This window comes from Dokdonella immobilis, assembly GCF_900115085.1.
Taxonomy (GTDB): Bacteria; Pseudomonadota; Gammaproteobacteria; order Xanthomonadales; family Rhodanobacteraceae; genus Dokdonella; species Dokdonella immobilis.
Map to the genome: position 1 here is coordinate 1 of NZ_FOVF01000007.1, position 115,343 is coordinate 115,343.

Here is a 115,343-nt window from a genome sequence, read left to right on the forward strand (position 1 = left end):
GATCGCGCCGATCGCGATGGACGAAGGCCTGCGCTTCGCGATCCGCGAAGGCGGCCGCACCGTCGGTGCCGGCGTCGTTGCCAAGATTCTCGAGTGATTTGAACCCGGGATTCGGGATTGGGGATTCGGGATTCGGAAAGGCGTAGAGGCGCTTCCACGAATCCCGACTATCGAATCTCGAATCCCAAGCGAATGAAATGAGCGGTTAGGGGTGTGCGCGCCCCTTGCCCCAACCAGGAAAACACGGCAATGGCAGACCAGAAGATTCGTATCAGGCTCAAGGCTTTCGATCATCGCCTGATCGATCGTTCGGCGAGTGAAATCGTGGAAACGGCGAAGCGCACGGGTGCGCAGGTGCGTGGTCCGATCCCGCTGCCGACCAAGATCGAGCGCTACACCATCCTGGTGTCGCCTCATGCGGACAAGGATGCACGTGACCAGTACGAGACACGTATTCACAAGCGCGTGCTGGATATTGTTGACCCCAACGACAAGACCGTGGATGCCCTGATGAAGCTTGACTTGGCGGCCGGTGTGGACGTTCAGATCAAGCTCTACTGATAGCGGCAGATAGGACACGACGATGAGTATCGGATTGGTAGGCCGCAAATGCGGCATGAGCCGGATCTTCACCGAAGACGGACGCTCGATTCCGGTGACGCTGATTGAAGCGACACCGAATCGCGTAACCCAGGTGAAGACGACGGAAATCGATGGCTACAACGCCATCCAGGTGACTGCGGGCAGCAAGCGCGCGGCGCTGGTGAACAAACCGCTGGCCGGGCATTACGCCAAGGCCAAGGTCGAAGCCGGACGCGGTCTCTGGGAATTCCGCCTCGAGGCGGACGAACTGGCCAAGTTCAGCGTCGGCGGCGAACTCAAGGCCGACGAGATCTTCACGGTCGGCCAGATCGTGGACGTTGCCGGCACCACCAAGGGCAAGGGCTTCCAGGGCACCATCAAGAAGCACAACTTCAAGATGGGCGACGCGACGCACGGCAACTCGTTGTCGCATCGTGCGCCGGGCTCTATCGGCCAGCGCCAGACGCCGGGACGCGTTTTCCCCGGCAAGAAGATGTCCGGCCACATGGGTGCCGTGCGCCGTTCGGCGATGAACCTCGAAGTCGTCAAGATCGACAGCGAGCGTCATTTGATCGCGATCAAGGGCTCGGTGCCGGGTGCGCAGGGCGGCAACCTGATCATCCGTCCCGCGGTCAAGGCTTAAGGAGCACAGTGATGGAACTCAATGTCATAGGCTCCAAGCCGGTCCAGGTTTCCGACGCCGTGTTCGGCAAGGAATTCCGCGAAGATCTGGTTCATCAGGTCGTCGTCGCGTACCGCAATGCGGGCCGCTCCGGCACCAAGGCCCAGTTGACCCGCTCCGAAGTGAACGGAACGACCAAGAAGTCCAAGGCCCAGAAAGGTGGCGGCGCGCGTCATGGCGCCCTCAAGGCGCCGATCTTCATCGGTGGTGGCGTCACCTTCGCGGCGAAGCCGCGCAGCTTCGCCCAGAAGGTCAATCGCAAGATGTTCCGCGGCGCCATGGCTTCGATCCTGTCGGAGCTCAACCGCACGGGTCGTCTGCGCATCATCGAGTCGTTCGGCATCGACAAGCCGAAGACCCAGAGCCTGGTCAGCAAGCTGGCCGAGCTCGAAGCGTCGGGTCGTTGCGTGCTGGTCGCCGAGAATGCACCCGAGGCGCTGTACCTGGCCGCGCGCAACATCCCATACGTCCATGTGGTTGACGGTGCGGCGATCGACCCGGTCAGCCTCGTTGGCGCCGACCACGTGCTGATGACCGTCGATTCGCTCAAGAAGATCGAGGAGTGGCTGGCATGAAAGAGTCTCTCTACAGCGTGCTGCGCGCTCCGTTGATCTCCGAGAAGACGGCGCGTCTGCAGGAAACAAACCAGTATGTTTTCGAGGTTGCGCAGGGCGCGACCAAGGCCGACGTCAAGGCGGCCGTCGAGCAGCTGTTCAACGTGCAGGTCGAAACGGTGAATGTGGTCAACCTCAAGGGCAAGACCAAGGCATTCCGCCAGAAGACCGGTACTCGCGGCAACAAGCGCAAGGCATATGTACGTCTTGGCGAAGGTCAATCCATCGACGTGATGGCCAAGGCCTAAGGTGAATTATCCATGGCACTGATCACACTCAAGCCCACATCCGCAGGACGTCGTTCGGCGGTTCGTGTTTCGACCCCGGGCCTTCACAAGGGCGCGCCTTATGCGCCTTTGACGGAGTCGCAGAGCAAGACGGGCGGACGCAATCATTACGGACGCATCACCACCCGTCACAAGGGCGGTGGCTCCAAGCAGCACTACCGCATCATCGACTTCAAGCGCGACAAGGAAGGCATTGCCTGCCGCATCGAGCGCATGGAGTACGATCCGAACCGCACGGCGCATATCGCGTTGCTGCTGTACGCCGACGGCGAGCGTCGCTACATCATCGCGCCGAAGGGTGCGAAGGTCGACGACCAGCTGATGGCCGGCCGCGAGGCGCCGATCAAGATCGGCAATTCGCTGCCGCTGCGCAACATCCCGATCGGTTCGACCGTGCATTGCATCGAGTTGAAGCCGGGCAAGGGAGCGCAGCTGGCTCGTGCAGCCGGTGCTTCGGCCCAGCTCGTCGCCCGTGAACAGGGCCATGCCACGCTGCGTCTTCGCTCCGGCGAAATGCGCAAGGTGCCGGCCGAGTGCCGGGCGACCATCGGCGAAGTCGGCAACTCCGAGCACAGCCTGGAGAAGCTCGGCAAGGCTGGCGCCAGTCGCTGGCGCGGTGTTCGCCCGACCGTTCGTGGCGCAGCCATGAACCCGGTCGACCATCCGCATGGTGGTGGTGAGGCGAAGGCTGGCCAGGGCAACCCGCATCCGGTGTCCCCATGGGGCATGCCGACCAAGGGTTACAAGACGCGCAAGAACAAGCGCACCGACAAGTTCATCGTGCGCGATCGCAGAGGTTGAGATAGATCATGGCTCGTTCATTGAAGAAAGGCCCGTTCATCGACCACCACCTTCTGAAGAAGGTCGAGGCCGTTTCGACTGGCAGCAACAAGCGTCCGATCAAGACCTGGTCGCGCCGTTCCATGGTCTCGCCGGAGATGGTTGGGCTGACCCTGGCGATTCACAACGGGCGCCAGCACGTGCCGGTCCTCGTCAACGAGAACATGGTCGGCCACAAGCTCGGCGAATTCGCCGTGACCCGCACCTTCAAGGGTCACTCCGGCGACAAGAAATCCGCCGACAAGAAGAAATAAGGAGATAGCATCGTGGAAGCCAAAGCGATATTGCGCAGCGCGCGCATCTCCGCCCAGAAGGTCCGCCTCGTCGCCGATCAGGTGCGTGGCATGCCGGTTGGGAGTGCGACAAACCTGCTCGCCTTCAGCAACAAGAAGGCCGCACATCTGGTCAAGAAGGTGCTGTTGTCGGCGGTCGCCAATGCCGAGAACAACCTCGGCGCCGATGTCGATGAGTTGCTGGTCTCGAAGATCTTTGTCGACGAAGGCCCGTCTCTCAAGCGTATGCATGCACGTGCCAAGGGCCGTGGTAACCGTATTACCAAGCGCACCAGCCACATCACCGTGGTCGTGGGCGAGTAAAGGACGCTAACGATGGGTCATAAAGTCAATCCGATTGGGTTCCGCCTTGGTGTCTCGAAGGACTGGAACTCCAAGTGGTTCGCCAACAAGCGCGATTTCGCCGGCTATCTGGCCGCCGATCTGAAGGTGCGCGAGTTGCTCAAGAAGAAGCTCGCCCAGGCGGGTATCTCGAAGATCACGATTGAGCGTCCGGCGAAGACCGCGCGGGTGACGATCCACACGGCGCGTCCGGGTGTCGTTATCGGCAAGAAGGGCGAGGATATCGAGAAGCTGCGCAAGGAAGTCACCGCGGTCATGGGCGTACCCGCCCATATCAACGTGACCGAAGTCCGCAAGCCCGAGCTCGATGCCCAGCTCGTCGCCGAGTCGATCGCGCAGCAGCTCGAGCGCCGCATCATGTTCCGCCGGGCGATGAAGCGCTCGGTCCAGAACGCGATGCGCCTCGGCGCCCTCGGCATCAAGGTCAACGTAGGCGGACGTCTGAACGGCGCGGAAATCGCGCGTTCGGAGTGGGCCCGCGAAGGTCGGGTTCCGCTGCACACGCTGCGTGCGGACATCGACTACGGCCTGGCCGAGGCAAAGACGACCTACGGAATCATTGGCGTCAAGGTCTGGATCTACAAAGGCGAGATTTTCGACCTTCATGCTGCCACGCAGGAAGCCAAGGCCGAGGCCAGCGAAGAACGCGCGCCTCGTCGGCCTTCGGCGAAGTAAGGAATTGAATCATGTTGCAACCGAAGCGAACCAAGTACCGCAAGGTGCAAAAGGGCCGTAACCCGGGCCTGTCGTATGTCGCCACCAAGGTGAGCTTCGGCTCATTTGGTCTGAAGGCGACCACGCACGGCCAATTGACGGCACGTCAGATCGAGGCCGCTCGCCGCTGCATCACGCGTTTCGTCAAGCGTGGCGGCAAGCTCTGGATCCGCGTGTTCCCGGACAAGCCGATCAGCAAGAAGCCGATCGAAGTGCGTATGGGCAACGGCAAGGGCAGCGTGGAATTCTGGGTGGCTCCGATTCAGCCGGGCCGCATGCTTTATGAAATCGAGGGTGTTGACGAGACCACCGCACGCGAGGCGTTCCGCCTGGCCGCTGCCAAGCTCTCGGTCCAGACCCAGTTTGTAACTAGAACGGTGCTGTGATGGAACTGAAAGAGCTTCGCCAAAAGTCGGAGAAGGAACTGAACGAGCATCTCGGCGAGCTTCGCCGCGAACAGTTCAACCTTCGCATGCAGAAGGGCTCCGGTCAGCTTACCCAGACCCACCAGTTCGGACGTGTCCGGCGCGAAATCGCGCAGGTCAAGACCGTCCTTGGCAGCAAGAAGTAAGGACGACCTGCGATGAGCGAATCAGAAAAGAACGTGCGCACGCTCGAAGGGCGTGTCGTCAGCAACAAGATGCAGAAGACGGTCACCGTCCTGCTCGAGCGCCAGGTGCAGCATCCGCTGTACGGCAAGATCGTGCGTCGGTCGAGCAAGGTGCACGCGCACGACGCCGAAGGCACATGCCAAGAGGGCGACGTGGTGCGTATTTCCGAGACGCGGCCGATGTCGAAGACGAAGAACTGGCGCGTGGTCGAAATCGTCACGCGGGCCACGCAGTAACCGGCCCGGGACGTAAGGAGCTAGCAACATGATCCAGATGCAGACCACGCTTGCCGCAGCGGACAACAGCGGCGCACGCGAACTGATGTGCATCAAGGTGCTTGGTGGTTCGAAGCGCCGTTATGCCCAGATCGGCGACGTGATCAAGGTATCCGTGCGCGAAGCGATTCCGCGCGGCAAGGTAAAGAAGGGTGAGGTCTACGACGCCGTCGTCGTGCGTACCCGCAAGGGAGTCCGCCGCGCCGACGGTTCGCTGATCCGTTTCGACGGTAACGCGGCCGTGCTCCTCAACAACAAGCTCGAGCCAATCGGTACCCGCATCTTCGGGCCGGTCACGCGCGAGCTGCGCAGCGAGAAGTTCATGAAGATCGTCTCGCTCGCTCCAGAAGTGCTGTAAACGGGAAAGCCGACATGAACCGTATCCGCAAGGGCGACCAGGTCATCGTGATCGCCGGCAAAAACAAGGGCCAGAAAGGCGAAGTCTCGCGCGTGGTCGGTGACCACGTGTTCGTGCAGAACGTCAACCTGGTCAAGCGTCACACGAAGCCGAATCCGCAGGCCAACCAGCCGGGTGGAATCATCGAGCGCGAGGCTTCGATCGACATTTCTAACGTACAGTTGTTCAACTCCGCTACGGGCAAGGGCGCACGGGTCGGCTTCAAGACACTTGAAGACGGCCGCAAGGTTCGCGTTTTCCGTCCGTCCGGCGAAGTTGTCGACGCTTGAGGCTGCCGCAATGACAACGCGTCTTGAAACCATCTACAAAGAAACGATTGTTCCGAAGCTGATCGAGCGTTTCGGCTACAAGAATCCGATGCAGGTGCCACGGTTGACCAAGGTCACGCTGAACATGGGCGTGGGCGAGGCCGTCGGCAACAAGAAGATTCTCGAAAACGCGGTCGCCGACATGGCGAAGATCGGCGGACAGAAGCCGATCATCACTTTGTCGAAGAAGTCGATTGCGACGTTCAAGATCCGCGACAACTGGCCGATCGGCTGCAAGGTCACCTTGCGCCGCGCGCAGATGTTCGAATTCGTCGATCGCCTGGTCAACGTCTCGTTGCCGCGCGTTCGCGACTTCCGCGGCATCTCGGGTCGCTCGTTCGACGGCCGTGGCAACTACAACATGGGCGTCAAGGAACAGATCATCTTCCCGGAGATCGATTTCGACCAGGTCGATGCCATGCGCGGCATGGACATTGCGGTGACCACCACTGCGCGCACCGACGACGAAGCCAAGGCATTGCTCGAAGCCTTCGGCTTTCCGTTCCGCAACTAATCAAGCGAAGCAGGAATACCGGCAATGGCCAAGACTTCAATGATCATGCGCGAGCACAAGCGCACGAAGCTCGTCAAGAAATACGCCGCACGGCGCGATGAACTCAGGAAGATCGTCAGCAGCGTCAAGGCGACCTATGAGGAAAAGCTCGAGGCAGCCGAGAAGCTGCAGAAGCTTCCGCGCGATTCGAGCCCGGTTCGCCAGCAGAGTCGCTGCGCGCTGACCGGACGCACGCGCAGCGTCTACAAGAAATTCGGCCTCGGCCGCATGAAACTCCGCGAAGCCACCATGCGCGGCGACGTGCCCGGCTTGCGTAAGGCCAGCTGGTAGCTTGCCGGGATTCGAGATTCGGGATTCGGGATTGGTCAGAAGCAGCAGCTTCGCGCCCCCGGCTCATGCGAATCCCGAATCCCGAATCCCAAATCTCGGATCCTCACAGATTCGGATATCGATGCTTGAAAGGAAAACAGATTCATGAGCATGACTGATCCCATCGCCGATATGTTCACGCGTATCCGCAACGCCCAGGCTACCGGCAAGCGCGCGGTGCGCATGCCCTCGTCGCGCGTGAAACTCGCCATCGCGACCCTGCTCAAGGACGAAGGCTATGTTGCCGAATTCCAGGTGCAGGCGAAGGAAGGCAAGCCTGAACTCGAGATTGCCCTCAAGTACTACGAAGGCAAGCCCGTCATCGACCGTATCGAGCGCGTCAGCCGTTCCGGCCTGCGCGTCTATCGCGGCAAGAACGAGCTGCCGAAGGTGCTCAACGGGCTCGGAATTTCCATCGTCTCCACATCGTCCGGCATCATGACCGACGCGCAGGCCCGTACCCAGGGTCTTGGCGGCGAAGTCATCGGCATCGTGGCCTAAGGAGAGAGAATCATGTCACGCGTTGCCAAGAAACCCGTAGTGCTGCCGAAGGGCGTCGACGTCCAGGTGGCTGCCGAAGCGATCACCGTGAAGGGTCCGAAGGGCACCCTCAAGCTGGATACGCCGCCAGGCGTGCAGGCCAGCATCGAGAATGGCCAGGTATTGCTGAGCGGCAAGACCGACAACGACATCAAGATGGCGGGTACCGCCCGCGCCCTGATCAACAACATGGTGGTCGGCGTCAGTGAAGGCTACCAGCGCAAGCTGGAACTGGTAGGCGTCGGCTATCGTGCCGCGCTTGCCGGCAAGGACCTCAACCTGACTCTCGGCTTTTCGCATCCGGTGCTGTTCAAGGCGCCCGAAGGCGTCACGCTGGAGGTTCCGACCCAGACCGAGATCCTGATCAAGGGTACGGACAAGCAGGTCGTTGGCCAAGCCGCCGCGAAGATCCGTTCGTTCCGTCCGCCGGAGCCCTACAAGGGCAAGGGCGTCCGTTATGCCGGCGAGAAGATCACCTTGAAGGAAGCCAAGAAGGCCTAATAGGGCGCTTCCGCTTCCCGGAGAAAGACAGTGGACAAGAACATCGCAAGACTCCGTCGCGCCAAATCGACGCGCATGCACATTCGCTCCCTTGGTGTTCCGCGCCTCAGCGTGCATCGCACGGGCCAGCATCTGTATGCGCAGGTTTTCAGCGCCTCGGGAGACAAGGTCATCGCATCGGCATCGACCGTGCAGAAGGCGGTTGCCGAGGGTCTCAAGAGCACCAAGAACAAGGACGCTGCCGCGGCCGTCGGCAAGGCCATCGCGGAGCGCGCGATCAAGGCCGGCATCGAGAATGTCGCCTTCGATCGCTCGGGCTTCCGTTACCACGGACGCATCCAGGTCCTGGCCGATGCGGCGCGTGAAGCGGGTTTGAAGTTTTAAGTATCCGGGATTCGGGATTTGGGATTCGAGATTCGACAGAGCGATGCAGTACACGCGCTTTTGCGAATCCCGAATCCCGAATCCCCAATCCCGAATCCCAACCTAGAGAACCACCACAACTCCAAGCGGTACCAACCGCAAGCAGAAGTCCGGACCCTCGTTGGCCGGCACAAAGGTGAAACATGTCAAGCAATGATCGTGAGACCAGCGACGGCCTCCTCGAGAAGTTGATCGCGGTAAATCGTGTCGCCAAGACCGTCAAGGGCGGCCGCCAGATGAGCTTCACCGCGCTGACCGTGGTCGGCGATGGCGAAGGTCGTGTCGGCTTCGGTTACGGCAAGGCGCGTGAAGTGCCGATCGCCATCCAGAAAGCGATGGAGCGTGCGCGCAAGAACATGGTGCGGGTCGACCTCAAGGAAGGCACGCTCTGGCATGCCGTCAAGGCGAACCATGGCGCGGCACGCGTCTACATGCAGCCGGCCTCCGAAGGTACCGGCGTGATCGCGGGCGGCGCCATGCGCGCGGTCCTCGAAGTGGTCGGCGTGAAGAACGTCCTGGCCAAGGCCGTCGGTTCGCGCAATCCGATCAATCTGGTTCGCGCCACCATCAACGGGCTCCAGGCCATGGCAACGCCGCAGGGTATCGCGTCCAAGCGCGGCAAGACGATCGAAGAGGTATTGGGCAATGGCTAAGGAAAAGAACCAGACCGTGCGCGTGCGCCTGGTCAAGAGTCCCAACAGTTGCCAGGGGCGCCATCGTCTCAGCGTCAAGGCCCTCGGCCTGCGCAAGCTCAACGATGTGCGCGAACTGAAAGATTCGCCGTCGGTCCGGGGTCTGATCAATCAGGTCAGCTACCTGGTCAACGTCGAAAGTGACGCGTAAGCGTCCTGCAGAATCAGGAGTCGATTCCATGCGTCTCAATACTCTCAAATCCGCGCCGGGTGCCCGCAAAGAAGGCGTGCGCGTCGGTCGCGGTATCGGATCCGGCCTCGGCAAGACTTGCGGTCGCGGCCACAAGGGCCAGTTCGCGCGTTCCGGCAAGGGCAAGGTCAAGGCCGGTTTCGAAGGCGGCCAGATGCCGCTGCAGCGCCGTTTGCCCAAGGTGGGCTTCCGTTCGAAGATGTCGATGGACATCAGTGAAGTCCTGCTCTACCAGCTCGACAAGCTGAACCTCGACGTGGTCGATTTCGCCGCGCTGAAGGCCGCCGGCCTGATCGAAACGCGCGCCACCCGCGCCAAGATCGTCAAGAAGGGCGAAGTGACCCGAGCCATCAAGCTGAGCGGCGTTGCCGTGACGGCGGGCGCCCGTGCGGCCATCGAAGCGGCTGGCGGGAGCGTCGAATAACCGTGGCAGCCTCGAAATCCAGCGGATTGGCATCGCTCGGCAAGCTGACCGAGCTGAAGCAGCGTCTTTTGTTCGTGATCGGTGCGCTGGTCGTGTTCCGCCTGGGCTCGTTCATTCCGGTTCCCGGCGTGAACCCCGAGGCGATGGCGCGCCTGGTTTCCAACAGCGGCGGCCTGATTGACATGTTCAACATGTTCTCGGGCGGCGCGTTGAGCCGGTTTTCGTTGTTTGCCCTGGGTGTCATTCCGTACATCTCGGCGTCCATCGTCGTGCAGCTGTTCAGCTCGGTCGTTCCGGCCTGGCAGGCATTGAAGAAGGAAGGTGAGTCGGGACGGCGCAAGCTGACCACCTACACGCGCTTCGGCACGGTCGGCCTGGCCGCGTTCCAGTCTTTCGGCGTCGCCACGATGCTGCAGACGCAGGCTGGCGTCGTCTACGCGCCGGGCCCGAGTTTCATCTTCGGTACCGTGGTCGGACTGACCGCCGGCACCCTGTTCCTGATGTGGCTGGGTGAGCAGATCACCGAGCGCGGCATCGGCAACGGCATTTCGCTGATCATCTTCGCCGGCATCGTCGCCGGGTTGCCGACCGCTGTCGTGCACACCCTCGGCATGGCCAACAGCGGCGAGCTGACCTGGCTCAAGCTGATGATGGTGCTGGTTGCCGTGCTCGTGGTGACTGCCTTCGTCGTTTTCATGGAGCGCGGCCAGCGCCGCATCACCGTGAACTACGCACGCAAGCAGGGTGGCGCAGGCCGCGCCTACATGAACCAGAGCTCGCACCTGCCGCTCAAGATCAACATGGCGGGCGTGATTCCGCCGATCTTCGCTTCGAGCCTGATCATGTTCCCGGCCACGGCCGCGGCATGGTTCAACAATTCGAACGAAATCCGCTGGTTGCAGACACTGACCGCGGCCTTGGGCCCGGGCGAACCGCTGCACATGCTGATCTACGCGATCATGATCATCATCTTCGCCTTCTTCTACACGGCGCTGGTGTTCAATTCGCAGGAAACGGCCGACAACCTGAAGCGTTCGGGCGCGCTGATTCCGGGCATTCGCCCGGGCAAGGCCACGGCTGACTACATCGATGGTGTGATGACCCGATTGACCGGCATCGGCGCCCTGTACCTGGTCGCCGTCTGTCTGGTTCCGGACCTGCTTCGAAACGCCTGGCACGTGCCGTTCTACTTCGGCGGTACATCGTTGCTGATCGTGGTCGTGGTGGTCATGGATTTCACCGCCCAGATCCAGGCCCATCTGGTTTCACACCAGTACGAAAGCCTGCTCAAGAAGGCAAACCTCAAGGGCCGCTGAGCCGGGCCCCGGGGACTGCCGTGACCGCTCCCGGAGGGGGCGGGAACGGGAATTCCAGGGGTTCCAGTTTCCCCTGAAAACAGATAGAATACGAAGTTCACTGCGCATTTAGTTCTTTCGGAGACATTCAAACATGGCGCGCATTGCGGGTGTCAATCTGCCGGTCCAGAAGCATGCTTCGATCGGTCTGCAAAGCATTTATGGAATCGGCCGCTCGCGGTCGCGCAAGGTCTGTCTGGACGCGGGTGTCGCGCCGTCGACCAAGATCAAGGACCTGACCGAAGCGGAAGTCGAAAAGATCCGTCACGAGGTTGCGAAATACACGGTCGAGGGCGATCTGCGCCGCGAAGTGGGTATCGCGATCAAGCGCCTGATCGACCTCGGCTGCTATCGCGGTCTGCGTCATCGCCGCGGCTTGCCGATGCGCGGCCAGCGCACTCGCACCAATGCCCGTACCCGCAAGGGTCCGCGCCGTGCGATCAGAAAATAATCTGCCCGGAAACGAATCATGAATAAGCCGGTCGCCAAGCCGAAGAAGAAGATCAAGCGCGTTGTGACTGACGCCATCTGCCACGTGCAGGCGTCTTTCAACAACACCGTGGTCACGATCACCGACCGCCAAGGCAATGCCCTCTCCTGGGCAACCGCTGGCGGCGCCGGGTTCCGTGGCTCGCGCAAGTCCACGCCATTCGCCGCACAGGTTGCAGCGGAAAAGGCTGCCCGCGTTGCTGCCGAATACGGCGTGAAGACGATCGAAGTGCGTATCAAGGGCCCAGGCCCGGGTCGCGAATCGGCCGTTCGTTCGCTGAACAACGTCGGCTTCAAGGTCACCAACATCATCGACGTGACGCCCATCCCGCACAACGGGTGCCGTCCGCCGAAGAAGCGTCGCGTCTAAAGGATACTGAAATGGCTCGTTATATCGGACCCACCTGCAAGCTGGCCCGGCGCGAAGGCGCTGACCTCAGCCTCAAGAGCCCGGCGCGCGCGATCGATTCGAAGTGCAAGCTGGAACAGAAGCCCGGCCAGCATGGCGCCGCCCGCAAGGGACGCCTGTCGGACTATGGCGTGCAGCTGCGCGAGAAGCAGAAGGTCAAGCGCATCTATGGCCTGCTCGAGCGCCAGTTCCACAAGTACTACGTCAAGGCGTCCAACCAGAAGGGCAACACCGGTGAAAACCTGTTGCGCCAGCTCGAGACTCGCCTCGACAACGTCATCTATCGCATGGGTTTCGCGGTCACCCGCGCCCAGGCTCGCCAGCTGGTCGCCCACCGTGCAGTTTCGGTGAACGGCAAGCGCGTCAACCTGCCGTCCTACCAGGTCCGGCCGGGCGACGAGATTTCTCTCACCGAGAGCGCGCGCAGCCAGTTGCGCGTGCAGGAATCGGTCACCGTCTCGCAGGAGATGGATCTGGTTCCGGCCTGGGTCGAAGTCGACCCGAAGAAGTTCAGCGGCGTCTTCAAGGCGTTGCCTGAGCGTTCGGATCTGCCCTCGGATATCAACGAGAGCCTCATCATCGAGCTTTACTCGAAGTAATTCACCGCAACTTTCGGAGTCCCTGTTCATGGCAGGATCCACCAATGTGCTGCGTCCCCGCGGCATTCAAGTCGAGCGCATCGGTCTCAACCACGCCAAAGTCGTGGTCGAGCCGCTGGAGCGTGGCTTTGGTCACACCCTGGGCAACGCATTGCGTCGCGTTCTTCTGTCGTCCATTCCGGGCTGCGCGATCGTCGAAGTCGAGATCGACAACGTCCTGCACGAGTACACGACCCTGGAAGGCCTCCAGGAAGACGTCATCGAAGTCCTGCTCAATATCAAGGACATCGCGATCCGCATGCATGGCCATGACGAATCGACCCTGACCCTGAGCAAGAAGGGCAAGGGCGTCGTCACGGCTGCAGACATCAAGGTCGATCACACCGTCGAGATCATCAATCCCGACCACGTGATCTGCAACCTGACCAAGGACGTCGCGCTGAACATGCGCCTCAAAGTTGTTCGTGGCGTCGGCTACCAGCCTGCCGTCTCGCGCCGCCTTCCGGACGAGGAAGCGCGTCCGATCGGCCGCCTGCAGCTCGATGCATCGTTCTGCCCGGTTCGCCGCGTCGCCTACCAGGTCGACAGCGCGCGTCTCGAACAGCGCACCGATCTGGACAAGCTCGTCCTCGAGATCGACACCAACGGTGCGATCGATGCCGAGGAAGCCGTACGCAAGGCCGCCGAGATCCTGCAGGACCAGATTTCGATCTTCGGTGACTTCACCCGTCGCGAGAGCGCCGATGCGAAGACCGACAAGAGCGGCGTCGATCCGGTCCTGCTGCGTCCGATCGACGACCTCGAACTGACCGTGCGTTCTGCCAACTGCCTCAAGGCCGAGAGCATCTACTACATCGGCGACCTCGTGCAGAAGACCGAAGTCGAGCTGCTGAAGACCCCGAACCTGGGCAAGAAGTCGCTGACCGAAATCAAGGACGTGCTCGGACAGCGTGGTCTGTCGCTGGGCATGAAGCTCGAATCGTGGCCGCCGCCGGGCATTGCGCACGGCATGCAGTTGGGTTGATTCAAAGCCGGGATTGGAGATTAGGGATTCGGGATTCGAAACGGCAACGTCCTCGCGAGGAACGCTTTTCCGAATCCCCAATCACGAATCCCGTATCCCTAAATAATAAGCGGGTAACCGCGGGAAGTCGGACACAGGCGCCGGCTTTTCATAACAACAGACAGTGAGAACATTGCCATGCGCCACCAGAAATCCGGACGCAAACTCAACCGCACGAGCAGCCATCGCGAAGCGATGTTCAAGAACATGGCTGCCTCGTTGTTCAAGCACGAGCTGATCCGCACGACCTTGCCGAAGGCCAAGGAGCTGCGTCGGGTCGCCGAGCCGCTCATCACGCTGGCCAAGACCGATGGCGTCGCCAACCGTCGGCTCGCGTTTGCCCGCCTGCGCGACAAGCAGGCCGTCGGCAAGCTGTTCGTCGAACTCGGCCCGCGCTTCCGCGAGCGCAAGGGCGGCTATCTGCGCATCCTCAAATGCGGATTCCGTGCAGGTGACAGCGCACCGATGGCCTATGTCGAGCTGCTCGATCGGCCGCAGTCCGGCGCTGTGGCCAGCGAAGACTGAGCCAGATAACCGGCAGCAGAGAAAGCCCCGCCCGTGCGGGGCTTTTTCGTTTGCGGGATACTGGGTAACCGCGGAATCCAGGCCCTGGGTTTTTTTGCGCCCTGGCGCCGACGCCGGGGAACCGCGCCCACAACCGCCTGTCAGTATGCAGGTCCCCTGACCACTGAGCTGGAGCCCACGCAATGAGTCGAGCCATTTCCTCGCGCAAGATCTTCCTGCTGATCGCTTGCGCCTGTGCATTGCTGATGGGCTATGCGCTGTTCGCCCAGTACGTCCAGGGCTACCAGCCCTGCATGCTGTGCATGGTCCAGCGCGTGTTCGTCGGAGCGGTCGGCCTGGTCGCGCTGCTGGCCGCGCTGCACGGTCCGGGTCGACTCGGTGTTCGCCTGTACGGAATCGTCACGGCCCTGCTCGCCGCCGGCGGCGCCTACGTGGCCGGCCGCCATGTCTATCTGCAGCATCTGCCGCCCGAGCAGCTCGATGGCTGCGCCCCATCGTTCGAATACGCGCTCGAGAACTACGATGCGCTGAAGTTCCTCAAGACCATCTTCATCCGCGACCAGGACTGCGGCACGATTGACTGGACCTTCCTTGGCCTGTCGATGCCGACCTGGGTCCTCGCCTGTTTCATCGGATTGTTCCTGGCCGCACTCTGGGCCGGCTTCAGGCGGGCCTGATTTGACTGCGGGGCCGCCTGTGGCATGATGGATGCCGCAGTGCAGCATGAGCAGGCCCCGATGAAGCGCGAACGAAACATCGCTCCGGTCCGGCAACCCGAAAACTGGACGCCGGCGTCCTGGCAGGCTTTTCCGGCCGTCCAGCAGCCGACCTATCTCGATCCGGCCGAACTCGACCTGGCCCTCGATCAGCTGCGCGAACTGCCTCCGCTGGTCACCTCCTGGGAGATCCTCGCCTTGCGCGGCCTGCTCGCCGATGCCGCCGAGGGCCGTCGCTTCCTCCTGCAGGGCGGCGACTGCGCCGAGAGTTTCGACGACTGCACTTCGCCGCTGATCTCCAACCGTCTCAAGGTCATGCTGCAAATGAGCCTTGTGCTGACCCACGGCCTCAAGCTGCCGATCGTGCGTGTCGGGCGGTTCGCCGGCCAGTACGCCAAGCCAAGGTCGGCGGATTCCGAGACCCGTAACGAAGTGACCCTGCCGTGCTACCGCGGCGACATCGTCAACGGTCCGGCTTTCGATGCCGAGAGCCGGCGCGCCGATCCGCGCCGCCTGATCAAGGGCCATGCCCGATCGGCGATGACGATGAACTTCGTGCGCGCCCTGATCGACGGCGGTTTCGCCGACCTTCACCATCCCGAATACTGGGATCTGGCCTGGGTGGCGCATTCGCCGCTGCAGAGCGAATACCGCCAGATGGTCGAGTCGATCGGCAACTCGCTGCGCTTCATGGAAACCCTGGCCGGCAGTGCGGTCGGCGAGTTCCAGCGCGTCGATTTCCATACCTCGCACGAAGCCCTGCTGCTGCACTACGAGGAGGCGTTGACCCGCCAGGTACCGCGTCACTGGGGCTGGTTCAACCTGTCCACGCACTTCCCGTGGATCGGCATGCGTACGGCGGATATCGGCGGTGCCCATGTCGAATACTGTCGTGGCATCCGCAACCCGATCGGGGTCAAGGTCGGCGTATCGACCCAGCCAGACCAACTGCTGCGCCTGATCGACGTGCTCGACCCCGATAATGAACCGGGACGCCTGACCCTGATCCACCGGATGGGCGCGAAGCACGTCGCCAAGGCCTTGCCACCCTTGCTGTCCGCGGTGCGTGCCTCTGGCCGCAAGGTGCTCTGGTGCTGCGACCCGATGCACGGCAATACCGAATCGCTCGGCAGCGGCGTGAAGACGCGGCGCTTCGAGAATATCCGCGACGAGCTCGACCAGGCTTTCGATATCCATGCCGCCGCGGGAACCCGACTCGGCGGCGTGCATCTCGAACTGACCGGCGAAAACGTCACCGAGTGCATGGGCGGCGCCCGCGACCTGACCGAAAGCGACCTGACCCGGGCCTACAAGTCCTCGGTCGACCCGCGCCTGAACTACGAACAGTCGCTTGAACTGGCGATGCTGATCGTGCGCAAGCGCGGCGACCAGGGCCGGCTGGATTGATTCCTGCGAGGTAAGGGCCGGACATCGGCTTGCGGCCGCAGGCCGCGAGCAATGCCGGGCATTCACCCAGTCTGGAAAACCCACATGATCGACAGCTCGGCGAGGGCGAGTCCGATCAGCATCGCCATGATCACGTCGCTCGGATAGTGAAGTCCGAGCACGATCCGGGAAAGCGCGATCAGCAGGGTCAGCGGCAGCAAGAGCACGAGCAAACCGGGAAACCAGGCCAGGGCGACGAGGCTGAAGCTGACCGCGTGCAACGTGTGCCCGGAAGGAAAGCTGAACTCGTCCAGCGGAGGTATGTGGGCGACGATGCCGACGTGGCTGCGATACGGCCGCGGTCGGCGCGTCCAACCCTTGAGCAGCTTGTAAAGACTCGCTGCGACGATGCCGACGGCGGCCATGTGCAGGGCAGCCCGCCAGCCATCTTCGCCGCCGAGCACGGCCAGGCCGAGCATCAGCGCGTACCAGATCAGCCCGTCACCGAGACGGCTGATGATGCGGAAGAAGGTCACCACGGACCTGCCGGCGACCCAGCGATTGCACGCCAGGCACAGGCGCCATTCGCCACTGAGCACTTCGAAGCGGTGCCAACCCTGATTCATGCCGCGTTTTCCTTGCACAGGGACCCCATCAGATCGGCGAAACCGCGGCTGACGGCATCCGGACTCAAGCAGGAGACTGTCTCGCGTGCCCGGCCCGCCATTCGCGAACGGCGGGCTGGATCGCCCGCCAGGGCAACCGCAGCGGCAACGAAGGCGTCGGCATCGGCAAATGGCACGCATACCCCGCAGTCGGCTTCGCGGATGTGTTCTCGCGCGGCTCCGTAATCGAAGGTGACAACGGGCAGGCCACTGGCCATCGCTTCGAGCGTGACGTTGCCGAAGGTTTCAGTCAGGCTCGGAAACAAAAACAGGTCGCCGCTCGCATAGTGACGGGCCAGCGCTTCGTCCCGATGCATACCGGCAAAGATGAAATCCGGGTTCGTGTCGGCCAGGCGGCCACGCTCCGGACCGTCCCCGACCACGATGAATCGGGCCCCGGCGTGCACGCGCTCGATCTCGCGAAAGGCGCGGACCGCGAGGTCGAGGTTCTTCTCGGCGGCCAGGCGCCCGACGTGGATCACGGCCAGTCCGTCATCGGTCAGGCCCCAGCGGTCGCGCAGCGTCGCGTCCCTGCGCGATGGGGCGAACAGGTCGACATCGACGGCGCGGCTGAGCACGCTGATATTGGCAAACGCCCGGCTACGCAGGAAATCGGCCAGCTCGCGGGTCGGCACGAGGGTCGTGGCAGCGCGATTGTGGAAACGCCGCATGCCGGCGAAGACGAACGGACTCAGCCACGGGAACCCGTAGTGGGTGATGAAGTCATCGAAGCGGGTATGGAATCCGGTGCAGGCGGGGATGCCGAGGCGGCGTGCCGCGCCGAGCGCACTGTGGCCGAGCGGTCCTTCAGTGGCGACGTAGATGGCTTGCGGACGACTGCTCGACCAATGCCGGACCAGGCGCGACTGAGCCGGCAGGCCGACGCGCAAGCCGGGGTAGCGTGGCAGTCCCGTGCTGCGGACCCGCAGCTCGGCGAATTCGTTGGCGCTGATGGTTGCGGCGTCTCCGGGCCGATCCGGCCTGACCAGTTCGACCGAGTGTCCGAGCCTTCGCAAGCCGCGCGCCAGCGATTGCACGGTCAGGGCGACGCCGTTGATCTCCGGCGGCCAGGTTTCCGTGACGATCGCAGTGCGCATGCCGAATTCCCGCATTCCGTAGTGGACATGCTGGGCCCCGGTTTTTAAGGGCGTGTGGCGGTGGCGTGACGAATCGGTGACGCCCGGGTGGGTATGGCGCGAGACAGCGCGTCGATTTATCCGGCCAGTTCGGCGGCGCGGCGTTTGATCGTCGCCAGCATCGCCGCGAGACCGTTTGATCGGGTCGGCGAAAGGTGTTTGGACAAGCCAATGGCCTCGACGAAGCGCGGTTCGGTGTCGAGGATTTCCCGTGCCGATCGTCCCGAGTAGACACGCAACAGCAGTGCGATCAGGCCGGAGACAATCGAGGAATCGCTGATGGCTGTGAAATCCAGCCGATCCGCGTCCCCCCGGCCGAGCAGCCAGACCTGGGATTGGCAACCGTTGACCTTGTTCTCCTCAGTGCGCGCCTCGTCGGGAAACGCCGGCAGCTTGCGGCCAAGATCGATCAGGTACTGGTAGCGCTCGGTCCAGTCGCCCAAGTAGCCGAACTCTTCGGCGATGGCCGCCTGGGCCGATTCTGCGCTCGGTTCCACCGGTGCGTCCGTGGTCTGTTCGCTGCTCACGTTCATCCTTTTGATTTAAGGGCAGGCATCGGGAATTCCAGACGGTGCCGGTCCGCTCCTCGAGCGCGAAGCCCGAGTGGCGAAGTCCGCGATGACTTCAGGGCGTCGTCTGTCCCGGCTCGACCACCTTCCAGCGCGTCCCGCCCGCGCCATCCTCGATGACCACGCCCCTGGCGGCCAGTTCCTCGCGGATCCGGTCAGCGCGCGAAAAGTCCCTGGCGGCGCGTGCCGCGACGCGCTCCTCGAGCAGTCGCTGCACCCAGTCCGCATCGACTTCATTGCCGGCCGCGGTCTGTTTGAACCAGTTCTCGGGATCTTCCTGCAGCAGGCCGATCAGCCTCGCGCAGCCGAGCAGGGCTGCCAGGGTCCGCCGCCTGGTCTCGGCGCTGGCGGCCTTGCGTGCCTCGTCGGCGAGTCCGGACAGGATGGCGAATGCCGCCGGTGTATTGAGGTCGTCGCACAGGGCCGCCTCGAAATCGGGTGTGACGATCCATTCGTCTTCGGCGAGCTCGATGTCGGCGCGGTCGCGCAATACGCCGTACCAACCGTCGAGGGTGGCCCGGGATTGCGCCAGCGTGCTTTCGGACCAGTCCAGCGGCTGCCGGTAGTGGGCACGCAGGAGCAGGAAGCGCAGCACCTCGGGCGGGTATTTCTCGAGCAACTCGTGCAGGATCATCACGTTGCCGAGCGATTTCGACATCTTCCTGCCGCCAAAGGTCAGCATGCCGTTGTGCAGCCAGTAGCGGGCAAAGACCTTGCCGCCGTGTGCACAGGTGCTCTGGGCGATCTCGTTTTCGTGATGCGGAAACATCAGGTCGTTGCCGCCGGCATGGATGTCGATGGTGTCACCGAGATGGGCCTCGGCCATGGCCGAGCACTCGATGTGCCAGCCGGGCCGACCGCGTCCCCACGGGCTGTCCCAGCCGGGCAGGTCATCGGTCGAGGGCTTCCAGAGTACGAAATCGCCGGGCCCCTTCTTGTACGGGGCGACATCGATGCGCGCGCCCGCGATCATGTCCTCGGTCGAGCGCCCAGACAGCTTGCCGTAGTCGGCATAGCTTTCGACATCGAACAGGACATGGTTCTCGGCGGCGTAGGCGTGGCCGCTGGCGATCAGGCGTTCGCACATGGCGATGATCTCGGCGATGTGTGCCGTCGCGTGCGGAACGATGTCGGGCGGGTCCACCCCCAGCCGGGCCAGATCCTCGTGGTAGGCCTGGGCAAAGCGCGTGGTGATGGTCGCAATCGGCGCCCCGGCTTCCCTGGCCGCGGCGTTGATCTTGTCGTCGACGTCGGTGATGTTTCGGGCGTAGACGACGTGCTTGTGATGTCGGCGCAACAGGCGTGCAAGCAGGCCGAAGACGACCGCCGGACGCGCGTTGCCGACATGGATGTAGTTGTAGACGGTCGGTCCGCACACGTACATCGTGATCCGTTCAGGATCCAGCGGTACGAAGTCCTCGACGCGGCGCGTCATCGAATTGTGCAGGCGCAGATTCATGGTGGCTGACGGCTTGGCATCGTGGTCAGCCGCGGATGATAGCAGTCCCCGGGCCGCCGCCGTTTTGGCCACGGAAATCCATGAATCCTTAGGTAAGCATTCAGTAAGCCTGTGCTGTAATCCTGCCCAATACGAGGCTGTCAGGCGCCACCAGGAAGCCGATTCATTCCATCAGGCAGGCCCGCAGAAGGCCCGGCTCGATAGCCCGACCCCGATTTGGAGATTGCAATGCTCAAGAATGTTCTGCTGGCCGCCCTCGCCGGAGCTGCCTTGTTCGCCGGCTCTGCGCAGGCGCAGGATCGTGGCTATGGCGACGATCGCGGCCCCGACAACGTGCGCCTGGCCTGGGCCGACGTGCTGCGTGTCGATCCGGTCTACGACGAGGTCGTCTCCACGCGTCCGCGCGAGGAATGCTACGACACCGAAGTCGAGCGTCGTGATTCCCGCGGCAACAACGGAGCCGGCACGGTCATCGGCGCCATCGTCGGCGGTGCCCTCGGCAATCAGGTCGGCAAGGGCGATGGCCGCAAGGCGGCCACGGTCGCCGGCGCCCTGATCGGCGGCGCGATCGGCAACAATGCCGCCCGCCGTGACGATCGCTACTACGCGGAGCCGGAAACGCGCTGCCGCACGGTCAGCGAGCGCTACAGCGAACGCCGCATCGTCGGCTACGACGTGCAGTATCGCTATCGCGGCGACGTGTTCATGTCGCATCTGGACTACGACCCGGGCGAGCGCATGCGGGTGCGGGTCAGCGTCGCGCCGGCCGAATAAACCGCACACTCCGCAGGGGTCGAACGCAGGGCCGCCCATTGGCGGCCCTGTTTGCATTTTGGTCTGCCGCAAGAGGCATCTGTTGCACTGCGGCAGAAATGCCGGTAACGTCAGTCCCGCCATGAACCGACAGCCGACCGCCGCCACGATCCTGACCAGCGCCCGCATGGCCGCCGGCATGACCTCGCGCGCGCGCCGACCGATGACCTCCAATCCGGTCGGGTAGCTGTCGCGCGTTCCAAGTGTTTCGACGAAGACCCGGCCCACGTGCCGGGTTTTTTTGTTTTCTGCAGGGGGTAGCGCCGTGAACACCAAGCATTTCCTGAGTACGCAGGACTGGAGCCGGTCCGAACTGGACACGCTGCTCGATCAGGCCCGGGCGTTTCGCGAGTCCCGCCTGGGCGACCAGCTCGCCGGCAAGGCGATCGCGCTGCTGTTCTTCAATCCCTCGATGCGCACGCGCACGAGTTTCGAGCTGGGCGCCCATCAGCTCGGTGGCAAGGCCATCGTGCTCGCTCCCGGCAAGGATGCCTGGCCGATCGAGTTCGAGGTGGGCAGCGTCATGGATGGCGAGACCGAGGAGCACATCGCCGAGGTGGCCCGGGTGTTGAGCCGTTACGTCGACCTGATCGGCGTGCGCGCCTTTCCGAAGTTCCAGGACTGGTCGGTCGATCGCGAGGACACGGTCATCCAGGCCTTCGCGAGATATTCGACCGTACCGGTGATCAACATGGAAACGATCACCCACCCGTGCCAGGAACTGGCCCACATCATGGCCCTGCAGCAGCACCTGGGCACGGAGCTGAAGGGGCGCAAATACGTCCTGACCTGGACCTACCATCCGAAGCCGCTGAATACCGCCGTGGCCAACTCGGCCCTGCAGATCGCTACGCGCTATGGCATGGACGTGACCCTGCTGTGCCCGTCCGGGGCCTATCTGCTCGATCCGCGCTACATGGATTTCGCCCGGGAAAACGTCGCCGCCAACGGCGGCAGCCTGCGCGTCAGCCACGACATCGAAAGCGCCTACCGCGATGCCGACGTCGTCTACGCCAAGAGCTGGGGCGCCATCCCGTTCTTCGGCCGCTGGGACGAAGAACGCCAGATCCGAGAGGGCAACAAGCACTTCATCGTCGACGAGGCGAAGATGGCCCTGACCAACCATGGCCTGTTCAGCCATTGCTTGCCGCTGCGCCGCAATGTCAAGGCCACCGATGCGGTGATGGATTCGCCTTCCTGCATCGCCATCGACGAAGCCGAGAACCGGCTGCATGTGCAGAAAGCGATCATGGCTGCGCTGGTGGCGCAGCCGGGATTCGGGATTCGGGAATGATGAAGCCGAGAATGGGGAATGGGGAATCGAGAATGGTTGGAAGCCCGTTCCTCGCACGCCTGCCTTTCATGCCATAGCCAACAGGAAAGTCCAATGTCGCAAGCTTCTTCCATTCCCGATTCCCCATTCCCCATTCCCGAACAACGAAACGTTGTTCTCGCGTTCTCCGGCGGCCTCGACACGAGTTTCTGCATTCCGTACCTGCAGGAACGCGGCTATGCCGTGCATACGGTGTTCGCCGACACCGGCGGCGTCGATGCCGACGAGCGCGCCTTCATCGAGGCACGCGCGGCCGAGCTCGGCGCGGCCAGCCACGTGACCGTCGACGGCGGTCCGGCGATCTGGGAGGGCTTCGTCAAGCCCTTCGTCCGGGCCGGGGAGGGCTATCAGGGCCAGTATCCGCTGCTCGTCTCGGATCGTTACCTGATCGTCGAAGCCGCGTTGCGGCGGGCCGGCGAGCTCGGCACGCGCGCCATCGCCCACGGCTGCACCGGCATGGGCAACGACCAGGTGCGCTTCGACCTGACCGTCAAGGCGCTCGGCGACTACGAGATCATCGCGCCGATCCGCGAGATCCAGAAAGAGCACACCGAGGTTCGCGCCTACGAACAGAAATATCTCGAAGCGCGCGGGTTCGCGGTGCGCGCGAAACAGATGGCCTACACGATAAACGAGAACCTGCTCGGCCTGACCATGTCGGGTGGCGAGATCGATCGCTGGGAGGCGCCTGGCGAGGGCGCGCGTGGCTGGTGTGCGCCGAAGGCGGAATGGCCAACAAGTGCCTTGCAGGTGAAGTTGACCTTCCGGCACGGCGAAGCGGTGGCACTCGACGATGAGCCTCTGGCGGGGCATGTCCTGCTGGCCCGCCTCAACCAGATGTTCGCCCGCTTCGGGGTCGGTCGCGGCCTCTACACCGGCGACACCACGATCGGCCTCAAGGGTCGCATCATCTACGAGGCGCCGGGACTCGCTGCGTTGCTGGTCGCCCATCGCGCGCTCGAGGAAGCGGTGTTGTCCAAGGCCCAGAACCGCTTCAAGCCGGTGGTCGCGCGGCAGTGGGTGGAACTGGTCTATGAAGGCTTCTTCCATGATCCCTTGAAGACCGACCTCGAGGCTTTCCTGGCGGCCTCGCAGCGTTGCGTCAATGGCGAGGTGACCTTGCAGACCGAAGGCGGCAACGTGCACGCGGTGGCGATCCGCTCGCCGCACATCCTCACTGCCAAGGGCGCGACCTACGCGCAGTCGGCCGACTGGGGCGTGGCCGAGGCCGAGGGTTTCATCCGCCTCTATGGCATGAGCTCGACGCTGTGGGCCGAGGTCAACCGGAAGCCGGCGCAATGAGCGCATTGCTCGATGCCACGCTGGCCCATCTGCGCGCGCTGGTTGCGTTCGATACGCGCAATCCGCCGCGCGCCATCGGCACTGGCGGCATCTTCGATTACCTGCGCACGAACCTGCCCGGGTTCGAGATCAGCGTGACCGACCACGGCGCCGGTGCGGTCAGCCTGTTCGCCGTGCGCGGCAAGCCGCGGTTCCTGTTCAACGTGCATCTCGACACCGTGCCCGATTCGCCGCACTGGAGCGCAAGCCCGTTCGAACTGCGCCGGACCGACACGCGTGCGATCGGCCTCGGTGCCTGCGACATCAAGGGTGCAGCCGCTGCGCTGCTCGCCGCGGCGAATCGCGTCGACGGCGACGCGGCCTTCCTGTTCAGCTCGGACGAAGAAGCCAACGATCCGCGTTGCGTCGCCGCGTTCCTCGCCCGCGGCATGCCGTATGAAGCGGTGTTGGTGGCCGAACCGACCCGCGCCGAGGCCGTGCTCGCCCATCGCGGCATCAGTTCCGTATTGATGCGTTTCGCAGGCACCGCTGGACATGCCTCGGCCGAACAGACCGTGGCCGACAGCGCGCTGCACCAGGCGATCCGCTGGGGCAACCGCGCCCTGGCCCATGTCGAGGCCTGCGCGCACGAGCGCTTCGGCGGACTGACCGGGCTGCGCTTCAACATCGGTCGCATCGAAGGCGGCATCAAGGCCAACATGATCGCCCCGCAAGCCGAACTGCGCTTCGGCTTGCGGCCGCTGCCCTCGACCGATGTCGACGACCTGCTCGATGCCTTTCGCAGTTTCGCCAATCCGCCCGCCGCAGAGTTCAGCGAGACCTTTCGCGGGCCGAGCCTGCCCTCGGGCCTGATTGCCGATGCCGAAGCACGCCGGCTTGCGGCACGCGATGTCGCCGATGCCCTCGACCTTCCGATCGGCAATGCGGTCGACTTCTGGACCGAGGCCTCGCTGTTTTCGCAGGCCGGCTACACCGCGCTCGTCTACGGGCCGGGGGATATCGCCCAGGCCCACACTGCCGACGAATGGGTAGCGTTGGACCAATTGGACGCCTACGCCGAATCGGTCACCAGGATCCTGCAATGAACAAGGCCACGCGCCAGACCCGCCAGACCATCGTGCGTCTGCTTTCGAGCATGGCCAGTGCGAAGGAGATCTCGCAATACCTCAAGCGCTTCTCGCAGCTCGATGCGAAGCGCTTCGCCGTGGTCAAGGTCGGCGGCGCGGTGTTGCGTGACGACCTCGATGCGCTGACCTCTTCGCTGGCCTTCCTGCAGGAAGTCGGCTTGACCCCGATCGTCGTGCATGGCGCCGGCCCGCAACTGGACGAGGAACTGGCCGCCGCCGGCATCGGCAAGCAGACCGTCAACGGCCTGCGCGTGACGACGCCCGAAGCGCTGGCGATCGTCCGCCGCGTGTTCCAGGCGCAGAACCTCAGGCTGGTCGAGGCCCTGCAGGAAGGCAACACGCGGGCCACCTCGATCACCGCCGGCGTGTTCGAGGCCGAGTATCTCGATCGCGACACACTCGGCCTGGTCGGCCGCGTCTGCGGCGTCAACCTCGCGCCGATCGAGGCCAGCCTGAATGCCGGCTCGATCCCGGTCATCGCCAGCACCGGGGAAACAGCCGGCGGCCAGATCCTCAACATCAATGCCGACTTCGCCGCCAACGAACTCGTGCAGGTACTGCAACCGTACAAGATCATCTTCCTGACCGGCACCGGCGGCCTGCTCGACGGCGAGGATCGCGTGATCGACTCCATCAACCTGTCGACCGAATACGCGCATCTGCTCGCCCAGCCCTGGCTGCACTCGGGCATGCGCGTGAAGATCGAGCAGATCAAGGACCTGCTCGATCGCTTGCCGCTGACCTCGTCGGTTTCGATCACCAAGCCGGCCGAGCTGGCCAAGGAACTGTTCACGCACAAGGGCTCGGGAACCCTGATCCGGCGCGGCGAGAAGGTCCTGCGCGCGACCTCGTGGAACGAACTCGACCTGCCGCGCCTGCGCGAGCTGATCGAGTCGAGCTTCTCGCGCACGCTGGTGCAGGACTACTTCGAAAAGACGCCGCTGTTCCGTGCCTATGTCAGCGAGAACTATCGAACCGCACTGATCCTGCTCGAAGCCGAGGGCGGTGCCTACCTCGACAAGTTCGCCGTGCTCGACGACGCCCAGGGCGAAGGTCTCGGTCGCGCCGTCTGGCAGGTCATGCGTGAAGAGAACCCCCGGCTGTTCTGGCGCTCGCGCCACGGCAATCCGGTCAATCCGTTCTACTACGCCGAGTCCGATGGCTGCTACAAGATGGCGCAGTGGAAGGTGTTCTGGTACGGCATCGAAGACTTCGCCGAGATCGAGCGCTGCGTCGAACAGTGCCGCTCGCGCCCGGCCACGCTGGCCAGCCCGGTCGGGGTGGCCTCGTGACGCGCCGCGCGATCGGACTGGTCGGCGCGCGCGGTCATACCGGTGCCGAACTGATTCGCCTGGCCGGCGCCCATCCGGGCCTCGAACTCGGCTTCGTCTCCTCGCGTGAACTGCAAGGCCAGCGCGTGGCCGATCATGTCGGGGGTTACCACGGCGACTTGCGCTACGGTCTGCTCGATGCCGAGGCCGTCGCCGCCGAGGCGCTCGATGCGATCGTGCTCGCGCTTCCCAACGACAAGGCCGCACCGTACGTGCAGGCGCTCGATGCCGGGGGCAGCGAAGCGGTGATCGTCGATCTCTCGGCCGACTACCGCTTCGATGAGCGCTGGTACTACGGTTTGCCGGAACTGACCCGGGCTCGTTATGCCGGGCAGCGGCGGATCAGCAATCCGGGCTGCTACGCGACCGCGATGCAGCTTGCCATTGCGCCACTGACCGAAATGCTGACCGGGCCGCCGCAGTGCTTCGGCGTTTCCGGCTATTCCGGCGCCGGTACCACGCCATCGGACCGCAACGACTTCGACAAGCTGCGAAACAACCTGATGCCGTACGCGCTGGTCGGCCACGTGCACGAACGCGAGGTGTCGCGCCACCTCGGCTTGCCGGTCGAATTCATGCCGCATGTCGCGCCGCACTTCCGCGGCATCACGATGACGGTCAACCTCTGGCTGCAGCACCCGGTCAAGCGCGAGGCGATCATCGATCGCTATCGCGCCTTCTATGCCGACGAGGCGCTCGTACATGTGGTCGAGGAGGCGCCCTGGGTCAGCCGCATCGCTGGCCGTCATCATGCCGAAATCGGCGCCTTCGCCGTCGCTGCAGGCGGCCGGCGCGTGGTCATCGTGGCCACCCTCGACAACCTGCTCAAGGGTGCCGCGACCCAGGCCCTGCAGAATCTCAATACGGCCCTGGGCTTCGATGAACTCGAAGGCATTCCGGCCAACGGCACGACCACGGAGGCGACGGCATGAGTGACCTGCTCTGGCAGAAGTCGGGAATCGCGACCGATCCGCGCATCATGCGCTTCCTCGCCGGCGACGATGTGTTGCTCGATCGCGAGCTGTTCGTTTACGACATCGAGGCGAGCAAGGCGCACGTCGAAGGCCTGGCCAACATCGGCATCGTCAGCGCCGACGAGGCGGACCCGCTCGTTCGCGAGCTCGATGCCCTGGCCGCCGATTTCCGCGATGGCCAATTTGTCCTCGATGAGCGTTTCGAGGACGGCCATTCGGCGATCGAGGCGCGCTTGATCGAGCGCCTCGGCGATACCGGCCGCAAGGTCCACACCGGGCGCAGCCGCAATGACCAGGTGCTGGTCGCCAGTCGACTCTGGCTCAAGGCGAAACTGGAAGGGTTGCGCGCGACCTGTACCGCCATTGCCGAAGTCTGCCTCGATCGGGCCGGGCGCGAGGTGCTGCCAATGCCTGGCTACACGCATCTGCAGCGGGCCGTGGTGTCGTCCACGGCGATGTGGTTCGCCGGCTTCGCCGAGGCCTTCATCGACAATGCCTGGCGCGCGCGCCAGACCCTCGAACTGATCGATGCGAACCCGCTCGGCACGGCCGCTGGCTACGGCGTCAACTTGCCGCTCGATCGCGCGCACACGACACGCAGGCTCGGCTTCGCGCGCCTTCAGGTCAGCCCGATCTACACCCAGCTCTCGCGCGGCAAGTTCGAGATGGCGGCGCTCGATGCGCTCGGTGCCGCCGTGCTCGACCTGCGCCGGCTGGCCTGGGACCTGTCGCTGTTCACCACGGCCGAATTCGGCTTCGTACGCTTGCCGTCGCAGTACACGACCGGCAGTTCGATCATGCCGAACAAGCGCAACCCGGATGTCATCGAATTGATGCGTGCCAGCTACGCCAGCGTCGCCGCCGCCCGCACCGAGATCGAACAGCTACTGTCCTTGCCCAGCGGCTACCAGCGCGACCTGCAGGCCAGCAAGGGCTCTGTCCTGCACGGCTTCCATCGCGGACTCGACGCCCTGGCGTTGTTGCCGGACCTGCTGGCCGCGCTCGAATGGGATGCGGCGCGGATGCGCGCGGCGATCGAGCCGGCCATGCATGCGACCGACGTCGCGATCGAGGCGTCGATTGCCGGTGTGCCGTTTCGCGAGGCCTACCGGGCGGCGGCAGAAGGTGCCGGCGAAACCGGGCAGGGCCGCACACCCGAATCCAGCCTGGCCGCACGTACCTCGCCCGGCGCCGGTTCGGATCTGCGTCTCGATGCGCTGCGCACACGCCTTGCTGAATTGACATGAACCACGCACGAGTCGTCAGCAATGAATCTCGTAGGGGCGGCTTCAGCCGCGATGCTCCTGTCGAATCGTGCCGAAGAGCATCGAGCCTGAAGGCTCTTCCTACAGGGAGAGCGAACAGGCGGCGCGGGTTTCCTGGGCGGCTTTCGCGTTTCGGCTTCGTTGTTGGAGCGGCTTTCAGCCGCGATGCTCTTGTCGATTCGCGCCGAAGCGCATCGAGCCTGAAGGCTCTTCCTACAGGGAGAGCGAACAGGAGGCACGGGTTTCCTGGGCGGCTCTCGCGTTTTGGCTTCGTTGTAGGAGCGAACTTCAGCCGCGATGCTCTTTTCGATTCGTGCCGAAGCGCATCGAGCCTGAAGGCTCTTCCTACAGGGAGATCAAACAGGCGGCGCGGGTTTCTTGGGCGGCTCTTGCGTTTCGGCTTCGCTGTAGGAGCGGCCTTCAGCCGCGATGCTTTCCGATTGCGCCGGCAACAGGCAACGCGCCCATGAACATCGATTCTGCGGCCCGTCCTTCAGGTGGATTTTCGGAACAACCGCTGCCCAGTTGGCGCCGCGCCGTTCTCAAGGTCGGCAGCAGCCTGCTGACCGAGAATGGCGCCGGGCTCAGTCGGCGTCATGTGGTCGGCCTCGCCGCATTCGTTGCCGACAGTCTCGCCGCCGGGCGTGAAGTCATCATCGTCTCGTCAGGCGCGGTGGCCGCCGGCCGCGCGATCCTGCCGACCCAGCCTGCCCGCGGCGCCGCCATGGCCGCTCGCCAGGCCTTCGCCGCGCTCGGCCAGGCACGCATGGTCGGGCTCTGGCAGGACTGCCTCGCGCGACCCGTCGCCCAGGTCCTGCTGACCCATGACGATCTGCGCAACCGTCGTCGTTACCTGAATGCAAGGGCGACCCTGAGCGAATTGCTGCGTCTCGGCGCGGTGCCGGTGATCAACGAGAATGACACGGTTTCGGTCGACGAACTCAAGCTCGGCGACAACGACAACCTGGCCGCGATCGTCGCTGCCCTCGTCGAAGCCGACCTGCTGCTGATCGCGACCGATATCGACGGTCTGTTCACGGCCAATCCCCGAACCGACCCGACCGCGCAACCGGTCGAGACCATCGACAGCACCGATCCAAAGGCGCTGGCCATGGCCGGCGGGGCAGGGACGGCGACCGGCACCGGCGGCATGCGCACCAAGCTCGAAGCGGCGACACGCGCGGCCCGAGCCGGCATCGACACGGTGCTGTTCAACGGCACCGACGCCGTCGCCGTCGCCCTGCTCGGCGCGGGCCGCCTGCGCGGCACACGGCTGCGGGCCGGTCAGACGCGACTGGCCGCACGCAAGCACTGGCTGCAGCAGGTGCCATTGGCTTCGGGGTCGCTGCTGGTCGACGAAGGCGCAGCCCGGGCCCTGGTCGGGAAGGGTGCATCGCTGCTGCCCGGTGGCATCCTTGCCGTGCGCGGTGAGTTCGCCCGCGGCGACATGGTCGCCATCGCGGCCGGACCGGCCGATGGCGAGCAGCCTGTCGCGCGCGGGCTGACCCAGTATTCCGCCGCCGATGTGCGCCGCATCGCGCGCCGTCACAGCCGCGACATCGAAAGCCTGCTCGGCTACAACTACGGTGAAAGCGTGATCCATCGCGACGACATGGTGACGGACTAGTTCTATGAATCCCGATATGAAAACGCTGGCCCTGGCCTGTCGCGAAGCGGCCGTCGCCATCGCCGCCCTCGGCCCGGCCGCCAAGCGCGACCTGCTGCTCGACATGGCCGCGCGCATCGAGGCCAACGCGGCGGGCATCCTCGATGCGAATGCGGTGGACCTGCGCCGGGCCGAAGGCAGCGGCATCAGCGCGGCCCTGTTCGATCGCCTGCGCCTGGACCCTGCGCGCATTGCCGGCATCGCACACGGGCTACGCGAAGTGGCGGGGCTGCCCGACCCGGTCGGCCAGGTCACCCATCGCGATACGCGACCCAATGGCGTCCTTGTCGAACGCGTGCGCGTTCCGCTCGGCGTCATCGCGATGATCTACGAGGCGCGACCCAATGTGACCGTCGATGCCGCCGCGCTGTGCCTGAAGGCCGGCAATGGCGTGATCCTTCGCGGTGGTTCCGAGGCCATCCATTCGAATCGGGCCCTGGCCGCACTGCTCGGCGATGCACTCGCCGCGGCCGGACTGCCGCGCGCCGCCCTGACTCTGGTCGAGGACCTGCGTCGCGAGACCATGGTCGAGCTGCTGCAGCTCACCGACATCATCGATCTCGCCATCCCGCGCGGCGGCGAGGGTCTGATCCGCTTTGTCGCCGAACATGCGCGCGTGCCGGTAATCAAGCACTACAAGGGTGTTTGCCATCTCTACGTCGACAAGGATGCCGACATCGATATTGCGCTCGGCCTGCTGATCGACGGCAAGACGACCCGCCCGAGCGCCTGCAACTCGCTCGAGACCCTGCTCGTGCACGAGGACATTGCCGGGGAGTTCCTTGCCCGGGCCGCCGTGCTGCTCGAAACGCATCATGTCGAGATGCGCGGCTGCGAGCGCACACGTGCCCTGGTTCCAACGGCGCACGCCGCCAGCGAGGCCGACTACGCCGCCGAATTCCTCGATCTGATCATTGCGATCCGCGTGGTCGATGACCTCGATGCGGCGATCGCGCACATCCGACGCTATGGCTCCGATCACACCGAGGTGATCGCGACGGGCGATGACGCCGCCGCGCGCCGCTTTGTCGATTCGCTGCGTTCGGCCGTGGTCATGGTCAATGCCTCGTCACGCTTCAGCGATGGCGGCGAACTCGGTCTAGGTGCCGAAATCGGCATCTCGACCACGCGCCTGCACGCCTATGGTCCGATGGGGCTCGAGGCGCTGACGATCGAACGCTATGTGCTGCACGGAAACGGCCAGATCCGGCATCCGTCCTCTCAGGGCAGGGTCGGCCCAGGCTGATTCCCGTTCGCCACAGCGGGTCCGGTATGGGCGTGGTTCGCGAAGTGTGATCCAGTGGATCAAATACCCGTTGAACCGACCCGACCGCTGGCAATCCCGTGAGGCTTTGGTCGGCACGGTCACGGCGCTGGTCATCACCTCCAGCACTCAACTGGCAGGCACATGCGCTAGTCTTCAAGGGCGATCGACCAGATTTCACCGGACCACCCCTCACAGGCACGTGACCTACGCATGACAGATGGACTCGAATTCCGCGCCGGCGAGCGATGGCTGATCGCGATTCCGCATCCGGATGACGAAACCGTGGCAACAGGCGGTCTGATCCAGCAGCTGATCGCGGCTGGCGTGACGCTTCGCGTCCTGGTCGCCACCGACGGCGACAACAATCCGTGGCCGCAACGCTGGCTCGAAAGGCGCTGGCGAATCGACGGCGAAGCGCGCGCGCGCTGGGGTCGGCGGCGGCGCGACGAGGCCCGTGCAGCCCTGGCCGTGCTCGGCGTCGGGGCATCGGCCATCCGCTTTTTTGGCTGGCCCGACCAGGGTCTGACCGATCGGCTCATGGACGACGCCCTGGCCGAGGAACTTCTGCTAGCCGAGATTGGCGAGTTCCGGCCCTCGGCCATCGTTGCGCCCGCACTGTCCGACCGCCATCCTGACCATAGTGCACTCCGCATTCTCGTCGAACTCGCGCTAGTGCGCGCCGGGCTGCAGGATTGCCGGAAGCTCGACTATGTCGTGCACGGCCGGTTGCCCGATGGTGGCAGCCGGATCCTGCCACTCGCTGCCGACGAACTGCAGACGAAGCAGCGCGCCCTGCAGGCCCATGCCACGCAACTGGCGCTCAGCCGCAGGCGCATGCAGGCGATCTGTGATCGCCCTGAACGCTATGCGCTCGAAACCCGACCCCCATCGACCGCCGCCCCTGGCCATTCGATCGCCTGGACCATGCCCTGGTCCCGACGCAGCCGCCTCGTGCACCGGCACGAGTTGTTGTTAGTCCTCGCCCATGGCGGCAGGATCGTGCGAATTCGACGGCCTCTCGATCCGCACTCTGGAATTGGCTCGATCACGATCGAATCCGACCCGCTTCCGCCCGTTCAAGTAAACATCGAAGTCCTGCCCAGCGCGCTCCGCATCGAGCTCAATGCTCCGATCGACCTGCAACTCATCTTCGCCAAGATCGATCGCAAGTCGCCACGCCTCGTGATCTACGACTTCCATGGATGGGCAAAGATCGCCGACAGCTCGCCGAGGGACTTCGAAGCGGGATAACAGCCAAACCCGAGAACTGCCGAGCCATTCGCCTGTATGTGACCGGTCTCAGGCGGAGGTTTGTGCAGTATTTCAACCATACCCATCGGCGGACGGGGACCTTGTGGGAAGGGCGTTGCACGTCAACGCTTGTCGATGCCGATAGCTAACTGTTGGCGGTGTATCGCTATATCGAGCTGAATCCAGTGCGCGCCGACATGGTCAGCCACGCCTCGGACTACCCGTGGTCGAGTTACCAAGGCAATGCAGTTGGAAAGCCCATTGCGTTGCTGACGCCGCACTTGCTCTATCGGCAATTGGGCAAGACAAACGAAGAACGCCAACGCGCCTACCGCGCCCTGTTTCGAGGGCGGATGCCGGAGCGTGACGTGACAGCGATACGCGAAGCGACCAACAAGGCATGGGTACTGGGAAGCGATCGATTCAAGGCGCAGGTCGAGGCAAAGACCGGTCGGCAATCCGTTCCATCAGGTCGAGGCGGGGACAGGAAGTCAGCCGAGTTTCGGAAGGCCAGGTATCAATGACTCTGACCCCTTTGATCCTAGGCGCACTGATTTCCCAACCAGGCGTCGATCAGGGTGGCCAGCGGAACCGGTCGGCTGAAAAGAAATCCCTGGTATTGGGTGCACCCGATCCGCTGCAGGGTTGCCCGTTCGGATTCCGTCTCGACGCCTTCGGCGATCAGATCGATGTCGAGGGCGCGGCCGAGCGCGATGATGGTGCCGACGATGGCCTGGTTGCCGGAATCGGAGTCGATGTCACGCACGAAGCTTTGATCGATCTTGATCGTTTCGACCGGTAGCTGGCTCAGATACGCGAGGGACGAGTAGCCGGTGCCGAAGTCGTCGACCGCGACCTCGATGCCGTGTTCATGCAGCAATGCCATTTTTGCGGCTGCGCCATGACTGTTTCTGATCAATGCGCTTTCCGTCAATTCGATGGCCACCAGTCGCGCATCGACCTCGTGGCGTTCAATCGCACCCAGCAACGTCTCGACGAAGTCTGCGTGGTTGAACTGGACGGCACTGATGTTTATCGAGATTCTTCGAAAGCCTGGAGGCAGCGCGCGGGTCTGCAGCTGGCGAATGTCCTCGCAGGCGCGATCGATCACCCAGCGGCCGAGATCGAGCATGAGGCCGGTTTCCTCCGCGATCGAAACGAACAGATCGGTCGCCAGCAACTCGCGGCCGGGACGGTGCCAGCGCAACAGGGCCTCGGCTCCGATGCATGAACCGTCGAGATCATGCTGGGTCTGGTAGTGGAGTTCGAACTGGGCGGTATCCTTCAGCGCCGATTGCAGGTCCTTCTCGATCTCCCTGCGCCGTTCGAGATCCGAGGACAATTGCCTGTCGTAGTAGACACTGCTGTTGAGCCCGGCCAGTTTTGCCTGGTACATCGCCGTGTCGGCGCGTCGCAAAATCTGCTCGGCGCTGCAATCGCCATCGGGGAAAAGTTCGATGCCGGTCGAGGGCGTGACATGCAGTCGATGTTCGCCCGCGATCATCGAGTCCGAGAATTCCGCACGAATTTCCTCGAGCAGATGATCCACGCGCGAGCGTGCCTGTTCCAGGTCTCCGCCGAGGTTGCCGAGCAGAATCACGAACTCGTCGCCACTCAGGCGATGGACGATGCCCCGTTCGCCGACCACACGTTCCAGCTTCCTCGCGACCTCGACCAGCAACCGGTCGCCGACCGAGTGTCCCAGCGTGTCGTTGACCATCTTGAAACGATCAAGATCGAGAAACAGCAGGGCGCCAAGCGATCGGTTGGCGATCTCCGTCGCGCGCATCTCTTCGAGCGTCTGCATCAACTGGCGTCGATTCGGCAGGTGGGTGAGATCATCGTGCCGAAGCTGGAAGAGAATCGTTTCCTCCGCCTTGTGCCGGGCCGCTACCGCGACCAGGAGTTCCTCGTGTTCCAGCGAAGCCCGGCAGCTTACGCCGAGCCGGGCCATCAGTGGTTTGAGCAGCTCGATGATCGGCTGCTCGAGGCCAGTCTGCATTCGCTGCAGGGTGATGATGCCGATCCGCCCCAGATTGAACGAGTAGAAGTGGCTGTCCGCTTCAATGCCGTGTTCAAGCCGATAGGCGCACTCGACCCGGTTGCCGTCCAGCGCCGGCAGGTCGGGAATCGGGGTCATCGAGGCATTGTGCGGAACGCTGAGATAGTGCGTGAGCGTCGGGTTGCCGGCGCTGCCATCCGCCGGGCTCAGGTCATCGTGGCGTTGCACGAAGTGGAAATGGATGGCGGCCAGGCCGAGGCGTCGAAGGGTCACCCGTGAAAAGGCACTGAGCATCGGATGTAGGCGAAGGGCCATGCCGATGGCCATGCCGAGTTCGTGCTGGATGGAAACGTATTTGAGCGTGTGCTGCATGGGCGGCGTCGGCATTCAGAACAGGGAAACCAGGGTGGATTTGTTCATGAGTTCGATCACGCCTCCGCGCGAACTGGCGATCTCGCCGATCGACAATGCGCCATACAGCCGTTCGGCGCCCGGCAGCGCGTGTTCGATCGCGCGAATTTCATCCGCAAACGCTTCGTCCAGGAAAAGCACCCGACTGATGCAGTCGAAAACCAGGGCGGTGTAGCCGACCGGGGCAGATTCGCGCAGGCGTCGCTGGCGTGTGGCCAGCGCATCCGAGGCGGCCTGTCCCGCGGAGGCGATGAGCGTGGGTGATTCGCCCTTGAGGAGATAGAGGGTCGCGTTTTGCGGAACCTCGCCGACACAGACCAGGGTGTCGCCGGTCTGCTTGATCGGGTCGCGAACCAGAAACTCGCCGTCGATGCTTTCGATGCCGAGCGGGTAGGTTTTCGAGATCGCGAAGAAGTCCTCATGGTCAAAGCTGCGGCCCGAATGGGCTTCGACCAGCTTCCGATAGGTCTGGAAGGCGCCGGAGAAATTCAGTTCCTCGAGCACGTTTCCGTGTGAGCGCGTGACCAGGAAGGGACCCTCCAGCTTCTTCCAGCCATGCGCGATGCCGCGGTCGATGCCGCATGGCATGGCGACCAGGAGGGCGGCGTCCTCGATCATCCCGGAACCGCTCAGCAGACAAGGACGCGGCACCAGGTCGAGGTAGCCGGCGCCTCCGCCGACGACGGTTGTGCGCACGCCCACGGCCTCATAGAGACGCTCGACGAAGGTCTCCAGGTTCGAGGACAGTCCATCGACCAGGGTGATCAGGCTGCCGGCACGTTCGAGCATCGGCGCCAGCCCCTGCAACTGTGTTTCGACGCCCGCGCCTTGCGAAAGGTGGCTGACGATGGCTACGTCAAAGTGGTCGGGAAAGCCGATCACCAGGGTTCCGCGCGAAAGGCGACGACCGCCATGGATGATGCTCGGAAAGATGCCGCCGAAGACAGGCAATCCGAGCGACTGCAACAGGGGAGACAGGGTTTGCGGGCGCCAGGATTCGCCCTGGCAGGCCAGGATCATCACACTCTTTGCGCCATTCCTGCGCAGTTGCGCGATCGCCCCTTCCAGCGCCTCGATTCCGGCCTTCTCCAGAAAGACTTCGTGCTGGCCTTCCTTCACCGGACCTCCTCGTCTGCGCCCTTGCCGAGACCATGCTCCACCAATGCACAGTGCGCGCCAGAGCACCTTGCGGCTGGGATCGAAGGCCGGTCATGCCCATCCAATCCCGCGATGTCCACTGTGCACTGCAGCAAGCCGGAATCTCCCCTTGCTGAACGCTACCAGATTGTCCCCGACTCCGGGACGTTGAGGGCAGCAACCACCCGCTGCGCCTTCTGCACAGGATCGACGGGACCGGAGTCGTTGATTTGGGAGCGACCAACGGATAACCTCGGCGCGGTAGGCGTATCGAGCTATTCATGGCACGCCGCCCCGACCCTGTCGGCCCGATCGTGCCCAGCAATGTGATTCGATTCGGCAACAACCGCGAAGCGTCCTTCTACGACGAGGCGGACTGCGAGACCTGCCTGACCTTCCTCGAGGAGGCGGCGATCGAGACGAAGTCGCCATTCATGCTTTCGTGTTGACGATCGATCTAGTGCATTTACTTGTAGCGCCCAACTTCGAACGTTGTACGGGCGACAAGATGCGGACCTTGGGTCGAGGGCTTGCGGAGTAATTCAATCACGCCCATCGGCGTACCGACATCTTGTGGGAAGGGCGCGACAAATCAACGATAGTCGGTGCGGATACCGAGCTACCGAGGGAGTGGCGCCATATCGAGTTGAATTCGGTGCGTGCCGGCCTGGTATGGCATGCATCGATTCTGGCGGGCATTTCCCGACCGGCTGGAGAGTTTTCATGGGCCTGCGCACACTTGCGACACTGATCGTGCTGATTGCCATGATGCTTCTGCTTGCTTGCGCCTCGAACCCCACGCACCTACCGCCGCTCAGGTCCTCGGCCACGATCGACCTGCAGCGGTACATGGGCGCCTGGCATGTGATCGGACGGATCGACTATTTCGGCGAGCGCGGCGACTTCGCCAGCGAGGATGTGTATTCACTCGACAAGGACGGCAATGTCGATACGGTCTACCGCTACCGCAAGGGTTTCGACGCGAATTCGCCGGTCAAGACCCTCAAGTCGGTCGGCTTGGTCCAGCCCGAGTCCGGCAATGCGTACTGGCGCATCCGATTCTTCGGACTGTTCAAGGCCGATTATCTGATTCTCGAAGTCGCCGACGACTATACCTGGGCGCTGATCGGGCAACCGAGCCGCAAGCTCGGCTGGATTTTCGGGCGCGAGGCGGTGATGCCGGATGCGCTGTACGCGCAATTGCTCGACAAGATGCGCGGCTACGGCTACGACACCTCGAAACTGCTGCGCGTGGCCCAGGTGCCGGAACAGGTTGGCAAGCCCGGATTCCACGAGTAGCACTGCGGAAGCGAAGGCCGTTCCATCCTGCGTCGATCCCCCGTTTCGGGGCGCCTACAGGATGCCGGGCAGCAGCCACCAGCTGCGTTTCCGGTACGCGGCCCATTCCGGGTAGCGCGCCATGCTCGATTCCTTCATGACCATGTTTGTCGAGAACAGCAGGCCCCAGAAATAGGCCAGGACCAGCCACGGAATCCAGTGCCAGGCGAGCAGGGCGAAGGCGCCGTAGACCATCATTTCACCGAGATAATTCGGATGCCGGATCCGGCTGAACACGCCATCCGTGATAAGACCCCGGCGCAGTTTCAGCGTGCAGTATTTCTGCACGTCGGATGCGGTCATGATGATGCAGCCGAGCAGGCACAGGCTGACGCAGAGCGCATACCAGGCGGGCGCCGGCAACGGATAGGCCATCGAGGTGCGACCCGAGATGATCAACCATCCGGCCAGCCAATAGGCGGCCAGGCCGATCGCGCCGAGCACCGAGCTCGCGATCGTCGCGCGACCCTGCCACTTGGCGTCGGGAAACAAGAGGTCCTTGAGCAGCCAGTTGAGGCCATAGCTGCCGTGCAAGGCCAGATAGAGCCAGGCCGCCGTCGAGGTGGCCGCCGGCGTCCTGTCGGCATAGAACCAGATCAGGCATCCGAAGAACGGAAACGAGCCGGCCTTCTGCAGGTTGATGACCCAGGCCAGCTTGAGCGGCCGCGGACCGCCGCCGAGGTCGAACATCATCCACTGGTTCAAGCGCTGCAAGGCCCGAGCCCAGGCAGGCGCCGCCTCGGTGCGTCTCGTCGAATCGGACATGGGCATCCCGGGGCGCAGTGAACAGGTCCCGATCTTCCCGCCGCGGAACAGGCCGTGGCAAGCCCGATTGGCGCGCAGGAGCCACTGACCCTGCTTCGACTCCGGGACAAGGTCCGGCCACGTCGGCCTGCGAGCATTCGAAGGAAAAGTGTATTGAGGACAGATGTGCATTTCATCGCATGAATACGTATGCAGGGCATTGTCGAGCACGGTCGGCGCGCCTAGTCTCGATGCGGCGCATGCAGGCGCCTTGCAGTCCCGTCGGCAAGGGGGCGATCGGTCACGATCGTTCGACGGTTCCCCGGCCTGACTGCCGTATCCGCCGTGGCCCTGCGCCACGGACATCCATTGCCGTCGAACCCGGGAGAGTTTGATGAAAGCGACCGATACCGATTCAGCCGTCCATTCGAAGCGCGTTTCGACACCGTGCCATTGCTGGGCGCGCGTGGCCATCGTGCTCGCCGCCGGGCTCCTTGCCGCGGCTCCCCTGGCGGCGCAGAGCCTGCGCGCAGGTTACAACCGCGACGTCATCTATCAGGTCTTCGTCGATCGCTTCTTCGATGGCAGCAGCGCCAACAACGATCCCTCCGACCCCCTCTTCGACGCCAGCGGGACCGATCTGCAGCGCTACATCGGCGGCGACTTCCAGGGCCTGACCCAGAAAGTCGGCTACCTGAAGAACATGGGCATCTCGGCCGTTTGGGTGACCTCGCCGCTGGACAACCGCAACCTGCAGACCCTGAACGGCTCGTTCGCGCCGTACCACGGCTACGAGATGCGGGATACGCTCAAGCCCGATGAGCATTTCACCGATGCCGCGCGCAACTGGGCCGCGTTCGACAGCTTCGTCACGGCGGCGCACAACGCCGGCATCAAGGTCATTGTCGACTTCGCGCCAAATCATTCGAACGTGCGCAATTCGGGCGAGAACGGCAGCCTGTCGGCCAATGGCGTTTTCCAGGCGAACTATGCGACCAATCCCGGCGGGTTCTTCCACACCGGTGCCAATCTCGCCGGTGGCCAGTTCGATTCGGCCTACGAGACCCAGTACCTGACCCTGTTCGACCTGACCGACCTCAACCAGGAAAACGCCACGGTCGATGCGCTGCTCAAGGGCGCCGTGGGCAACCTGCAGAACCATGGGGTCGACGGTTTTCGCATCGATGCGACCAAGCATGTGAACTGGGGCTGGCAGTACAGCCTGGCCAACGCGATCTACAGCAACCGCACAAGCTTCATCTTCGGCGAGTGGGTGGCCGACGACAGCGGCAATCCGCTTTATCGCGACATGCTCAAGTTCAGCAACCGGAGCGGCATCGCCGAACTGAACTTCCCGCTGTTCACGCGGGCCAGCAGCGTGTTCGCCCAGGGCGGTTCGTTCATCGATCTCGACAACGTCATCGGCCAGCAGCAGGGCGATTTCGCCTACCAGAACGATCTCGTCAACTTCATCGACAACCACGATCGCCAACGCTTCCTGACCGTCGACACGAGCAGCAACGACCGCAAGCACCTGCACGAGGCGCTGGCCTTCATCCTCACCGCACGCGGCATTCCGTGCATCTACTACGGCAGCGAACAGTACCTCGAGGGTGGCAACGATCCGGACAACCGGCGCAGGATGCCGGCCTTCGACGAGACCACGACCGCGTTCAAGCTGATCAAGGCGCTGTCGACGCTGCGCAATGCCAACGAGGCGCTGGCCTTCGGTTCGACCAGCGAGCGCTGGATCAACAGCAATGTCTACATCTACGAGCGCAAGTTCTACGACAGCGTGGTCGTGGTCGCGATCAACAAGGGGACGGCTGCGCAGAACATCGGCGGCCTGGTCACCTCGTTGCCGACCGGGTCCTATGCCGACTATCTCGACAACCTCGTTGGCGGCGTTTCGCTGTCGGTCCTTGCCGCGACCGCGGGCGGTTACAGCACCGCGAACTTCGCCCTGCCGGCCAACAGCGTTTCGATCTGGCAGCGCGATCCGGCGACGACGACTGCGCAACTGGGCAACGTGACACCGACGGCGGCGCAACCGGGGGTCAAGGTAATCATCAGTGGCCAGGGCTTTGGCACGAGCACTGGCAGCGTCAAATTTGGCGCGAGCAGCGCCGCGATCACGAGCTGGAGCGACCGGCAGATCGTTGCGACCGTACCCAACGTCGGCCAGGGCAGCTCGGTCGTCACGGTGACACGCTCGGGCAGTTCGACGGCCTCGAACGGCTTCAACTTCAGCGTCTACCAGGCCAGGCTGGTGCCGGTCACGTTCACCGTCTACAACGCCGCGCCGACCAATCCGGGCGACGCCATCTACCTGACCGGCAACACGGTCGAACTCGGCAACTGGGCGACCACGCCGGCCAGCGCGGTCGGGGCGATGCTGACCAATGCCAGCACCTATCCGAACTGGTGGCTGACGGTCAGCGTGCCGGCCGGCAAGACCATCCAGTACAAGTTCATCCGCATCCGTGCCGACGGCAGCGTGACCTGGGAAAACGGCGGCAATCACAGCGTTGCGGTGCGGGCCTCCGGGGTCGGGGCGGTCAATGTGAGCTGGCAGTACTGAGCGACAAGGACGACCGAGGCTCCAGGCGCGGGCACCCGTTGCCAAGGCCAACGATGCCTGCCGGCTTGGTCGCCAGGCGGTGATCGCCTATCATGCTGCGCCTCGCGAAGGGGGCAGCATGGCGGTGACTTCATCCTCGGTTCGCCCGGGTATTTCGGGTGCTTTCGGCTGGCGCGTGCTCAACGCGCTGCAGCTTCTGTTTACCGTGCTATGGACCGGCGCCCTGCTCGGCCCGGCCTTGTTGCTGCTCGTGCTCTGCGGGGGGCGGCGGCGCTGGCCATTGCGCATGGCCTCGCGGATCTGGGCGCCCGGCCTGCTCGCGGGTGCGGGCGTGCGCCTCGATCTCGAGGGTTTCGACGCGATCGATTTCTCGAAGCCGCATATCGTCGTGGCCAACCACCAGTCGATGATCGATGTGTGCGTCTTGTACCGGGCATTGCCGGTACCGTTGCGTTTCGTGCTCAAGCAGGAACTTGCGCATGTGCCGCTGATTGGCTGGTACGCGCGAGCCATGGGCATGGTCTTCATCGAGCGCGAAGCGGCGCGCAAGGCGGCCCGTCGCCTGCATGCCGCGCACGACCTGTTCGCCGCTGGCGACAGCCTGTGCGCCTTTCCGGAGGGCACGCGCAGCCGCGACGGCCGGGTCGGTGCGTTCAAGGGTGGCGTCTTCAAACTGGCCATCGAGTCGGGCGTGCCGATCCTGCCGGTCGCGATCGAAGGCAGCGGACGGGTGCTGCCGGCTTCCGGTTTTAGCGTGCGTCCGGGTTGCATTCGTCTGCGCGCAGGCGATCCGATCAGTACGGATGGGCTGCAGGTCTCCGATCGCAACCTGCTCGCCCGGCGCTGTCACGACGCCGTGATCGCACTCCTCGATCAGGCCTTGCCCGGGTCGGCCCCTGCAGGCCACTGAGGATTCCGAGGCCGGTCGAGGGCTCTCGTCGGCACTGCGCTTGCGTGCATGACTGCCGACATATCGCGGGTGTAGGCTTGGAACTTCCCAGGCGCCGCCGAGGTGATCGCGATGAAGCTCGATATCAATGGTCGGGAGCATGAAGTCGATGTCCCGGCCGACATGCCGTTGTTGTGGGTATTGCGCGACGTGGTCGGCCTGACCGGCACCAAGTTCGGCTGCGGCATTGCCCAGTGCGGTGCCTGCACGGTGCACGTGGATGGCCAGCCGACGCGCTCCTGCGTGATGCCGGCGTCGGCCCTGGCCGGAAAGAAGATCACGACGATCGAGAGCCTCGGCAGCGACGGCTCGCACCCGGTCCAGCGCGCCTGGATCGAGCACGATGTGGTCCAGTGCGGCTATTGCCAGTCCGGCCAGGTCATGTCGGCGGTGGCCCTGCTGGCGAGCAAACCGAAACCGACCGATGCCGATATCGACGCCGCCATGGCCGGCAACATCTGTCGCTGCGGCACCTACCAGCGCATCCGCTCCGCCGTGCATCGCGCGGCCGAACTGGCCGGGGAGAAGCACCATGAGTCCTGATTCCGGCAACCCGATGCTGCCGTCGCGGCGGCAGTTCCTGGCGACCTCGGCGACACTGGCCGGCGGTCTCGTCATCGCCTGTTTCGTGCCGTTCGGCACGCGCCGACTGTTCGCCCAGGAAGGCGGGCCGCCGCCGGCGCCGCCAATGGATCCGAATGCCTTCGTGCACATCGGCAGCGACGACAGCGTGACTGTCGTGCTCAAGCATTCGGAGATGGGCCAGGGCGTGTGGACGTCGATACCGATGGTCGTCGCCGAGGAACTCGATTGCGACTGGTCGAAGGTGCGCGTCGAGAATGCGCCGAATGCGCAGGTCTACGCGAATAATGCGTTCGGCATCCAGGGCACTGGCGGATCGACCAGCACGCTCGAATCGTTCGGCCAGATGCGCGAGGCCGGGGCGATGGCGCGCGCGATGCTGGTCGATGCCGCGGCGCAGCGCTGGAAGGTCGATCCCTCGACCTGCCGCACCGAGAAGGGTCGGGTCATTTCGGGCACCCACAGCGCGCGCTATGGCGAACTTGCCGATGCCGCCGCCAAGCTCAAGGCGCCGGAAAAGGTTGCCCTCAAGGACCCGTCGAAGTGGACCCTGATCGGCAAGCCGACGCCGCGCCTGGACAGCCTGGCCAAGGTCACCGGGACGGCCGGATTCGGCATCGACGTGCAGCGACCGGGCCTGCTGGTCGCGATGGTCGCGCGTGCGCCGGTATTCGGCGGCACGGTCAAGTCGTTCGATGCGACCAAGGCCAGGGCGGTCGATGGCGTGGTCGACGTGCTCCAGGTACCGAGCGGCGTCGCCGTGCTCGGCAAGCACACCTGGGCCGCGAAGAAGGGCCGGGATGCCCTCGTCATCGACTGGGACAACGGCGCCGGGGCGACGATGTCGACCGAGGCGATGCGCGCCGACTATCGAAAGCGGGCCGGCACGCGCGGCCTCGTGGCCAAGACGCAGGGCGAGGTCGACGCCGCACTCGAGGCCGCCGAGAAGCGGATCGAGGCCGACTACGAAGTCCCGTTCCTGGCGCACGCGCCGATGGAGCCGCTCAACTGCACCGTGGAGATCGGCAAGGACGGTTGTGAGATCTGGACAGGCACCCAGTTCCAGGGCGTCGACCAGGGCGTGGTCGCGCAGATCCTCGGCATCGAGCCCGGCCGGGTGAAGATCCACACACAGTTCCTCGGCGGCGGTTTTGGCCGCCGCGCCAACCCCGTTTCGGATTTCGTCGCCGAGGCCGTGCAGGTGGCCAAGGCTGCCAACAAGCCGGTCAAGCTCGTCTGGACGCGCGAGGACGATGTGCGTGGCGGCTACTACCGTCCGATGTGGTTGTCGCGGTTTTCGGCGGCGCTCGGCAAGGATGGCAAGCCGAGCGCGTGGTCGCACACGATCGTCGGCCAGTCGATCATCGCCGGTACTCCGTTCGCGCCGGTGATGATCAAGGATGGCATCGATGCGACCTCGGTCGAAGGTGCGGCGGACTCGCCATATCTCGCCGCGATTCCCGCGCATCGCGTCGACCTGCATACGCCGACCAGCCCGATCCCGGTACTCTGGTGGCGTTCGGTTGGCCACTCGCATACCGGATTCGTGGTCGAGAGCTTCATCGACGAACTCGCGCATGCGGCCAGGACCGATCCGCTCGAGTTCCGGCGCAAGCTTTTGCCAGCCGATTCACGCAACCTGCGCGCGCTCGAACTCGCGGCCAGGGAATTCGGCTGGGGCAAGCCGTTGCCGAAGGGCCATGCAGCCGGCCTCGCCGTGCATGAATCCTTCGCCAGCCATGTCGCCCAGGTCGCCGAAGTTTCGGTCGAGGACGGCAAGATCCGCGTCCACCGCGTGGTCTGCGCCGTCGATTGCGGCCCCGTGGTCAATCCGATGACGATCGAGGCGCAGATGCAGTCGGCGATCGCCTTCGGTCTCGGCGCGGCGCTGCACAGCAAGATCACGTTCAAGGACGGCAAGGTCGAACAGGGCAATTTCAACGACTACCTGGTGCTGCGCCTCGACGAGATGCCAAAGGTCGAGGTGCATATCGTCAAGAGCACCGACAAGATGGGTGGTGTCGGCGAACCGGGCCTGCCGCCGATCGCGCCGGCGGTGGCGAATGCGGTGTTTGCCGCGACCGGGAAGCGGTTGAGGTCGTTGCCATTCGTCTTGACCTGATCTTGCGGGGGCACTGAGGGTTGTCGCGCGCAACCTTCGGCAGGCTCAGGACAGGCGGGACTTCGCCCGGGCAGGGGGCCAGTGACTCAGCTTCATCTCTTGCTCGGGCATCGCTACGCGGCGCATTCCTGGCGCGGGTGCAGAGCTTTCACTCGCCCGCGGCGAGCGAGTCACTCCGATTCCCCTGTAGGAGCGCCTTCAGGCGAAATGCTTTTCCGCACGATTCGAACATCCACTCCGTTGTCCCTATGCAGGCAGGGATCCAGTGACTTTGCTGTCCGCGCTGCTGTGCATCGCTTCGCGGCGCATTCTTGGGGTAGTAGCAGAGCTTTCACTGGCCTTCGCCGAGCGAGTCACTCCGCTGCCACTGTAGGAGCGCCTTCAGGCGCGATGCCTTTCCGCACGATTCGAACATCCACGCTGTTGTCCCTATGCAGGCAGGGACCTTGTGACTCCGCTTCTGCGCTTGATCGTGCATCGCTTCGCGGCGCATTCTTGGAGTAGGAGCGGAGCTTTCACTCGCCTTCGGCGAGCGAGTTACTTTCTCTTGCGTGGCCAAGAGAAAGTAACCAAAGAGAAGGCCACCCCAAAGCGGTGGTCGCCGGGCATCCTGCCCTGCGACTGCGCGGCCGGGCTACGGGGGTTCGCTGACAGCACCTCCGTGTGCTGGCAGCGAACTGGGCGCAATCCATTGCGCCCACCCTGCGGGCCTTTCCTTCGCCCGACCGCCACCGCTTACGGGGCCCGCTTAGCGCGCATCCTGCGCGCCAGAGCGGAGAGCAAGGGCAACAGCCAAAGCCAAAGCCGAAGCCGAAGCCGAAGCCGAAGCCGAGGCCGAAGCCGAAGCCGAAGCCGAAGCCGAAGCCGAAGCCGAAGCCGAAGCCCCTCATCCGCCTTTGGCAACTGAACTCGCACCCTCCATGGCGCTCGCCCTGCGGGCAGCATTCGCTGCGCAAAACGGCCGTCCTGCCGTTTGGTCTCCCGCACGGCGGGAGAAGGAACTTCAAGCGCAGAGACGAAGCCGCATCCGCAGGCTCGCGGGAATCTGCTTCGTCTTGGCTGCGCAGGAGGCGCAGTGAATGGGGCCCCTATGCAGTGGCGCAGCGGCGGAGAAAAGGCCCGCAGGGTGGCTCGCAAGGAGGCGAGCCAGTTGGCTGCCAGTCCAGGGATGGACTGTCAGCCAACCCCGGAGCCGCTGCGCGGAGTCGGAGGGCAGGATGCCCGGAGACCGCTGCATCGGGGTGGCCTTCTCTTTGGTTACTTTCTCTTGGCCACGCAAGAGAAAGTGACTCGCTCGCCGAAGGCGAGTGAAAGCTTTGCTCTTAACTCCAAGAATGCGCCGCGAAGCGATGCACGAACAAGCGGAAAGGCCAAGGCACTGGGTCCCCACCCGAACGAAGTCCGGCCTGTCCTGAGCCGGTCGAAGGGCAGAGACGACGGCGTACAAGTTCGAATCGGGCGGAAGGAGCATCGCGCCTGAAGGCGCTCCTACAGTTAAAACGACGTGAGTCGCTCGCCGCAGGCGGTTTAGAGCCTTTCCTCAATAGGATGCATCGCGAATCGCTGTGCAATTTCACGTAGGCCTGGGGCGCCGAGTTCTACCTCACGCCTTCAAGCAATCGTGCGCATCGGCACGCCGACACCACAAGCAGAGCCCAACTGCATTCCAGGCGCGATGCGCCTCATGTCACCCATCGAGGCGCCCGGAAAGGCCGAATCGAACGAAACCAGGGCCAACAATTCAGTCCGACTGCCCGGCCAGCAAGTCCGTCTCCCGGGCAGTGTGAAAATGCCGCTTGAAGACAACCTCGCCGGTCTCCGGCTCCTCGAGCTCGCGCGCATAGCGATGCCCGGCGTAGACGGCGTGGGCGATCAGGCCCGGGGCTTCGGCGTCGCCAATGCAGCGGACGGCCTGGATGCCGGCGTCGGACCATTCGGATCCGCGCAGCAGCAGCGCCTGGTGCAGCGCGTCGTTCGGGATGCGTGCGGTGATGGTGACTACGGCATCGCATTCGCGTTCGATGCGCGAGTGGTTCCAGACATTCTCGAGCGTGAGGCGGGTATCCGAGTAGTCGAGCACTGCATGCGAGACCAGGGTCCCGATGCCGAGTTCGGCGATACGCTTGCGGATGTGCCGGTAGTCGAGCGTGTGCATGCTCCATGGGGCAAGCTGGTCGTCCGGGGTCAGCCAGGTGACCTCGCAACCCTGCTTGTGCAGCAATTCGGCGACCACGCTGGACAGGTAGAAGCCGTCGTCATCGAGCACGACCACGCGCCCTTCCGGCAGGTGGCCATCCATCAGGTCGTCGGGCGTGAACACGCGCGGGTTGTCGGTGAAGCCGGCAATGGCCGACCCATGGCTGCGGCCGTAGCCGTCGCGGCGCCAGTGGCAGCCGGTGGCGAGCACGACATGTTCGGCGCCGAAGTCGAGCACATCCTGCGCGCTCAGCATCGAATCGAGATACACGCCAACATTGGCCAGCTTGTTGATCTGGCCGATGCGCCAGTCGCGCACGCGGGCCCATTCGGCGAGCCCGGGCAGTCGCGCTTCGCGGGTGACCCGACCGCCGAGTTCCGTGCTTGCCTCGGCGACGTTGACTTCGTAACCGCGCTGGCCGAGCGCGCGCGCCGCTTCGAGTCCTGCCGGGCCGGCGCCGACGACGAGGACGCGCCTGGGCGAGCGTTTCGGCGCAATGCGTTCGGGATGCCAGTCGCGCCGCCACTCCTCGCCCATGGTCGGATTCTGCGTGCAGCGGATCGGCGAAGTGGTCATGTCGCCCGAGACGCAGATGTTGCAGCCGATGCATTCGCGGATGTCTTCGATGCGACCTTCCTCGATTTTCCTGGGCAGGAATGGATCGGCGATCGAGGGGCGCGCGGCGCCGATCATGTCGAGGACGCCGCGGCGGATCTGCGCGACCATGGTGTCAGGTGAGGTGAAACGGCCGACGCCAACCACGGGCTTGCTCGTGGTCTTCTTGACGAAATCGATGAACGGTTCCTGGGCGCCCTCGGCGGCGAAGCGCGAGGGGATCGAATCGTTGTACCAGGCGGCGACGTTGACGTCCCAGAGGTCGGGTAGTTCGGCCAGCATCGCGACGATGTCGCGCGCTTCGGAGATCTCGACGCCGTTGGCACCGAGCAGTTCCTCGGTGGCGAAGCGCAGGGCCACGCCGCAGGTGTCGCCGACGGCATCCCTGGTGTCTTCGAGCACTTCGCGCAACAGGCGTACGCGATTCTCCAGCGAGCCGCCGTACTCGTCGCTGCGCTGGTTGCGCCGGCGTTGCAGGAAGTGCATGGCCAGCGAAAGGTCATGCGCCGCATAGACGTAAATGATGTCCATGCCGGCGCGCTTGCCGCGGATCGCCGCCTCGCGATGCCAGCGCCGGTACTCGCGGATGTCGTGGCGCGTCATCGCCCGCGCCTGCGACGGATAGCCGTACTTGGACGGCTGGTGCGACGGCCCGATCAGGACCTCGCGCGAATACAGGTTCGAGGCGGTCGGTCCGTTGTGGGTCAGTTCGAGCGCGGCCAGCGCGCCATGTGCATGAACCCGGTCGCACATCAGGGCCAGGGCCGGGATGTCGCGGTCGTCCCACAGGCGCGCCTCGACGTAAGGCGTCAAATCACCGCTCGGATGGATTTCGCATTCCTCGGTCGAGACCACGGCCCAGCCGCCCTCGGCCTTGACCTCGCGCATGGCCGCGTGGGCCAGCGGCATGGCATGGCCCATGCCGTTGCAGTGCGGAACCTGGAAGAAGCGGTTCTTCGCGGTGACCGGGCCGATCCGTACCGGGGTGAAGAGAATGTCGTAACGGGGGTCGCGCATGCGGTTCAGATCTTGATGGGGTCGGCCATTTTGCGGTGCATGCGCATCCATGCATAGAGCGGCAGGCCTGCCGCGATGAGGCCCAACGCATAGAGGAACGGCTCACCGCCTATCCCGACGAAGGCGAAGATCACGAAGGCCAGACCGATGACGGCAGACGCCAGTACGGCTCGACCCGTGCCATGCCCGGCGCCGCGACGGCACAACGCGATCAGACCCAGCGAACAGGCCAGATAGAGAGGCAGGTTGGCCGCCGTCACCACGCGGGTGAGGAAGGTGAAGGCGGCAACCAGCGACTGGCTGTAGCTCATGGCGATCATCAGCGAACCCAGCGCCCCGGACAGCAGCAGCGCGAACATCGGCGCGCCGCGGCGGTTGTTGCGCGAGAGCACATTCGGCAGGACGCCGTTGATGGCCATGGTCCGGGTCATTTCACCAACCAGCAGGGTCCAGCCGTTGAGCGCACCAAGACCGCTGACGACGACGAACAGGGCCAGCCAGCGGCCTGAACCGACTTGGCCGAAGCGCTCCATGAGCAGCGCGAACGGCGCGCCGGCCTCGGCCAGTTCGCCTTCCGGAATCAGTAGCAGCGGTACGGTGGAAACGATGATGTAGACGACGGCGACGATCACGGTACCGATCATGGTCGCGCGAGGAACCGTGTGAGCGGGATCTTCGACGCGCGACGCCGGCACGCTGGCGGACTCGAAACCGAGCATCGCGAACAGGGCGATCGTCATCGCCGCCATCACGCCGCCGAGCGTGATCGGTGCAGTGGGCGGGTGGGCGACATAGCTTTCCGGCGTCGTCAGCAACACCCAGGCGCCGAGGATCGCAATGGCGACCATCGGCAGCAGCTTGAGCACCGTGGTAACGATCTGCACGGCGCCGCCGGTGCGCACGCCGAACAGGTTGACCACGACCATCGACCACAACAGCAGCAGGGCGAGCAAGGCCGGCTGCATCGCATCGGCCTGCGGAAAAACGATCGCGATGTAGCCGACCACGCCGGTGGCGATGGCGGCGTTCGACAGCCAGCATGAGATCCAGTAGGCCCACATGGCCATGTAGGCCGGCAGATCGCCGAGTGTCTGGCGAATGTAGCCATAGGGTCCGTCGGCGTCGGGCATGGCGCGGGCCAGATGCGAAAAGACGCGGGCCAGGGTCAGGCAGCCGACGATGACGATGCCCCAGCCGATCAGGGCGTTGAAGCCGAACGGCGCAAGCGAGGCGGGCAACAGGAAGATGCCCATGCCGATGACGTTGCCGACGACCAGGGCAGTGCAGGTCCAGATGCCGATCTTCTTCGTTTCGTTCATGACTGGGCCTCCGGTTTCGATAGAGCGGGATCAACCGCCATGGCGGACGTGCGTACGCGCTGTGGTTGCCGTTCCAGGTATCCCTGGGTGTAGCGAAGTCACTGGGTCCCTGCCTGCGCAGGGACGACGGGGGCATGTGTCGATTCGCGCGGAGCATCGTCGAGGCAGACCGGTTCACCATCCTTGATGACGCCGCGCACCCGACTCAGGCAGGCCACATCCTTGAGCGGATCGCAGGCGACCGCGACGAGGTCGGCGCGCTTGCCGACCGTGATCGAGCCGAGGTCCTTTTCCTTGCCGAGCAGGCGCGCGCTGTCGATCGTCGCCGACTGGATCGACTGCAGCGGGGTCAGGCCGTAACGGACCATGTAGGGAAACTGCAGCGCGTCATCGCCATAAGGATAGACTCCGGCATCGGTGCCGAAACTGATCCGCACCCCGGCCTTGACCGCCTTGCGGAAGCCTTCGCGCTGCGCCTCGGTGGTTTCGGTGTTCTTGCGCAGGATCTCGGCCGACCAGCCCTGCTGGCGACCGACCGTGTCGATGTAGTCGCCGTTGTAGATGTCGGCATCGAGCCAGGTGCCGTGCTCCTTCATCAGGGCGATGCCTTCGTCGTCGATCAGCGAGCCGTGCTCGATCGAGCGCACGCCGGCGCGCACGGCACGCTTGATGCCTTCGGCGCCATGCGCGTGGGCGGCGACGAAGGTGCCGCGCTTGGCCGCCTCCTCGACTGCGGCGCGGATTTCCGCTTCGGTGTACTCGGACTGGCCCGGCTCGGTGCCGGCGGTCAGCACCGCACCGGTGGCGATGACCTTGATGAAGTCGGCGCCGCCGTCGAGCACGGCGTTGACCTTCTGCCGTACCTCCGCTTCCGAATTGGCCACGCCGCGACGGAATTCCTCGGGCACCACGGTGCCGGGCTTGAGGCCGGTGATCTCGCCGCCACCGTGGGTGATCGTGATGTAGGCGCCGGCGACGAACATGCGCGGACCGGGGACCCGGCCCGCGTTGATCGCATCACGAAGGGCGACGTCGGCAAAGCCGCGGTAGACGCCGACATCGCGCACCGTGGTGAAGCCGGCTTGCAGGGTCACGCGCGCGTTGTTGGCGCCGATGAAGGCATCGCGCGCCGGCGTGCTGTGCAGCGGCGCAGCCGGATCGGCGGTCTGGCCCTCATCGGCGAGATGGGTGTGCATGTCCATCAGGCCCGGCACGACGTAAAGGGTGCTCCAGTCGAGGCGCGGTGTCCCCCCGGGCTGTCCTGCTGCATGCGGCGCGATCGAGCGGATGCGGCCGTCCTCGATGCGGATGTCCTGATCGACCAGCACCTTGCCGGTCTCGACATCGAGCACGTGGCCGGCGCGCACGATAAGGTTGCCGGCGGCGGGGGCGGCCGACGCCATTGGCTGGGTGCAGGCGATGAGCAGGCAGGCAAGCGTCGCGAACATCTTCATGCGTCGTTTTCTCCATGCGCATAGGCCGCGCGCAGCAGGTTGTGGAAATGCCAGACGCCGCTTTCGCGCTTCGGGCAGAGCCGCCCGGCATCGTAGGTGCCCGAGGCGAGTCCGTGCTGCACGGCCTCGCAGATCGCGACATCCTCGAGCTGCACCTCGTCGCTGAACTCGGCATCGCGGGCGATGCGCGATTGCGCCTTGTCGTCCTGGGCATAGTAGAAGTCGAACTCGACGCGGCAACGGCCGGGTCCGAGCGGGAGCACGCGGTTGGTCTGCAGGCGGCCCGGCATGATGTTGAGCATGGTGTTCGGATAGATCTGGTAGTAGAAGGCCTCGCCCTCGCCATAGATCTCGCCGCTGTCGCGCAAGGGCGAGGTCTGCAGGATCTGCCACGGGAACAGCTCGGTGTCGTAGGCGCGGTAGTCGAGCACCTTGCACAGGCCCGGATGGACATGGGGCAGGTGGTAGCCCTCGAGGAAGTTGTCGATGTAGACCTTCCAGTTGCAGGCGATGTCGTAGGTTTCCCGACGCAGGTAGCGCATCGCGCCGAGGTCGATCGGTGCGATGCGTTCGACGATGCCAGCGTAGACTTCCTCGAACGGCGCGACGCCGGCATCGAGGGCGACGAACACGAGTCCCTGCCATTCGTGCACGCGCAGCGGCGGCAGGCGGATGTCGGCGACTTCGAAATCCTTGGCGTCCTGCATCTCGGGCGCACTGCGCAACTGGCCTTCGAGGGTATAGGTCCAGCCGTGGTACTTGCAGTGCAGCGCATTGGCGCCCTTGCCGTTGCACAGGGCCAGCGGCCCGGCGCGATGGCGGCAGACGTTCGGGAATGCGCGCAGCACGCCATCCTTGCCGCGGACGACGAGGATCGGAACCTTGCCGATGGTCTCGACGATATGGTCGCCCGGCTCGGCGAGCTGTGCGCGGTGGCCGACCAGCTGCCAGCTGCGCGCGAACACCGCCTCGTGCTCACGCCCGAGCATGGCTTCGCCGAAGTAGTAGCGCGCCGGCAGCGCATGTGCGTGTTCCAGGTCAACAAAGGATTCAACGGTTGGCATGCGCGTGGCTCGTATCGTTGTAGGATTCAGGCCTGGCCCCTGCAAAGCGGAGACGCCGATGGCCCGTTCTGTCTGTGTTCTCGCGTTGTACGCGATTTGCGCGCTGGCGTCCGCAGCCGAGCCGCGCGCCCGCGACCTCGGCGTGCCGTTCGAGGGCAAGCCGGGGCCGCTCGATGCGATCACCGACGTCGCAGGCGTCACGGTTGGCCAGGTCACCCTGATCGAGGATCTGGCCGATGGCCACAAGGTGCGCACCGGAGTCACCGCGATCCTGCCGCGCGGCAAGGCCAGCGCCAGCAGCCCGGTGTTCGCCGGCTGGTTCGCCCTCAACGGCAATGGCGAGATGACCGGCACGGCGTGGATCGACGAGTCGGGCCAGCTCGAAGGCCCGGTCATGTTGACCAACACGCACAGCGTCGGCGTGGTCCGCGATGCCGTGATCGCCGAGCGCGTGCATGCCGGCGGTGCCGATGCATCGGGCTACTGGTGGTCGCTGCCGGTGGTGGCCGAGACCTGGGATGGCCACCTCAACGACATCAATGGATTCCACGTCAAGCCCGAGCACGTGACCCTGGCCCTGGCCACGGCCCGCGGCGGCCCGGTCGAGGAAGGCAATGTCGGCGGCGGCACCGGCATGATCTGCCACGAGTTCAAGTGCGGTATCGGCACGGCGTCGCGGAAAATCGAGATTCGCGACAATGCGTATCTGGTCGGCGCGCTCGTGCAGGCCAACTACGGCGTGCGCGATCCATTGCGCATCGCCGGTGTGCCGGTCGGGCAGTACCTGCGCAACGACCGCATCTACACCGATCCGAAACTGATCGGCGACACCGGCTCGATCATCGTCGTGGTCGCCACCGATGCGCCGCTGCTGCCGCACCAGCTCAGGCGCGTGGCGAAGCGCGCCGGCATGGGCCTCGCGCGCATGGGCAGCTATGCCGGCAACGGCTCGGGAGACATCTTCATTGCATTCTCGACCGCCAACGCAGAACCGTTCAAGAACGGTGCGCTGGGGCAGGTCAGCTACATCGGCAACGACGATCTCGATGCGCTGTTCGAAGCGACCGTGCAGGCGACCGAGGAGGCCATCGTCAATGCGATGGTCGCCGCGCGCGACATGAAGGGCGAGGGCGGGCACTACGCCAAGGCGATTCCGCATCGCGACCTCGTGCGCCTGCTCAAGCGCTTCGGGCGCTATAGGAAATAGCCCCGACCCGGCGGCAGGATCGCCCCGGCCAGCGGCTCGCGCCTGAACGGCGTCGTGCACGCATCGATTGCCACGGGCCGCGCCGGCAGTGATCGCACTCATGGCCTGAGGAAGTGCTGGTACCAGGCCAGGTTGCGTTGCATGCGATCACGCAGGTAGCTCGGTATCGAAAGCCCGTGGTTCTCGCCCGGATAGATGACAAGCCGAGTCGGCACATCGCGCTCGCGCAGGGCCTGGTACATCTGTTCGGCGCCGAGACAGGGCACGTTGAAATCCTTTTCCGCGCACTGGAACAGGGTCGGCGTGGTGATGCGCCCGGCACTCAGGAACGGAAAGCTGGCGCGGTCATACAGCGCGCGATCCTTCCACGGCGATCCGAGCTCGAGCGTGTATTCGCGGATGTACTGGTCGTGCCCGTACATCGCATACATGTTCGATGCGCCGGCACCGCTGACCGCGGCCTTGAAGCGCGCGTCGCTGGCGATCACGGCATTGGTCAGGATCGCGCCGTAGCTCCAGCCACCGACCCCCAGTCGCGCAGGGTCGGCGATTCCGAGTTTCACGACATGGTCGACGCCGGCGAGCACGTCCTGCACGTCCTTGTTGCCCCAGTCGGCGTAGATCGCGCGGGCAAAATCGAAGCCGCGTCCCGAGCTGCCGCGCGGATTGATCGCAAGGACCGCAAACCCGTTCGCCGCATAGACCTGCCAGTCGGCCATGAATTCGCGGCTGAACTGGTACACCGGCCCGCCGTGCAGGCGCACGATGGTCGGGTAGCGCGTGCCGGGCCGGTAACCGACCGGCTTGACCAGCAGGCCCTCGATCGCGGTGCCGTCGGCGCTGTCGAAACGGATCGCCTCGGCCTTCGCCAGGGTCTTTTTGTCCAGCCAGGCGTTGTGATCGCCGAGCGCGCGCAGGCCGTTCGCTTCGACCGCGGCCAGTGCGTAGGGATGCAGGTCGTCGCCGCCGAGCACGACGATGCGGTCCTTGCCGGCGACGTCGAGGTCGTAGTCGAAGCGGGCGCCGTGGTCGAGTTCGGCAAGCGTGCCGTCGGCGAGGTCGATGCGGGCGACATGGGTGACCAGGCTCTGCTCGACCAGGGCGAAGATGTGGCGTCCGTCGGCCGCCCAGCGCGGGTGCGTGAAGCAGCGGTCGATCGGTGCCGGAATGCGGGACTTGCCGCTGGCCACATCGATCACCGCCAGTTGCCACGGCGCGTAGTAGACCCACTTGTCTTCGCCACTCTGCAGGTAGGCGATGCGCGTGCTGTCCGGACTCCAGGCCGGATAGGTTTCCCAGTAGGGATCGAGGTCGGCGCCCGGGAACGTGGTCAGCTGCCGCTCCGGTGCTCCGGCCTTCGGCGCTATCAGGTAGATGTCGTAGTTCAGGTGGCGATCCGGATCGGCGCCGCGCTTGGTCACGTAGGCGATGGTCTTGCCGTCGGGCGACCACGCCGGCAGCTGTTCGTCATGCGCGCCGGGGGTCAGAAGTTCGGCCTTGCCGCTGGCGATGTCGAACAAGTAGAGGTGCTTGCGTCGTGCATCGAGATAGCCAGCTCCATCTTCCTTGAACTGATAACGTTCGGTGACGATCGGCGGCGGGTTCTTCGGCTTCTCCGTATCGGCCGGAAACTCGGGGTCGATCGCGATCACGGCCAGCTGTTTCGCATCGGGCGACCAGACGAAATCCTCGACACCGTCGGCGAAATCGGTCAGGCGCCGGGCTTCACCGCCATGGGCCGGCATCAGCCAGACCTGGGTCGTCGCGTCGTCACTCGACGCGTCGGCATCGCGCGGGCGATTGGACAGGAAGGCGACCCAGGCGCCGTCGTTCGACCAGCGCGGCCGCCATTCGTTGCTGTCGGGTGTGTGCGTCAGCTGGATGCGCTGGCTGCCGTCGTAGCGCACGCGCCAGAGGTCGGAATGGCTCTGGTCGTCGTCCGCGTTGGCGCTGCTGATCGTGTAGGCGACCCAGTTGCCATCGTGCGACAGGGCCGGATCGCCGAGGTCGGCGATGCGGCTCAGGTCGGCCGGCTGGAACAGGGTGTCCTCGTCGGCATGGGCGATGCAGACGACACAGACCATCAACAGGCAGGCGATTCGTTTCATGGCGAGGGTAGGGACTCCGCTTCGTCGGCGATCTTCCGGTAGGCGTCGCGGGCTGCCGCCAGATAGGCCAGCGTGGCCGTCTTCTCTTCCGCGGTATTGAAGTCCTCACGCGCCGCGACCACGGCCAGGCTGCGCCCGAGCCAGTCGGCGAACCAGGTGGCATCGGCGCCGGCGCTCGCGGCGCGTACGTTGTCGCCGAGCCAGACCGGATTGGTCGTCGCGTAGGGATACAGGTCGAGCACGCCCGGATCGGCAGCCTCGTTCCAGGCGCGCAGCAGCAGCCAGCCACCGTCGGCCAGGTTCAGCGAGCCCTCGGCATCGAAATCGCGGCGTTCTCCGGTCAGCGTGAAGCGCCTGACCACGGCGCCGTTGTGCACGAGTTCGAGATGGTCGATCGCGACCGGCGAACGCAGGGCGATGCGGTAGCGCGTGGTCCTGGCCAGGGCCACGGTGTCGCCCGGCTTGCCGCCATCGACGATCAGGCCGAGCAATGGCCCGTTGCTGACGAAGCCGTGGCCGCCCTTGAGCGCGGTGGCGATCGCGGTGGCGTCACGCTGGCCGCCGGTGTCGAGGAAGACGCGATTGAGGCCGACCGGTCCGCGCAGCGAGGCGTAATTGGCCATCGCATCGGTGCCGGCGCCGGCAGCCAGATGGAAGCCGAGGTTGAGCAGGCGGTACCAGACCGCGGCGGTCGTCTTGTGGTCCGAGAAACCGACCACTTCGAGATAGTCGACCTTGCCGTTGATCACGTCGGCGGGCAACTGGTGGCTCAGCCCCGCGTCGTTGGTCGGGTCCGGCAGTGTGTCGTACGGATGCACGTAGCCGACCAGGGCATGCTGGGCGTGGGCGAGGTCGGCGACGATGCCGTTGTGCGGGTACGGGCTGGCCATCGCGGTATGCCGATAACTGGCGAAATCCGGCAGCAGCAGATGGTCGTCGAGCTGGAGCAGGCCGAGATGGCCCCAGAAGCTGCTGTGGTATTCCTGAGCATGCCAGAGCCGGGTCTGCGCGGTGCTGGCGGGGTCGACGTCGGTGCGGAAGCGGTCGATGTCGGGAATGCGCTCTTCCTTGTTGACGATCAGGTTGAAGACCACGTCGAGATCTTCGGCGCGGGCCTGGCGGACCAGGTTCTCCGGCGTGTTGCGGTAGTGGCCGCCATAGTTCATGTGCACGTGCAGGTCGGCACTGATCCAGTTGCCGAACGCCTCGGGCAGCGCATGCCCGGCCAGTCGGGCCTGCAGGCGGGTTTGCCGGCCGGCCGTGGCGGTGGTCCTGGTCTGCCATGGCTGGCTGGCAAACCCGCGCCGCACCGACACGCTGACCGCCCCGGCCGGAACATCGATCGTGCAAGGCGGCTGGCAATGGAAATATTGGGTCTCGAACGGCTGCCGTTTGCGGTCGAAGCCGTCGTCGGCGTGCATCCAGGCGTCGGCCGGCGCATGCGCGCGACCGTCGCTGCCGATCACGCTGACCCGAGCCGGCACCGCCTGGCCATCAGCGTCGGCGATGTCGAGAACGAGTTGCGCCTGCGCCGAGAGGGTCTTGCGCTGGTTTGCGGCGACCCGCGTGGTCGCGCCGCCGACGACCTCGAGGACGCGCAGTTCGGTGTTGCCGGAGCGGTTGTCGATGCCGGCGATGCGTTTGCCGTCGGGCGACCAGCGGGCGTTGCGGCGGTCGAAGTCGCCGAAGCTCAGCGGCAGCGGCGCGGCGCCGTCGAGGGTGGTCAGCCACAACTGCTGCGTCTGGCGGCCGTGATAGCTCGAAAAAAGCACGCGCCGGCCATCCGGCGCGATTTCCGGGTGCGCGTTCCAGCTCGTTTCCTCGCCGAGGATGCGTCGTGGATGGTCCGGGTCGTCGATCGCCACGGCGTAGATATCACCGCTGCCCCAGGCGACCTCGGGGTTGCCGACGAAAACCAGAGAGCGGCCATCGGGCGACCAGGACGGATTGATCGCGTGGTCCCAGGCCGAGTAGTAGTAGCGATCGATCGCGCTCTTGCGCGCAGCCAACAACGGACGTGCGTTGTGCAGGCCGGCCGCGTCGATGTCGGCGATGAAAAGGTTGAAATGTCCGCTGCCTTCGGTGCCGACCCAGGCCAGCCGCCGGCCATCCGGCGACAGGCGCGGTTCGACATCGACCGCATTGCCCGTGGTCAGGGCCGACTGTCGGCCGGATTCGAGATCGATGCGCCACAGGCGCAGGGCCTGGCCGTCATAGCGGACAAACACGGCGCTGCGTCCATCGCTGGCGACGTCGGGCTGGTAGTCGTAGGCGCCATTGGGGTGGGTCAGCTCGACTGCGCTGTCACTGTCGATGCGCTGGCGCCATAGCGAACCAGCCATGCTGTAGACCAGTTCTTCGCCGTCCGGCAGGAAGGCGGCCGACGACGGCCCGGTGGTCAGCTGCGGCAGGTACAGTTCGCGCCAGTAATAGCTGTGCGGCAGATCGACCTGGCCGAGGACCGGCGCGCGATCGGCGCTGGCGCTGGTGCCGACAGCGAGCAGCAGAACGGCGAGCGTCGTCCGCCACGCGTTGCGGGCCGGCGCGCCATCGCGGCGGACGGGTTCAGGCCGGGTCATGGCTGCCGACCAGCGCCTCTTCGAGGCTGGCGTCGAGCAGTTCGACCGCTTCGTCGACTTCGGCGACGCTCGTATTCAGGGGCGGCATGAAGCGCACCGTGCTGGCCCCGCAGGAGAGCAGCAGCAGGCCGTTGTGGAAGGCACGCGTGATCACCGCATCGCAGAGTGCGCGTGCCGGCTTGCGGCTGCCGTCGGTCCCGATCAGTTCCAGGCCGATCATCAGGCCGCGCCCGCGCACTTCGCCGATGCAGGGATACCTGCGCGCCAGTTCGCCGAGCCGATCCATGAAATGCGCGCCGACCGTGGCTGCGTTTTCGGCAAAGCCACCCTCGACCAGGTCGAGGGTCGCGTTGGCCGCGGCGCAGGCGATCGGATTGCCGCCGTAGGTGTTGCCGTGGGCGCCGCGCTTCCATTGCGCCATGATCGACTTCTTTGCGACCACCGCGCCGATCGGCAGGCCCGATCCGAGACCCTTGGCCGAGGTCAGGATGTCGGGCGCCACGCCCCAGTGCTCGCAAGCGAACATCCGGCCGGTGCGGCCGACGCCGGACTGCACTTCGTCGAAGATCAACAGGATGCCATGGCGGTCGCAGAGGGCGCGCAGGCCGGCGAGGAAACCGTCCGGTGGCACGATGTAGCCGCCTTCGCCCTGGATCGGCTCGACCAGGATCGCGGCGACTTCGGCGGCCGGCACGCTGCGTTCGAACAGCAGGCCGATGTAGTCGAGCACGGCCTGGCCCTGGTCGGCGCCGGCGAACAGGGGGCGATACGGATCGGGGTAGGGCACGTGGGTCACCCCAGGCATGGTCGGAGCGAAGCCGAGCTGCTGGGTGTACTTGCTCGAGGTAAACGACAGTGAGCCCATGCTGCGGCCGTGGAAGCCGCCAAGGAATCCGATGAAGCGCGGGCGCCGGGTTACATAGCGGGCCAGCTTGATCGCGCCTTCGACGGCCTCGGTGCCGGACTGGCAGAGGAAGCTCATCGCCGCCTCGCCGGCCAGTGTGCGCATTGGCGCCAGGCGCGCCAGGCGTTCGCCGAGGCCGACCATCTGCTCGTGCCAGTAGTCGCTGGAAATGTGCAGGAATTCTCCGGCGGCCTGCCGCACTACCTCGACCACGCGCGGATGTGCGTGGCCGGTCGCGCAGACCGCGATGCCGGCGGCGAAGTCGAGGAAGCGGTTGCCGTCCACGTCCCAGACCTCGGTGCCGCGGCCGTGCGACATCGCGAACGGATAGTCGCGCGGATAGGAAGGCGAGATCACCTCGGCATCGCGTGCGATCAGGGCTTGCGCGCGCGGGCCGGGAAGCGGGGTCCGGATGTGCGATGTCTTCATCGGTGGCCTGCCTGGCGAATTGCGGTAGTGGGGTTCATGCGGGTATCGACACCGGGAGGGCATATGCCGCGCGCGTCCTTGCCTGCAATCCGCGCAGCGTCTCGAGTTCGAACGCACTCGGCGGGGCGATCGGTTCGAGCTGGTCGGCGACGCCCAGTGGCCAACCGACGGCCGCCCGCGCTTCCGCGACGGAGGCATCGCCGAACAGGCCACTCAGGGACAGCTCGCCGGAATCGGCGCGCGGTGTCAGTACGCCGAAATCGGTGATCACCGCGCTCGGTCCGTGGCTGCTTTCGTCGCGCGGCGCGCGCGCAACGCCCTCGCGCCCGGCGTTGTTCCGGGATGGCACGGAGGCGGCCCTGCAATGGCCTGCGGTGGTGCGGAAATCGAGGCGCTCGACGAAGCTGCGCGGTGTGGCCTTGAGCATGACGAAGGTCTCGCGTGCGTGCAGCGCGATTTCCGGCGCGCCGCCGGCGCCGGGCAGGCGTGTCGATGGCGCGCCATAGGGACCGATCACCGTGCTGTTGAGGTTGCCGTGGCGATCGATCTGCGCGGCGCCGAGAAAGCCGACATCGACCCGTCCGGCCTGCAGGTAGTAATTGAACAGTTCGGGCAGGGGCACCACGCAGCTCGCCGTTTCGGCCAGCTCGCCATCGCCGATCGACAGCGGCAGGACCTGCGGGCGCGCGCCGATCGTGCCCGATTCGTAGATCAGCACGATGTCCGGCGCGTGGGTCAGCCGGGCCAGGTTGCAGGCGGCGCTGGGCAGGCCGATGCCGACGAAGCAGACGCAGCGGTCGCGCAGCATGCGCGCCGCGACCACGGTCATCCACTCGTCGCGCGTACAGTCGCTCATGCCGCTTCCCGGTGCAGGCTGTCGAGAAAGCCGCGGTGATCGGTGGTACCGAGCACGTGGCGGTCGATCCAGGCGAGGAAGCGCTGGCGGTCGCGGGCGATCTCGTCCCAGTGCTGGTAGAAGGCGTTGTCGCGGGCGTAATGGCCCTGCGCGTAGGACGGATAGGCGCCACCCGGGCAGGCGACCACGGCGGCCACGACCCACCAGGGCAGGACGATGCCATTCATGGCCGGCGGCAACGCATCGACGATTTCCTCGACCGTCACGAGCAGGGTCCTGGCCGCCAGCGCGGCCTCGCGCGCGGCGCCGACGATGCCGTGGATAGCGACATTGCCCTGGCGGTCGGCCTGTTGTGCGTGCAGGATCGTCACGTCCGGATTGAGCGCCGGCACCGCGGCGATGCGCTCGCCGCTGAACGGGCAATGCACGTGCCGGATGCGCGGATTGTGCGCGGCGAGATCGTTGTCCTGGTAGCCACGCAACAGGCCGAACGGCAGCCGCGCTGCGCCTGCGCAGAACGCAGCGGCCATGCCGGCATGGCTGTGTTCGTCCAGTTGCAGTGGTTGCGGCCAGCCGCGTTCGACCGCATCGCGCAGCCGGTGCAGGGACCCGACGCCGGGGTTTCCGCCCCAGGAAAAACTCAGCTTGCGTGCGCAGCCCATGCCGATCATCTGGTCGTAGACGAGATCGGGTGTCATGCGCACGAGATGCAGGTCGCGGCGGCGCTGGCGGATGATCTCGTGGCCGGCGGCGAATGGAATCAGGTGGGTGAATCCTTCGAGGGCGACGCACATGCCGTCTTCGACGAACTCGGCAATGGCCTCGGTCAGGCTGCAGTGGCGCGGCGTGGTCATTCCACGACCGTGCGCGACTGTTCGCGCTGGTACTGGGCCAGGTAGTAGAACGAGGCGATGGCCTTGCCGGTGGAGCCCGAGCCCTTCCAGCCCCCGAACGGCTGGTAGCCCGGCCAGGCGCCGGTGGTCGCGCCTTGCGGGCGGTTGGCGTAGGTGACGCCGGCTTCGATGTTTTCGAAGAACCAGGCGACGTCATCGTCATCACCGTAGCAACCGGCGGTCAGGCCGAGCGGCGAATCGTTGGCCAGGCGCATGGCCTGCTCGCGATCGCGCACGCGGCAGAGCATGACGATTGGCAGGAACATTTCCTCGCGGAACAGCGGATGGTCGGCCGGTGCCTCGGCCAGGGTCGGGGCGACGAAGTAGCCATGCTCGAGATCGCCTTCACGCAGGCGCTGGCCGCCAGCGAGGATGCTGCTGCCGTCATCCTCGAGGCTCGGAATGTAGCGGCCGAAGTTGCGCAATGCGTTGGTGGTCGCCATCGGCCCCAGCCAGGTTTCCCTCAGGCAGGGATCGCCGATGCGCAGCGCTGCCATCTTTTCGACCAGTTTTTCGATCAGGGTGTCGGCGACCGCGGCATCCACATACAGGCGCGACAGCGCCGAACACTTTTGCCCGCCCATGCCGAATCCGGAACGGATGATGCCGAGCGCGGCACGCTCGAGATCAGCGCTGGCGGTGACGATGCAGGCATTCTTGCCGCCCATTTCGGCGATACAGGGACGCGGATAGGCGCCGCTGGCCATGGCTCGCACGATCCGCGAACCGACCGCAAACGAACCGGTGAAGGTGATGCCGGCCGTGTGCGGGTCCTCGACCAGGAGCTGGCCAATGTCCTTGCCGTGGCCATTGAGGTAATTGAATACGCCGGGCGGAAAGCCGGCGTCGCGCAGGCAATCGGCGAGCAGGCGCCCCGACCACGGGGTATCGGTGGCGCTCTTGAAGACCACCGTGTTGCCGGTGACCAGGGCCGCGGCGACAGGTCCGCCGGCCAGCGCGAACGGAAAATTGAACGGCGCGATCACGACCCAGGCCCCGTACGGGCGCATCACGCTGCGATTGCGCGAACGGAAACCGCTCAATGGATCATCCGGCAGGGCATGTTCGAAGCCGTCGTGGCGTTCGAAGTCGTCGGCGTAGATGCGGAAGAAGTCGGCGGTCTCCTGCACTTCGCCGAGCGCTTCCATGCGGTTCTTGCCGACTTCGAGGGTGAGCGCCGCCGAAATCGTGTAGATGCGCTGCTCGATCAGGTCGGCGACGCGCCGCAGCAGGCGCGTGCGCTCGGCCATCGGCGTCGCCCGCCAGCCGGCGAAGGCCTTCTGCGCGGCGGCCATGGCGTGCTGGGCCTGGGTGCGGTCGGCGAGCGGAAAATGCCCGAGGATGCGGCGCTCGTCGATGGGGCTGCTGCGCGTGTCGGTTTCGACCGCGGTGATGTCGACGCCATCGATGTGCAGGGCATGCGTCGCACCGAGTGTCGAGGCGACCTCGACCAGGGCCGCATCGAAGCGTTCATGGAGCTCGGCGGGGGGATCGAACATCGTGGCATAGGTCAGCTTGAAGCTCATGGGGCCTCCAGTTCGCCAAGCAGGCGGTCGAGCAGGGCCAGCGCGTCATCGAGTTCCTTTTCTTCGATCACGAGCGGCGGTGCGAGGATGATCAGGTTGCCGCGCGTGGCCAGCGAGACCCCCGCATCGAGCGCCTTGCCGACCAGGCGCCTGAGCGCCGGCGGAGTCTGCGGCCACGGTGCGAGCGCGCTGCGCCGCTCGCGGTCGGCAACCAGTTCGAGCACGGCGAACAGGCCATGTCCGCCGCGCACGTCGCCGATCACCGGGTGGCGTGCCTGCAGGGCCTTCAGGCAGGCGAACAGGTACGCACCCAGCTGCCGCGAACGCTCGATCAGGCCTTCGTCGCGATAGGCCGCAAGCGCGGCGAGGCCGGTCGCGCAGGCCAGCGGATGGCCGCAGTAGGTCAGTCCGGTGTAGAGCATCTCGTGTTCGAGCCTGGCCGACACGGCCGCCGACACGACCACGGCGCCGAGCGGGACATGCGCGCCGGTCAGGCCCTTGGCCAGGGTCATCAGGTCCGGTCGCGCGCTCTCGCCGTGGCGCTGCCAGGCGAACCATTCGCCGCACCGACCGAAGCCGCTCATGACCTCGTCGGCGATCAGCCACACGCCACGCTCGCGCGTCAGCGCGCGCAGGGCCGGCCAGTAGGTGTCCGGCGCGACGATGCCATTGGTGCCGGCATTCGGTTCCATGAGCACGGCGGCGACCGTGTCGGCACCGTGCCGGTCGATCGCCGCGGCGACCGCCGCGGCCGCGCGCTCGCCGCACTCGGCGTCGCTGGCACTGCCGAACGGGCAGCGGTAGGCGTACGGCGGCGCCACGTGGCTGACCTGGAACGACTGCGCATCGACCTGGCCCTGCGTGCGCGTGTCGCCGGAAAGGGCCATGCCGGCATAGCTGGCGCCGTGGTAGGAACGGTCGCGCGCGATCACCTGGCCGCGCGGGAGGCCGCGGGCCTGGCGCGCGAACTTGACCGCGTTCTCGTTGGCGTCGGCGCCGCCGAGGGTGAAGAACACGCGTCCGCCCGCGAAGCCTGACAGTTCGAGCAGGGCTTCGGCCAGCTCGGCCCGCGGCTGCGCGCCCCAGGCCGAGGTGACGAAGCACAGGCGCGATGCCTGCTCGCGGATCGCCTCGACCAGGCGCGGATGCTGGTGGCCGAGGTTGCTGCATTCGGCCAGGCTGCTCATGTCGAGATAGCTGCGCCCATCGCTGTCGAACAAGCGCGCTCCGCGGCCGCCGGTGATGGTCGGTGCCTGCCACTCCGACTGCACGCACCAACTGTGCAGAACGCTGGCGCGCTCGTCGCTCAATCGACACTCCAGAGAAAATGTGCGATCTGCGCACATTAATTCGTATTGCGAACCCATTGGAATCCGAATAGGCTCGACCTGTCAACCGGACCGGGGAGGCGATGGCCACGAGCGCTTTCGAGCAGGGACCCGACTATGTGCAGTCGCTTGCACGCGGCCTGCGCGTGCTCAGCGTGTTCGGTCACGAGCTGTCCAGTCCGAGCCTGAGCGAGGTCGCCGAACGCAGCGGACTTTCGCGCGCGGCGGCGCGGCGCAGCCTGCTGACCCTGCAGCACCTCGGCTACGTCGGCAGTCGCGGACGCAGCTTCTTCCTGACCCCGCGCGTGCTCGAACTCGGCTACAGCTATCTCTCCTCGCTCGATCTCAGCGAACTCGCCCAGCAGGCCATGGAGCAGCTCTCGCAGCGCGTCCAGGAATCCTGCTCGCTGGCCGTGCTCGATGGCGCCGACGTGGTCTACGTGCTGCGCGTGCCGGTGCGCCGGATCATGCGCATCGCCCTCGGCGTCGGCGCGCGCCTGCCGGCATTCACGGCGTCGCTGGGGCGGGTCATCCTCGCCGACTTCGATGATGAGGATCTCGACGCCTGGATCAAGGGCATCGAATTCCGCGCCTACACCGCGCACACCGTGCGCAACGCGGCCGAACTCAAGCGTGCGCTCAAGCGCGTGCGTGTGCAGGGTTATGCGCTGACCTCGCAGGAACTCGAACTCGGGCTGTGTTCGATCGCCGTGCCGGTGCGCGCTGGCAACGGTCGCGTCGTCGCCGGGCTCAACGTCAGCATGCAATTCAGCGAGCAAGCCGCGGAGCGCGCAGTCGGCGAGATCCTGCCTGCCCTGCAGCAGACCCGCGACGCGATCGAGGGAGCGATCCGCCAGGGCCAGTGGATGCCGCACCTGCACATGAAGTACGCCCGTGACTGAGTCCGTTGTCCCCCGCTGCCGGGGCTGGAGCCATGCCGGGGGGAGCAGACTCGCCCGGCGGGCATCGGCGCGCCGGCCAGCCAATTTCCCTCCGTCGACCACGGCATTGCGCCGGCCGGGTGTGCGGCATGAATGAGCCCAATGCCTGCCGTGTCCTGCGCACGCACGTCGTCCGCATCGTGCTGCTTGGCGCATGCGCCCTGGCCTGCGTATCCGGCTGGGCCGGCGACGCCGGGCGTGAGCCGCAGCTTGCGATGGGTCGAACCCTGTTGGCCGAACTGATCGGGACCGATACCACGCCGAACCACGGCAGCACGACGGCGGCCGCCGAGAAACTTGCACGCCGCTTCCGCGATGCCGGTTTCGCCGCGGACGACGTCATGCTGCTCGGCGACACACCGCTCAAGCGCAACCTGGTCGTTCGCCTGCGCGGCCAGGGCAAGCGCGCGCCGATCCTGCTGCTGGCCCATCTCGACGTGGTCGAAGCCCGCCGCGAGGACTGGCATTTCGATCCGTTCGCGCTGACCGAACGCGCCGGCTGGTTCTATGGTCGCGGCACGATGGACATCAAGGGAGCCGCGGTCGGACTCGCGAGCGCGCTGCTGCGCCTGCAGGCCGAAGGCATCACGCCGCGTGGCGACTACGTGCTGGCCTTGACCGCAGGCGAGGAGGACGGCGTCGCCAACGGCGTCGAGTGGCTGCTGGCGCATCGCCCCGACCTGATGCGCGCTAGCTTCGCCATCAACGTCGATGGCGGCGGGCCCGAGATCCGCGGCGGCAAGCCGGCCCAGGTCTCGGTCGAAACGGCGGAAAAGGTGTACCTGAGCTACACCGTGACCGCGCGCAACCCGGGCGGGCACAGTTCCCTGCCCACGCCGGACAACGCCATTTATCGCCTGGCGCATGCCCTCGTGCGCCTGTCCGCCCATGAATTCCCGCTGCGCACGAACGCCGCCACGCGCGGCTATTTCGGCGGACTCGCCGAATCGACCGCCGGTCCGCTTGGCGATGACATGCGCGCGATCGCGAATGCCATGCCGGATGCGGCGGCGTTGGCGCGTGTCGCGGCGAGTTCCACCTACAACAATGCGCAGTTGCGCACGACCTGCGTGCCAACCCTGTTGCAGGGCGGTCACGCCGAGAACGCGCTGCCACAGATGGCCCGGGCGATGCTCAACTGCAGGCTGTTGCCGGACGAAGATGCGGACACCGTCGACCAGGTCCTCAGGCAGGCCATCGCCGATCCCGACATCGAGCTCGCCCGTGTCGCCGAACCGCATCCGAGCCCGCCGACGGCGGTCGACGCCGGTCTGTTCGAGCGCATCGCCGAGGCCGGCGAGCCGCTCTGGGGCCGCCTGCCGGTGCGTCCGTACATGTCGGCAGGCGCCACCGACAGCGTGTTCCTGCGCGCGACCGGCATGCCGGTATTCGTCTTCAACGGTATTCCCTACGACGTCGACGACGACCGCTCGCACGGCCAGGACGAGCGCATCCGGGTCGATTCGTTCGACCAGTCGCTGGAATTCACCTACCGGTTGCTGAAAACACTATGAGCTCGCGCGCGCTTGCCCTGATAATGAAGCAGTCGTTCATGCCTGCTGGGCGCGCGCGAACGAAGCGGGTCGATCGGGTTGCTGCCGGGCGAACGACGGCATGGACCTCGACCATGCACTGGGTTCGCATGCTGTTGCCGGGGAGATGCCGTTGAACGCCACCGCCGACCCGACCGCCGATCTCGAGACCGCGCTGGCTCATGCCAGCCGGCTGATGGCGAGCGATCCGGCCCTGGCCGGCGAGCAGGCCGCCGAGATCATCAAGACCGTGGGCGAACACCCGATGGCGGTCCTGCTGCTCGGCGTTTCACATCGTCTGCGCGGCGATCCGGAGCGGGCGCTCGAAAGCCTGCGGCCGTTGGCGGCGCGCCAGCCCAACTGGGCCCTGGCCCACTACGAACTGGGTCAGGCCCTGATCCGCGCGCGCCGCGGCATCGAGGCCAGCGCCGCGCTGCAGCGCGCGGTCAAGCTCGATCCCGGCCTGCCCAAGGCCTGGCTGACCCTCGGCGATCATCTGATGGCCATGGATGACGTCGAAGGCGCCGATTCCGCCTATGCCAACCATATTCGCCATTCCACGCGCGATCCGCAGATGCTGCAGGCGGCCACGGCCCTGGTCGAAAACCGGCTGCCCGAGGCCGAATCGCGCCTGCGCGAACGATTGAAACAGGCACCGACCGACGTGGCTGCGATCCGCATGCTGGCCGAGGTGGCGGCCCGCCTCGGCCGCAACGAGGATGCCGAGAGCCTGCTTGCGCGCTGCCTGCAACTGGCCCCCGGATTCCATGCGGCACGCCAGAACTACGCTCTCGTGCTGCATCGGTCGAACAAGCCGGCGCAGGCGCTGACCGAGGTCGAGAGTCTGCTTGCGGACGATCCGGGCAATGCCGGATATCTGAATCTCAAGGCCGTCGTGCTGTGCCGGATCGGCGACTACGACACGGCGATCGAACTGTACGCCGCCATTCTCGAAGCCCATCCCGACCATCCGCGCATCTGGATGAGCTTCGGCCACGCCCTGAAGACGGCCGGACAGCAGCAGCGCGCGATCGATGCCTATCGACGCAGCCTCGCGCTCGACCCGGGCTGCGGCGAAGTCTGGTGGAGCCTGGCCAACCTCAAGACGGTCCGCTTCTCGGCCACGGACCTGGCCGCCATGCGCGCCGAACTGGCCAAGACGGGAGTTCATGACGAGGACCGCCAGCACCTCGAGTTCGCGATCGGCAAGGCGCTCGAGGACGAAGCCGACTACGAGGCCTCGTTCCGCCACTACCTCGAAGGCAACCGGCTGCGCCACAAGACCCTGCGCTACGACGCCGACGAGACCTCTTCGCGCGTGCAGCGGATCCGCCAGAGCTACACCCGCGAATTCTTCGAACAGCGCGCCGGCTGGGGTGCCCAGGCGCCCGATCCGATCTTCGTCGTCGGCCTGCCACGCGCCGGATCGACCCTCATCGAGCAGATCCTGTCCAGCCATTCGGCCGTGGAAGGCACGATGGAACTGCCCGAAGTCACCTCGATCACGCGCGAGCTGCGCGCACAGGGCGACCCGAACGGCACCATGCCCTACCACGACGTCGTCCACGCGCTCGACGACGCGGCGCTGCGAGCCCTTGGCCAGCGCTACCTCGACCATACCCGGATCCAGCGCCGCACCGATGCGCCGTTCTTCATCGACAAGATGCCGAACAACTTCCTGCATCTCGGCCTGATCCACCTGATGCTGCCCAACGCCAGGATCATCGACGCACGCCGGCATCCGCTGGCCTGCTGCTTTTCGGGTTTCAAGCAGCATTTCGCGCGCGGCCAGAGCTTCACTTACGACCTCGACGACATCGGGCGCTACTACCGCGACTACGTGGCCCTGATGGCGCACTTCGACGCCGTCCTGCCCGGACGCGTGCACCGGGTCATCTATGAACACATGATCGAGGACACCGAGGGCGAGGTGCGGCGCCTGCTCGCCTACTGCGGCCTGCCGTTCGAGCCGGGCTGCCTGCGCTTCTTCGAGAACGAACGGCCGGTGCGCACGGCCAGTTCCGAGCAGGTGCGCAAACCGATCTACCGGGAGGGAGTGGACCACTGGCGGCACTACGAGCCCTGGCTCGGACCGTTGAAGGCCGCCCTTGGGCCGGTTCTGGATGCCTATCCCGAGGTGCCGGCGGGGATGGCCGGCGAAAACCAGCGCCACTGACCGATTACAAACCAGAAAGACGAGGGAGTCCCGATGAACACCAAGAAACCCAGACGAAAATCCCGAGCCGGCGCGCTGCGCGTGGCCCGGCTGCCGCTGGTCGCGGCAATCCATTTTGCGGTCGCCTCGGCGGCCTATGCGCAGGGAGCCGCACCCCCGCAGTCCGACCAGGGTACACCCGGCACGTCGACCCTCGACCTGATCACGGTGACCTCGCAGAAGCGCACCGAAAACCTGCAGGACGTGCCGATCAGCATCCAGGTGCTCGGCAACGACAAGCTGCGCGAACTGAACGTTTCCGATTTCGAGGACTATGTGAAGTTCCTGCCCAGCGTGTCCTACCAGAGCTACGGTCCGGGCTTCTCGCAGATCTACATGCGCGGCGTCGCCAGCGGCGGCGACGGCAATCATTCCGGCTCGCTGCCGAGTGTCGGCGTCTACCTCGACGAGCAGCCGGTGACGACGATCCAGGGCCCGCTCGATATCCACATCTACGATGTCGCCCGCGTCGAAGTGCTGTCCGGTCCGCAAGGCACCCTGTACGGGGCCAGTTCGCAGGCCGGCACGATCCGCATCATCACCAACAAGCCGGATCCGAGCGGTTACGAATCGGGCTACAGCCTCGGCCTCGACAGCACCAGCCACGGTGGCATCGGCAACACCGAGGAAGCCTTCGTCAACATCCCGATTTCCGAACGCGCGGCGATCCGCCTGGTCGGCTGGCACGAGAAGGACGCAGGCTACATCGACAACGTCGCCGGCACCCGCACCTATCCCTCGTGGGACGACTTCACCGGCGGCAACGGCACGATCAGCAACGCCGCCATTGCCAAGGACGACTACAACGATGTCGACACCAAGGGCGCGCGCGCCGCGCTCGGCATCGATCTCAACGACAACTGGACCATCAATGCATCGCTGATCGGGCAGAAGTCCCGATCCAACGGCACGTTTGCCTACGATGGCGCCGTCGGCGAACTCGAACTGACCCACTACTATCCGGAGGGCTCGCAGGACAACTGGGCGCAGTCGGCCCTGACCGTTGAAGGCAAGATCGGCAACTTCGACCTGACCTATGCCTTCGCCCACCTGAACCGCAACGATGAAGTCCTTTCCGACTACACCGACTACTCGTTCTGGTACGACACGCTCTCTGCCTATGGCACCTACCTGTACGACAACGACGACAACCTGATCAATCCGTCGCAATACATCCAGGGCAAGGACCGCTACCGCAAGACCAGCCATGAACTGCGCCTCGCCTCGCCGCAGGAGGATCGCCTGCGTTTCGTGGCCGGCGTGTTCGTGCAGGACCAGAAGCACGACATCCAGCAGCGCTACAAGATCGACGGCCTCGCCGACGTGCTCAGCGTGCCTGGCTGGCCCGACACCCTGTGGTTGACCAAGCAACTACGCCAGGACCGCGACAAGGCCGTGTTCGGCGAACTTTCCTACGACTTCATCCCCGACGTGCTGACCGGCACGATCGGCGGACGCTATTTCCGCTCCAACAACAGCCTCGGCGGCTTCTTCGGATTCAGCGAGGGCTTTTTCCCGGGTGCCGACTACGGGGTCGCCGGCTGCCTCACGCAGACGACCTACAACGGCGCGCCGTGCCTCGTCTTCGACAAGACCGTCAAGGAAAACGACTCGCTCGGCAAGGTCAACCTGACCTGGAAGGTCACGCCGACCAAGATGCTCTACTTCACCCGGTCCGAAGGCTACCGTCCGGGCGGCATCAACCGCCGTGGCACGCTGCCACCCTACCTCTCGGACTTCCTGACCAACTACGAGATGGGCTGGAAAACGACCTGGCTCGACAACCACCTGTCGTTCAACGGTTCGGTGTTCCGCCAGGACTGGAAGGACTTCCAGTTCAGCATCCTCGGCGCCAACGGCCTGACCGAAATCAAGAACGCCAACCAGGCACGCATCAACGGCGCCGAGTTCGAACTGAACTGGGCGGCGACCTACAACCTGCAGATCACCGGTGGTGCCGCCTTCTACAACGCCAAGCTGACCGCGAACTATTGCGGGTTCACCGACGATGCCGGCAACCCGGTGACCGATTGCGAGGATCCCGAGGCGCCGAACGGCACGCGTCTGCCGGTCACGCCGAAGTTCAAGGGCAACCTGACCGCACGCTACAGCTTCGACATCGGCAGCATGCAGGCCTATGTCCAGGGCTCGGCCGTGCATGTCGGCGAGCGGACCTCGGATCTGCGCATCGTCGAGCGCGACATCCTCGGCAACCTGCCTTCGTATTCGCTGCTCGACCTCTCGGCGGGCATCGCGCGCGACAGCTGGTCGCTCGACCTGTTCATCGACAACGTCTTCGACAAGCGCGGCCAGATCTACCGCTTCGCCGAGTGCGCCGAGACCGTGTGTGGCGCCTCCGGAGTATCGGACCAGTACCCGAACGGCCAGATCTACACCCTGCCAACCCATCCGCGCATGGTCGGCGTGCGTTTCTCGCAGAAGTTCTGATCGCGCAACGCGATCGGGTAGAACGAAAGACCCCCGGCATCAGGCCGGGGTTCTTTCGTTCGGGGACCGACGCCGATCGCAGGTGCTGCTAAGCGACGAACGGCGCCCTGAAGCAACCACGATTTACGGCGTCTAGACACCAGCCCAGTGAGCTGGAACTCATTGGAGTTGGAGTTGACCCGCTTTCATGGACACATATGCTATCGAGGGAATAACGCATCGTGGCGCAGCTGACTCGAAGGCAACTAGAGCAAGACATGGCAGAAAAGATCGCCGCCGAAACTCGTTCCCGGATGATGTCCGGGATAAGAGGCAAGAACACGCGACCCGAGATGACCGTCCGCTCGTTCCTGCATCGGAACGGACTTCGCTTCCGACTGCACGCGCGCGGGCTACCTGGTAAGCCCGATGTGGTGTTGCCGCGCTGGAACGTTGTTGTGTTCGTGCACGGGTGCTTCTGGCACGGGCACATGGGTTGCCGCTACTTCAAGCTGCCTAAAACGCGGGAGGAATTTTGGAAGACCAAGATTGAAGCAAACTCGCAGAGGGGTGCTCTTGCTATTGATCAGCTAAGGGAAGCAGGTTGGAGAGCGGCGACAATCTGGGAGTGCGCACTGCGCACTGATCCTGCCCGAGCGTTGGAGGAGCTCATCCAGTTCATCCGGTCCGAGCGTCCCTTGCTCGAAGTGGTCTCCGGCAGGCAGTGATTATTTCAATGCCTGATGGATGGCACCCGCAATTTGATAGCCAAGCCACGGCGGAACCGCGTTGCCAACTTGCCGTCTTTTTGCGCCGATTGGGCCCTCGAAGATGTAGTTGTCAGGGAAGGTCTGGAGCCTCGCTGCTTCACGAACCGTTAGGCTGCGCACCTGTGTCGGATCGTAGTGAATGAAGTAGTGCCCGTCTTTGGCTAAATGGCTGGTAATCGTAGATGACTGGGCATCAGCCCGCTGCACCTTAAATCGATCCACGAAGCGATCAGGCCTGCCCCAGCTCTTGTGTGCAGGGTGCAAGGCTTCCGGAAAGTCTTTCGCGCCCTTGGGGGAGCGATCGTGAACATGAGCAAATGCTGCTGAAAACGCATAGCGCATCAAATCGCTTGTCATGTGATTGCGTGCTTGATGGTGGATCACACCATGCAGGCGAGGGTCGCGAATGAATGCGTCCAGATGTGCAGGTAGCCTCGGGATGTATTGCATCGGGATCCAATCATCGCCCGTTCCAAGTTCGCCTCCAAGATCTGCGATGGATGCAATCAATCTCAGATGTTTGGCGGTTTCCTCATCCATTCCTTTGGCCAGCTTTGCGCATTCCGCTAGAAGCTTCGGTGCGAATTTCTTCCAGGACGTTATTTCACCATCGGTTGATCCGCTACGGATACCGGGCAGTCCCCCGATCATGTCCTCGACGCTGGGCATCCATTGCGACTTGGCCAAGGGGCGGAGCTGCGCATTGGTGTCTTCCAGGATTCCCACGAGGATCACGCGATGACGGGTCTGGGGAAGTCCCAGATCCTCCGAGCGGACAATGAAGTCTCGCGGCAAGAGCGGACGGCCCGCGCGACCATCGGGCAGCATCAACGGCGTAATGCGGTAGCGGGGCCCATTCTTGCCGCCGGGGTGTTGCAGGGTTTCGAATATCTCCTCGAACAGATTGTGGCCTTCGATCTGCGAGGTCAGCATGCCCTTGACGTTTTCCAGCACAAATGCCGCAGGTCTGTGCCTCGAGAGGATCCTCAGGTAGTGCTGATAAAGGTAGTGGCGACTATCTTCCTTGGGGTCGTAGTTCTCGTTACCCCGGTTCCTCGCCCTGCCTACAAGCGAGAAGGCTTGGCAGGGGGGGCCACCCACGAGGACCCAAGGCATATCCTGTTTGCGCGCGTCGGCTGCGATGTCGCCGATGCGGGCATCGAGGGTTTTGTCATCATCCGGGTCGCCTAGCTTGAGTTGGCAGGCACGGTTGGCGGCTTTGAGCCAGGTGTCCTCTGTCGCTTCCGTCCAAGGCTGATCCCGACGGCCAGCGGCGTAGTCGTAGTAGCTCCGGGGTGTTTCGGTAGCCGAGAAACTCCGATAGAAGGCCCGGGTGCGCAGGGTCTGAACCGCATGAGCATCCATCTCGGCAGACAGTGAGACTGAAAAGGCGCCTCGACTACCCTGCCCACGGGCGTATGCCTCGAATCCGTCTCCCAAGCCTCCCGCACCGGCAAAGATATCTACAACGGGGATCGATTTTCCGCGCTTCAAGGGGAGGGGGGGGCTGGGCCAGGTACGCAACGATGCCAGGCGGCGCGGCTCCTTGTCAAAGGAAATCTCAGGATCTCAAGCGCTTGAACTTTGGAGGCCGAACGATTGTGGCTGCTGGGGTATGGTCGGTATGGGGAAGTGGGCCTGCCCGCTGGATGCGTCGCGGGTATGATCTAGACAGGCTACAGGAGGGCTTCAAGGGACAATGACCGAAGAAGACAGGAAACAGAAGGTTCTCCGGCCCAGCGCTGCCCGACTGCTCGAGTCGATGCGAGATATCGGCTATTCGTTCGAGAGCGCGATGGCCGATATTATCGACAACAGCATTTCCGCTCACGCATCTCGTATCGAGATTGCCAACGACGTGCATCCCGAGTCTGGCCCCTATCTGGCGGTCCTCGATGATGGTCAAGGGATGTCGCCGGAAGAACTAACTCAGGCCATGCAGCATGGCAGCCGCAGTCCTCGCGAGGTTCGTGAGGCCAACGACTTGGGAAGGTTTGGCCTTGGAATGAAAACGGCCTCCTTCTCGCAATGCCGGCAGCTGACAGTCGTGTCCAGGAAAGATGGCGAGCTGACGGCTCGCTGCTGGGATCTCGATCTAGTGGTTGAGAAGGATGAGTGGATTCTCAGGCTGTTGGATGAGGAAGAGATCGGCCAGCTGCCGCATGTAGACAGGATTGGTCCTTACGGGACATTGGTGCTATGGCAAAAGCTCGACCGACTTGATGCGCTGAGCGAGCACCAGGACGAGGTCTATGCGGCCTTCAATCAGATGTTCAGTGGTGCACGACCGCACTTGGCGATCACCTTCCACCGCTTCATCGCGCCGCCTCCCGGGGATCCGCCCCGAAAGGTTTCCATGCTCATCAATGGGGCTGAAATTGAAGCGGTCGATCCTTTCGCACAGTTGTCCGCCCCCAATTCGGATGCCCATGAGATCGAATCCCTGCGAACAGGCAGCGGCGACATCGTTGTTCAGGGCTTCACCCTGCCGCATCACCAGCGCCTGACCAATGCACAGCAGGTGGCAATGGAGCTGGGATCAAGCCTAATCGAAACACAAGGGCTCTACGTCTACCGGGCGCGCCGCCTCATCTCTTGGGGCTCATGGCTCGGCATGGCGCGCCGCGCCGAACTGACCAAACTGCTCCGCGTGCGGGTGGATGTGCCTACATCGCTCGACTCAGAGTGGGGTATCGATGTGCGCAAGTCGAGGATGCGTATTCCTTCCGCAGCCCGTGCGCGATTGCGTCCACTTGTTGAGCGTATGACGGAGTCAGCCCGACGCCCATATACCTATCGGGGAGCAAGGCAAGCGGCAGCCCCTGGCGTTCCCCTGTGGGAACGGATCAAGGATCGCGGAACTATCCGCTATCAGATCCGACGCGAACATCCCATAGTAGAAGCGTTGCAGCGCGCGGCTGGCACACGGAGCAATGTGGACGCCGTGCTTTTGGCCATCGAAGCAACACTGCCGCTTGAGTCGCTTTTCTCGGATGTGGCTGAGTCGCCCAAGGCCATCCGACAGCAGGAAATCGAGGCGGAAGAACTGCAGCGGCTTCTGGCGGCTTTCGTGGAAGCGATGGTGCCGGGAAAAGATACATTGCCTGTCACCATCGCAGAAGCGATTTTGGCCACACCGGTTTTCTCAACGCAACCCTCGGCACGCGCCCTTCTGGCAGGGCTTCGACGGATCGAAGGATAGGGTCAAATCATATGCACGAACAACTTCTCGGCTTCGCACGAACAGCAATGGCCCAACGCGTAGCGCAAACGCCCGCTGAAATTCTGGGCATCGTGCAGGAGATCGCTGCGCTGCCATTTCTGTCGCCTCGCCCTACGGCAGAGCACATCGATGCGGTTGCCAAGCAGATCGAGCGCGAATACGAGGTCATCCTCGGGCCGGCGCATACGATCCAGGCGAGCGGGCACAAACCGTGGCTGCGGGCGCGGGCGCACAAGATCGATTTCCGCTACTGGAGCCGCTACCGGGAATTCCTGATTGGCGGCGGAATGAGCGAACATGTTGTCAACGCCGTCAACGCCATAACTGACACAATCGTCGATCTGGCCGGCGACCCATCCACACCCGGCAAGTGGTCCCGTCGCGGGCTTGTCGTGGGGCATGTCCAAAGCGGCAAGACTGCCAACTATCTTGGTGTGATCAACAAGGCTGCCGACGCAGGCTACCGACTCGTCATTCTGATCGCGGGTGTCCACAACAACCTGCGCTCGCAGACACAGGAGCGGGTGGATTTTGGCTTTGTAGGCCGGGACAGTGATCAGATCCTCAGCCGGCAGGTCAATGTCGATCGGGTAGGTGTTGGCAACATCAATCCGACATTTACTGCAACTGCCTATACAAGCCGCGCGTATGACTTCGCCAGAACCAAGGCGGAAAGCTTGGGAAACCCGCTGCAGAACAGTTCTGAGCCCGTCATCCTTGTCATCAAGAAAAACCCGTCAATCCTGAAAAACCTGATTGACTGGATCCGGGGAACCAGTGCATCGCAGGGCGGCCTGACCCTGCCGATGCTGGTGATCGATGACGAGGCGGACAATGCATCGGTGGATACATCCAAGGACCAGAGTGCGCCGCGGACCATCAACCGCCTGATCCGTGAGCTTCTCAGCCTGTCCACTCGTAACGCCTACATTGGCTACACCGCAACGCCCTTTGCCAATATTTTCATCGATCCAGACTCCGAGAATGATGAGCAAGGCAAGGATCTTTTCCCGCGTGATTTCATCGTGGGACTGGATGCGCCATCCAATTACGTCGGTGCCAGGGAGTTCTTCCTGTCCGAGGACTCAGACACGCTTACGGTCGAGCTGGACCAGACTGAGGACTGGCTGCCGGTAAAGCACAAGATCGACTGGCAGATCGAGAGTCTGCATCCGACCCTTGTCGAGGCCATCGATTGTTTCGTTCTTTCCAAGGCGATCCGTGTCCTGCGGGGCCAAGGTGAGCGTCATCACTCAATGCTGGTCAATGTGTCGCGGTTCACCCGTGTGCAAGGTGATGTAGCGAAGGAAATCTCAAGGCACCTCATTGCGCTGCAATCAGCGGCCCAGAACCGTCATGCCATGTCGCCGGATGCGGCGCTTCGCGACCCGATCATGCGTTCACTCCACGAGACTTGGGAAAAGCACTACTCGGGTGGAGATGAGGGTTGGCCCGAAATCCAGAAGGAGCTGCATCGAGCTGCGGCGGGCATGCAGGTGGTGGAGATCAATGCATCGAAAAACTCTGGGAGGCTCGATTATCGGGCCCATGCCGAAACGGGCTTGAATGTCATTGCTGTTGGCGGAAATTCGCTCTCCCGCGGCTTCACCCTTGAAGGTTTGACGGTCAGCTACTTCCTTCGCAACACGCAGATGTATGACACGCTGCTGCAGATGGGCAGGTGGTTTGGCTATCGGGATGGCTTCAAGGACCTTTGCAGGCTGTTCGTCAGGTCGGAAGCGAGCGATTGGTATGGCTTCATCGCCGAGGCGACAGAGGAGCTCCGCGATGAAATCAGAAGGATGGAGCTGACAGGGCTGACACCCATGGACTTCGGCCTTGCAGTGAGAAGCCACCCGGGGACCCTGCTTGTTACCGCCCGCGAGAAGATGCGGAATACCGAAGACATCGTGCGGGAAGTCGGATTGTCCGGGAAGATGGTCGAGTCTTCGGCCTTGATCGCCTCGGACAAGGCTAGGATCCGCAATATCGAAGCGGTCAGTCAAGTGACGCAAAGGATGCTTGCCCATCAGCAGCCTGTTCCCGTTGATCCCCAAGTAACACTATCTAGTCATCTGTTCCGCGGCATAGGGACAGACGATGTCCTGGATTTCGTGTCCTCCTTTGGCGTGCACCCGGGCCAGCTCGAAATGCAGACTGCGCCCTTGATTGCCTACATCCGGGAGCGCCAACTGGCCAACTGGGACGTCGTGGTGGTGTCGAGTTCCCGCGCGAAGGCTTCTGAAGGCGATGTCCTAGATTGGCATGGGCTGGATATCGGCCTGCAGGATCGCATCGTCGAGCAGCGCAAGACTTCTCGGTTCGAGAATGCACTGCTGGTGTCCGGAACGAAGCGGCGCGTTGCCTCCAGGGGCGTTGAGCGAATTGGACTGTCGGACGAGGAGATGCAGAAGGTCAAGGAGATCCACGGCGACTCGAAGAAGAGCATTCCGGATCACCTCTATCGCGCACAGCGAACGCGGCCATTGCTGATGCTGCATCTTCTGCGCACGAAGACCAAGGAACATGCGGACGCCGATGAAGTGCGTGGCGAAATATATGCCGCCTATGGGCTGAGCTTTCCGAAACTTGGCTCCGGGGAGAGCGAGAAGTTGGTGCGATACACGGCCAACCTGATTGCCTATCGGGAGCTTTACGGTGCCGTGGATGAAGAGCAGGATGACGAACCGGAAAGTTCCGATGCATGAGGATCCCTGGAAGGGCCTGACGCCTTCGATCAACCAGATCAAAGGCCGACGCGTAGGCGGCGGGCATCCACTGGACGCCTTCTGGATCAAGGGGGCTGATGGCTCTCCGGGTCTGCTGCTTCGAGGGATTGATCCATTGCGGGTTCCTGACCAGCTCCCCCGACCGCGAGGCCTTGTCTTGGAGGTTGCGCTTGACGCTCCGCATGCGGAGGCAAGGATGTTCCTGCGTGAGCACGAGGACCGCGAGGTCTTCCTGACACTGTGCAGGGATGTCCTCTCCTACTCAGGTGGCAGTACAACCGCTGCCGATGCCACATCCAATTTGTTCAGGCGCCTTGCACACTGGCATTCACTGATGACGCGTGGGCGCAGTTCCGCAATGAGTGCCTACGAAATCCGCGGCCTGATCGGCGAGCTTTGTGTGCTGGAACGACTGGGTGTTTCGGCCGGGTTCGCAGCCGCACTGAGTGCTTGGGTTGCACCCGACGAGCATCCGCAGGACTTTGCATCCGAGGACAGGTTGATCGAGGTCAAGGCGCGCCTGTCAGGATCGCGCCAGGTCGTCCGCATCTCCTCGTTGGCCCAGCTCGAGCCTGCCCAGTTGCCCCTGACTCTGGTTATCGTGGAATTGGTGGCATCGGAAGGCGACGGTGCGGCGACGCTTAACCAGATATGCGCCCGCCTTCTTGACCATGCCCGCCTGCTCGGGCCGCAGATGGTAGACCAGATCGAGGCCGCACTTTTCAAGCGCGGCTACATGCAACTGGAAGCCTACGACTCAGACGCGTATCGCGTCGCCGGCATGAGTGCATTTGATTGCCGTGATGACTTCCCCAAACTGGTGCGCTCCGAGGTTGACGTGCGAATACCAGAGGCGAAATACATGGTGGATCTGTCGCTCGTCGGAGAGTTTGCGATTCCGGTCGAACTGGTGCTTGATGGGGAGGTAGGTCGCTGATGTCGCATATGGATGAGGAAACCACTTCCTACCGTCAGGCCCTCCTCAATGAGATTGGTGCCGAGTCTGCTGCGGGCATGGGCTATTCGAGCACGCGGTTTGTGGATCGTGCCTGCTCGGTGCTCGAGAGTGGCGAGGAGTTCACCGAGTTCAATGTATGCCGCATATCAGGGAAGGTCTCTCGGGGCTGGCCTGTCCTGCTGGATGCATATAGCTTCTCGCCAAGTGACGGGGTCCTCAACCTGATCGTCTCTGTCTTCTCCGGAGCGGAGGAGCCTGAGCCACTGCTCACTGAGGAGATCAAGCGCACAGTGGCCGCGGCATTCCGCTTCCTGGAAGGCAGCGTCCATGAGTCCTTGGCGGACTCATGGGACGAGAGTCATGATGCGCATGCCGTATGCAGCGAGGTCTTCTCGTTTGCCACCGGTGGGGAGATGACCAAGGCATGCATCTACCTAATCTCCGACAGGCCCCTTGGAGCATCTCTTGGCAATATCCCCGAAATGGCGCTTGGCACCCAGCGCGTCGATCTCCACCTCTGGGATATCGCGCGCCTTGCGCGCATGGAGGCTTCGTCGGGGGGGCGGGAGGACATCGTTATCGATTTCCAAGGAAAGTATCGCCAAGGTATTCCCGCGCTCCCGGCAGGATTGGATATTCAGACGCGCTACGAGTCGTATATGTGCGTGATGCCGGGCGCAATCCTGGCCAATCTTTATGACTCGTTTGGGGGGCGGATCCTTGAGCAGAACGTTCGCGCGTTCCTTGGCGATAACCGCAAGGTCAACAAGGGGATCCGCGACACACTCCGTAATGAACCGGAGATGTTCTTCGCGTTCAACAATGGCCTGACTGTTACTGTCTCCGATCTTGAAACACAGATCGGTGAAAGTGGACAGACCGAGATCACGAAGGCAACGGGTCTTCAGATCGTCAATGGTGGTCAAACCACGGCCTCCCTCTACTGGGCGAGTAAGGCAGGCGCCGATCTTTCCAAGGTCCGGGTGCAGATGAAGCTCTCGCGCCTGCCAGAGGACGGCTTCGAGGATGCCGTGCACAACATTGCGCGCTTCGCCAATGCCCAGAACGCCGTCTCGGCATCGGATCTATTCGCTGGTCATCCCTACTTCAAGCGGCTGGAAGGCATCTCCCGCGGTACGCTGGCGCCGCCGGCAAAGGCAGGAGAAGGCAACACCTACTGGTATTTCGAGCGCACCACGGGCAGCTACAAGGTTGAGCTCAGGCGGAAGAAGTCGCTCGAAGCCAAGCTGTGGCAAATGCTCAATCCCAAGAAGCAGATCCTCACGAAAACGGATGTGGCCCGCTACGCAGCCACATTTGAGGGCTTACCACACATCGTTAGTTCGGGCGCCCAGAAGAACATTGCCGCATTTGGGAAGAGCATCGTCCAGCAGTGGGGTATCGATCCGACCATATTCGATGGCCCCTACTTCCAGCGCGTAGTGAGCAGGGCCATCCTGACGCGCGCGGTGGATGCGGCCATTCCAGCCCAGAAGTGGTATCCAGGTTCGATCGTCCGGCCCCTGACTAGCTATACGCTTGCACTCATGAGTTCTAGGATGCGCGCGGCAGGCCTGCAGCCCGCTTACGACGTTATATGGAGAACGCAGCGTGTGCCAGATATCTTCATGCAGGAGGCGATGCGCGTCGCTGAGCTTGTCCTGCCGCTTCTGATGGATATTCCGGAAGCTCAAGTCCGCAATCGTCTGGTTACAGAATGGGTCAAGCGCGAGGCCTGCTGGGTGCGCGTGGAAGCAAGCTCGATCAAGTTGTCGTCAGAGTTCCTGGCCGCTGGCACGGTTGCTGGGGATCGGGTCAGTGGCAAACCGCTCCAATGGCGGGATCGTGCGCAATTGCTTTGGCGCGATGGGGCGTGGAAGCGGCTACACGCATGGGAACGCGAGGAGCAAAAGCTGACCCAAGGTGAGCGGGACATTGTCGAGTGGGCGGCGATTGCTTCGGAGTTCAGCCCAAAAGGCTTCCGTTTGGACAAGCTTGAGGAAGCGATGAGGCATGCGATTGATGAGGGCTTTGTTTAGTTGAAAGAGTCACGTGACAAGAAAAGGATTTATTGGCCCCAAACGCTCGCGTCATGCAGCTCCGTCATTAACTGGTGCGTGTGTGGCCGCTTGGCATAGATCAATCAGCAGCGTAGCGTCGATTTCTGGCTGGCCAATTCGTCCTAAATAGGCAGCATGTCTCTGCACAAGATTGGCAAGGAACTGTGGTGCCACAGTTGCTATCCGATGCTGCAATAGTTCGTTTACCTTGCTGCTGTCGACGACACGAAGCTCGCGAAAATCCACAAGCCATGGCCCTCGCGTCTCAAGCGGTGGCATGAAGTGCGTCGCAATAGCATGGCCTTGCGTCGCGTGCTTCCCGATATCGTCCTCGGCCCTCTCCTTGACCTTGGTGGGACCGCCTAGATTTCCCTGCCATCGAGCCCATGCATCGCACGGGGCACATACCGCAAACATGATCTTCGTTGGCAACTTGTTGTTTGCTAGGTTGCAGCGAGGCGTCAACACGATCAGCGTTTCCGCTTCGTGCGTCAGGATGTCGCCAGTCTCCAGCCGATCTTCATATAGCGCCGGAACGACATAGAACTCATCGGGATGGTGCGACGGTGCTTGTGATAGTGCTTCAGCGACGTGTGCCACGGTCTGGCGGGTGATAATTCCCTTGATCAGCTCACGATCCTCCCGCTTCGCCCAGCGTTTCTCCCACCGCGGCCAGATCGAACGGTTGAAGAGAAGTGACGTCTCCTGCGCCACCTTGCATCGCATCTGGTCCATTGCATCCATTAGGCCGGCCTGCTTCTCGAAATCTTCAAGGATGGCGGCGGTCGCTCCTCCCTCCTTGCGTGCGACCTTGATATTGGATGCTTTGATCTCCTCGCTGACCTCGCTTTCGTAGCCGCTATACACCCAAGCCGGAATGCCAAGGTCACGCAATACTCCGTGAAGCACATCATTGCCAACGGGTTCGCCGGTTCCTTGCTCATCGGGGCTAATTGGCAGACGCAGGTCCACCACAGCACAGTCGAAGCGTTGTCGCGACAGTTTCTGCAACGCCTCCCGTTTGTTCGTTGCAAATGACTGCCTGAACTCGAACGCCTTCTCACTACGCCGATTGAAATCTCGGATGTCCCGCTCCCATCCTTCGATGGTAAGCGGGTTGTCTTCGACGATCAGAATATGGCAGGTGTCCAAGTCGCCCCCTATTGGTCTGCAGTGGTAATCGTCAGTTTGAACCTGGTGCCTTCGTCTGACGGCATAAACACGAGATCGCCGCTGCTGCGGAACATGGCCTCCCGAGCGATGCTCAGGCCCAGTCCAGTTCCGTTGGTGCGTGTGGAGAAACCGACGTCGAACAGCTGGTCCTCGAACTCTTGTGAAACTCCAGGCCCGTTGTCTTCGACAGTGATCGTGCCCTTTCCCGGTTCATTTGCTGTGCCTGCAATCCGGATGCGTGGAGATGCGATCCGGCTGTGAGCAAGCCAGTGCAGCGCGTTGTCGACCAGGTTTGTGAGCGCTGTCGTGAGATCAGTCTCATATCCATGCGCCACGATAGCCCGCACCGCCGGATCAACATCGAACTCCACGCCCATATCCTCGATACGGGAGCGGAAGAAGAGCTGGATGTTGCTGATCACGCGGTCAACCGGATAATCCTGCGGCTTGCCGCGCTTCGCACCTGAAAGTGGACTCAACGCATTGAACAGGGAGCGAAGCGTAGCGGAACTTGCACGCAGTCCATTGAAGATCCTGGGAAGATCAGTGCGATCTTCTGCCGCCTGTATTGTGTCGTCGAAGAGCGTGGGCAACTGTTTCTGAAGGCGGACGCTTTCGTTCTCGATGAAGCTCAGAGGCGTATTTCCTTGGTGCATCACCTCGCCGACGATAAGACCAAGGGTCACTTGGGCTTCGAGCTTGGCCTGCCGTTCTTCCAATTCCTTGACGTGGTCCGAGAGGCGATCGGTTTCGCGCGCAATGACCTTTTCCGCCTCCTGCCGCTCGGGTGCGGGAATCTTCGACAAGAGCGCGTCAGCCCAGGCGTGCTGGGCGGTTTGCATCACCTCGCGAAAGTTCGTCTGCGGCCGTCGATCGATACCTGCCGACATCCTGAACTTACGGCGCCTAGGCTCGACCTGTTCGGCAAGCAGTGTTAGCAACAGGTTCTGAAGGCGGCGAAAGCTACCGTTTTCCTCAAGCCCTTCGCGGCTGCTGCGCTCGACGAGGTTGGAGCTCACTTCGTCATCGACACTGATGATGCCGGCCACTTGGTTGCGGCCAATCTTCAAGGACGGGTTCTGGACGCGTTTGGCGTCAAGCGTAAGCCAGTCGTTTTCCGCATCGCCGTAGGGCCTGATGCGGAAGCCGGCGCGGTAGATGGCAATTCCGGCAATCTTGTCTAGGATCTTTCTTGCCTCCCGAATGCCGAGATGCCCAAATCCCGCCTTCTGGGCTGTGCTGCGGATTGTCTCGGCCTCCCGATCGAAGATGCTCAGTCGAACGACCACTATTCCACAGGGATCCTCACCTTCGGCAAGAGGGACGCAGAGGGAGATCGGGATCGGATCCGCGCCGGCCCGCTGGATCGACATGGTCCCCTCGAAGACGCCGCTCTCGTCGAAGATGCCATCGACGAGGTAGTCGCTTGCATCCAGCACCGGGAACGGCCTGACCTTCCACGGGTCCTGTTTTGCACCGTCAATCAGGTCATTGCTCACACCGAGCATGGCAAAGCCATCAAAGCCACTGTTCTCGATCGTGCAGTTCGAAAGATCAAGATGGATATCGAACCCGTCTTCCTCCGAGTTGATGGGGCTTACAAGACGGCGCAACTCATCGTGGAGCCTGTTGATGGATGTTTCAGTCCAGTCGTCCCGAAGGTGCGTGATGTGAAGCTGCGTGCCCGGCGACTCATTGGTCCGTTCGGTCCGATAGGCGAACGACACCGTATCCAGGTACCTGGCTTCCTCGAACTGCTCCCAGTCCAAGTCATCTATAGTCGTGCGCTCAAGGACTGTGGTGGAATCTTTGCTGATGCTCGCTGTCGAGACCAGCCGTAGGTGCGAGCCAAGACGCGCCGCTGCAAATCGGCCAATCCCCTTCGAGCCAAGCAGTTTCCGGCCACCCGGACTGGTCGATCGAGTGCGCTTATCACTAGTAGCTGGTTCCATCCACTTATCGCGAATGTCCGAGAAAGCCATACCGTGCCCATCGTCTGAGAAGACTATTTCGCCAGCACCTGCCTTCAACCGCGGGACGAGTGTGATGCGCACGGAACGCGCGTCGGCGTCGTAGCTATTCTTTACGAGCTCGATTACTGCTGCTTCGGGACCGCTGATTAGCCGGTCGCCAATGGTCCGGATGATCCGAGCGCGCGGCCTAAAAGTCAGGCGCGGACTGGGCCATCCATCTGGTCTCCCATCGGGCCATAGGGTGCCAAGATCCGCAGGAATTACTGGGGATGCGTCGTACCAAGCGTTGTGCGCTGCAAGTTCATGAGCACGGCCCAATTCTACGAAAATTGCGTCTTCAGTGGCCGGTTCGGTATTGACGCTCCAATTGACTGCCTCTCGTAGGGTCGGAGCACGCGCATCCAACACGATCTCGGGAAAGGCGCACTGCAGGGCGATCAATGCCAACGCTAGGGCGGAACACCCCCGACGACAGAACGGTTCGATACGCTCATCGAGTGATAGATCGGCATGTGTGTTGTTCGCAGCTTGAGCATATCCGCCTAGAGCCAATGCAAGTGCTTGGATATCGTAGTGATCGAAATAATCGCCCTCGATCTCGAACGTATCGCTAACGTCTCCATCCCCACCTCGGACGGCCGCTTGCTCGGCAAGTGCGACCGCGTTTCGAACAGCAAGGCGGGATCCTGCGGGCTCATGCACATCATCTGCATAAGCATCAGCGAAGCGCTTTGCGATGCGCGAAACCAATGCCACGCTAGCCCAGCGGGGCAGGGGTAGATCAAGCATCTCGCAAAGGCTTGGCGACCGATTGTCCGACCCATCAATCACGATCAATCTCTATGGCCAATTAGCAGGGGAGACATCGAGCTTATGGACTAAAGTGCCAATAGCATGGCAGGCCAGATAATGGCACATCGGCCTACTACCGGTCTCATGGACACCGTCTCTTTTCCGTCCTGTTTCGGGAGATTGCTCGGCCGTTGGTGAGAGATCCTGCAGAGGAGGCTCGGAGTGTACTCATCCGCTTGCGACCGACTGAGCCTTCGCGTCCCAAGGGTCATGGATAGGGTCAGTGGGGAGGGGATTTTGCAGTAAGTATGCAGGACAACAAAAAACCGCCGTGAGGCGGCTTTTGCTTAAATCTTTGATTTGATTGGTCGGGGAGACAGGATTCGAACCTACGACCTCTACGTCCCGAACGTAGCGCTCTACCAGACTGAGCTACACCCCGATACCGGCCCGCGATCCGGCGGGGCGCGAATGATAGCCGTGGCGTCCTGCCAGCGCAACGCCTGATTCAGAACCGCCAAGCGCTTCTGCTAACCTATGCGGCCCGATTTCAAGCGTCCATGGGCCTCACCATGGGCGTGATCCTGAGGAATTCAATGGCCCTGATCCCAGCCCGCACCATGCCCGGCGTGCTCGAGCTGCTGCCGCTCGACCAGATTGCCTTCCAGGGCATGCTCGACACGGTACGCAGCAATTTCGAGCGTTTCGGCTTCCTGCCGATCGAGACTCCGGTGATGGAATTCGCCGACGTGCTGCTGACCAAGTCGGGCGGCGAAACCGAGCGCCAGGTCTATTTCGTGCAATCGACCGGTGCGCTGGAGCAGGGCGACAAGCCCGACCTGGCCCTGCGTTTCGACCTGACCGTGCCGCTGGCCCGCTACGTGGCCGAGCACGAGCACGACCTGAGCTTCCCGTTCCGGCGCTACCAGATCCAGCGTGTCTACCGCGGCGAACGCGCCCAGCGCGGGCGCTTCCGCGAGTTCTACCAGTGCGACATCGATGTGATCGGCAAGGACGCGCTGTCGGTGCGCTACGACGCCGAAATCCCGGCGACGATCTACGGCGTGTTCCGCGATCTGGCGATCGGACCATTCACGATCCACCTCAACAACCGCCGCCTCATGCGCGGCTGGTTCGAGGGCCTCGGTATCGCCGACGGCGAACGCCAGATGGCCGTACTGCGTGAGGTCGACAAGCTCGACAAGCGCGGGCCGGATTACGTGCGCGATACGCTGACCGGACCGGACTTCGGTCTCTCGGCCGACGCGGTCGGGCGCATCCTCGACTTCGTCCAGGTACGCTCGACTTCGCTGGCCGACGCGCTCGGAAAGCTCGAGGCACTCGGCTCGGGCAGCGAGACCTTCGAGCAGGGCCGTCGCGAGCTGCGCGAGGTGCTGACCCTGATCGCCGCTTTCGGCGTGCCCGAATCGCATTTCGCGCTGAACCTGTCGATCGCGCGCGGCCTCGACTACTACACCGGCACGGTCTATGAGACCACGCTCAATGAACATCCGCAGATCGGTTCGATCTGCTCGGGCGGACGTTACGAAAACCTCGCCGGCAACTACACCAAATCGAACCTGCCCGGCGTCGGCATCTCGATCGGCGCGACCCGGCTCTACTGGCAGTTGCGCGAAGCCGGGCTGATCGGCACCGCGACGAGCACGGTGCAGGCCCTCGTGACGCAGATGGACGACACGCAATTGCCGGCCTACCTGGCCCTGGCCACCGAGCTGCGCCAGGCCGGCATCAACACCGAGGTGGTGATGGAGCCGTCCAAGCTCGGCAAGCAGTTCAAGTACGCCGACCGTGCCGGCATCCGTTTCGTGCTCGTCCTTGGCGAAAATGAAATCGCCAACGGCACGGTCACGGTCAAGGACCTGCGCCGCGAGGACCAGTTCGAGGTCGCCCGCGGCGAACTGGTCAGGACCCTGCGCGTGGAACTCGAACAGATCGCCGCGATGGGAGTGCGCCCATGAGGATCGAGCTCGATGGTTCCTCGCTGACCCGGGCCGACGTGGTCCGGATCGCGCGCGGCGGGACCGGCATTGCGCTGGCGCCGGCGGCGCTGGAACGGGTGCAGCGCGCGGCCGACTTCCTTGCCGAAAAGGTCAGCTGCGGCGAGCCGGTGTACGGGGTGACGACCGGCTTCGGCAGCAATGCCGACAAGTTGCTCGGCGCCCATCGCGCCCGCGATGAACTGCCGGGCGGCAACCCCGAGCAACGTGATGGCACTCTGCTCGAGGAACTCCAGCACAACCTGCTGATCACCCATGCGGTCTGCGTCGGCGCGCCGCTGGCTGCCGAGGTCGTGCGAGCGATCCTGGCCATTCGCATCAACACGCTGTTGCGCGGACACTCGGGCATCCGCGTATCGACGCTGCAGGCACTGGCTGCCCTGCTCAATCGCAACGTGGTGCCGGTGATCCCGGCCAAGGGTTCGGTCGGCGCCAGCGGTGACCTCGCCCCGCTCTCGCACCTGGCCATCGTCCTCCTCGGCGGCGGTGAAGCCTTCGTCGATGGCGATCGCGTGAGCGGCGCCGAAGCGCTGAAGCGCGCCGGCATCGAGCCGGTCCGGCTGTCGTTCAAGGAAGGACTCGCCCTCAACAACGGCACCACGCAGATGCTGGCCACGGCGGTGCTGGCACTGTCGCGCCTCGAGGACCTGATGGCCACGGCCGACCTGGCCGCGGCGATGACGCTCGACGCCTTTGCCGGCCGCAGCGGCGCGCTGCGCCCCGAAGTGCACGCGCTGCGTCCGCATCCGGGCCAGGTCGAGACCGCGGAGCGGCTGCGCGCGCTGCTCGAGGGATCGAACCTGGTCGACATTCCCTATCACCTGGTGCCGCGCTTCCGTACCTGGACCGCCGAGTCGTGGAGCGATCCGGCCGAACAGCAGCGCCGCTTCGATATCGGCTGGGACTACGTGCCGCCTTCGCAACGGCATGGTCGTGAGGCGTTCTACCAGCGCTTCCTGCCATTCAAGGGCGGCAAGAAGCACCAGCCGCAGGATGCCTATTGCCTGCGCTGCATGCCGCAGGTGCATGGCGCGGTCCGCGATGCCTGGGCCCAGGCCTGCCGCATCATCGACATCGAACTGAATTCGGTCACCGACAATCCGCTCGTGTTTGCGGACGCCGAAAATCCGCGCTTCATCGAGGACCAGGTCATCTCGGCCGGTCATTTCCATGGCATGCCACTGGCCCTGGCCATGAGCTACGTCAAGGCGGCCATCCCGGTGCTCGCGTCGATCTCCGAGCGGCGCCTGAACAAGCTGGTCGACCCGGCCAACAACGACGGCCTGCCGGCCTTCCTGATCGGCAACGAGGATGCGACCGATTCGGGCTTCATGATCGTCCAGTACACCGCGGCGGCGCTGGTCAACGACCTTGCCACGCGCGCGCATCCGGCCTCGGTCTATTCGATTCCGACCAGCGCGAATGCCGAGGACCACGTCTCGATGGGCACCAACGAGGCCCGCCACGTGCTCGACATGACCGAGGACCTCGGCCATGTGCTGGCGCTGGAGCTGTACACCGCGGCGCAGGCGCTCGAATACCGCCAGGACATGCTCAATGCCGCGCGCAGCCTGGCCGCCCGTGGCGACTGGGCCGCGCTCGCCGACAAGGTCGGCAATGCGCCGCGCGAGGGCCATCCGAGCCGCGCCGCGTTCGAGGACGAGATCCGCCAGCTCATGCAGGCGTTGATCGAAACCGCCGAGTTCCATGCCGGATCGGCGGTGCGCAAGGCGCATGCGCGAATCCGCGAATCGATCGACTTCATGCAGCGCGACCGTGCCATGGACGGCGATGTCCGCCGCATCTGCGAACTCGTCGCCAGCAACGCCCTGCTCGGGGATCTGCCGTGAGCGACTGGGTGCGCATCTGCCACATGGCCGAACTGTTGCCCGGCGAATGCCAGACCGGCTGGGACGGGGATACCCCGATCGCAGTCTTCAACGTGGCTGGCGAGCTCTATGCGATCGAGGACATCTGCACGCATGACGGCAGCGAACTGACCGGCGGGCCGATCGAGGGATACGAAGTCGAATGCCCGCGCCATGGCGCGCGTTTCGACGTGCGGACCGGCGCCGCCCTGTGTCCGCCGGCCTATGAGCCGACTGCGAAGTTTCCGGTCAAGGTCGAAGACGGCTGGGTGTATTCGCGCGACGACCGCTGATCTGACGCACAAGCTCCAGCAGGTTCGCACATCGGCCGCCATCAATACCTGCGGTGACCAACGCTTGCCCCTCGCAGGAAGCCTTCAGGCTCGCTGCCTTTCATCATGTTGCGGAAAGTATCGCGGCTGAAGCAACAACGAAGCGGTAACGCATCGAAAGCCATCGAAGCCCGCGCCACGCATCGCATGCCCATTGTAGGAGCGCGTTCACGCGCGATGCTCTTTGCCACCTTGCAGAGAAGCATCGCGGCTGAAGCCGCTGCTACGACGAAGCGGCAACGCGTCGAAAGTCATGGAAGCCCGCGCTTTGCATTCGTGGCTTTCGTAGGAGCGCGTTCACGCGCGATGCCCTTCGCCACCTTGCAGAGAAGCATCGCGCCTGAAGCCGCTCCTACGACGAAACGGCAACGCGTCGAAAGCCATCGAAACCCGCGCCACGCATCGCATGCCCATTGTAGGAAGAGCCTTCAGGCTCGATGTCCTTCGCCACGTCACGGTAAAGGCATCACACCTGAATCGACCTACGAGGGCTTGCGGAACTGGACCAGCACCAGTTCGCCTCCACCTTCGATGACGACGCGTTCGCGCCCGTCCGCGCCCGCCTCGACGATGAGGGTTTCGGAGGTTTCGGCGGCCACGGTTTCCTTTCCGCTGCGCGCGGTGGCCTGACCGGCAAACACATGGATGAGCCAGGTCGCGCCGGCCTCGGCGAACACCAGCATCGTTCCATTGAGCGGTCGGGCGTGGACCTCGGCCGCGACCTCGCCGCGCCGTGCCATGACGTTGAAATCGCGCGTCGGACCGGCCAGCAGGCGACAGCCGACCGTATCCTCGCCGGCGAAATGCGCGTGCTGGAAGCGCTGGTCCAGGCGCAGTGGCGGGGCATCGTTGATGTCGAGTTCGATGCCCTTGCCGGCGAGCAGCAACAGGTCGCGCTCGATGCCGGGAAACGCCGAGAACGGGCCATCGTCTTCGATGTCGGCGATGCTGACCCGCCAGCGGAATCCCTGTGCGGGATCCGCCATCGGCTCGCTGGCGATCTCGGTGGTCCAGCCGCCGTCGTTCTTCCAGCGCGTGCGCAGGTAGTCGCGGGGATTCAGTACGCGCAGCGCCATTGGGCGGTCAGTTCGGGCTGTCGGGACGGTGGTAGGTATAGACCAGGGTGGCGCTGCCGAGGAAGTCGATCGTGGTCGACTGGCGGCCGCCGAGGCGACGCGCGACGCGCTCCGATTCGGTGTTCTCGGCGCGGATCAGGCTGATCGCGCGTTCGGCGCCGAGACGATTAAACGCGTAGGCCAACGCGGCACGTCCCGCTTCGGTGGCGTAGCCGTGATGGCGATGTTCGGGGCGCAGCATCCAGCCCAGTTCGAGATCGGGCCAGCCCTCCGGGTTGTGCAGGCCGACGCGGCCGATGAATTCCCCGGATTCCTTCAGCTCAACCGCCCACATGCCGTAGCCGCGCAGTGCCCAGTGACCGATCAGCATGGCCATCGAGCGCCACGCGTTCATGCGGTCCAGCGGTTGGCCATCGCCGACGAAGCGCGTGCTCGAGGCGTCGGCGAGCATGGCCGAATAGAGTTCGAAATGGCGCTCCGACAGCGCGGTCAGGCGCAGCCGTTCGGTGATCAGAACCGGAATTTCAAGCATGGCGGCAAATCAACCAAGGAGCCCGAGCAACGCCTGCGAGGACGCTCTGAGACTCTCCTTCCAGGTGAATCCGACGATCGGTCTTCCGCTTTCCGCATCGTGGAAGTCTTCCGCCTGCCCAGGGGCGAGCAGGTGGCGGTAATCGACAGTGATCTCGGTGCCGGCGGCAAGCCGCGTCGCGGCGAAGATGAAGCCGAGATGCCACAAGCCGGTCGGTGCGAAGGAATGATTCACATAGCATTCGTCGGGCCAGTCGAGCGTGACGGTGTAACGGTCCTCGAACCAGCGCACCGTCGCCGGCAGCAGTTGCCCGGCATTCGGCTGGGCGAGGATCTCCTCGAAGGTCCAGGTGCGCGGGATGGCGTCGGGGGCGACCAGGATGTCGCCTGGGTCGACGGCCTCATCGAGGATCACGCCGTTGCCGGCGCCCGCGATGCTCGACGGGCTGATGTGATAACGGGGAAGAATCATGTTCGCACCAACGGGGGATGCGAAGTTTAGCATGGCGAATCGGCGCGGCCCGAGGCGGGCCGGGGCAGGTCAGTCGTGGAACAGGGGACTGATGCGAGTCCCCGGCGCGATCGCCGGGGACTCGGGCGCAGCTCAGCCGGCGCTGGCCGTCTTGGCGGTGCGGGCCTTGGCCTTGGCGCCACCAACCACGATGTTGTCGCGGTTGCGCTCGACCAGCTTGTCGCCGATGCCCTTGACCTGGGCCAGCTCGCTCGCATTCGCGAACGGGCCGTGTTCGGCGCGGTAGGCGACGATCGCCTCGGCCTTGCTCATGCCGACCCCGGTCAGCCCCTCGGCCAAGGTCTTGGCGTCGGCGCTGTTGATGTCGACCGGACCGGCGGCGAAGGCCGGCAGGGCGAGGGCAAGGGAGAGAACGAGGCTTGCGAGTACGGTCTTCAGGTTCATGATGTGACTCCTTGTGTTGGACGGGACCGGGTCCTTGTGTCCCCGGTGAGCACAGTCTTCCTGAACGCGGACGAAGACGGCATGGCAAACCGTTGCGGCGGTGCGTAGGCCGATTCCGGCGCCGCGTGTACTACATTTCCTACACGCATTCGGGTCGCAATCGCCAGACCGGTTAGAATTGGCGATCCGCTGCCGCCAGTGCAGCGAGCGATTCTGGAGAACACGATGGATTCAAACGCAATCAGCGGCTTCGTCGACAAGATCTGGGACGACCAGATCGTGCCGCGGCTGGTCGACTACATTCGCATCCCGAACAAGTCGCCGATGTTCGATGCCGACTGGGCCACGCACGGTTACATGGACCAGGCCGTCGCCCTGATGGAAAACTGGGCACGCGCGCAGCCGATTCCGGGCATGCAGCTCGAGGTGGTGCGCCTGGAAGGGCGCACGCCGCTGATATTCATCGATATCCCGGGCCAGGGCGATGACTGCGTGCTGCTCTACGGACACCTCGACAAGCAGCCGGAGATGACCGGCTGGTCGGAACACCTCGGGCCGTGGAAGCCGGTCATCGAAGGCGACCGGCTGTACGGGCGCGGCGGCGCCGACGACGGTTACGCGATCTTCGGTTCTTTGGCAGCGATCATGGCCCTGCAGGCGCAGAACATTCCGCACTCGCGCTGCGTGGTCATGATCGAGGCCTGCGAGGAGTCGGGCAGCTACGACCTGCCGTACTACGTCGACCATCTCGCCGAACGCATCGGCAAGCCTTCGCTGATCGTCTGTCTCGATTCCGGCTGCGGAAACTACGACCAGATGTGGCTCACCACCTCCCTGCGCGGCATGACCGGCGGCAACCTGACCGTGAAGGTGCTCGACGAGGGCGTGCATTCCGGTGATGCCTCCGGCGTGGTGCCCTCGAGTTTCCGCGTCCTGCGCCAGGTCCTCTCGCGCCTAGAGGACGAGAACACGGGGGAAATCCTGCCGCGCGAGTTGCATGCGGAGATCCCGGCTCAGCGCGTCGAGCAGGCCAGGGTCAGTGCCGAAGTGCTGGGCGAGGACGTCTATTCGAAGTTTCCGTTGCTCGATGGCATGCGTCCGGTCAGCGACGACCTTGCCGAGCTGGTCCTGAACCGGACCTGGCGACCGGCCCTGGCGATCACCGGCATCGGCGGCATCCCCTCGCTCGATTCGGCCGGCAACGTATTGAGGCCGTTCACCGCGGTCAAGCTCAGCCTGCGCCTGCCGCCCACGTCGAATGCGGTCAAGAGCGGTGAGTTCGTCAAGCGGCTGCTCGAGAGCGATCCGCCGTATGGCGCGACAGTCACCTTCAACCTCGAAAAGGCCGGCAGCGGCTGGAACGCACCGACCCTCGCGCCGTGGCTCGAGCAATCGGTCGACGAGGCCTCGCGGACCTTCTTCGGGCCGCCACCGGCCTATATGGGCGAGGGCGGCTCGATCCCGTTCATGGGCATGCTCGGCGAGAAGTTTCCCGGTGCGCAGTTCCTCATCACCGGCGTGCTCGGCCCGCACTCCAACGCGCACGGCCCGAACGAGTTCCTGCACATCCCGACCGGCAAGCGCGTCACCGCCTGCGTGGCCAAGGTCGTTGCCGACCACCATGTCGCCAGCGGCAAGGGACTGACCGAAGGCGTCGCCGCCACCGATGCGCATACGCATCGCGGCGAAGACGGCTGCTGCTGAGGACCTGCCCGTGCCGGATGCGGCTGCCGGACGCGGCGAAGTGACGATACGCACGGCGCGCGAAACCGATGCCGCGCAGATTGCCGAGCTGGCGACCCAGCTCGGCTACCCGGCGACCGAACCCGACATGCGCGACCGCCTGCGTCGCATCCACACGCGCACCGAAGGTTCGGTGATCGTCGCGGAACTGGGCGACGGCCAGGTCTGCGGCTGGATCATGGTGGTGTCGGTGACTTCGCTGACTTCGGCGGCGCGCGCCGAAGTGGCCGGACTGGTCGTCGACCGTCTCATGCGCGGCATGGGCATCGGTTCGCTGTTGCTGCAGGCGGCGGTGAATTGGGCGCGCATCCAGGGCTATGCCGAAATCCGCGTGCACAGCAATACCGTTCGCGAGCGCGCCCATCAGTTCTACGAGCGGGAAGGGTTCAGCCGGATCAAGACCCAGGTCCTGTTCGGCAAGAAGACCTGAGCGGACGCGGTATCCAGGCGTCTGGTCCGCGCATCGGCGCAGCCCTGGCTTCATCGACTCCAGGGAATGCGCAGGGGCGTGTCGCGCGGGCACTGCATGCGGAGGCCGCGTCCGCACGGTCGCGGTTCGAGGTCGTCATCGACGCAAACCCGCACTTCCGCCAGCCGGCCGCCACTGCAGGTGACGACGAGCATGTCCTTGCGCAGGCGCGGATCCGCACGCAGGAACGATGTGCGTATTTCCTCCGAGGTCATCGCCGGCGGTCGAGAGCCGGCGGCCATCACCTGCGGCACCCGGATTGCCGCATAGGCGCGGTCGGCCAGCGCGAAGTACGCGTCCGCCTGCAGGCCCGAGCAGGTGCCATGCGCGCGCCATTCGTGCTCGATCAGGTTGCGACTGGGCATGAAGGCGAGGGTTCGGTCGATCGTTGCCCGGTCCGGGCCTCGCACCGGCGCGCATTCCTTCGGGCTGCCGCCACGATCGAATTGTGGCCAAAGCCCGTGCAGGACGAAGCCAAAACCCCGGCGGCCGCATTGCTCGCGGTCATCGGGATGCAATTCGCACCAGCTCGGCGACCATGACAGGGCGACCAGGTAATAGTCGAACGTGAGGTTCTTCGCAGGGCTCGGCGAAGTCGGCGTCGGCTGACTTCCCGGCCGCGGCAGGTTGCGTTGCCAGTTCGCGACCACCACCCCGAGGACCAGCAGGGCCAGTAGCGCAAGTGACTTGTTCACGGGTCGCATCGGGAATCCGCCTTGCCGGCAGGGTGCTGAAGGGCAACGCTAGCAGGAATAGCCCGGGCCCGGCAGCGCTGCGGAAATGCCCGCAGTCTTCCTGGCGCAGTGGTCCTTGCGGTTATCATTGCCGGCTGTGCTACCGGAATCCTGCATATCCATGGCTCGTCCCTTCAAGCAGCGCCGCTCACCCATCCACGGCAATGGCGTCTTCGCCACTGCCGATATTCCCGCAGAAACCGAACTGGTCGAGTACAAGGGGCGCCTGCTGACGCATGCCCAGGCAGACCGCCTGTACGATGGCACCACGGATACCGGCCATACCTTCCTGTTCACCCTCAACGACAGCTACGTGATCGATGCCAACGTGGACGGCAACGTGGCGCGTTGGATCAACCACAGTTGCCGGCCGAACTGCCGGGCCGTGATCGAGGAGAACCAGGAGGGCCGGCGCCGCGAGGACCGCGTGCTGATCGAGACGCTGCGCGCGATCCGTGCCGGCGAGGAACTGACCTACGACTACGGCATCAGCCTCGGCGAACGCCTGACCCCGCGCCTGAAGCAGATCTGGCAATGCCGTTGCGGCGATCCGGAGTGTCTCGGCACGATGCTAAAGCCCAAGCGCAAGCGGCCGGCAAGGAAAGGCAAGGCGCCCGCCTGAACGGCATCGGCGGCATTCATGCACGATTGCAAAGAACGCTGCAAAGCTGCAGGCTAGAGTCCGGTTCCGGATCCGGCGGTGTCGTCGACCTCGCCGCGTTCCGGCATCGGCTGGCGCAATGGAGTGGTGAGGTCAGCTTGGCAAACGAAAAAACCATAGCGACGATTGGCGTCTCCGATGAGGACGTCGCCCATTTGCGCCTGCTCATGCGCAAGGTGGCCGGCGAGCTTGGCAACGACTGGCGCTGGGGCTCCGACACCGGGGCCGATCTGCTGGTGGTGGATCCGACCGGCTTCGCCGGGCAGATGGCACGGACCCGCGCCAAGACCACCGGCATGCGGGTCGCCATCGTCTGCGACGCGGGAGCACCGACCGAGGGCGATCCAGCCCTGTATCGGCCCCTGAAGGCGGCCAACGTCATCGAGGTGCTCAACGCAGCGGCCGCCGGCTCCTCGGTGCTTGCACCAGGCGTTGCTGCTGCCGGCAGTCTGTTCCTCGGTGACAACGAGGACCGCCAATTCGAGTTCGACCAATCCGCTGATGCCTTCCCCGAGGAGGGCAAGGTTCAGCGCAGGCCGGGTGTCGGAGTCGCGCCGGGGCTGGACGAACTGATCCGCGGCAACCCGCTGGCGGATCCGTATCTGAACCTGACCCCGGCCCGGCTGGACGATTCGACAGCGATCGAGCCCACCGGCGACCAGACCCGACGCAGTGAGCTGCGCGCCGACCGCGAGCGCGAGTCGCAAGGGGTGCCGCTCGACCAGGCGGCGCCTGCACGCGCCCCGGTCAAGGCGGGCGAGGAGACGGATCGATCCCCCCACCGCCTGCGCGAATATCTCGAGGGCAACCTGCTTGGAGGACCCGTGCAGATCGCCTGGCCCGGCGCGGGCGTGCTTACGCTCGACCCCAAGCACAAGGTCTACCACAGCGCCGAGACCCTGCGCGAACTGGAGGTCTATTGCCGCGAGTCGCCGCGACGCAGCGACTGGCGCCGGCTGACCTCGGCCGAGCTCACCGAAATTCGCGATTCGCAGCCAGCGCAGCCCTACGAGAAGCTGATCTGGCTCGACGTGCTGCTGCATTCCGGCGGCAAGCTCGCCTCCAGCCTCGACCCGGGCGGGACCTACGAACTGGTACGCTGGCTCGAGATCGCGCGGGACTATCCACACCACGCGCGAATCTCGTCGGCAATGATGCAGCCGGCCCGGTTGCATGAAATCTCCGCCGCGTGCGGATGTCCCATGGGCGACGTCTTCGCCGTGATCAACGCCTATGACGCGATTGGCTGCCTCAAGAAGACGCCGCGACCGTCGCGCCACGCCGAGGCCGAGGATGCCAAGCCGCGCTCGTCCTTCCTCGATCGCCTGCGCAAGCCATTCGGCAAGTCCTGAGCCGGCCCGGCAGGTCTCCGTTCAGGCCGGACTCCAGGCCGTTGCGAACAGCCGCGCAAAGTTGCCGCCAAGGATCTTGGCGATGCGCGCATCGCTGTGCCCGCGGCGCGCCAGCAAGCCCGCCAGCGTATCGAGGCGGTCGGCGCTGTTGAGATCGGGAAGGAAGGTGTAGACGTCAGGTTCCTCGCCCGGTGCCGAGATGCCGCGCGCACGGCGGTCGGCCACGTCCGCGGCGTGCTTGCGCCGGAATTCGTCGTTGAAATCGATCGGTGACAGGGTGCCATCGCTGCCGATGCCGACATGGTCCTCGCCACAGACATTGATCGCGTGCTCGATGTGGGCGATCAGGTCGTCCGCCGTTGGTTGACCCTTGATGCGCAGGAACGGCATCAGGTAGATGCCGGCGACGCCGCCCTTGGCCGCCAGTTCGCGCAGCTCGGTGTCGGTCTTGTTGCGCGGCAGGGCGGCCAGCGCAGCGCAACCGGTGTGGCTGATCGCGACCGGACCGTTTGATCGGGCAATCGCTTCGCGCGTCGTGCGTTCACCGCCATGCGCGAGATCGATCAGCAAGCGCTGCTCGTTCAGTTTCTCGACGAGGGCATAGCCGAAGCGGCTGAGGCCGGCATTGCCGGGTTCCAGGCAGCCGTCGCCGACCAGGTTGCGCCGGTTGTAGGTGAGCTGGAATACGCGCACGCCGAACTGGTCGAAGCGCTCGACCTGGTCCAGGTCCTCGCCGATCGGCGTCGCATCCTGGAAGCCGTAGATCAGGCCGAGCCGTCCGCTGGCCTTGGCCAGGGCCAGCTGCTCGGCCGTGCGCACGAGCATCAGCCGATCCGGGTGCGCGGCGATCTGAGCGTTCCAGTAGGCGATGTTGCGGATCGTCTCGTCGGGATTCTTCGCGTAGCTGCCGACACCGCTGACCGTCACGTTGACCGCGCTGAGGCCACTGGCGCGGACATCGGCGAGGGCCTTATCACTCAATGCCGCATACGGTTCGGCGGCATACTCGCCCGGTCCGCCGAGGGCGTCGATGACCATGGCATCGGCGTAGCCGGGCCAGTGCGCCGCTGCCGGAGCTTTCGCCTCGGCGCTGCGCAGCGCGGGCCACAGCGGCGCGCTGGCGAGTGCGCCGAGGCCGATCAGGAAGCGGCGACGCCCGCACGCTATCGATACGGCTTTGGCCTTCGCCAGATCCGGTTCGGTGTGGGACGTCGGTTCCGGGCGATGGCGATCAGTCTTCTTCGGCATGGGGTTTGTAGGCCTCGATCAGTTGCCGCTGCACGTTGGCCGGCACCGGGTCATAGTGGCTGAATTCGATCGTGTAGCGGCCACGTCCGCCGGTCATGGCCTTCAGTTCGGTCTGGTAGTCGGCGACTTCGGCCAGCGGCACCTGGGCCTTGATCACGAGTTCGCCGCCGCGGATCGAATCGGTACCGTGGATGCGCGCGCGCTTGCCGGCCAGTCCGCCGGTGACGTCGCCCATGTTGTCCTCGGGCACGTTGACGTCCATGTTGACGATCGGCTCGAGCAGCAGCGGCCTGGCCTTGCCGACGGCGTCGAGAAACGCCTTCTTGCCGGCAGCGACGAAGGCCACTTCCTTGGAGTCGACCGTGTGGAACTTGCCGTCGGTGACGACCACGCGCACGTCCTGCATCTGGTAGCCGGCCACCGCACCCTGCTCGAGCACCTGGCGGATGCCCTTCTCGATCGCAGGGATGAACTGGCCCGGGATCGTGCCGCCCTTGATCTCGTCGGTGAACTCGAAGCCGCCGCCGCGCGGCAGCGGTTCGACGCGCAGATAGACCTCGCCGAACTGGCCGGCGCCGCCGGTCTGCTTCTTGTGCCGGTGATGGCCTTCGGCCCGGCCCGAGATGGTCTCGCGATAGGCGATGCTGGGCCGGTGCGAAACGACCTCGACGCCGTAGCGCGCCTTCATGCGCTCGAGCATGAGCTTGAGGTGCAGATCGGAGAGGCCACGGATGATCGTTTCGTTGAGCTCCTTGCTGTGTTCGACGCGGAAACACGGGTCTTCCTCGCCGAGCCGCATCAGCGCGGTGGCCAGCTTCTGCTCCTGGCCCTTGTGCGCCGGCTCGATGGCGAGGCCGAACATCGGCTGCGGGAATTCGAGTGGCTTGAGGTGGATCTGGTCCTCGTCATGCGAGTCGTGCAGGACGGCATCGAAATGGATCTCGTCGACCTTGGCCACGGCGGCGATGTCGCCGGGCACGGCGGCATCGATCTCGATGTGGTCCTTGCCGTGGATGCGGAACAGGTGGCCGACCTTGAACGGCTTCTTGCCATCGTCGATGAACAACTGAGTGTCCTTGCGCACCGTGCCCTGGTAGATGCGGAAGATGCTGAGCTTGCCGACGAACGGATCGTTGGCGATCTTGAAGACGTCGGCGATCACGTGCATCGAAGGATCCGGCACGGCCGTGATCGGTCTGGCCCCGGCGCCCTCGCCCTTGACGAACGGTGGCGGATTGCCCTCCAGCGGGTTCGGCAACAGGCGCTCGATGAAATCGAGCAGGGCTTCGACGCCGACCCCGGTGCGCGCCGAGACGAAGCAGATCGGCACCAGATGGCCTTCACGCAGGCATTGTTCGAAGGCATCGTGCAGTTCGCTGCCGGACAGGGCCTTTTCGCCCTTGTCGAGGTAGCGGTCCATGACCTTCTCGTTGATTTCGACGACCTGGTCGAGGATCTGCTGGTGCGCTTCGGCGACGCTGGAGAAATCGGTCTTGCCATCGGACTTGAAGAAGCAGTCGATCACCGTGCTCGCGCCGTCCGCCGGCAGGTTGATCGGCAGGCATTCGGGTCCGAATTCATCGCGCAGTTCTTCGGTCAGCGCGGCGAGGTCGCATTCGGTGTCGATGCGGTTGACGATCAGGACCCTCGCCAGGCCGCGCGATTTCGCGTACTCCATCATGCGTCGGGTCGTGTGTTCGATGCCGTTGGTGGCATTGACCACCACGGCGCAGGTTTCCACGGCGGCCAGCGCGGAGAGGGTCGGCCCGCGGAAATCCGAATAGCCCGGCGTGTCGATCAGGTTGATATGGCAATCGCCGCGGTCTATCGAGACCAGGGTGGCCTGGACCGAGTGTTGGCGTTCCTTTTCCATCGGGTCGAAATCGGAGACCGTCGAGCCGCGCTCGATCGTGCCCGCCGTCTGTATCACGCCGCCGGCATGCAGCAGGGCTTCGACCAGGGTGGTTTTGCCGGCGCCGGCATGGCCTGCCAGGGCGACGTTGCGAATGCCATCGGTGCTGTGTGACATGGTTGGGCTCCCGTCGATTGAGGTGCGCACGTGTCAGAGCGACGCCGGCCGTCTTGCCCGCAGACCTGCAAGACCCCGTGATCGGGGTGGCCGCGTCCGGAGTTCGGGTCAAGCCTTGCGCGATCGGGAGGGGCGGTCAAGCGGCGCTGCCGCAGAGTCGCGCTCATGTGGACCGCCTGCATGCCGCCGGACGGCCCGGATGCAGCCTGAGTGATAATGGGCAATGAACTCGCTCAGCGCTCAAGGTCCGCCGTCGCCGGGCACCGCACTTTGTGTGCATGGTGCCGGTGCGGGAGGTTGGGAATGGTCGATCTGGAGTCGGGTACTCGCTGCGCGCGGCTGGCAGGTGCGTGCGCCGGACCTCATTCCGGCCGCCAGCGGGCTCGCATCGACTCGCTTCGAGGACTATCGCAGCCAGGTGATTGCCTGGAGCAGGGAACTGCAAGGGAGCACGGGGTGCTCCCATGTATTGATCGGAGCCAGTCTCGGCGGCTTGCTGGCCCTGTCGGTCGCAGTTGAGGTCAAGGCCGCGGCCCTGGTCCTCGTCAATCCGATGCCGCCGGCCGGTATCGTGTCGCGACCGCTCGGCGAGCCGCATGCGGCGATCCGCCGTTGGGGCGCGGATCGCTCGATTGCCGGTACCCGGCGAGCCATGCCTGATGCCGACGATGCCGCCAGTCTGTATGCATTCCGACGCTGGCGCGACGAATCCGGCCTTGTCCTCGAAACGGCCCGCCTCGGCGTCGCCGTGGACTACCCGCGTTGTCCGGTCCTGGTCATGGCCAGCGAACTCGACAGGGATGTGCCGATGGTCGTCAGCCGCGAACTGGCCACGCGCTGCTCGGGTGATTTCCGTCGTTTACCAGGGTGCAGCCATGTCGGCCCGCTGCTCGGTATCGCTGCCGCGGGCATTGCCGAACAGGCGGCCGACTGGTTGGGGCTGCAGACGACGAATCGGCAAGCCGGCAACAACGATTGAGCCTGCCGGCTGGCACGCCTGGCCTTCGCGCGGCGCGGGGACCAGCGTCTCCTTAACGATGGTTTAGCGCAGCCTGCGTATGCTGCGGCGGCAGTTCGAGTCTCCCATCCCACTCTTCCGGTCCGAATGTCGAAAGCGCACCCAGCTGCTGCCACGTCTCCGGTCATCGACGCCACCGAGTCGGCACGGCTGCGAAACAGCTATGCGGGCCGGATGCTTCGACGCGACCGACTTTGGCGTTCGCCGCACCTGCAGCGACGCACCGTCATCGTCCTGATCGTCGTCACGATCATGGTGAACCTGCTCTGGATCGTCGGTCTGGATCAGGTCATGCAGCCGTTCATGGCGCGCCAGGCGGATCGCGGTCCGATCGAGGTCAACATCATCGTGCCGCCCGAGGCGTTCGAAATTCCGCCCGAGCCGCAACCGCAACCGGTCGAGTTCAAGCATCGTCCGTCGGCGGTCCGCATCGAACCGCCGCAGACGAAAATGACCCCGCCACCGCTGACCGCCGAGTCGGAGTCGCGCACCCAGGCACGTATCGGCAGCGCCGGCGAGCCTGCCCTCAATCTGTTCAATGCCGACGGCTCGCTGCGCATGCCCAAGGCAACGAGCCGGATAGGTCCGAAGCCGATCGAGAATCCGCACGAGGCCGGCAAGGCGCGCTGGGCAGAAATCGAAAACCGTGGCGAGAACCCGCTGGACTGCCAGCGCACGCGATTCGCCAGCGCCTTCAAGCGCGACGAGTCGCTCGGCGACAAGGTCTCGCGCAAGTACCTCAAATGGATCGGCCTGGCTGACGGCGCTGCCATCGCCGAACGCGCCGCCCAACGCGAGGGGCGTGCCGCTGCCGGTTGCGACCCGGCCGGCTGACAGGCGTTGGCGTCAGCACAGCTCCGGATCCCCGAGCACGCTGTTCCGGCAGCGTCGATGGGCGATCGCGAGGCGCTAGCGGCCTGGCGCGCGCGACTGCTTGCCCTGCGCCACACGCAGGGCATCCGCGACCGGCACGAGAGACGGCGCCTTCGCTGGGCGCTCCTCATCGCCATCCTGTGCCAGGTCGTGTTCGTCATCGGCTTGCGGCACTGGATGCGTTGGCAGGTCGGGGCGACCGAAGAATTCCGCGTGATCCACCTGCGCCTGATCGATCCGCCCGTCGAACCTGCACCGGCGCCGCAAGCGCGGCCTGAACCGGTATCGCCAGCGGAAGTCTCAGCGCCGCCCCGGGCCCGCAGCGAGCCAATGACACAGTCTGCCGGCATGCCACCCGAGGTGGCGTCCGAATCGCGCCCCCAGCCGGCGGTCGTGGCGAACAGCATTGCGACGCAACCGGTACGGCCCGTTCCGGGCGTCTTCGATCGCAGCGGCCGGGTCCTGCTGCCGAAGGAAAGCGGGGTTGGCGATCCGGCCCGGTTCGCTGCGAAGGTCCCGGAGAAAACCTGGCGGCCGGATCCTATGGCCCACCTCTCGCCGCTGCCGTACAAGCCCACGCCGTTCGACAAATACTGGAAGCCCGCCGACGAAACCCTGCTCGGCGAATGGGTGCGCAAGGCGACGCGCAAGTCCGTCCATGACACTCGCGGCGGAACCCGCATCACCTGCGAAGCCTTCCTGTTCTTCAGCGCCTGCGGCTGGGGCCCAACCCCGCGCGTCAGCATCGAGGAACTCAAGGCCATGCGCGTGGTTCCGCCGATGCCGCGCCGATCGGCTGACGATCCCTATCTGTTGCCAGAGGACTGAAGCAGCCCGGGCGTGGAGTCTGTCGGACTTGAGCGGTCGAGGCGAAAGTTCGGCCGCGGGAGGACAGATTTTCGGCGATTCGCAGGCCCATAGTGGTTCTATGGGCCAGGAAGCGGCGGAAACATGGACCGCGCAGACGGATTTGCAAGCCAATCGATTCAAGTCCGACAGAATCCTAGAGCATGCGCATCAGTTCCGGCAGAAGAGGCAGCTTGCGGATGCGCACGGTGGTGGTGGCGAAGATCGCGTTGGCCAGGGCCGGGGCGACGCTGGCGATGCCCATCTCACCGCCGCCGACCGGATCGCGGGTCGATTCGACGATGTGCACTTCCACCTTCTTCGGGGCGTCGGCCATTTTCAGCAGCGGGTATTGCGGGAAGTTCTTCTGCTCGACCTGGCCATCGCGCACGGTGATGGCCAGATTCAGCGCGGTCGAGATGCCGTCGATGGTGCCGCCCATCATCTGCGCTTCGAGGCCGAGCGGATTGACCACGCGACCGACATCGACGACGCAGATGGCGCGATGGATGCGCAGGCGTTCGCCGTCCATCGAGACCTCGAAGGCGTGCGCGGTGTAGCCGCCGAAGGTGAAGTGGCAGGCGATGCCGATGCCGCGGCCATCGGTGCGCTTTTCCTTCCAGTGGATCTTCTCGGCGCAAAGCCTCAGCACGTTGGCCATGCGACCCGTGTCGAAAACCGGTCCGCCATGGCCGCGGTAGGAAATCTCGCGCGCCTCGCCGAGCATCTCCAGGCGCAACTCGACCGCGTCGCGACGCACCTCGTAGGCGATCTCGTCGATGAAGCTCTGCACGGCAAAGGCGTGGAAGGTGTGCAGCGGGGCACGCCACCAGCCGCGCGGCATGCCGGACTGGACCGGGAAGAAGGTCTTTTCGAGGTCGTCGACCAGGCCGGCCGGGAAATCATCGGGTTCGAGGCAGCCGGTCCAGGCCGGGTCGTCCTGCATGCGCGCGGTGCGGTACGTGCGCGAGGTCGCTGCGCAGCGATGCGTCCAGCCCTCGACGCGGTTGCGCCGATCCAGCGTCGCGCTCAGCGCATGCACGCCGAACGGGCGGTAGAAATCATGGGCAAGATCGTCTTCGCGCGTCCACATCAGTTTGACCGGCTTGCCGGCGAGCTTGGCGATCTGCACGGCCTCGGCGACGAAGTCGTTCTCGAGGCGCCGACCGAAACCGCCGCCCGAGCGCGGCAGGCGGATCTCGATCCTGTCGCGCGGCAATCCGGTCAGTTCGCTGATGACACGCGAAGCGCCGGACGGGTTCTGCATCGAGGCGATGAGCAGGGCGCCATCCTGGCGCAGCTCGATCAGGGCGCCCGGTGGTTCCAGCGTGGCATGGGCCAGGAACGGTACTTCGTAGCGCGCGCTGAGCGAGTGCCGGGCGCGTTTGCGCGATTTGGCCAGATCGCCGTCCTTGCGTACTTCGATGCCATCCTTGTCTTCGTCGAGCAGGGCATTGGCACGGGCAGCCAGCGCGGCGCTCGATTCTTCGGCCCAGGGGCCCTGCTTCCAGACCGGCTTGAGGGCATTGCGGCCTTGCAGCGCCGCCCAGGTATTGTCGGCGAGAACGGCGACGCCAGCGGCCAGCGGCCCGTCGAACGGTTCGCCCGGCTTCGGCCCCTCGATGCGAACCACATCGCGTACGCCGCGGACCTTGCGCGCCTCGCTGTCGTCGAGGCTTTCCAGCGTTCCGTCGAGATATGGACAGCGCAGCATGACCGCGACCAGCGCGCCGCTCAGGTATTCGTCGATGCCATAGCGGTTCTGCCCGGTGACGATGCGCCGGCCATCGGCCGCACGGATCGGCTTGCCGACCAGCTTGAAGCTGTCGGGATCCTTCGGTGCCGGCGCGTTCGCGGGCATCGGCAGCGCGGCCGCGGTGCGCGCCAGCGCACCGTAGCTCAGGGTCCGGCCATCGACATTGAGCACGTGACCGGCCTCGGTGCGCAGGTTCTCGACCGGTACCGACCAGGCATTCGCCGCCGCCTGCAGCAGCAGCCAGCGGGCCAGCGCCCCGGCTTCGCGCAGATCCTTCCAGGCCGTCTGAATGCTCGTGCTGCCGCCGGCGAACTGGTCGCCATAGCGATTGGACGGCTTGCCGTCGACCTCCTCGTAGCCATACGGCAACTGGATCACGCGCACGCGCGACCATTCGACGTCGAGCTCTTCGGCGATCAGCATCGGCAGTGAGGTGATCACGCCCTGGCCGATCTCGCAGCCGCGCGCGCCAATGACGACGCGGTTGTCGCGCTCGATCATGACGAAGGCGGTCAGGCTGACCAGGTCGTCGCCGAGCAGTTCCGAGGGTACGGTCGCGCGGGCCGCGGCGCTGCAGCGGTAGCCGACCAGCAGGGCGCCGCTCGCGGTCAGCCCGAACTTGAGGAAGCGACGCCGCGTCAATGCCAGGGTCGGACTCACGAATTGCCCTCGGCCATCAGCACCGCGGCGCGCTGGATCGCGCTGCGGATGCGCGGATAGGTGCCGCAACGGCACAGGTTCGCTATCTCGCCGATGTCGTCGTCGGACGGTTTGCGCTTGCGGGCGAGCAGATCGATCGCGGCCATGATCTGACCGGCCTGGCAGTAGCCGCACTGGGCTACGTCGTGCTCGAGCCAGGCCTGCTGCACGGGGTGCAGCTGCGCGCCTTCGAGCCCTTCGATGGTGGTGATCGCGCGTCCGGATACCGCCTGCATCGGGGTCAGGCACGCGCGCGCGGCCTTGCCGTCGATCAATACCGTGCAGGCGCCGCAGGCGCCAATGCCGCAGCCGAACTTGGTTCCGGTCAGGCGCAGCACGTCGCGCAGGTACCAGAGCAGCGGCATCTGCGGATCGCCATCGGGATAGTACGGCTTGTCGTTGATGCGAACCGGCAGTTGTTCCGGTTGCGTCTTCGCGGGTGCGGCATTGGCCGCGCCCGCAGCTTCGTTGCCTGCCTTCATGGTCGATCCAGCTACGCGGCGCGTCGAGTCGGGTCCGCAACAGGTGCCGATTGTCGCATCGCCGCGCTGCGCTGCACAGGCGTGACCGCCGGGCCGGGTCATCGCCGGGATCCCAGGATTCGGGACTTGCGGACGGCAGCCGCCGGAATGGCGGGGCCGTTCACCCCCGCGGGCTGCATGCGGCGGTGGGCGGGAAGAAACGAGGGCAGGCGGGAAAAGGGGAAGGCCCCCTGCGGAGCCTTCCCCATTCGCGATGACGGTCAGTAGACGTCGTCGACCGTGTTGTGCACGTTGAACTTGCCGGTCGGCGTGACCAGGCGCTTGTCGCGGATCACCTTCTTCAGCTTGCGCGTCTTGTCGTCGACGACGACGATGGCGCTGTTCTGGTCCTTGCCGTTCCAGACCGAGAACCAGACCTCGTCGCCGCGGGCGTTGTATTCCGGCTGCACGACGCGCTTGGGGCCCTCCCCGAGCTTCGCCCATTCGGCGATCGGCAGCACCTGGTAGCCGGCATCGAGATGGTCGATGTCGAATACGGCAACCGACTGGCTCAGCTTCGGATCGGGGTTGAGCGTGGTATCGACCCACAGGTTGCGGGACTTCGGGTGGGTCTTGATGAACAGCGATCCACCGCCCTGGCCCTTGAGCACTTCAACCACCTTCCAGGCGTTCTGCGGATGGTCCTCCGGATCGGTTCCGATCAGCGTCACCTTTTCGTTGCCGAGGGCCGATGTACCCCAGACCGGGCCGAACTGCGGGTGGACGAAATTGGCGCCGCGTCCCGGATGCGGGATCTTGTCGACATCGATCAGCGCGGCCATCTTGCGGTCGCGCGAATCGACTACGGCGATCTTGTCGGACTGGTTGGCCGCGGTCAGGAAATAGCGCTTGCTGACATCCCAGCCGCCATCGTGAAGGAAGCGCGCGGCGTCCAGCGTGGTGATGTTGAGTGCCTCGAGGTCGCTGTAGTCGACCAGCAGGACGCGGCCGGTTTCCTTGACGTTGACGATGAAGTCCGGATGCTCGTGGCTGGCGACGATCGCGGCGACGCGCGGTTCGGGATGGTATTCCTGGGTATCCACGGTGGGCCCGCGCGTGGAAACGATCTTGATCGGCTTGAGGGTCGGGCCATCCATGATCACGAACTGCGGTGGCCAGTAGGCGCCGGCGATGGCGAGCTTGTCCTCGAAGCCCTTGAACTTCGATGTCTCCACCGAACGTGCCTCGAGTCCGATCTTGATCTCGGCGACGCGCTCGGGCTTCTTCATCCACAGGTCGATCAAGTCGATCTTGCCGTCGCGGCCGATCGTGTAGACATAGCGCCCCGAGTGCGACAGCCGCGATATGTGCACGGCATAACCGGTCTTGATGACGTTGATGATCTGCTTGGTATCGCCATCGATGAGGGCGATCTCGCCGGCGTCGCGCAGGGTGACTGCGAAGAAATTATCGATATTGTAGTTGTTCTGCTTTTTCGTCGGGCGCTGGTCGACCGGCACGATCACCTTCCACGAGGCCATCATCTCAGGCATGCCCCATTCCGGTGGCGCAGGCGGATCGTGCTGCAGGAAGCGCGCCATCAGGTCGACCTGGGCGGGCGTGAGGTCGCCGGAGCTCCCCCAGTTCGGCATGCCGCCCGGCGAGCCGAAGTTGATCAGGGCCTTCAGGTAATCGGTGCCCTTGGCGCGCGTGATGTCGGGAGTGAGCGGCTTGCCCGTGGCGCCCTTGCGCAATACGCCATGGCAGCCCGCGCAGCGCTCGAAGAAGATCTGCGTGGCCTCCTTGTATTCGACCTTGCTGATCGGCGGCGCGTCGGGGTTGACGACCATGTCGACGCCCTCGGAACCGGCGACAGAGGGCGCGCCCTGGTAGTTTTCCAGACTTCGTGAGGTACCGGGATGCATCTCGCCCTGGGCCTTGTCGGTGCTGACGTTCAGCGCCTTGCGCTGCCCGGCGACATCGGTCGCGGCGATGGTCTTGCCGGAATTGCCCCAGCTTGAATAGACATAGTTGATGATCGAAGCGATATCCGCATCGCTCAGGTGGCTTTGCGCGGGCATCACGTTGTTGTAGGTCTCGCCGTTGACGGTCAGGGTGCCGGTGATGCCCTGCAGCACATGGCCGGCAATCTCCGCGCCGCTGCGGCCGTTCAGGTAATCGGATTTCGCGAGTGGCGGAAATGCGCCCGGCAGGCCCTTGCCGTCGGGCTGGTGGCAGGCCGCGCAGTTGGCCTTGTAGGCGGCTTCACCGGCCTCCTTGCCCTGCTTTGGCGGGCGTTCGTTGACGACATCCTGGGCTGTGGCCTGGCCGCCGAACCACAGCATGGCGAGCAGGATTCCGCTGACGTGTCTGATGCTCATGATCGACTCCCTTTGCGATTCCAGCCTGGAGCACCAAAAGCCCGGTGCACTGCACATTCAGTTTCCATGGATTGGACTGGTCTGCCATGACACAGATCAAGTAGCGTCGATCGCGGCGATGCCAGGGAGGGTCTGATCAAGTAGCAGAGTCGTCATGGCGTCCAGAAGGGTTTCCACATGTGCCGCGTGGCGAAGTGAAGGCGGGTTGCCTTGACGAGGCGCGCGGTGCATGTCGGGAGACTTCTGGACGCCACCTTTTCAGCATCCAGTCAATCAGTTGGGCGACGCCTGCCTGCGCGCAGATCCTTGTTGCGCCGACTTAAAAGACGGCCAGACTGTCTGCGTCGACGCGCCGCGAGCTGCCCACGGGCAGGCGTCGTGACGACTTTGCTACTTGATCAGACCCTCGCTAGGTGCGTACGCACGTGAACTTGCGAAGTCTTGAGGCGGATCAAGGCGCCCGTGGCCCGGCCTGCCACAATCTGTCCGTGAATTCGTCAGCAGGATGCTCGAACATGCCGGTCTTTTCGTTGCCTTGCCTTTCCATGGCCATCGTTTTCGGCCTGCTGGTCCCGGCCCTTGCCGGCGCTCAACCCGCGACCGATGCCGAGGCCGTCGTACTCGATCCCGTCGTGGTAGTCGGCAGCCGCGCCGCGGAACCGTTGCAGCAGGTGGTCGGCAGTGTCAGCGTGGTCGAACGCGACCAGTTCGGGCGCAACGGAGTACTCGACATCGCCGATCTGGCGACCCTGGTACCCGGCCTGGGCGTGCCGGTCGATGCCGTGCGCTTCGGCCGGCAGGGATTCAATATCCGCGGCCTCGAAGGCAACCGCGTCAGTATCGAGATCGATGGCGTGCCCCTGCCGGACAGCTTCGGTGTCGGCCAGTTCGCGCTCGCAGGCCGCGATCTCGTCGCGCTCGATGCGGTACAACGCGTCGAAGTGCTGCGTGGTCCGGCCTCGACGCTTTACGGCAGCAAGGCGCTGGCCGGCGTGGTTGCAATGACGACGCGCGCACCGGAGGATTTCCTCTGGCGCGGCAACAACTGGGCAACGAGTGGCTCGGTCGGCGTGTCCACTCGCGATGACAGCCGCTTCGGGGCGGCCAGCCTGGCCGCTTCGAGCGGCCACTGGAGTGGCCTCATGCTGCTCTCGCGGCATCTCGGCCACGAGACCGGGAACCGGCCGCGCTCGGGCGGCATGCAGGCCAACCCGGCCAATGTCGATCGCGACGCCGCACTGGCCAAGGTCGTCTACGATGGCGCCGGCGCCGGGCGCTGGACGCTGACCGCCGACCATGGTCGTGGAAGCCAGCAGACCGACGTCCAGTCGCTGGTGTTCGGGCCCGGCCGCTACAGCACGACCTATGCGCTGGGGGGCGACGACGACTGGCAACGCAATCGCCTCAGCCTCGCAGGCAACTGGGCCCGACCCGGGTCCGCGATCGATGCCCTCGACCTGCTGGTCTACCGGCAGGAATCCGATACCACGCAGCGCACCGACCAGTTTCGCCTAGCCGATACGCAGACCGCCTACCCGACCTTGCGTGCGCGCCGATTCGAACTCGTCCAGGTCAGCCGCGGGATCGAACTGGTGGCGCAGTCCCGCGGGCATTGGGCCGGTGCCAGCCACTGGCAGGTGTTCGGCGTCGACCTGGCGTGCCACGACTATGAGGGACTGCGCGATGGCGTGCAGGTCAATCTCGACAGCGGCGAGGCCAGCAACGTGGTTCTCGGCGAGGTGTTCCCAGTGCGCGATTTCCCGACCTCGCAGGTGCGCGAATTCGGCGTGTTCTGGCAGGACGAGATCGCATTCGCGCCGCGCTGGAGCCTGGTGCCCGGCCTGCGCGGCGAGCGCTATATGCTCGACGCCCGGCCCGACGCGATCTGGCTGGCGGACAATCCGCAGACGACCCCTGCCGATCTCGGCAGCACGCAGTGGATGCCCAAGCTCGGCCTTCGCTTCAGCGCCAGCCCGAAGGCCAGCCTCTACCTGCAGGCCGTGCAGGGCTATCGCGCGCCACCGTTTTCCGACGTCAACGTCGGCCTCTACCTGTCATCCTTGAACTACCTGGTCAAGCCCAATCCGGATCTCAAGGCCGAACGCAGCCTTGGCTTCGAGGCCGGACTGCGCTGGAGCGGTCCGGCGCTGGGGGGCTCCCTGGCCCTCTACGACAACCGCTTTCGCGATCTCATCGAAAGCCGCGCCAATCTCGGCATCGATCCCGCATCGGGCGCCCTCGTCTTCCAGTCGGTCAATCGCGACCGTGCGCGGATCTACGGAGCCGAAGCCGATGCGCGCTGGACCCTCGGTGCGTGGCGCGACGCATGGCAGGGCGTCTTCATCGAAGCGCGTGCGAACTGGGTGCACGGCAGCGACACGCAGCGCAACCAGCCGCTCAACAGCGTGGCGCCGGGCCGTGCCAGCCTTACCGGTGGCTGGCAGGCGCCGGGGGAACGCTGGGGCATGCAATTGAGCCTGACCGGCGTGCAGCGCGTCTCCCGCGTCGATGCGAGCGCCGGCGCGCTCTACCAGCCGGGCGGATATGCGCGCTGGGATGCGAACGCCTGGCTGAACCTGGGCGAACACCTTCGGCTCGATCTCGCTCTCGGCAACCTCGGCAACCGGCGCTACCGGGACTGGCTCGGCGTGCGCGGGATCAAGCCGGATGCTCCCGATCTCGACCTGTACACGCAGCCGGGACGCAGCGTCATGTTCAAGCTCGGCGCGGACTGGTAGCGTTCGCGCGACGGCGCCCGGGTGCGGGCTGGTTCAGCCGACGCAGGCCGCGCGCACGGCTGCTGGCAGCGGCACGGGCCGGCCACTGGCCGGATCGACCCAGACCATGACTACACTGGCGTCGCTGTACAGGCGCTCGCCATCAGCCGACATGATCCGGTGCGACAGGGTCAGCGAGCTGTTGCCGATCCTTTCGCAGCGCACCTCGACCACGAGTTCGCCGGGCCATTCGATCTGCTCGCGAAAATTGACCTGGCTGGCGGCCAGGACCGGACTGAATGCGTCGGTCTTCCATTCGCCTTCGATGCCGGCCAGCCAGACCAGACGCGCCTCCTCGAGGTAGGTCAGGAAGGTCGCGTTGTTGACGTGGTTGTAGGCGTCGAGATCGCGCCAGCGCACCCGGATCGGGACCCGCGCCAACAGCTTCGGTTCGGCCGTATCGTTCATGCCGCCTTTTTCTTCCTGGCCGAGGCCAGTACCGGGGCGAGGAAGCGTCCGGTATGCGAGCCCTTGATCCGGGCGATCTGCTCGGGGGTGCCGCTGGCGATGATCGTGCCGCCACCGCCGCCACCTTCGGGGCCGAGATCGATGACCCAGTCGGCGGTCTTGATCACGTCGAGGTTGTGCTCGATGACGACCACCGTGTTGCCATCGTCGGCGAGGCGATGCAGGACCTTGAGCAACTGTTCGATGTCGTGGAAGTGCAGGCCGGTGGTTGGCTCGTCGAGGATGTACAGGGTGCGTCCGGTATCGCGCTTGCTCAGCTCGCGGGAGAGCTTCACGCGCTGGGCCTCGCCGCCAGAGAGCGTGGTCGCGCTCTGGCCGAGCTTGATGTAGCCGAGGCCGACGTCCATCAGCGTATCGAGCTTGCGGGCCAGGGCCGGGACCGGCTGGAACAGGACCTGGGCGTCCTCGACGGTCATCTCGAGCACGTCGGCGATGGTGTGGCCCTTGTAGGTGATGTCCAGGGTTTCACGGTTGTAGCGCTTGCCGTGGCAGACATCGCAGGAGACGTACACGTCGGGCAGGAAGTGCATCTCGACCTTGATCAGTCCGTCGCCCTGGCAGGCCTCGCAGCGACCGCCCTTGACGTTGAAGCTGAAGCGCCCGGGACCGTAGCCGCGCGCCCGCGCTTCGGGAATCTGCGCGAACAGGTCGCGCAGCGGCGTGAACAGGCCGGTGTAGGTGGCCGGATTCGAACGCGGCGTGCGGCCGATCGGTGACTGGTCGATCTCGACGACCTTGTCGAACAGCTCGAGGCCGGTGATCTCCTCGAACGGTGCCGCCTTTTCGTTGGCGCCATTCAGCTCGACCGCGGTCTGCCGGTACAGGGTGTCGTTGATCAGGGTCGACTTGCCGGAACCCGAGACGCCGGTGACGCAGGTCAGCAGGCCGGCCGGAATCTCGGCATCGATGCCCTTCAGGTTGTTGCCGCTGGCGCCGACGATGCGCAGCATGCGCTCGGGATCGGCAGCGCGGCGCTGCTTCGGCACCTCGATGCGGCGCTTGCCGGACAGGTACTGGCCGGTCAGCGACTTCTTCGAGGCGAGGATGTCCTTGAGCTTGCCCTGGGCGACGATCTCGCCGCCGTGCACGCCGGCACCGGGGCCGATATCGACGATGTGGTCGGCCGCGCGGATCGCATCCTCGTCGTGCTCGACCACAAGCACGCTGTTGCCGAGGTCGCGCAGGCGCACGAGGGTGCCGAGCAGACGTTCGTTGTCGCGCTGGTGCAGGCCGATCGAGGGCTCGTCGAGCACGTACATGACGCCGACCAGGCCAGCACCGATCTGGCTGGCCAGGCGGATGCGCTGGGCTTCGCCACCCGAGAGCGAATCGGCCTGGCGATCGAGGGTGAGGTAGTTGAGGCCGACATCGACGAGGAAACGCAGGCGCTCGCGGATTTCCTTGACGATCTTGGCCGCGATCTCGCCACGCCAGCCGGGCAGGGCCAGTTGCTGGAAGTGCTCGAGGGTCTGGTCGATCGGCAGGGCCGTGATCGAGGGCAGGTTGACCTCGCCGACGAAGACATGGCGGGCCGCGCGGTTGAGGCGCTGGCCTTCGCATTCAGGGCATGCCTGCGGGCTGATGAACTTGGCGATCTCCTCGCGCACGACCGGGGATTCGGTCTCCTTGTAGCGGCGCTCGAGATTCGGAATGATGCCCTCGAACTTGTGCTTGCGGGTGACCTTGCCGCCGTTCTCCATGACGTAGCTGAAGGCGACCGGCTCGTCGCCCGAGCCGTACAGGATGCGCTGGCGGATCTTCTCCGGCAGTTCGTTCCATGGCGTATCGACGTCGAAGCCGTAGTGCTTGGCCAGCGACAGGATCATCTGGAAGTAATACATGTTGCGCCGGTCCCAGCCGCGCACGGCGCCGGCGGAAAGGCCCTGCGCCGGGTGCACGACGACCCGCGCCGGATCGAAGAACTGGGTGATGCCGAGGCCATCGCAGGAGGGGCAGGCGCCAATCGGCGAGTTGAACGAGAACAGCCGCGGCTCGAGCTCGGGCAGGGCGTAGTCGCAGATCGGGCACGAAAAGCGCGATGAGAACGTCATCGTTGGCGCCTTGTCATCGTCCATGTCGACGAGCAGGGCGATGCCTTCGCCGAGACGCAGCGCCGTCTCGAAGGATTCGGCCAGGCGTTGCTTGATGTCGGGCTTGGCCCGGAAGCGGTCGATCACGGCTTCGATCGTGTGCTTCTGGCGCAGGGCCAGGGCCGGCACCGCATCGAGTTCATGGGTGACGCCGTCGACGCGGGCGCGCACGAAGCCCTGCGCGCGCAGTTGCTCGAAAACCTGTACATGCTCGCCTTTGCGTTCGCGCACGACCGGGGCCAGCAGCATGTAGCGCTTTTTCGGATCGAGGGCGAGCGCGGCATCGACCATCTGGCTGATCGTCTGCGCCTCGAGTGCTTCGCCGTGGTCCGGGCAGCGCGGCGAGCCGACGCGCGCATACAGCAGGCGAAGGTAGTCATAGACCTCGGTGATCGTGCCGACCGTCGATCGCGGATTGTGCGAGGTCGATTTCTGCTCGATCGAGATCGCCGGCGACAGGCCCTCGATATGATCGACGTCGGGCTTTTCCATGACCGACAGGAACTGCCGCGCATAGGCCGACAGCGACTCGACATAGCGGCGCTGGCCCTCGGCGTAGATCGTGTCGAAGGCCAGCGAGGACTTGCCGGAGCCGGACAGGCCGGTGATGACGATCAGGCTGTCGCGCGGCAGGTCGATGTCGATGTTCTTCAGGTTGTGGGTGCGCGCGCCGCGAATGCGGATCATGTCCATGGGCAGGATCTGGCTCGAATCTGGGGGGGAGTGCAGCGGGTCAATATAACGCGCCGCTACGACTGCCCGAGGTGGTGGCGGGGAGGCCGACTTCAAGGTTTGCATCGCAGCGGCATGGATTCCGAGAAAGCCCGTTCACGTAGCCAAGGGCACCGCGGCAGCGGGGTCGGCAGCCATGGTCTTGTGCTGGCCCGCCAGATGGCGGGCAGGCTGCGGCCACTGACGGCCCGGGTCACGATTCTGAATGGCACGCTCATGCGCTTGACGTCGACCGGGCAACCCCGGATGCTCGTGCGCTGAACGACTGCGGACGCGAGGGTCGACGACCGCAGGCCCTGCGTTTCAAGCTGGCGGGCTTGCCTTCATCCCATGCAAAAGGTCCTTACACTCGCAACCGCGATCGCGGCCACGCTGTCTGTCACCACCGCTTCGGCCGATTCCGTCCTCGTCGTGCCGCAGGGCACCGATGCACCGGCCGCGTACGCATTGGTGGCCGATTACGGCTCCTATGGGCTTTATCGCGGCGATCCGGCGCAGGCGCCGCGTGGCGCCTGGATCCTCGACGCCGCCCATGAGCTGAAGTTCGACCGGCTGCGCATCGATACGCGCCGAGCGGTTATCGACGCGCCGCCGGGTTTCGACCTCGCTGCTCCGAGCGGTGCGGCCCTGCAGATCGTGCAGTTCGCCGGTCCGCTCAAGGATGCCTGGCTCGGACAACTGCGCGCAGCCGGTGCGGTACCGATCCAGTACATCGAAAGCAATGGCTACCTGGTCTGGGCGGATGCCGCGGCCCGTTCGCGACTGGCGGCGATGGCCCAGGCCGGCAATCCGCTGCAGTACAGCCAACCCTTGCCCGCCTTCATCAAGCTCGGCAACTCGCTGTTCGCGCGCGCCCGGCCCGGCGCCGACGAGGGTGGATTGCTCCAGATCATCGTTCAGCGCTACCGCCACGGCGACGATGCGGTCGGTCGCGCGCGCATAGGCGCCCTCGGGCTGAAACCGATCGACGACTGGACGCCCCAACTTGACTACGAAGTGGCCCGGTTCAGCGCCTCGTTGGCCCAGGTCCGCGCCCTGATCGACCTGCCAGACGTCTACTGGGTCGGTGAATACCAGGAGCCGACGCTCGACGACGAAGTCCAGGCCCAGATCATTCGCGGTTATCTGAACGCCGATCGTTCCGGTCCGCTCGGTCCCGGCTACCTCGACTGGCTGCAGGCGCTCGGGTTTCCATCCGACGCCGAGGCCTACCCGATCCTCGACATCACCGACAGCGGGGTCGGCGATGGCACGGTGGCGACCGGCGATCCGACCCTGCACCGCTTCGGCGACGCCAGCCAGCCAACGCGGATGGTTTTCAACCAGGCTTGCACGAAAGGCAACGGCATCGTCGATGGCCACGGACACCTGAATGCGAACATCGCGCTCGGTTACGACGTTCGCGACGATGTCTCAACGCCCGGCGCGCGCTTTCCTGGCGAATACCAGCGCGGGCAGGGCATGAATCCATTCGGCCGGCTCGGCGCGACGCGGGTCTTCGCGCCCGGGTTCGACCTCAGTGGCTGCGGAGGAAGCTACGAAGGCGTGATCGCAGCCAGCTATGCCGCCGGCGCGCGAATTTCCTCCAATTCCTGGGGCTGTGCCGGTTGCGCCGGCCAGTACGATGTCTCCTCTCAGGCCTACGATGCCGGCACCCGCGATGCCGATCCGGCGGCACCGGGCAACCAGCCGCTGATCACCGTGTTTTCCGCCGGCAACAGCGGCCCCGGGGCGGGCACGGTCGGCGCACCGGGCAACGGCAAGAACATGATCACGGTCGGGGCGTCGGAA

At 64.6% G+C, this 115,343-nt stretch carries 102 protein-coding genes and 1 tRNA gene (1 of these 103 running past the window's edge); 69 read left to right on the forward strand and 34 right to left on the reverse strand.

Annotated features, from left to right (window positions below; genetic code table 11):
• The 30 genes from BM125_RS07105 to BM125_RS07250 form a co-directional block, all read left to right on the forward strand.
• A partial coding sequence (locus tag BM125_RS07105) for an EF-Tu C-terminal domain-related protein (protein ID WP_483862685.1) occupies window positions 1-97 on the forward strand: 97 nt, incomplete at its 5' end.
• 152 nt (window positions 98-249) lie between these two features.
• Complete coding sequence (gene rpsJ / locus BM125_RS07110; protein ID WP_092406388.1) at window positions 250-561, forward strand: 30S ribosomal protein S10; 312 nt, start codon at window positions 250-252, stop codon at window positions 559-561.
• 22 nt (window positions 562-583) lie between these two features.
• Window positions 584-1,225, forward strand: a complete 642-nt coding sequence (gene rplC / locus BM125_RS07115; protein ID WP_092406390.1) for a 50S ribosomal protein L3 — start codon at window positions 584-586, stop codon at window positions 1,223-1,225.
• 11 nt (window positions 1,226-1,236) lie between these two features.
• Window positions 1,237-1,839, forward strand: a complete 603-nt coding sequence (rplD, locus tag BM125_RS07120; RefSeq protein ID WP_092406392.1) for a 50S ribosomal protein L4 — start codon at window positions 1,237-1,239, stop codon at window positions 1,837-1,839.
• Entirely contained in the window at window positions 1,836-2,126 is a 291-nt protein-coding gene (gene rplW / locus BM125_RS07125; RefSeq protein WP_092406394.1) for a 50S ribosomal protein L23, read from the forward strand. The genes rplD and rplW overlap by 4 nt, the downstream gene beginning before the upstream one ends.
• Before the next feature lie 12 nt (window positions 2,127-2,138).
• Window positions 2,139-2,966, forward strand: coding sequence for a 50S ribosomal protein L2 (gene rplB / locus BM125_RS07130; protein ID WP_092406396.1), 828 nt, complete (start codon window positions 2,139-2,141; stop codon window positions 2,964-2,966).
• Between the two features lie 8 nt (window positions 2,967-2,974).
• A complete protein-coding gene (rpsS, locus tag BM125_RS07135) occupies window positions 2,975-3,259 on the forward strand; it encodes a 30S ribosomal protein S19 (RefSeq protein WP_092406398.1) in 285 nt (94 codons plus the stop codon).
• A 12-nt stretch (window positions 3,260-3,271) separates the two neighbouring features.
• Window positions 3,272-3,601, forward strand: a complete 330-nt coding sequence (gene rplV, locus BM125_RS07140) for a 50S ribosomal protein L22 (protein WP_092406400.1) — start codon at window positions 3,272-3,274, stop codon at window positions 3,599-3,601.
• A gap of 12 nt (window positions 3,602-3,613) precedes the next feature.
• A complete protein-coding gene (rpsC, locus tag BM125_RS07145) occupies window positions 3,614-4,315 on the forward strand; it encodes a 30S ribosomal protein S3 (protein ID WP_092406402.1) in 702 nt (233 codons plus the stop codon).
• An 11-nt stretch (window positions 4,316-4,326) separates the two neighbouring features.
• A complete protein-coding gene (gene rplP, locus BM125_RS07150; RefSeq protein ID WP_092406404.1) occupies window positions 4,327-4,740 on the forward strand; it encodes a 50S ribosomal protein L16 in 414 nt (137 codons plus the stop codon).
• Window positions 4,740-4,925 carry a 50S ribosomal protein L29 gene (gene rpmC / locus BM125_RS07155; protein ID WP_092406406.1) on the forward strand — a complete coding sequence of 62 codons (186 nt, stop codon included), beginning with the start codon at window positions 4,740-4,742 and terminating at the stop codon, window positions 4,923-4,925. Before rplP ends, rpmC begins: the two co-directional genes overlap by 1 nt.
• A 12-nt stretch (window positions 4,926-4,937) precedes the next feature.
• On the forward strand, window positions 4,938-5,201 hold the full coding sequence (rpsQ, locus tag BM125_RS07160) for a 30S ribosomal protein S17 (RefSeq protein WP_092406408.1): 264 nt from the start codon (window positions 4,938-4,940) through the stop codon (window positions 5,199-5,201).
• Window positions 5,202-5,229: 28 nt separating this feature from the next.
• A complete protein-coding gene (gene rplN, locus BM125_RS07165) occupies window positions 5,230-5,598 on the forward strand; it encodes a 50S ribosomal protein L14 (RefSeq protein WP_092406410.1) in 369 nt (122 codons plus the stop codon).
• Between the two features lie 14 nt (window positions 5,599-5,612).
• Window positions 5,613-5,927 (forward strand): 50S ribosomal protein L24, encoded by a 315-nt coding sequence (gene rplX / locus BM125_RS07170; RefSeq protein WP_092406412.1) that lies wholly within the window; start codon window positions 5,613-5,615, stop codon window positions 5,925-5,927.
• 10 nt (window positions 5,928-5,937) lie between these two features.
• Window positions 5,938-6,480 carry a 50S ribosomal protein L5 gene (gene rplE, locus BM125_RS07175; RefSeq protein ID WP_092406414.1) on the forward strand — a complete coding sequence of 181 codons (543 nt, stop codon included), beginning with the start codon at window positions 5,938-5,940 and terminating at the stop codon, window positions 6,478-6,480.
• Between the two features lie 24 nt (window positions 6,481-6,504).
• Complete coding sequence (gene rpsN, locus BM125_RS07180) at window positions 6,505-6,810, forward strand: 30S ribosomal protein S14 (protein WP_092406416.1); 306 nt, start codon at window positions 6,505-6,507, stop codon at window positions 6,808-6,810.
• 144 nt (window positions 6,811-6,954) lie between these two features.
• Entirely contained in the window at window positions 6,955-7,350 is a 396-nt protein-coding gene (gene rpsH, locus BM125_RS07185; protein WP_092406418.1) for a 30S ribosomal protein S8, read from the forward strand.
• 12 nt (window positions 7,351-7,362) lie between these two features.
• Window positions 7,363-7,890, forward strand: coding sequence for a 50S ribosomal protein L6 (gene rplF, locus BM125_RS07190; RefSeq protein WP_092406420.1), 528 nt, complete (start codon window positions 7,363-7,365; stop codon window positions 7,888-7,890).
• A gap of 30 nt (window positions 7,891-7,920) precedes the next feature.
• Window positions 7,921-8,274: a 50S ribosomal protein L18 gene (rplR, locus tag BM125_RS07195; protein WP_092406422.1), complete on the forward strand. Its 354-nt coding sequence runs from the start codon at window positions 7,921-7,923 to the stop codon at window positions 8,272-8,274.
• Between the two features lie 182 nt (window positions 8,275-8,456).
• A complete protein-coding gene (rpsE, locus tag BM125_RS07200; protein ID WP_092406424.1) occupies window positions 8,457-8,966 on the forward strand; it encodes a 30S ribosomal protein S5 in 510 nt (169 codons plus the stop codon).
• A complete protein-coding gene (gene rpmD / locus BM125_RS07205; RefSeq protein ID WP_092406426.1) occupies window positions 8,959-9,156 on the forward strand; it encodes a 50S ribosomal protein L30 in 198 nt (65 codons plus the stop codon). The genes rpsE and rpmD overlap by 8 nt, the downstream gene beginning before the upstream one ends.
• Before the next feature lie 28 nt (window positions 9,157-9,184).
• On the forward strand, window positions 9,185-9,619 hold the full coding sequence (gene rplO / locus BM125_RS07210; protein ID WP_092406428.1) for a 50S ribosomal protein L15: 435 nt from the start codon (window positions 9,185-9,187) through the stop codon (window positions 9,617-9,619).
• Window positions 9,620-9,621: 2 nt separating this feature from the next.
• Window positions 9,622-10,935 carry a preprotein translocase subunit SecY gene (gene secY, locus BM125_RS07215; RefSeq protein ID WP_092406430.1) on the forward strand — a complete coding sequence of 438 codons (1,314 nt, stop codon included), beginning with the start codon at window positions 9,622-9,624 and terminating at the stop codon, window positions 10,933-10,935.
• A 133-nt stretch (window positions 10,936-11,068) separates the two neighbouring features.
• Window positions 11,069-11,425, forward strand: a complete 357-nt coding sequence (rpsM, locus tag BM125_RS07220) for a 30S ribosomal protein S13 (protein ID WP_092406432.1) — start codon at window positions 11,069-11,071, stop codon at window positions 11,423-11,425.
• An 18-nt stretch (window positions 11,426-11,443) separates the two neighbouring features.
• The gene (gene rpsK, locus BM125_RS07225) at window positions 11,444-11,833 is read left to right on the forward strand and encodes a 30S ribosomal protein S11 (protein WP_092406434.1); all 390 of its coding nucleotides are present in this window, start codon (window positions 11,444-11,446) and stop codon (window positions 11,831-11,833) included.
• An 11-nt stretch (window positions 11,834-11,844) separates the two neighbouring features.
• On the forward strand, window positions 11,845-12,471 hold the full coding sequence (gene rpsD, locus BM125_RS07230) for a 30S ribosomal protein S4 (protein WP_092406436.1): 627 nt from the start codon (window positions 11,845-11,847) through the stop codon (window positions 12,469-12,471).
• 28 nt (window positions 12,472-12,499) lie between these two features.
• Window positions 12,500-13,495: a DNA-directed RNA polymerase subunit alpha gene (locus BM125_RS07235; protein WP_092406438.1), complete on the forward strand. Its 996-nt coding sequence runs from the start codon at window positions 12,500-12,502 to the stop codon at window positions 13,493-13,495.
• A 177-nt stretch (window positions 13,496-13,672) separates the two neighbouring features.
• Window positions 13,673-14,059 carry a 50S ribosomal protein L17 gene (rplQ, locus tag BM125_RS07240; protein WP_092406440.1) on the forward strand — a complete coding sequence of 129 codons (387 nt, stop codon included), beginning with the start codon at window positions 13,673-13,675 and terminating at the stop codon, window positions 14,057-14,059.
• A 182-nt stretch (window positions 14,060-14,241) separates the two neighbouring features.
• The gene (locus BM125_RS07245; protein ID WP_092406442.1) at window positions 14,242-14,736 is read left to right on the forward strand and encodes a disulfide bond formation protein B; all 495 of its coding nucleotides are present in this window, start codon (window positions 14,242-14,244) and stop codon (window positions 14,734-14,736) included.
• A gap of 60 nt (window positions 14,737-14,796) precedes the next feature.
• Window positions 14,797-16,182 (forward strand): class II 3-deoxy-7-phosphoheptulonate synthase, encoded by a 1,386-nt coding sequence (locus BM125_RS07250; protein ID WP_092406630.1) that lies wholly within the window; start codon window positions 14,797-14,799, stop codon window positions 16,180-16,182.
• 62 nt (window positions 16,183-16,244) lie between these two features.
• Here BM125_RS07250 and BM125_RS07255 read toward each other — a convergent pair whose 3' ends face one another.
• The 4 genes from BM125_RS07255 to cysS all read right to left on the reverse strand — a co-directional run bounded on the left by BM125_RS07255 (window position 16,245) and on the right by cysS (window position 19,990).
• Complete coding sequence (locus BM125_RS07255) at window positions 16,245-16,787, reverse strand: phosphatase PAP2 family protein (protein ID WP_092406444.1); 543 nt, start codon at window positions 16,785-16,787, stop codon at window positions 16,245-16,247.
• Window positions 16,784-17,923: a glycosyltransferase family 4 protein gene (locus BM125_RS07260; protein WP_092406632.1), complete on the reverse strand. Its 1,140-nt coding sequence runs from the start codon at window positions 17,921-17,923 to the stop codon at window positions 16,784-16,786. Before BM125_RS07260 ends, BM125_RS07255 begins: the two co-directional genes overlap by 4 nt.
• Before the next feature lie 116 nt (window positions 17,924-18,039).
• Window positions 18,040-18,489 (reverse strand): SufE family protein, encoded by a 450-nt coding sequence (locus BM125_RS07265; RefSeq protein WP_245778836.1) that lies wholly within the window; start codon window positions 18,487-18,489, stop codon window positions 18,040-18,042.
• Window positions 18,490-18,586: 97 nt separating this feature from the next.
• A complete protein-coding gene (cysS, locus tag BM125_RS07270; RefSeq protein ID WP_092406448.1) occupies window positions 18,587-19,990 on the reverse strand; it encodes a cysteine--tRNA ligase in 1,404 nt (467 codons plus the stop codon).
• A 228-nt stretch (window positions 19,991-20,218) separates the two neighbouring features.
• On the opposite strand from cysS, the gene BM125_RS07275 reads away from it, so the two are divergent.
• The 11 genes from BM125_RS07275 to BM125_RS07325 all read left to right on the forward strand — a co-directional run bounded on the left by BM125_RS07275 (window position 20,219) and on the right by BM125_RS07325 (window position 32,843).
• Window positions 20,219-20,764 (forward strand): glycine zipper 2TM domain-containing protein, encoded by a 546-nt coding sequence (locus BM125_RS07275; RefSeq protein ID WP_092406450.1) that lies wholly within the window; start codon window positions 20,219-20,221, stop codon window positions 20,762-20,764.
• Between the two features lie 304 nt (window positions 20,765-21,068).
• Window positions 21,069-22,097, forward strand: coding sequence for an N-acetylornithine carbamoyltransferase (locus tag BM125_RS07280; protein WP_092406452.1), 1,029 nt, complete (start codon window positions 21,069-21,071; stop codon window positions 22,095-22,097).
• A 93-nt stretch (window positions 22,098-22,190) separates the two neighbouring features.
• Window positions 22,191-23,438, forward strand: coding sequence for an argininosuccinate synthase (locus BM125_RS07285; RefSeq protein WP_092406454.1), 1,248 nt, complete (start codon window positions 22,191-22,193; stop codon window positions 23,436-23,438).
• Entirely contained in the window at window positions 23,435-24,523 is a 1,089-nt protein-coding gene (locus BM125_RS07290; protein WP_092406456.1) for an acetylornithine deacetylase, read from the forward strand. Before BM125_RS07285 ends, BM125_RS07290 begins: the two co-directional genes overlap by 4 nt.
• On the forward strand, window positions 24,520-25,857 hold the full coding sequence (locus BM125_RS07295; protein WP_092406458.1) for an acetylglutamate kinase: 1,338 nt from the start codon (window positions 24,520-24,522) through the stop codon (window positions 25,855-25,857). Before BM125_RS07290 ends, BM125_RS07295 begins: the two co-directional genes overlap by 4 nt.
• Entirely contained in the window at window positions 25,854-26,828 is a 975-nt protein-coding gene (gene argC, locus BM125_RS07300) for an N-acetyl-gamma-glutamyl-phosphate reductase (RefSeq protein ID WP_092406634.1), read from the forward strand. The genes BM125_RS07295 and argC overlap by 4 nt, the downstream gene beginning before the upstream one ends.
• On the forward strand, window positions 26,825-28,117 hold the full coding sequence (locus BM125_RS07305; RefSeq protein ID WP_092406460.1) for an argininosuccinate lyase: 1,293 nt from the start codon (window positions 26,825-26,827) through the stop codon (window positions 28,115-28,117). The genes argC and BM125_RS07305 overlap by 4 nt, the downstream gene beginning before the upstream one ends.
• Window positions 28,118-28,601: 484 nt before the next feature.
• Window positions 28,602-29,762 carry a glutamate 5-kinase gene (gene proB, locus BM125_RS07310; RefSeq protein ID WP_092406462.1) on the forward strand — a complete coding sequence of 387 codons (1,161 nt, stop codon included), beginning with the start codon at window positions 28,602-28,604 and terminating at the stop codon, window positions 29,760-29,762.
• A 4-nt stretch (window positions 29,763-29,766) separates the two neighbouring features.
• Window positions 29,767-31,047: a glutamate-5-semialdehyde dehydrogenase gene (locus BM125_RS07315; protein ID WP_425429603.1), complete on the forward strand. Its 1,281-nt coding sequence runs from the start codon at window positions 29,767-29,769 to the stop codon at window positions 31,045-31,047.
• A gap of 231 nt (window positions 31,048-31,278) precedes the next feature.
• Entirely contained in the window at window positions 31,279-32,319 is a 1,041-nt protein-coding gene (locus BM125_RS07320) for a PIG-L deacetylase family protein (protein WP_092406466.1), read from the forward strand.
• A 152-nt stretch (window positions 32,320-32,471) separates the two neighbouring features.
• Entirely contained in the window at window positions 32,472-32,843 is a 372-nt protein-coding gene (locus BM125_RS07325; RefSeq protein ID WP_217647821.1) for a hypothetical protein, read from the forward strand.
• 17 nt (window positions 32,844-32,860) lie between these two features.
• Here the strand turns inward: BM125_RS07325 and BM125_RS07330 are convergent, their stop codons facing one another.
• Both BM125_RS07330 and BM125_RS07335 read right to left on the reverse strand, forming a co-directional pair.
• The gene (locus BM125_RS07330; protein WP_139224892.1) at window positions 32,861-34,693 is read right to left on the reverse strand and encodes a putative bifunctional diguanylate cyclase/phosphodiesterase; all 1,833 of its coding nucleotides are present in this window, start codon (window positions 34,691-34,693) and stop codon (window positions 32,861-32,863) included.
• A 15-nt stretch (window positions 34,694-34,708) separates the two neighbouring features.
• The gene (locus BM125_RS07335; RefSeq protein WP_092406470.1) at window positions 34,709-35,851 is read right to left on the reverse strand and encodes an FIST signal transduction protein; all 1,143 of its coding nucleotides are present in this window, start codon (window positions 35,849-35,851) and stop codon (window positions 34,709-34,711) included.
• Window positions 35,852-36,150: 299 nt separating this feature from the next.
• Between BM125_RS07335 and BM125_RS20160 the strand changes: the two genes are divergently transcribed.
• Together BM125_RS20160 and BM125_RS07340 are read left to right on the forward strand one after the other, a co-directional pair.
• Window positions 36,151-36,318 (forward strand): hypothetical protein, encoded by a 168-nt coding sequence (locus BM125_RS20160; protein WP_175497951.1) that lies wholly within the window; start codon window positions 36,151-36,153, stop codon window positions 36,316-36,318.
• Between the two features lie 274 nt (window positions 36,319-36,592).
• Window positions 36,593-37,168 carry a lipocalin family protein gene (locus tag BM125_RS07340; RefSeq protein WP_175497952.1) on the forward strand — a complete coding sequence of 192 codons (576 nt, stop codon included), beginning with the start codon at window positions 36,593-36,595 and terminating at the stop codon, window positions 37,166-37,168.
• 54 nt (window positions 37,169-37,222) lie between these two features.
• Here the strand turns inward: BM125_RS07340 and BM125_RS07345 are convergent, their stop codons facing one another.
• On the reverse strand, window positions 37,223-37,972 hold the full coding sequence (locus BM125_RS07345; RefSeq protein ID WP_092406474.1) for a methyltransferase family protein: 750 nt from the start codon (window positions 37,970-37,972) through the stop codon (window positions 37,223-37,225).
• A gap of 373 nt (window positions 37,973-38,345) precedes the next feature.
• Here BM125_RS07345 and BM125_RS07350 point away from each other — a divergent pair, with 373 nt between their 5' ends.
• The 4 genes from BM125_RS07350 to BM125_RS07365 all read left to right on the forward strand — a co-directional run bounded on the left by BM125_RS07350 (window position 38,346) and on the right by BM125_RS07365 (window position 44,185).
• On the forward strand, window positions 38,346-40,532 hold the full coding sequence (locus BM125_RS07350; RefSeq protein WP_092406476.1) for an alpha-amylase family glycosyl hydrolase: 2,187 nt from the start codon (window positions 38,346-38,348) through the stop codon (window positions 40,530-40,532).
• A 118-nt stretch (window positions 40,533-40,650) separates the two neighbouring features.
• On the forward strand, window positions 40,651-41,442 hold the full coding sequence (locus BM125_RS07355; RefSeq protein WP_092406636.1) for a lysophospholipid acyltransferase family protein: 792 nt from the start codon (window positions 40,651-40,653) through the stop codon (window positions 41,440-41,442).
• 111 nt (window positions 41,443-41,553) lie between these two features.
• The gene (locus BM125_RS07360) at window positions 41,554-42,024 is read left to right on the forward strand and encodes a (2Fe-2S)-binding protein (RefSeq protein WP_092406478.1); all 471 of its coding nucleotides are present in this window, start codon (window positions 41,554-41,556) and stop codon (window positions 42,022-42,024) included.
• Window positions 42,014-44,185: a xanthine dehydrogenase family protein molybdopterin-binding subunit gene (locus tag BM125_RS07365; RefSeq protein ID WP_092406480.1), complete on the forward strand. Its 2,172-nt coding sequence runs from the start codon at window positions 42,014-42,016 to the stop codon at window positions 44,183-44,185. Before BM125_RS07360 ends, BM125_RS07365 begins: the two co-directional genes overlap by 11 nt.
• 1,741 nt (window positions 44,186-45,926) lie before the next feature.
• Here BM125_RS07365 and BM125_RS07375 read toward each other — a convergent pair.
• The 4 genes from BM125_RS07375 to BM125_RS07390 form a co-directional block, all read right to left on the reverse strand.
• Window positions 45,927-48,014 carry an oxidoreductase gene (locus tag BM125_RS07375; protein ID WP_092406484.1) on the reverse strand — a complete coding sequence of 696 codons (2,088 nt, stop codon included), beginning with the start codon at window positions 48,012-48,014 and terminating at the stop codon, window positions 45,927-45,929.
• A 5-nt stretch (window positions 48,015-48,019) separates the two neighbouring features.
• Window positions 48,020-49,333, reverse strand: coding sequence for an amino acid permease (locus BM125_RS07380; RefSeq protein ID WP_092406486.1), 1,314 nt, complete (start codon window positions 49,331-49,333; stop codon window positions 48,020-48,022).
• 98 nt (window positions 49,334-49,431) lie between these two features.
• Window positions 49,432-50,787 carry a Xaa-Pro dipeptidase gene (locus BM125_RS07385; RefSeq protein ID WP_092406488.1) on the reverse strand — a complete coding sequence of 452 codons (1,356 nt, stop codon included), beginning with the start codon at window positions 50,785-50,787 and terminating at the stop codon, window positions 49,432-49,434.
• Complete coding sequence (locus BM125_RS07390) at window positions 50,784-51,851, reverse strand: aromatic ring-hydroxylating oxygenase subunit alpha (protein ID WP_092406490.1); 1,068 nt, start codon at window positions 51,849-51,851, stop codon at window positions 50,784-50,786. The genes BM125_RS07385 and BM125_RS07390 overlap by 4 nt, the downstream gene beginning before the upstream one ends.
• 58 nt (window positions 51,852-51,909) lie before the next feature.
• On the opposite strand from BM125_RS07390, the gene BM125_RS07395 reads away from it, so the two are divergent.
• Window positions 51,910-53,058 carry a DmpA family aminopeptidase gene (locus BM125_RS07395; protein WP_092406492.1) on the forward strand — a complete coding sequence of 383 codons (1,149 nt, stop codon included), beginning with the start codon at window positions 51,910-51,912 and terminating at the stop codon, window positions 53,056-53,058.
• A gap of 98 nt (window positions 53,059-53,156) precedes the next feature.
• Here the strand turns inward: BM125_RS07395 and BM125_RS07400 are convergent, their stop codons facing one another.
• From BM125_RS07400 to BM125_RS07430, 7 genes are read right to left on the reverse strand one after another with little or no spacing between them, the layout of a single operon-like run.
• A complete protein-coding gene (locus tag BM125_RS07400) occupies window positions 53,157-55,166 on the reverse strand; it encodes a S9 family peptidase (RefSeq protein ID WP_092406494.1) in 2,010 nt (669 codons plus the stop codon).
• Window positions 55,163-57,745 carry a CehA/McbA family metallohydrolase gene (locus BM125_RS07405; RefSeq protein ID WP_092406496.1) on the reverse strand — a complete coding sequence of 861 codons (2,583 nt, stop codon included), beginning with the start codon at window positions 57,743-57,745 and terminating at the stop codon, window positions 55,163-55,165. The genes BM125_RS07400 and BM125_RS07405 overlap by 4 nt, the downstream gene beginning before the upstream one ends.
• On the reverse strand, window positions 57,732-59,078 hold the full coding sequence (locus tag BM125_RS07410) for an acetyl ornithine aminotransferase family protein (protein ID WP_092406498.1): 1,347 nt from the start codon (window positions 59,076-59,078) through the stop codon (window positions 57,732-57,734). The genes BM125_RS07405 and BM125_RS07410 overlap by 14 nt, the downstream gene beginning before the upstream one ends.
• Window positions 59,079-59,112: 34 nt before the next feature.
• Window positions 59,113-59,934, reverse strand: a complete 822-nt coding sequence (locus BM125_RS07415) for a CoA-transferase subunit beta (RefSeq protein WP_092406500.1) — start codon at window positions 59,932-59,934, stop codon at window positions 59,113-59,115.
• The gene (locus tag BM125_RS07420; RefSeq protein WP_092406502.1) at window positions 59,931-60,788 is read right to left on the reverse strand and encodes a CoA transferase subunit A; all 858 of its coding nucleotides are present in this window, start codon (window positions 60,786-60,788) and stop codon (window positions 59,931-59,933) included. Before BM125_RS07420 ends, BM125_RS07415 begins: the two co-directional genes overlap by 4 nt.
• Complete coding sequence (locus BM125_RS07425) at window positions 60,785-62,353, reverse strand: aldehyde dehydrogenase family protein (RefSeq protein WP_092406504.1); 1,569 nt, start codon at window positions 62,351-62,353, stop codon at window positions 60,785-60,787. Before BM125_RS07425 ends, BM125_RS07420 begins: the two co-directional genes overlap by 4 nt.
• Window positions 62,350-63,663, reverse strand: a complete 1,314-nt coding sequence (locus BM125_RS07430; RefSeq protein ID WP_092406506.1) for an aminotransferase family protein — start codon at window positions 63,661-63,663, stop codon at window positions 62,350-62,352. Before BM125_RS07430 ends, BM125_RS07425 begins: the two co-directional genes overlap by 4 nt.
• Before the next feature lie 101 nt (window positions 63,664-63,764).
• Between BM125_RS07430 and BM125_RS07435 the strand changes: the two genes are divergently transcribed.
• The 5 genes from BM125_RS07435 (at window position 63,765) to BM125_RS07455 (ending at window position 71,524) form a co-directional block, all read left to right on the forward strand.
• Complete coding sequence (locus tag BM125_RS07435; RefSeq protein ID WP_092406508.1) at window positions 63,765-64,583, forward strand: IclR family transcriptional regulator domain-containing protein; 819 nt, start codon at window positions 63,765-63,767, stop codon at window positions 64,581-64,583.
• A gap of 128 nt (window positions 64,584-64,711) precedes the next feature.
• Window positions 64,712-66,136 carry a M20/M25/M40 family metallo-hydrolase gene (locus BM125_RS07440; RefSeq protein ID WP_092406510.1) on the forward strand — a complete coding sequence of 475 codons (1,425 nt, stop codon included), beginning with the start codon at window positions 64,712-64,714 and terminating at the stop codon, window positions 66,134-66,136.
• A gap of 151 nt (window positions 66,137-66,287) precedes the next feature.
• A complete protein-coding gene (locus tag BM125_RS07445) occupies window positions 66,288-68,330 on the forward strand; it encodes a tetratricopeptide repeat-containing sulfotransferase family protein (protein WP_342741289.1) in 2,043 nt (680 codons plus the stop codon).
• Between the two features lie 33 nt (window positions 68,331-68,363).
• On the forward strand, window positions 68,364-70,817 hold the full coding sequence (locus BM125_RS07450; protein ID WP_175497954.1) for a TonB-dependent receptor: 2,454 nt from the start codon (window positions 68,364-68,366) through the stop codon (window positions 70,815-70,817).
• Window positions 70,818-71,074: 257 nt separating this feature from the next.
• Entirely contained in the window at window positions 71,075-71,524 is a 450-nt protein-coding gene (locus BM125_RS07455) for a very short patch repair endonuclease (RefSeq protein ID WP_092406514.1), read from the forward strand.
• Here the strand turns inward: BM125_RS07455 and BM125_RS07460 are convergent, their stop codons facing one another.
• The gene (locus BM125_RS07460) at window positions 71,525-73,060 is read right to left on the reverse strand and encodes a DNA cytosine methyltransferase (RefSeq protein ID WP_139224893.1); all 1,536 of its coding nucleotides are present in this window, start codon (window positions 73,058-73,060) and stop codon (window positions 71,525-71,527) included.
• Window positions 73,061-73,265: 205 nt separating this feature from the next.
• On the opposite strand from BM125_RS07460, the gene BM125_RS07465 reads away from it, so the two are divergent.
• From BM125_RS07465 to BM125_RS07480, 4 genes are read left to right on the forward strand one after another with little or no spacing between them, the layout of a single operon-like run.
• Window positions 73,266-74,768: an ATP-binding protein gene (locus BM125_RS07465; RefSeq protein ID WP_092406518.1), complete on the forward strand. Its 1,503-nt coding sequence runs from the start codon at window positions 73,266-73,268 to the stop codon at window positions 74,766-74,768.
• An 11-nt stretch (window positions 74,769-74,779) separates the two neighbouring features.
• Window positions 74,780-77,497 carry a Z1 domain-containing protein gene (locus tag BM125_RS07470; protein WP_092406520.1) on the forward strand — a complete coding sequence of 906 codons (2,718 nt, stop codon included), beginning with the start codon at window positions 74,780-74,782 and terminating at the stop codon, window positions 77,495-77,497.
• A complete protein-coding gene (locus BM125_RS07475; RefSeq protein WP_175497955.1) occupies window positions 77,490-78,455 on the forward strand; it encodes a PD-(D/E)XK motif protein in 966 nt (321 codons plus the stop codon). Before BM125_RS07470 ends, BM125_RS07475 begins: the two co-directional genes overlap by 8 nt.
• 8 nt (window positions 78,456-78,463) lie before the next feature.
• Entirely contained in the window at window positions 78,464-80,515 is a 2,052-nt protein-coding gene (locus BM125_RS07480; protein WP_217647822.1) for an AIPR family protein, read from the forward strand.
• Window positions 80,516-80,566: 51 nt separating this feature from the next.
• On the opposite strand, the gene BM125_RS07485 is transcribed toward BM125_RS07480, so the two are convergent.
• The 3 genes from BM125_RS07485 to BM125_RS07495 form a co-directional block, all read right to left on the reverse strand.
• The gene (locus BM125_RS07485; RefSeq protein ID WP_092406526.1) at window positions 80,567-81,688 is read right to left on the reverse strand and encodes a response regulator; all 1,122 of its coding nucleotides are present in this window, start codon (window positions 81,686-81,688) and stop codon (window positions 80,567-80,569) included.
• A gap of 8 nt (window positions 81,689-81,696) precedes the next feature.
• Complete coding sequence (locus tag BM125_RS07490) at window positions 81,697-84,471, reverse strand: sensor histidine kinase (RefSeq protein ID WP_092406528.1); 2,775 nt, start codon at window positions 84,469-84,471, stop codon at window positions 81,697-81,699.
• A 368-nt stretch (window positions 84,472-84,839) separates the two neighbouring features.
• A tRNA-Pro gene (locus tag BM125_RS07495) sits at window positions 84,840-84,916 on the reverse strand.
• A gap of 154 nt (window positions 84,917-85,070) precedes the next feature.
• On the opposite strand from BM125_RS07495, the gene hisS reads away from it, so the two are divergent.
• The 3 genes from hisS to BM125_RS07510 are packed head-to-tail and all read left to right on the forward strand — an operon-like array spanning window position 85,071 to window position 88,653.
• Window positions 85,071-86,453, forward strand: coding sequence for a histidine--tRNA ligase (gene hisS / locus BM125_RS07500; RefSeq protein WP_092406530.1), 1,383 nt, complete (start codon window positions 85,071-85,073; stop codon window positions 86,451-86,453).
• Window positions 86,450-88,342 carry an HAL/PAL/TAL family ammonia-lyase gene (locus tag BM125_RS07505; protein WP_092406532.1) on the forward strand — a complete coding sequence of 631 codons (1,893 nt, stop codon included), beginning with the start codon at window positions 86,450-86,452 and terminating at the stop codon, window positions 88,340-88,342. The genes hisS and BM125_RS07505 overlap by 4 nt, the downstream gene beginning before the upstream one ends.
• Complete coding sequence (locus BM125_RS07510; RefSeq protein WP_092406534.1) at window positions 88,339-88,653, forward strand: non-heme iron oxygenase ferredoxin subunit; 315 nt, start codon at window positions 88,339-88,341, stop codon at window positions 88,651-88,653. The genes BM125_RS07505 and BM125_RS07510 overlap by 4 nt, the downstream gene beginning before the upstream one ends.
• 521 nt (window positions 88,654-89,174) lie before the next feature.
• Here BM125_RS07510 and BM125_RS07515 read toward each other — a convergent pair.
• The 4 genes from BM125_RS07515 to BM125_RS07530 form a co-directional block, all read right to left on the reverse strand.
• Window positions 89,175-89,768, reverse strand: a complete 594-nt coding sequence (locus BM125_RS07515; RefSeq protein WP_092406536.1) for a HutD/Ves family protein — start codon at window positions 89,766-89,768, stop codon at window positions 89,175-89,177.
• 7 nt (window positions 89,769-89,775) lie between these two features.
• On the reverse strand, window positions 89,776-90,300 hold the full coding sequence (locus tag BM125_RS07520; RefSeq protein ID WP_092406538.1) for a GNAT family N-acetyltransferase: 525 nt from the start codon (window positions 90,298-90,300) through the stop codon (window positions 89,776-89,778).
• A gap of 9 nt (window positions 90,301-90,309) precedes the next feature.
• The gene (locus BM125_RS07525; protein WP_342741290.1) at window positions 90,310-90,714 is read right to left on the reverse strand and encodes an SET domain-containing protein; all 405 of its coding nucleotides are present in this window, start codon (window positions 90,712-90,714) and stop codon (window positions 90,310-90,312) included.
• A 189-nt stretch (window positions 90,715-90,903) separates the two neighbouring features.
• Entirely contained in the window at window positions 90,904-91,215 is a 312-nt protein-coding gene (locus BM125_RS07530; protein ID WP_092406542.1) for a ComEA family DNA-binding protein, read from the reverse strand.
• A 225-nt stretch (window positions 91,216-91,440) separates the two neighbouring features.
• Between BM125_RS07530 and BM125_RS07535 the strand changes: the two genes are divergently transcribed.
• Window positions 91,441-92,919 carry a M20 family metallopeptidase gene (locus BM125_RS07535; protein WP_092406544.1) on the forward strand — a complete coding sequence of 493 codons (1,479 nt, stop codon included), beginning with the start codon at window positions 91,441-91,443 and terminating at the stop codon, window positions 92,917-92,919.
• On the forward strand, window positions 92,882-93,388 hold the full coding sequence (locus tag BM125_RS07540) for a GNAT family N-acetyltransferase (protein WP_092406546.1): 507 nt from the start codon (window positions 92,882-92,884) through the stop codon (window positions 93,386-93,388). The genes BM125_RS07535 and BM125_RS07540 overlap by 38 nt, the downstream gene beginning before the upstream one ends.
• Window positions 93,389-93,438: 50 nt before the next feature.
• Here BM125_RS07540 and BM125_RS07545 read toward each other — a convergent pair whose 3' ends face one another.
• Entirely contained in the window at window positions 93,439-94,122 is a 684-nt protein-coding gene (locus BM125_RS07545) for a ribonuclease T2 family protein (RefSeq protein ID WP_175497956.1), read from the reverse strand.
• Window positions 94,123-94,282: 160 nt separating this feature from the next.
• On the opposite strand from BM125_RS07545, the gene BM125_RS07550 reads away from it, so the two are divergent.
• Window positions 94,283-94,783 (forward strand): SET domain-containing protein, encoded by a 501-nt coding sequence (locus tag BM125_RS07550; protein ID WP_092406550.1) that lies wholly within the window; start codon window positions 94,283-94,285, stop codon window positions 94,781-94,783.
• A 137-nt stretch (window positions 94,784-94,920) separates the two neighbouring features.
• A complete protein-coding gene (locus BM125_RS07555; RefSeq protein WP_139224894.1) occupies window positions 94,921-96,174 on the forward strand; it encodes a hypothetical protein in 1,254 nt (417 codons plus the stop codon).
• 21 nt (window positions 96,175-96,195) lie between these two features.
• Here the strand turns inward: BM125_RS07555 and BM125_RS07560 are convergent, their stop codons facing one another.
• The gene (locus BM125_RS07560; protein ID WP_092406554.1) at window positions 96,196-97,422 is read right to left on the reverse strand and encodes a dipeptidase; all 1,227 of its coding nucleotides are present in this window, start codon (window positions 97,420-97,422) and stop codon (window positions 96,196-96,198) included.
• Window positions 97,406-99,451: an elongation factor G gene (gene fusA, locus BM125_RS07565; RefSeq protein WP_092406556.1), complete on the reverse strand. Its 2,046-nt coding sequence runs from the start codon at window positions 99,449-99,451 to the stop codon at window positions 97,406-97,408. Before fusA ends, BM125_RS07560 begins: the two co-directional genes overlap by 17 nt.
• 223 nt (window positions 99,452-99,674) lie before the next feature.
• Between fusA and BM125_RS07570 the strand changes: the two genes are divergently transcribed.
• The 3 genes from BM125_RS07570 (at window position 99,675) to BM125_RS07580 (ending at window position 102,170) form a co-directional block, all read left to right on the forward strand.
• Window positions 99,675-100,430, forward strand: coding sequence for an alpha/beta hydrolase (locus tag BM125_RS07570; protein WP_092406558.1), 756 nt, complete (start codon window positions 99,675-99,677; stop codon window positions 100,428-100,430).
• Window positions 100,431-100,643: 213 nt separating this feature from the next.
• On the forward strand, window positions 100,644-101,303 hold the full coding sequence (locus BM125_RS07575) for a hypothetical protein (RefSeq protein WP_139224895.1): 660 nt from the start codon (window positions 100,644-100,646) through the stop codon (window positions 101,301-101,303).
• Window positions 101,304-101,360: 57 nt separating this feature from the next.
• Window positions 101,361-102,170: a hypothetical protein gene (locus BM125_RS07580; protein ID WP_092406563.1), complete on the forward strand. Its 810-nt coding sequence runs from the start codon at window positions 101,361-101,363 to the stop codon at window positions 102,168-102,170.
• A 175-nt stretch (window positions 102,171-102,345) separates the two neighbouring features.
• Here the strand turns inward: BM125_RS07580 and BM125_RS07585 are convergent, their stop codons facing one another.
• The 3 genes from BM125_RS07585 to BM125_RS07595 all read right to left on the reverse strand — a co-directional run bounded on the left by BM125_RS07585 (window position 102,346) and on the right by BM125_RS07595 (window position 107,485).
• Complete coding sequence (locus BM125_RS07585) at window positions 102,346-104,604, reverse strand: xanthine dehydrogenase family protein molybdopterin-binding subunit (protein ID WP_092406565.1); 2,259 nt, start codon at window positions 104,602-104,604, stop codon at window positions 102,346-102,348.
• Window positions 104,601-105,125, reverse strand: a complete 525-nt coding sequence (locus BM125_RS07590) for a (2Fe-2S)-binding protein (RefSeq protein WP_139224896.1) — start codon at window positions 105,123-105,125, stop codon at window positions 104,601-104,603. Before BM125_RS07590 ends, BM125_RS07585 begins: the two co-directional genes overlap by 4 nt.
• 260 nt (window positions 105,126-105,385) lie before the next feature.
• On the reverse strand, window positions 105,386-107,485 hold the full coding sequence (locus BM125_RS07595) for a cytochrome D1 domain-containing protein (protein ID WP_217647823.1): 2,100 nt from the start codon (window positions 107,483-107,485) through the stop codon (window positions 105,386-105,388).
• A 515-nt stretch (window positions 107,486-108,000) separates the two neighbouring features.
• Here BM125_RS07595 and BM125_RS07600 point away from each other — a divergent pair.
• Window positions 108,001-110,223, forward strand: coding sequence for a TonB-dependent receptor domain-containing protein (locus BM125_RS07600; RefSeq protein WP_092406567.1), 2,223 nt, complete (start codon window positions 108,001-108,003; stop codon window positions 110,221-110,223).
• A gap of 33 nt (window positions 110,224-110,256) precedes the next feature.
• On the opposite strand, the gene BM125_RS07605 is transcribed toward BM125_RS07600, so the two are convergent.
• Window positions 110,257-110,670 carry an acyl-CoA thioesterase gene (locus tag BM125_RS07605; RefSeq protein ID WP_092406569.1) on the reverse strand — a complete coding sequence of 138 codons (414 nt, stop codon included), beginning with the start codon at window positions 110,668-110,670 and terminating at the stop codon, window positions 110,257-110,259.
• Entirely contained in the window at window positions 110,667-113,513 is a 2,847-nt protein-coding gene (gene uvrA / locus BM125_RS07610; RefSeq protein WP_092406571.1) for an excinuclease ABC subunit UvrA, read from the reverse strand. The genes BM125_RS07605 and uvrA overlap by 4 nt, the downstream gene beginning before the upstream one ends.
• A 369-nt stretch (window positions 113,514-113,882) precedes the next feature.
• Here uvrA and BM125_RS07620 point away from each other — a divergent pair, with 369 nt between their 5' ends.
• Window positions 113,883-115,343: the beginning of a S8 family serine peptidase gene (locus tag BM125_RS07620; RefSeq protein WP_092406575.1), read on the forward strand. It continues 2,100 nt past the right edge of the window; the window shows 1,461 of its 3,561 coding nt (coding positions 1-1,461); the start codon lies at window positions 113,883-113,885; its stop codon lies off the right edge, out of view.

Bases quoted from the DNA above. Each gene is read 5' to 3' on its own strand.
- BM125_RS07450 (WP_175497954.1), top strand. From the start codon at position 68,364: ATGAACACCAAGAAACCCAGACGAAAATCCCGAGCCGGCGCGCTGCGC.
- BM125_RS07405 (WP_092406496.1), bottom strand. From the start codon at position 57,745: ATGACCCGGCCTGAACCCGTCCGCCGCGATGGCGCGCCGGCCCGCAAC.
- BM125_RS07365 (WP_092406480.1), top strand. From the start codon at position 42,014: ATGAGTCCTGATTCCGGCAACCCGATGCTGCCGTCGCGGCGGCAGTTC.
- BM125_RS07355 (WP_092406636.1), top strand. From the start codon at position 40,651: ATGGCGGTGACTTCATCCTCGGTTCGCCCGGGTATTTCGGGTGCTTTC.
- hisS (WP_092406530.1), top strand. From the start codon at position 85,071: ATGGCCCTGATCCCAGCCCGCACCATGCCCGGCGTGCTCGAGCTGCTG.
- BM125_RS07320 (WP_092406466.1), top strand. From the start codon at position 31,279: ATGACAGATGGACTCGAATTCCGCGCCGGCGAGCGATGGCTGATCGCG.
- rplE (WP_092406414.1), top strand. From the start codon at position 5,938: ATGACAACGCGTCTTGAAACCATCTACAAAGAAACGATTGTTCCGAAG.
- BM125_RS07255 (WP_092406444.1), bottom strand. From the start codon at position 16,787: ATGAATCAGGGTTGGCACCGCTTCGAAGTGCTCAGTGGCGAATGGCGC.
- BM125_RS07590 (WP_139224896.1), bottom strand. From the start codon at position 105,125: ATGAAGGCAGGCAACGAAGCTGCGGGCGCGGCCAATGCCGCACCCGCG.
- BM125_RS07550 (WP_092406550.1), top strand. From the start codon at position 94,283: ATGGCTCGTCCCTTCAAGCAGCGCCGCTCACCCATCCACGGCAATGGC.
- BM125_RS07540 (WP_092406546.1), top strand. From the start codon at position 92,882: ATGCGCATACGCATCGCGGCGAAGACGGCTGCTGCTGAGGACCTGCCC.
- BM125_RS07250 (WP_092406630.1), top strand. From the start codon at position 14,797: ATGAAGCGCGAACGAAACATCGCTCCGGTCCGGCAACCCGAAAACTGG.
- BM125_RS07380 (WP_092406486.1), bottom strand. From the start codon at position 49,333: ATGAACGAAACGAAGAAGATCGGCATCTGGACCTGCACTGCCCTGGTC.
- BM125_RS07315 (WP_425429603.1), top strand. From the start codon at position 29,767: ATGAATCCCGATATGAAAACGCTGGCCCTGGCCTGTCGCGAAGCGGCC.
- BM125_RS07330 (WP_139224892.1), bottom strand. From the start codon at position 34,693: ATGCAGCACACGCTCAAATACGTTTCCATCCAGCACGAACTCGGCATG.
- rplD (WP_092406392.1), top strand. From the start codon at position 1,237: ATGGAACTCAATGTCATAGGCTCCAAGCCGGTCCAGGTTTCCGACGCC.
- BM125_RS07560 (WP_092406554.1), bottom strand. From the start codon at position 97,422: ATGCCGAAGAAGACTGATCGCCATCGCCCGGAACCGACGTCCCACACC.
- BM125_RS07400 (WP_092406494.1), bottom strand. From the start codon at position 55,166: ATGAAACGAATCGCCTGCCTGTTGATGGTCTGTGTCGTCTGCATCGCC.
- BM125_RS07595 (WP_217647823.1), bottom strand. From the start codon at position 107,485: ATGAGCATCAGACACGTCAGCGGAATCCTGCTCGCCATGCTGTGGTTC.
- BM125_RS07435 (WP_092406508.1), top strand. From the start codon at position 63,765: ATGGCCACGAGCGCTTTCGAGCAGGGACCCGACTATGTGCAGTCGCTT.
- rpsN (WP_092406416.1), top strand. From the start codon at position 6,505: ATGGCCAAGACTTCAATGATCATGCGCGAGCACAAGCGCACGAAGCTC.
- rpmC (WP_092406406.1), top strand. From the start codon at position 4,740: ATGGAACTGAAAGAGCTTCGCCAAAAGTCGGAGAAGGAACTGAACGAG.
- BM125_RS07515 (WP_092406536.1), bottom strand. From the start codon at position 89,768: ATGGCGCTGCGCGTACTGAATCCCCGCGACTACCTGCGCACGCGCTGG.
- BM125_RS07490 (WP_092406528.1), bottom strand. From the start codon at position 84,471: ATGCTTGATCTACCCCTGCCCCGCTGGGCTAGCGTGGCATTGGTTTCG.
- rpsQ (WP_092406408.1), top strand. From the start codon at position 4,938: ATGAGCGAATCAGAAAAGAACGTGCGCACGCTCGAAGGGCGTGTCGTC.
- BM125_RS07290 (WP_092406456.1), top strand. From the start codon at position 23,435: ATGAGCGCATTGCTCGATGCCACGCTGGCCCATCTGCGCGCGCTGGTT.
- BM125_RS07360 (WP_092406478.1), top strand. From the start codon at position 41,554: ATGAAGCTCGATATCAATGGTCGGGAGCATGAAGTCGATGTCCCGGCC.
- rplN (WP_092406410.1), top strand. From the start codon at position 5,230: ATGATCCAGATGCAGACCACGCTTGCCGCAGCGGACAACAGCGGCGCA.
- cysS (WP_092406448.1), bottom strand. From the start codon at position 19,990: ATGAATCTGCGCCTGCACAATTCGATGACGCGCCGCGTCGAGGACTTC.
- BM125_RS07285 (WP_092406454.1), top strand. From the start codon at position 22,191: ATGTCGCAAGCTTCTTCCATTCCCGATTCCCCATTCCCCATTCCCGAA.
- rpsH (WP_092406418.1), top strand. From the start codon at position 6,955: ATGAGCATGACTGATCCCATCGCCGATATGTTCACGCGTATCCGCAAC.
- BM125_RS07235 (WP_092406438.1), top strand. From the start codon at position 12,500: ATGGCAGGATCCACCAATGTGCTGCGTCCCCGCGGCATTCAAGTCGAG.
- uvrA (WP_092406571.1), bottom strand. From the start codon at position 113,513: ATGGACATGATCCGCATTCGCGGCGCGCGCACCCACAACCTGAAGAAC.
- BM125_RS07245 (WP_092406442.1), top strand. From the start codon at position 14,242: ATGAGTCGAGCCATTTCCTCGCGCAAGATCTTCCTGCTGATCGCTTGC.
- BM125_RS07385 (WP_092406488.1), bottom strand. From the start codon at position 50,787: ATGAAGATGTTCGCGACGCTTGCCTGCCTGCTCATCGCCTGCACCCAG.
- BM125_RS07575 (WP_139224895.1), top strand. From the start codon at position 100,644: ATGCTTCGACGCGACCGACTTTGGCGTTCGCCGCACCTGCAGCGACGC.
- BM125_RS07480 (WP_217647822.1), top strand. From the start codon at position 78,464: ATGGATGAGGAAACCACTTCCTACCGTCAGGCCCTCCTCAATGAGATT.
- rplP (WP_092406404.1), top strand. From the start codon at position 4,327: ATGTTGCAACCGAAGCGAACCAAGTACCGCAAGGTGCAAAAGGGCCGT.
- BM125_RS07410 (WP_092406498.1), bottom strand. From the start codon at position 59,078: ATGAAGACATCGCACATCCGGACCCCGCTTCCCGGCCCGCGCGCGCAA.
- rplO (WP_092406428.1), top strand. From the start codon at position 9,185: ATGCGTCTCAATACTCTCAAATCCGCGCCGGGTGCCCGCAAAGAAGGC.
- BM125_RS07305 (WP_092406460.1), top strand. From the start codon at position 26,825: ATGAGTGACCTGCTCTGGCAGAAGTCGGGAATCGCGACCGATCCGCGC.
- BM125_RS07600 (WP_092406567.1), top strand. From the start codon at position 108,001: ATGCCGGTCTTTTCGTTGCCTTGCCTTTCCATGGCCATCGTTTTCGGC.
- BM125_RS07455 (WP_092406514.1), top strand. From the start codon at position 71,075: ATGGCAGAAAAGATCGCCGCCGAAACTCGTTCCCGGATGATGTCCGGG.
- BM125_RS07260 (WP_092406632.1), bottom strand. From the start codon at position 17,923: ATGCGCACTGCGATCGTCACGGAAACCTGGCCGCCGGAGATCAACGGC.
- BM125_RS07605 (WP_092406569.1), bottom strand. From the start codon at position 110,670: ATGAACGATACGGCCGAACCGAAGCTGTTGGCGCGGGTCCCGATCCGG.
- rpsE (WP_092406424.1), top strand. From the start codon at position 8,457: ATGTCAAGCAATGATCGTGAGACCAGCGACGGCCTCCTCGAGAAGTTG.
- BM125_RS07465 (WP_092406518.1), top strand. From the start codon at position 73,266: ATGACCGAAGAAGACAGGAAACAGAAGGTTCTCCGGCCCAGCGCTGCC.
- rpsD (WP_092406436.1), top strand. From the start codon at position 11,845: ATGGCTCGTTATATCGGACCCACCTGCAAGCTGGCCCGGCGCGAAGGC.
- BM125_RS20160 (WP_175497951.1), top strand. From the start codon at position 36,151: ATGGCACGCCGCCCCGACCCTGTCGGCCCGATCGTGCCCAGCAATGTG.
- BM125_RS07520 (WP_092406538.1), bottom strand. From the start codon at position 90,300: ATGCTTGAAATTCCGGTTCTGATCACCGAACGGCTGCGCCTGACCGCG.
- BM125_RS07350 (WP_092406476.1), top strand. From the start codon at position 38,346: ATGAAAGCGACCGATACCGATTCAGCCGTCCATTCGAAGCGCGTTTCG.
- BM125_RS07340 (WP_175497952.1), top strand. From the start codon at position 36,593: ATGGGCCTGCGCACACTTGCGACACTGATCGTGCTGATTGCCATGATG.
- BM125_RS07390 (WP_092406490.1), bottom strand. From the start codon at position 51,851: ATGCCAACCGTTGAATCCTTTGTTGACCTGGAACACGCACATGCGCTG.
- BM125_RS07580 (WP_092406563.1), top strand. From the start codon at position 101,361: ATGGGCGATCGCGAGGCGCTAGCGGCCTGGCGCGCGCGACTGCTTGCC.
- rpsJ (WP_092406388.1), top strand. From the start codon at position 250: ATGGCAGACCAGAAGATTCGTATCAGGCTCAAGGCTTTCGATCATCGC.
- BM125_RS07295 (WP_092406458.1), top strand. From the start codon at position 24,520: ATGAACAAGGCCACGCGCCAGACCCGCCAGACCATCGTGCGTCTGCTT.
- BM125_RS07275 (WP_092406450.1), top strand. From the start codon at position 20,219: ATGCTCAAGAATGTTCTGCTGGCCGCCCTCGCCGGAGCTGCCTTGTTC.
- BM125_RS07420 (WP_092406502.1), bottom strand. From the start codon at position 60,788: ATGACCACGCCGCGCCACTGCAGCCTGACCGAGGCCATTGCCGAGTTC.
- rpmD (WP_092406426.1), top strand. From the start codon at position 8,959: ATGGCTAAGGAAAAGAACCAGACCGTGCGCGTGCGCCTGGTCAAGAGT.
- BM125_RS07570 (WP_092406558.1), top strand. From the start codon at position 99,675: ATGAACTCGCTCAGCGCTCAAGGTCCGCCGTCGCCGGGCACCGCACTT.
- BM125_RS07395 (WP_092406492.1), top strand. From the start codon at position 51,910: ATGGCCCGTTCTGTCTGTGTTCTCGCGTTGTACGCGATTTGCGCGCTG.
- rpsC (WP_092406402.1), top strand. From the start codon at position 3,614: ATGGGTCATAAAGTCAATCCGATTGGGTTCCGCCTTGGTGTCTCGAAG.
- rplB (WP_092406396.1), top strand. From the start codon at position 2,139: ATGGCACTGATCACACTCAAGCCCACATCCGCAGGACGTCGTTCGGCG.
- BM125_RS07535 (WP_092406544.1), top strand. From the start codon at position 91,441: ATGGATTCAAACGCAATCAGCGGCTTCGTCGACAAGATCTGGGACGAC.
- BM125_RS07375 (WP_092406484.1), bottom strand. From the start codon at position 48,014: ATGCGCGACCCCCGTTACGACATTCTCTTCACCCCGGTACGGATCGGC.
- rpsK (WP_092406434.1), top strand. From the start codon at position 11,444: ATGAATAAGCCGGTCGCCAAGCCGAAGAAGAAGATCAAGCGCGTTGTG.
- BM125_RS07415 (WP_092406500.1), bottom strand. From the start codon at position 59,934: ATGAGCGACTGTACGCGCGACGAGTGGATGACCGTGGTCGCGGCGCGC.
- rplQ (WP_092406440.1), top strand. From the start codon at position 13,673: ATGCGCCACCAGAAATCCGGACGCAAACTCAACCGCACGAGCAGCCAT.
- rplX (WP_092406412.1), top strand. From the start codon at position 5,613: ATGAACCGTATCCGCAAGGGCGACCAGGTCATCGTGATCGCCGGCAAA.
- rpsM (WP_092406432.1), top strand. From the start codon at position 11,069: ATGGCGCGCATTGCGGGTGTCAATCTGCCGGTCCAGAAGCATGCTTCG.
- proB (WP_092406462.1), top strand. From the start codon at position 28,602: ATGAACATCGATTCTGCGGCCCGTCCTTCAGGTGGATTTTCGGAACAA.
- rpsS (WP_092406398.1), top strand. From the start codon at position 2,975: ATGGCTCGTTCATTGAAGAAAGGCCCGTTCATCGACCACCACCTTCTG.
- BM125_RS07475 (WP_175497955.1), top strand. From the start codon at position 77,490: ATGCATGAGGATCCCTGGAAGGGCCTGACGCCTTCGATCAACCAGATC.
- rplF (WP_092406420.1), top strand. From the start codon at position 7,363: ATGTCACGCGTTGCCAAGAAACCCGTAGTGCTGCCGAAGGGCGTCGAC.
- BM125_RS07470 (WP_092406520.1), top strand. From the start codon at position 74,780: ATGCACGAACAACTTCTCGGCTTCGCACGAACAGCAATGGCCCAACGC.
- BM125_RS07425 (WP_092406504.1), bottom strand. From the start codon at position 62,353: ATGAGCTTCAAGCTGACCTATGCCACGATGTTCGATCCCCCCGCCGAG.
- rplC (WP_092406390.1), top strand. From the start codon at position 584: ATGAGTATCGGATTGGTAGGCCGCAAATGCGGCATGAGCCGGATCTTC.
- rplW (WP_092406394.1), top strand. From the start codon at position 1,836: ATGAAAGAGTCTCTCTACAGCGTGCTGCGCGCTCCGTTGATCTCCGAG.
- BM125_RS07440 (WP_092406510.1), top strand. From the start codon at position 64,712: ATGAATGAGCCCAATGCCTGCCGTGTCCTGCGCACGCACGTCGTCCGC.
- BM125_RS07530 (WP_092406542.1), bottom strand. From the start codon at position 91,215: ATGAACCTGAAGACCGTACTCGCAAGCCTCGTTCTCTCCCTTGCCCTC.
- BM125_RS07345 (WP_092406474.1), bottom strand. From the start codon at position 37,972: ATGTCCGATTCGACGAGACGCACCGAGGCGGCGCCTGCCTGGGCTCGG.
- BM125_RS07505 (WP_092406532.1), top strand. From the start codon at position 86,450: ATGAGGATCGAGCTCGATGGTTCCTCGCTGACCCGGGCCGACGTGGTC.
- fusA (WP_092406556.1), bottom strand. From the start codon at position 99,451: ATGTCACACAGCACCGATGGCATTCGCAACGTCGCCCTGGCAGGCCAT.